The sequence below is a fragment of the Mycobacterium sp. PTI7 genome, from assembly GCF_056679845.1.
Genome location: NZ_CM155252.1, coordinates 3,865,809 through 3,979,227, shown reverse-complemented (window position 1 = coordinate 3,979,227; position 113,419 = coordinate 3,865,809). Strand labels below are relative to the sequence as shown.

Here is a 113,419-nt window from a genome sequence, read left to right as displayed (position 1 = left end):
CGGCCTGGGGTTCGGACCGATCGAGCAGCAGATCTTCGTCAACGAGGCCGCCCGGGCGGACGTGCCGCTGCCCGCGGTGACGCTGCAGACCGTCGGCCCGACGCTGCAGGTGTACGGCACCGAACTGCAGAAGAAGAAGTTCCTGCCGGGCATCCTGGCCGGTGAGATCCACTTCGCGATCGGCTACTCCGAGCCCGAGGCAGGCACCGACCTGGCGTCGCTGCGCACGTCCGCGGTGCGGCAGGGCGACGAGTACATCGTCAACGGCCAGAAGATCTGGACGACCGGCGGCCACGACGCCGACTACCTGTGGTTGGCAGTGCGCACCGATCCGGAAGCCGTGAAGCACAAGGGCATCTCGATCCTCATCGTCGACACGACCGATCCCGGATACTCCTGGACGCCGATCATCCTGTCCGACGGTGCGCACCACACCAACGCCACCTACTTCAACGACGTCCGCGTCCCCGTCGACATGCTGGTCGGCGGGGAGAACGCGGGCTGGCGCCTGATCACCACCCAGCTCAACCACGAGCGCGTCATGCTCGGACCCGCGGGCAAGGTCGCCAGCGTCTACGACCGCGTGCACACCTGGGCCTCCAAGCCCGGTGGCGACGGCGTCACGCCGATCGACCGCGACGACGTCAAGCGGCTGCTCGGTGAGATCAAGGCGATCTGGCGGATCAACGAACTGCTCAACTGGCAGGTCGCCGCCGGCGGCGAGGAGATCAACGTCGCCGACGCCGCGGCCACCAAGGTGTTCGGCACCGAGCGCATCCAGCGCGTGGGCCGGCTCGCCGAGGAGATCGTCGGCAAGTACGGCAACCCCGCTGAGCCCGACACCGGCGAGCTGCTGGAGTGGCTCGACTCGCAGACCAAGCGGAACCTGGTCATCACCTTCGGCGGCGGGGTCAACGAGGTGATGCGGGAGATGATCGCCGCCTCGGGGTTGAAGGTGCCGAGGGTCCCCAGGTGACGGCCGTCGAGGACATCCAGGCCGCGGCCGAGAAGGTCAAGGCAGAGGGCAAGAGCACTCCGCGCACCGGCCGACATCCGGTCAACCAGCCGATGATCGATCACTGGACCGATGCGCTGGGTGACAAGAACCCGATCTACTCGGACGAAGCGGCCGCCAAGGCTGCGGGTCATCCGGGGACCGTCGCGCCGCCGGCCATGATCCAGGTGTGGACCATGATGGGCCTCGGCGGCGTCCGGCCGGACGACGACCCGCTGGGCAAGATCCTCGAATTGTTCGACGCGGCAGGCTACATCGGCGTGGTCGCGACCAACTGCGAGCAGACCTACCACCGCTACCTGCGCCCGGGCGAAGAGGTGAGCGTCGCCGCCGAGCTGACCGACGTCGTCGGCCCCAAGCGGACCGCTCTCGGCGAGGCGTTCTTCATCACCCAGCGCATCACGTGGACGGTCGGCGACGAACTCGTCGCCGAGATGATGTGGCGCATCATGAAGTTCATCCCGGCCGACCAGGCTGCGGATCCCGAGCAGGCGGCCGGAAGCGTCCCGGACGATCTGGACGCGGACGCGGCGATGCGGCCGGCGTCGTCCAAGGACACGAAGTTCTTCTGGGACGGCATCGATGCGCACGAACTGCGGATTCAGAAGCGCCCGGACGGGACGCTGCAGCACCCGCCCGTGCCCGCGCTGTGGCTCGATCGCGAGGAGACCACCGACTACGTGGTGGCGTCGGGCGCAGGGACGGTCTTCAGCTTCGTCGTGCACCACGCGCCGAAGGTGCCCGGTCGAACCTTGCCGTTCGTCATCGCGCTCGTCGAACTCTCCGAGGGCGTGCGGATGCTCGGAGAGCTGCGCAACGTCGACCCGGCCACCGTCGAGATCGGCATGCCCGTGCGCGCCATGTACATCGACTTCCCGGCCAACGACGTCGGCCCGGCCTGGACCAACTACGCGTGGGAGCCCGCCAAGTGAGTGCCTCATCGGACGTCGCCGCCGGGGCTGCCCCGGAAACCGTCGAGGTGGGCACCAAGCTGCCCGAGCTGAAGCTCTACGGCGACCCGACGTTCATCGTCTCTACCGCCATCGCGACCCGCGACTACCAGGACGTGCACCACGACCGGGACAAGGCGCACGCCAAGGGCAGCAAGGACATCTTCGTCAACATCCTCACCGATACCGGTCTGGTGCAACGCTTCATCACCGACTGGGCGGGACCCGCGGCGCGGATCAAGACCATCGGACTGCGTCTCGGGGTGCCCTGGTACGCGTACGACACGGTCACGTTCAGCGGTGAGGTCACCGCCGTCGACGGTGACCTCGTGACGCTGAAGATCACCGGCAGCAACAGCCTCGGCGATCACGTCATCGCCACCGCGACGCTCGTGGTGGGTGCCTGATGCCGGGCCCGCTGTCCGGCAAGGCCGCGATCGCCGGGATCGGTGCCACGGACTTCTCGAAGAACTCCGGGCGCAGTGAGTTGAGGCTTGCCGCCGAGGCCGTCAACGACGCCCTGGACGATGCAGGTCTGACGCCCGCCGACGTCGACGGCATGGTCACGTTCACCATGGACTCCAACACCGAGGTCGCGGTGGCGCGTGCCACCGGTATCGGCGACCTGAAGTTCTTCTCGAAGATTCACCACGGCGGTGGCGCGGCGTGTGCCACCGTGCAGCAGGCGGCCATCGCGGTGGCGACCGGTGTCGCGGACTGCGTCGTCGCCTACCGCGCGTTCAACGAGCGATCCGGCATGCGCTTCGGCCAGGTGCAGATGCGCCTGGTGGAGAACGCCGACTCCACCGGCGTCGACAACTCGTTCTCCTACCCGCACGGATTGTCCACGCCAGCAGCGCAGGTCGCGATGATCGCCAAGCGCTACATGCACCTGTCGGGCGCGACCAGCCGTGACTTCGGCGCGGTGTCGGTGGCCGACCGCAAGCACGCCGCCAACAACCCCAAGGCCTACTTCTACGAGAAGCCGATCACCATCGAGGACCACCAGAACTCGCGGTGGATCGCCGAACCCCTCCGCCTCCTGGACTGCTGCCAGGAGACCGACGGTGGCGTCGCGCTGGTGATCGTCTCGGCGGAGCGCGCCAAGGACCTCAGGCACCGGCCCGCGATCATCGAGGCGGCAGCGCAGGGAGCCAGTCCCGACCAGTACTCGATGGTGAGCTACTACCGCCCGGAACTCGGCGGCCTACCCGAGATGGGTCTGGTGGGCAATCAGCTGTGGTCGCAGTCCGGGTTGAAGCCGACCGATGTCCAGACCGCGATCCTGTACGACCACTTCACGCCGTTCACGTTGATTCAGCTGGAGGAGCTGGGATTCTGCGGGTGGGGCGAGGCCAAGGACTTCGTGGCCGACGGTGCGATCGAACTGGGTGGCCGGCTGCCCATCAACACCCACGGCGGCCAGCTCGGTGAGGCCTACATCCACGGCATGAACGGCATCGCGGAAGGGGTGCGCCAGCTGCGCGGCACCTCGGTCAACCCGGTGCCCGACGTCGAGCACGTGCTCGTCACCGCCGGGACGGGCGTGCCCACGTCCGGTCTGATACTGGGCTAGACGCCGGACGCGGAGCCGGATCGACTTTCTTGGATCCCCCGATCCTTGCCGTTTTCGACGATCAGTTATCCGGGCGCACGGGCATCGGGCAAACCGCATCGCGACCGTTGCGCCGCCGGCGCTCGGTGGACTCCGCCTAGGCGTCGCGATCTCGGAACCGGAGTCGACGGCCCACGACGTCACCGGCGACCCGGTCGAGCGAGCGTCCGTTGGCGAACGCGTGCGCCCGAAGTCGGGCGTAGGCCTCCGGAGCCGCGACACCGAGTTGCACGACGACCATGCCGGTGGCCTGACGAACCTCCCGGGTGGGCAGCGGTCGATTCCACCATTCCGCCAACGTGCGGCTCAGCCCGCCCGTCGTACCCGCAAGCGTCGCCAGGGCCACGCCGGCCAGCTCGGCGAAGGTCATCGCGTCGTCGACGTCGTTGGAGCCGAACGGATCACGCGGGCCGCGACGGAGGTCCAGCACTCCGAGACGGATTGCTCCGAGACGCAGCGGCAGTGAGCACACGCGGTGCAGGTGCAGGTCGGAGGTGGTGCGAGAGAGCATCGGCCACCTGTGGAGCGCCTCGGCCGGATCGTGGACCGCGACGGGTTCGTCGGAGCTGAAGGAGTCCAGGGCCGGTCCCTCCCCGAGCGTGATCTGAGCCCACTCCAGTCTCTCGGCCGTCGGGTCGGTTGCAGAGGCGAATTCCAGACCCAGTCCTCCGGCGTGCAGGCTCACCCCGCACCCCTCGATGCGAAGCGCTGTGCTGCAGGCTCGGCAGAGCTGCGTGGCCAGGTCGGAGGCGTCAAGGGTGCGCAGGGCGCGGGCGAATCCGTGCCGGACGTCGTCGGTGGTCACGCGCGGAGCCCGTCGGATCGACGGGGGAGCAACGCAGCGCAATGGCGGGTCACTGCCACTTGATTGCTCGTGTGGGAACGCATCCGCGCCCCTCCCGTGGTCGGTGCCGCTGGGTCACGTTCCTCCTCACTGCTTGGGGAGGTACGCGCACAGCTAAGTGGTGGTGGTCGATCGTGGTCCGTCGAGCAAACCGTACAGAGTTTGCCAAAAGTGAATCTACGGTCACGCAAGTATTGCGTGACGCACTCAGGTAACTTACAGTTCCGACGGACCGGCCCTTTATGCCCAGGTAAAACGGGTGGTAGACGGTCAGTGGACGATTGCACCATCAAGTGGCCCGGGGGGGACGAAAATGTCACGATGCATCAGAACATTTGCCGAGGGAACGATTCCGCGGAGTCGGGGATCTGAGCGGCGCGTCCGAACCGATCAGACGGCGGCGCGGTGAAGGCCTACGGTTCCGTCGCGAGGGCACCGATCGGCGACGAGGTCCGTAGGCTCGACGTCGCGGAGCTGGCGGCAGAGCCACCGCACCGGAATGGCGCCCACATAGCTGGACCGCATCGCACGAGTGTCCTGGCGCCCCGATCCGCCGGGCCGTTCGGTCATGAACGCGAACTGCCGGAACGCGACGTGGCGCGTGGCGTGCGGGTGCTCATCATCGACGACTGCACCATGTCACGCGACAATCTTGCGGCCGCGCTGAAGCGGAACGGTCAGCCGGTATGTGTCGCGTGGGATCTGCCCTCGCTGGTGAGCGTCGACGACGGTCCGAAGCCGAGCATCGTGTTGCTGAACGTGACCACGCGGGACAGCGCGATGCTCGTCGGCGCGGCTCTCGAGATGTGCCCCGACGTACGCGTCATCGCGATGGGGGTCTCCGAGGACGACGAAACCGTGATCGTCGCGTGCGCCGAGGCCGGAGTCGCCGGCTACCACACCCGGTACCAGTCCTTCGACGACCTGCTCGTGCTGATCGCTCGGGTCGCCGCAGGAGAGACGATCTTCTCGCCGCGCGTCTCGTCGATCCTGCTCCGGCGACTGTCGTCGTTGGCCGCCGAACGTCAGCCCGCGGCCATGGAACTGGTCCTCACCGCACGTGAGGCTCAGATCCTGGGGATGCTCAAGGCCGGTCTGTCCAACCGCGAGATCGCATCTCAACTCTGCATCGCCGTCCACACCGTCAAGAACCACGTCCACAGCGTGCTGTCGAAGCTCGGCGTGAGCAGCCGTGCCGAGGCCGCCGCTCTGTCGCGCTCCATGGGCTATTCGTTCCGGATCGGATGAACTAGGCCGGTGCTAGTTCCGATTTGGTCCCTCGTGCCCATGTACCCGCGCCTCCTCCGGGCTCGATAGTTGGCGGGTGCCACGGGGTTGGCACGGATCCGCGTGATGGCAACGGGTGACGATTCGTCACCCGAGCCCACCCGGGGACGAGGACCACGGGGGGTGGGTACATGGCCGAAGGTCGGGGGTTCAGCGGGTCGGCGGAGACGCTGGTTCGCGAGGCGGTGCCGGCTCCGCCGTCGGGTGAGCGGCTGGGCGGTGTGGCTCGACGGTCGAGGTGGCAGCGGGACTACGTCGCGAGGTTGCGGGTGACGGATACGGTCGTGGTGATCGGCGCGATCGCCCTCGCCCAGGTCGTGCGATTCGAGGATCCGTTGCATCCTCCGGGTTATCCACGCTTCTTCCTCGTCGTGTTCTCGGTGACGTTCGCCGTCGTCTGGCTGTCGGCCCTGAGCGTGTTCCACACCCGCTCGGCACTGCTCGTCGGCACCGGTGTCGAGGAGTACCGTCGCGTGGTCTCGGCGTCGTTCTGGACCTTCGGCGCGATCGCGATCGTGACCCTGCTGCTCAAGGCGGACGTCGCGCGCGGGTACCTCGCCGTGGCACTCCCGGTCGGAACGGTGTGCCTGGTCCTCTCGAGGTGGGCATGGCAGGCGTCGGTGGCAGCCAGGCGATCCGCCGGCGAATACCGAACTGCCGTCTTGGCATTCGGTGACGAGGACGCTGTCGTGGGCCTGGCCGGTGAACTCACCCGCAACGTCGCCGACGGCTACGACGTCGTCGGTATCGGCATCCCGGGTTACGGGTCACCGCGCGACGAGACGATCGAGGTCAACGGCCGGGCGATCCCGATCGTCGGGGGCGAATCGGACATGCTCGCGGCCATTCGCTCCTGCGGTGCGGACACCGTGGCGATCGCGGGCACCGAGTACTTCGGGGTGCGCGGCATCCGCAGACTCATCTGGGATCTGGAACCGCTCGGCGTCGACCTGGTGGTCTCGACCGGGGTCATGGACGTCGCCCTCTCGCGCCTGGTGATGCGACCCATCGCCGGCCTGCCGCTCCTGCACATCGAGAAACCGCAGTACGTCGGGGCCAAACGCTTCCAGAAGCGCGCCTTCGACGTCACCTTCGCGGTGGCCGCCCTGCTCCTCACCCTTCCGGTGATGGTCCTCGCCGCCTGCGCGATCAAGTTGACGAGCCCCGGGCCGGTCCTGCAACGCTGCCCGCGCATCGGCATGGACGGGCAGCCGTTCTCGGTGCTCCGGTTCCGCACCACGACGGACGACGTCGGATGCGGATCCCGCCGTCGCCACACCGAGGTCGGAAAGATCCTGCGTCGGTTCAGCATCGACGGTCTGCCCACGTTCATCAACGTGCTCCGGCAGGAGATGAGCGTCGTCGGGCCGCGCGCACCGCGGCGCGAGGAGGTCGAGGCCTACGACGTCGAGGTACTGCGCCGACTGCTCGTCCGGCCGGGGATCACCGGCCTGTGGCAGGTGAGCGGCCGCGCCGACCTCGACTGGAACGAATCGGTCCGGCTCGACCTCGCGTACATCGACAACTGGTCCATGACCAGTGATCTCATGATCGTGACGAGGACGGGCAAGGCCGTCGTCGATCGCGCGGGTACGCGGCACCACGACCGTCTGCCTCGCCGCCTGGGTGACGAGCGCGTGCGCGACTTCGTCGAACTCCACCGCCGGATCTGCTGCATCGACGACGAACTCGCGCACGCCGGCCTGCTGCAGGCGCTGCAGCACCCGACGCGACCGTACGTGGTGTCCTTCGTCAACGCCCACGCCGCGAATCTCGTGTGGCGCAACCCACGTCTGTTCGAGAGCCTGTTGACGTCGGATCTCCTGCTGCGCGACGGAATCGGCGTGCAGTTGGGCTTGATGGCGTTCGGCAGGCCGGTTGGGCTGAACATGAACGGCACCGACCTGATCCCACAGATCGCCGGCGCCTACGCCGGCCGCCGCGCAGCGGTGTTCGGGACGTGCTCGCCGTGGCTCGATCGCTCCTGCGAGAAGTTGGCGGCCGCCGGTGTGATCGTGACCGCGAGCCATCACGGCTTCTCACCACCGCAGGTGTACGTCGACATGGCCGTCGCGACCACTCCCGACCTGATCATCCTGGCCATGGGGATGCCGAAGCAGGAGATGGTCGCCGGACTGATGCGCGATCAGCTCGACCATCCGGTCCTGATCGTGAACGGTGGTGCGATCCTGGACTTCCTCGGGGACCGGGTCACCCGGGCGCCACGGTTGATGCAGCGCACCGGAACCGAATGGCTGTATCGGCTGATGCTCGAGCCCCGCAGGCTCACCCGTCGATACGTCGTCGGCATTCCGGCGTTCTTCGCGCATGCCCTCCGGGCCAGACTCGTGACGCGCACGGAGTCCGAAACCCCGTGGGAAGCGCTACCGATGCGCACCGAGGCGGGATAGGTCGGCCATGACGATCGAGATGACTGCCCGCGTATCACCGCCGGCGGCGGCCGCCCGGCCGGTGTGCACGGGGACGGTCGGTATTGCGCCGCTGCGCATCGCCATCCTCGGCATCAACTACTGGCCGGAACCGACGGGGATAGCGCCGTACACGACGGGCCTCGCGGCCGACCTGACCGCACGGGGACATGACGTGCGGGTGCTGACCGGCTGCCCGCACTACCCGCAGTGGCGGAGGGGGAGCCGTGGGTCCAGGTTCCGCTCCGACGAGATCATCGACGGCGTCCGCGTCCGGCGCCTCAACCACTACGTGCCGTCCGGGCGTTCGTGGATCGGCCGTGCCGCGATGGAACTGTCGTTCGGTCTGCAGGTGCTGACGAGCGACTGGGAGGATCCCGACGTCGTCGTCTGCATCACCCCGCCGCTGCTGGCCACCTCCATTGCCGTGGCCCGAACACGTTTCACGAGACGCAGACCCGCGGTGGGCATCCTCGTCCACGACGTCTACGGGCGAGGAGCGGCCGAGGCGGGCATCGAGTCCCGAGTGGTCCGGCGGATCCTCGGAGCGGTCGAGTCCGCGACCCTGCGCGGCGCGGACGACGTCGCGGTGATCCATACCGGATTCGCGTCGGACCTCGTCGACGGTCTGGGGGTCGACTCGCGTCGCATCAGGGAGATCCGGAACTGGAACCACGTCGGCGCGCCGGATCCGGTCGAGAGCGCCGGCTTTCGCGCAGCGCGCGGATGGCACCGAGACGACGTGGTGATCCTGCACGCCGGCAACATGGGGCACAAGCAGGGGTTGGAGAACGTGGTGGCGGCAGCCCACATCGCGCAGAACCGCAGCAGTCGAGTACGTTTCGTGCTGCTGGGTGACGGCAGTCAGCGAGCCGCGCTGCAGTCGGCCGCAGCGGGTCTGCACAACCTCGAGTTCCTGCCGCCGGTGAGCGACGTCGACTTCCCGGCTGCCCTCGGGGCGGCAGACGTGTTGCTCGTCAACGAACGCCCCGGCGTCGCACACATGTCCGTGCCGAGCAAGCTCACCTCGTACTTCCGGTCTGGGAAGCCGGTCGTCGCGGCGATCGACCCGTGTGGCCTGACGGCGGGGGAGATGACCGCGTCCGGCGCAGGCGTCGCGGTCCCTCCCGATCGGCCGGACCTCCTCCTCAGCGAGGCGATGAGGCTCGCCGCGGATCCCGTTCTCGCGGAACGGCTCGGGGCGCGGGGACGGCGGTACTGCACGGCAGTGATGTCCGAGCGCCTGGCGCTCGACCGCTACGAGGAATGGATGATCGACCTCGCCGGAGCCAAGGGGTGACCGGCAAGCGGGCTTTGATCACCGGGATCACCGGCCAGGACGGGTCGTATCTCGCGGAGTTGCTGCTGGGCAAGGGCTACGAGGTGCACGGGATCATCCGGCGGGCCTCGACGTTCAACACGCGGCGCATCGACCATCTCTACGTCGATCCGCACGACCCCACGGCCCGACTCTTCATGCACTACGGCGACGTCGTCGACGGTTCACGACTGTCGGTGCTGCTCCACGAGATAGCGCCCGACGAGGTCTACCACCTCGCCGCGCAGTCCCACGTGCGGGTGAGCTTCGAGGAACCCGAGTACACGTCGAACGCCACGGGTCTGGGCACCGTGAGGCTCCTCGAGGCAATCCGCCAGACCGGCTTGGACTGCCGGTTCTACCAGGCGTCGAGTTCGGAGATGTTCGGGTCGTCACCCCCGCCGCAGAGCGAGGACACCCCGTTCCACCCCCGGTCGCCCTACGGCACCGCGAAGCTCTTCGCGCACTGGTCGACGCGCAACTATCGCGAGGCGTACGGGATGTTCGCGGTGAGCGGCATCCTGTTCAACCACGAGTCGCCGAGGCGAGGTGAGACCTTCTTGACGCGCAAGGTCTCCCGTGCGGTCGCACGAATCGCGGCAGGTCACGACGAGCCACTGTGGATCGGCAACCTCGACGCGGTGCGGGACTGGGGGTACGCCCCCGAATACGTCGAGGGCATGTGGCGGATGCTGCAGGTCGACGAGCCCGACGACTACGTGCTGGCGACGGGCCAGGGTCTCACGGTCCGCGAGTTCCTCGCCCTGGCCTTCGACGAGATCGGCGCGGACTGGAAGGATCACGTGCTCTTCGACGAGCGCTATCTGCGGCCCAGCGAGGTCGACCGGCTGGTCGGAGACGCCGCACGCGCGCACGCCGAGTTGGGGTGGAAGACGCAGGTCGGTCCTGCAGAACTCGTCAAGATCATGGTCGACGCGGACCGCCGGACACTCGAGGCGGGCGCCGAGGTCATCGATCGGCCCGCCCTGCCGGGATGGCAGTCCGGAGCACCTCGATGACCGTAGGACGGCGCGACTTCCTGAGATGGAGTGGCCTCGCCATGCTGGGAGCGGTGGCGGCCGTCGGCAGCGGGTGCGGGTCCGATCCGGTGGCACCGCTGCCGACACACGCCGGCCGGGAACTGATGAAGGTCGGCCTGTACACCTGGGACGAGATCTCCTACCTTCCACAGCAGATCGACTGGCTGGCCCTGACCTATGCCCGCGCCGGGGGAATGTCCGATCAGCTCATGCGATTCTGCGTGGAGAAGAACATCGAGGTGCTGGTGAACGTCACGCCGGCGGCGGACCGCACCACGTTCGGCACCGACGCCGAGTTCGTGTCCGCCTACATCACCCAGGTGGACGTCCTCCTTGCTCGGTACGGGCCCCGCGGCACGTTCTGGTCGGAGAATCCGACGCTGCGCTACGGCCCGGTGACACAGCTCGAGGTGTGCAACGAACCCAACTTCGGTTACGGGTTCGGTGCGGGCGGCAACGGCGTCGCGCCGCTCTATGCGCAGGTGCTGATCGCGTCGTACGACCACGTCAAGGCGACGTGGCCCGAGGTGCTCGTCGTCGGGTTCGCGGCGGGCGGTGCGTCGAATGCCGCCCCGGACTTCATCTCTGCGGCGTTCGAGGCTCTCCGTGCGGCGGGGAACACGAACTGCTTCGACGTCGTGGCGTTCCACCCGTACAGCTCGAACAAGCCACCCGAACAGGTCATCGTCGAGGAGTGGGGGCACTGGTCCGGCCGCGAGTCCATCGACTCCATCCGGCAGATCATGATGGAGTACGGCGTCACCACACCGCTGTGGATCACCGAAGTGGGGTACCAGATCTCGCGCGCGGACGGGGGTCTGTTCCCGGTCGACGACCTGGATTCGGCGGGGCAGCCGGAGACCGTCACGATGGCGCAGCAGGCCGCCTACACGATCCGCGTGAACATGGCAGCGGCGCGATTCGAGGTGCCGCGGGTGTATCACATGTTCACCGTCGACAGCGACAACTACAACGGCGGGTGGTTCGGCGCCGGTCCGACGCACGATGCCCGCCCGGTGGCAGTGGCCATGCGCCAGGTGATAGGCCTGCTCGACGGTGCGGACGGTCTCGAGATCGTCCTCGACGGTGCCGACGGAGAACCGGGAAGCCCCTTCGCCTATCGGTTCAGCACGCCCCGCGGATCGGTGCTGGTGGCATGGTGTCAGGTGCCGGGCACGTTCAAGCTGCAGCTGCCCGCCGGCACCGAGACGGTGGTCACCGACATGCTGGGCAACCAGCTGACCGTCACCCGGGAGGACACGCTGCAGGCGGCCCTGTCCGAGGCCCCGATCTTCCTGCACAGCTCGACGTCCTAGCCGGATGCCAGGCTCGGATATGTTCAGCTGGAATGGGTTTCCGCGTCCCGCGACTGGTCCCGGTCGGCAGTGGCCGGCAAGTCACCCCTACCCGTCAGGCTTCGGGCCATGACCCGAAGCTCGGCGAGCAGATCGGGGTGAAGGACGCGCAGCACCGCCGCGCCCACGCCCGCCGCGGCCGCCGTGCCGATGACGAGGACCAGCACCTCCCGGCCGTCGATCGAAGTGGCGACCAGTAGGTAGGCCGCGGTCATCCATGCTGCGAGGTGTACGGCCGGCAGCAGGGTGGTCACCTGCTGGCGAATCGACAACCCGACGAGGTGACGGCGGATCAGCCATTCCACCGGAACCAGAGCGGCGGTGGCCGCCGTGTAGCCCACTGCCACGCCGAACGGTCCGAACGGTAGGCCCGCGACGACGCCGACCGTTGCGGTGAGCACGGTGATCCATGCGTAGCGCAGGTTCAGCTTGTCCCGGCCGAGACCGAGAACCAGTGGCGACGTGGACGATTGGTAGATCGCCTGGAGAGCGCCCGCGATGGCGAGGGCCTGCACGATGGGGATGGCCGGCGCCCAGTCCGCCCCGAACACGAGGAGGACCAGCTGCGGCGCAGCAGCGGCGATCACCGCCATCACCGGGAGTGCTCCCGTCGCGACGGCGCGGGTGGTCCGCACGAGTTGGTGGCGCAGTGCCGGGATGTCGTCGGCCAGCCGCGAGAACGCCGGGAACAGCACCGTCGCCACGGTGGACAGTGCGAGCTGGACGGGGAGCAGTAGTAGCCGATAGGCAAGCCCGTAGAACGCCAGCGCCTGGGCTCCCTGGAACCTGCCGACCAGCAGGTTGTCGATGTTCCGCGACAGCGAGTTGATCAAAAGTCCCGCCACGAAAGAACGTCCGGAGAAGGCTGCGATCGTGCGCAGTCGGGACACGTGCAGGTTCGGTCGCCAACCCGCTCCGAACAGGAGCATCGCGGTCAGCAGTACGACGTCGGTGCCGACGGCTTGCACGACCACCGCCCAGTAACTGCCACCGGCGAGAGCGACCACGAGTCCTGCCAGCCCGCCGCCGAGTGCGGCGGTGATGTCACAGATGCCGATGGTGCGGAAGTTCATCTCGCGGATGAGCATGGCGCGTGGTGTCACGGTCGCGGCCCGCAGGATCAGGCTCGGCGCGAACACGACGAGGATCAGCGTCAACTCCGGTGTGTGCATGAACGCCGCCCAGAGCGGCGCGACGGCCACTGTCAGCCCGGCCAGTGCGGCGCCGACGACCATGTTCACCGACACCACGACGCCCGGCATGTCCGGCTCGACGTCCTTGCGCTGAATCAGCGCGCTGGAGAAACCCTGATCCACCAGCAGGCTGATGATCCCGATGTAGACCAGCGCCTGCGCGACGATGCCGAAGTCGTCGGGACCCACCAGCCGTGCGAGCGCGATCGTGAAGATCGACCGGGCAGCTTCGCGCCCGACGACCGACATCCCACTCCACCGCATTCCCGACGAGAGTGCTCCCGGGGGCACGCGCCCGTCCTAGTGGCTGATCTCGGGCACGTCGGCGACGAGTGCCGGTGCCAGGTGCAGGTATTCGGTGGTCTTGCGCTTCTGGTGGACGTCGCGGAACACTCGCGCCACCTGTTCCGCCGTCAGCCCCGTAGCGGCGCCGATATCGGGGACCGGCACTCCGTTGTTGAGGCCGAACAGGCACAGGTCCATACGGTCGTAGGGTAGCGAGAAGTAGAACTCCTCCTGCGACTGCGGCAGCGAATAGGTGTCCGTTGTCGATGGGCGGCTGCGGATCTCCGCTGGGACGCCGAGGTGCTCGGCCAGCGCATACACCTGCGATTTATACAGGTGGGCAATGGGTTTGACGTCTGCAGAGCCGTCGCCGAGCTTCACGAAGAAGCCCTGGTCGTACTCGAGCCGATTCGGCGTCCCGGACGCCACGTAGTTCAACCGGTCGGCGTGGTAGTACTCGAGCATCTTGCGCGCGCGCTGCTTGAAGTTGGTGGCGGCGACGATCCCGAGGTAGGCCTCGGTGGTCAGACGGTGGGTCGTTCGGGTGCCGTCCGGGGCGAGGATCACCACCGAGTACAGCCGGAAGCTGTCGGAGTCGATCACGCTGGGTAGCACGATCTTCGACTTGTAACCGGGCCCGTATTGCGGGACCACCATGCGGATTGCGTCGTCGCGCCGTCGGTAGCAGCCCACCGCCTCGAGCAGGGGAGAGATGTTCTCCAGCGTGGAGTCGATGCCGAGTGAGTCGGCCAGTAGGCGGCTCAGATCGATGGTCTCGGCGGAGGACTCGCGTTCGGGCATGTGCAGACCGAAGACACGGTCCTTGCCGATCGCCCGTACGCACAACGCCGCCGTGACGCTGGAGTCGATGCCGCCCGAGAGCGCCACCACGACACCGCGCCGCTTGGTCCTGGCGAGATACTCCGTCAGGGTCTTCGAGATGCGATCGACCTCGTAGTCGGCGTCGATCGCCAGACTGTCCGGACCGAACGGCTCTGTCCATTCGTTCATCGTGTTCCCCCACCATCGTCGATTGACATTGCTTCCACTGAGACTTCGGCCGATACGACCGTCACTGCGTTCGAGGTCACCGCGCCGGCACCGGATCGGCCGCGACGAGGTCGACGGCCACCGTCGGCTTCGACGACCTCGACTCGGGAGTGCCCCACTCGCCGTCGGCGATGAAGCACTCGTGGGTCAACTGGGTGGAGACGATCGCCAGGACCCGCATGTTGTCGGTGTTGCTCATGTGCGCGCCGGCGGAACGCGCACACTTGGCGAAGAGCCCGGCTACCAGCTTCGGGTCGAACACCCCCGCCTCGACGATGGCCCGCGCACCGGTGATCTCGTCGAACCAGGCGGGGCGGTCGTCGGTGAAGAAGCTGGCTGCGTCCGGTGCCCGATACGGCTGCTTGGGGCGGCGGAGGATCTCGGGTGGGATGACGTCGGCGAACGCCCGCTTGAGGAGGTGCTTCTCGTCGAGTCCGAATAGCTTGTGACGAGCGGGCAGCCGGTTGGCCAGCTCGATGACGTCGCGATCCAGGAACGGGAAGCGGCCCTCGACGGAGTTGGCCATGAGCATGCGGTCGCCTTGTGACGACAGGATGTACCCCGGCAGAAGTGTGGTCATCTCGAGCCACTGGGCGCGGCTCAGGGGGTCCCACTCCGCGCACTCGGACGGCATCGTCGCGCTGACGTCGGCACCGGTTGCCACACGGTCGCGCATGCCGGCGGAGAGCATCATCTTGATCGCCGACGTCGAATCCCACCGGGGCCGGTGTGAGACCGCCGGGTCGCGGACGTCGAAGTTGCGGCCGAAGAAGCTGCGCGCGAACGCCGGAGTCTTCCCCGGCGAGCGTTCCATCCACGGGTACAGCAGCTCCAACGCTCTCGCCCGGGTGGAGGATTCGGGGTCGCGGGCCAGGAAGTGGCGCACGCGGGACTCGCGGAAGATGTCGTAGCCGGCCAACGTCTCGTCGGCGCCCTCCCCGGTGACGACGACCTTGAAACCGCTCTCCGACACGAGTTTCGACAGCAGGTACATCGGCGCAGGCGCGGCCCGCACGATCGGAGTCTCGGTGCTTCGGATCACCTGCGGGAAGACGTCGACGATGTCCGACGGCCGCACGACGACGTCCTGGTGCCGGGTGCCGAGGGCGTCCGCCATCTGCTTCTGGAAGCCGCCCTCGTCGTACTCGCGGTCGGCGAATCTCAGCGAGAAGGTGTGCAGGGGCACGTCGGTGTAACGGGCTATCAGCGAGGCCGTGATCGACGAGTCCAGCCCGCCGGACAGGTAGGCGCCGACGGGCACGTCGCTGCGGAGGAACCGCAGTCGTGTGGCCTCGATGATGCGTTCCCGGAGTTCCGCGGCGTTGGCCTCGACGTCCTGGATCGCTTCAGCACCGCGCGCCGGAAACGTGACCTGCCAGTACGGCACGACGCGGAATCCCCGGCGGTCGAGCACGGCATAGTGCCCGGGGGGCACCTGCTCGACGCCGGCGAACACGGTGCGGGGGGCGACGGTGGACCAGTACGTGAACGTCTCGTCGATGCCGGCCGGATCGAATGCGCGCTGCACCGTGGGATCTGCGAACAGCGCCTTGACCTCCGAGGCGAACAGGAAGCGCCCACGGGCGCGGGTGAAGAAGAGTGGTCGCACTCCCATGCGGTCCCGGGACAGGATGAGGCGTTCTTCGCGCCGATCCCACAGTGCGACCGCCCACTGACCGTTGAAGCGGTCGAAGCAGGCCGGACCCCACTGTTCCCACGCGTGCACGATGACCTCGGTGTCGCTCGCGGTTCGGAACACGTGGCCCAGATCCCGGAGCTGACGCCGCAACTCGACGTAGTTGAAGATCTCGCCGTTGAAGGTGATCCAGAGCGAGCCGTCCTCGTTGCACATGGGCTGCGCACCCCCGGACGCGTCGATGATGGCCAGCCGCGTATGCGCGAGTGCCGCACGGCGGTCGCGGTAGTAGCCGTGCCCGTCGGGCCCCCGGTGCGCGAGCCGACCCATCATCCGTTCCAGCAGGTCGAGGTCCGGAGGGTTGCCGTCCTCGACGACCACGCCGCAAATCCCGCACATCAGAGGCCACCCCGTCTCGCCAGGGTCGCCGAGACGGCGGGCCACGCCTGCGCTGCGGCGTCGATGTCGTGGTCCGACAGTCGGATTGCGAGCACGTCCTCCAGGATCATCGCGGACGTCACGGCCTGTAGTCGGGGGTCGGTGGCGTGCCCGTGGTGATCGACGTCTGCGATCTCGGCGAGCACCCGGGCGGCGAGGTCACTGGTCATCCGGTCGGCCTCTCTCGTGGGGCGTGGTCAGCGCTATCGCGGTGGCGTACTCGTCGCAGTGCGACATGGAGATGCGGATGTCGACGATGCCGGTGCGGCGCGCCACGTCGAGCGCCGTTCCGGTGAGGCGAACCGTGGGGCGCCCGGTGCCCGTGCTCACGACCTCGATCGAGCGCCACGGCAGTGGACCGTCCCAGCCCCCGGGGAGCACCTTGGCGACGGCCTCCTTGGCCGCGAATCGAGCTGCGAAGTGCCGTTCCGGCATGGCCTTTCGGCCGCAGTAGTCGATCTCGTCGGTGGTGAACCAGCGGAGGAGGAAGGCGTCGCCGCGGTCACGAATCAGCCGTCGGATCCGCGCCACCTCGACGATGTCGATCCCCGCGTCCGTCGTCATCTGGCCGCTACCTCGGCGAGGCCGACGCGACGGACTGCAGCCACGCGGACGCCGCGATCTCCGAACCCTCGGCGTTGAGGTGCCCCAGGTCCGATGCGTATCCGGTGTGCAACGCGTAGTACGGCTGGTCGCGGTACTGCAGGCGGCGGCGATCCCCGTCGGGAGTCGTCGACTCGATGGCGGCGAGATCGAAGATCCGGTCCGCGGCGTACTCGGTGCGCAGCAGTGTGTTGTAACGCTCCCGTGCGACGTTCTCGCCCCGGCCGTAGCGGTCACTGCCGCCCAGTGCGATCTTGACCCGGTTCGTCAATCCGAGGTCGGTGGTGAGTGGCACCGTCACGTGGACGAACTCGATGTCCGGGTAGTCCTCTTCGAGGGCTGCGATGGTGTCGCGGTACGTTCCGAACAGCGCCGCGACGTCGGTCTCCGTCGTGATGTCGATGAAGCAGAGCTTCATCATCGCCACGTCGACGACGTCGCCCATCCCACCGCGCAGCGCCTTCTCGAAGTCCTCGATCTTGCGCAGCGGCTTCTCGTTCTCGCCGAGGAACGAATGTGAGATGAAGCCGCCCCGGGCTCCCGGCACGAGCCCGTCCAGTTCGATGCTCGGTGCCGGCGCACCCTGCCGTGCGTAGACGTCGACGACTCCGCCGAGGATGTTCTCGCCCACCGACTGGTGCCCGAAGAAGACCCGCGTCCGGTCGACGGTGTCCAGTTGCGCCGCGTCGACCGCCGGGACCACCTTGCCGCGTTCCGCCATCGACTTCTCCCTCCACACGTCGTCGAACGCTGCCGCGCCGGCGATGGCCAGCACGACGACTGCGGCGGGGACGCCCCATCGCAGGAGTCGCCGTCGGGGCGTCCTCCCTCGTGAACGAATTCTCATGACTCCTCCTCGTTCATCGGTTGATTGCTAGGTCTCGACGGACCGAGCGGCGGCAAGCGTCCGCAGGCTCGTCTTGGCGACCTTGCCGCTGGCATTCAGCGGCAGGCTGTCGAGGATGACCACCGTCTTCGGCACCATGTGCCGCGGTAGGCGGGCGCGGCACGCGGACCTCACCGTCGCGGCGGTCACGTCCCTGCCGGGCGCGACGGTGACGAACAACAGCACGGCCTCCCCGGCTTCGTCGTCGGGCACGCCGATCGCCGCTGCGGAGACCAGTTCGGGCAGCTGGAGCGCAGCCCCCTCCACCTCCTGGCTCGAGATGCGGTAACCCCAGGACTTGATGAAGTCGTCCCGCCGGTCGACGATGAAGACGTAGCCGTCGTCGTCGACGATGGCGACGTCGCCGGTGCGCAGGCCGTACTCGGTGAACTTGCTCGACGTGGCCTCGGGATCGCCGTAGTACCCCGGCGAGATGCTCGCCCCGGTGGCGTAGATCTCGCCCGGGACGCCGACGGGGACCGGCGCGAAGTCATGGCCCAGCACCTGCAATTCGACCCCGGGAATGCCCTTGCCGATGGATCCGAGCTTGTCCACCAGCCTCTCGGGAGGTACGTACGACAACCGCGCCGTCGCCTCGGTCTGGCCGTACATCACGAACAGCCGAGCGTCGGGCTTGGCTGCGAGGAGTTCGGAGATCATCACCGGCGGCAGCTTGCCGCCGGCCTGCTGGATGACCCTCAGCCAGGGCAGCGGCCGGTGGGCGAACGTGGTGGCACGCAACAGGAGCTGGAACGAGGAGGGTACTCCGGCGAACACCGTGCACCGGTGATCCTCCAGCATCCTCGCGGTGGCCTCCGGGAAGGCGAACGAGTTGCACAGCACGATCGTGGCGCCCACCCGTAGGTGGGTGTGCAGCAGCGAGGCGCCGTAGCAGTAGAAGAAGGGCAGGATCACCAGCACCCGATCGGTACTCCGCAGATCCAGGTATCCGATGATCGACTCGGTGTTGGCGGCGATGTTGCGGTGCGTCACCCGCACGGCCTTCGGTACGCCGGTGGTCCCCGACGTGAACATCAGCACCGCATCCTCGTGCGGGTCACCCGTGGGCACGGGCCAGTGTGGCCCTCGAGCGGTCCCGATGAGTTCGTCGGTGAGTACCGGTACCGCCGCCACGGCCACCCCGTACCGGCCGAGCAGCCGACGATCGACCATGGCCGCCCGGCAGTCGACGGCGTCGAGGTTGCGGCGCACGTCGTCGACGACGGCCTTGTCGGACATCGGTACCGCGACGAGGTCGAGCTTCATCACCGCGAGGTAGGCGGCGATCCAGAAGAACGAGTTCGGGCCGAGCAGCGCCACGCGCGATCCGGGCTCGAGCCGGAGTTCCGACAGCGTCGCGGCCAGCGTCGCGGCAGCGGTGCGCAGCTCCGCATACGAATATCGGAGGTCACCGTCGATGACTGCGACGTGTCCGTCGGCGGCCTCGGCCAGCAGGAAGTCGGCGGCGTTCACGCGTCTCTCCGGCCCGGCGTCGCGTAGTCATCGGTCCAGTGGGTGAAGTAGCTCTGCGGGTTCACCGCGTAGCGGACCGTGACGGCGGGAACGTGTTCGATCCGGCCTCGCCGGCTGAGCCTCCACACGTATTCCCAATCCTCCTTGGGCAACGTCGACTTGGTGCGGGGCAGGACGCTGAAACCCCGGTCGTGGCTGCGCCGGACCACGATGCTGTTCGCGTCGATGAACGGATCCCATCGCAGTCGCCGGGCATCGAACGGAGCACCGAGGACGTCGATCTGGGAGCCGTCCGACCGTTCCCGCCGCACCGACGTGTAGACGCCCGCCAGGCCGGCGTCGGCGTCGAGTGCCGCCACGGCCGCCGCGACGTGATCCGGGGTCCATACGTTGTCGTCGTCGAGGAAGGCGACGAACTCCGAGTCGACGAGCCGGATCCCGACGTTGCGCACCAGGCCGAGCGTTGCCGTGTTGCGGCGCAGCGACACCGCAGCGAGCCGGGGATCTGCGGGCAGTACGGGCAGGCCGGCACCATCGTCGACCACGATCACCGCGATGTCGGAGAACGTCTGCGCCAGCGCACTCTCGACGGCGCGCCGGGCGCTGTCGGGCCGGCGGTAGGTGGGTATCACGACGAGCACCCTGGGAGTACTCCGGCCGCGTGTCAGCGCGGGGCGCAGACGCTCGACCTCGGAGTCCTCGAACACCCGGTTGCGCCGTATCGCGCCGATTCCGAGCACGGTGTTGCGCCCTTCGTAGACGAGGCACCGCCAGGGACGCAGGAGTCGCTTGTAGGTCGACATGGTCTCAGCCCTCGAGGAGGTTCTGGAATTCGGGCAGCCGCCGGTTCAGGTGCTCGAGATCCTCGTCCCACCACTTCTCCTCGAGCAGCGTGGCGATCGTCTCGTCGTCGAACCGCTTCTTGACCAGGCGTGCCGGATTGCCCAGCACCACGCCGTAATCGGGCACGTCCCTGCTCACCACGGCGCCGGCGCCGACGACGGCGCCGTGCCCTATCCGGCCGACCTCGGGGAGGATCACCGCATTGGCCCCGATCCAGACGTCGTTGCCGATGTCGAGGGGGTGGAGTTCGTCGCCGATCCAGTCGTCGCACAGCCCGAACATCGGATTGTGGAAGACTGCGTTGGTCGACTTGAGGCCGAGGGGGTGGTTGCCGTTGATGATGCGCACACCGGGGCCGATGGAGCAGAACCGCCCGATCGTGGTCTGCGGGTCGACCACCCACGGCTGAAAGCACGCACCGTTGGTGTACATCCCGATGTCGACGCCCCAGTACCTGCGGAAGATCTCCCGGATGGTGTGTGACTTGTACTCGTCACCTTCGATCCGACGCAGCGTCCACAGGACCAGCGGACGCAGTCGCCTGACGGCGTACAGCCGCACCAGCAACCGCCTCGTGGTTCCGTGCCGGGCGGCGAGTTCGGCCTCGGTCACGCGTGTCGGCGCGGTCATGGTCATGACAGTCCTGCCCGTCGGCTCGTGGCGATGGCGCGGAGCGTCGGCCCGCATCCCGTTCCGGTGGAGACGATTTCGTCATTGCCGAGGTGCGCACCCGTGACATGCCCGCCGTCGGTCGTTACGCTGCCCTGGTGACACCGGAACGAATCTGGCTGATGAGCATCCGGCTGCATCGGTCGGGGTGGCGTCGAGCGGCCCGCGTGCTGAAGGCGATCAATGCGGTCGTCTACAGCACGGCGCTGCCGCCCGAAGCCGACGTGGCCGACGACGTCGTGCTCTGGCATCACGGTCTCGGCATCGTGATCCATCCCGACACGACGATCGGCCGACGGGTGGTCATAGCCCATGGCGTGACGATCGCCGCCGGTGCGCCACATGCCGATTCCGGTCTGGGCGTGGTGATCGAGGACGGCGTCACCATCGGCGCGGGCGCGTGCGTCATCCCGCGGGAGGGCTACGGACTGACGCTGGGCCGCGGTTGCGTGGTGGGCGCCAACGCCGTCGTGACCAAGGACGTCGCCGCCGATGCCGTGGCCGTCGGACCGGGCGCCGACATCCGTGAGCGGACGCGTCGTCTGCCTGGCGAACCCGAACTCGGCGAGCGCAATTCGTGAGGATCGGCCCGTGGCCTGATCGAATCTCGTTGTGTGCATGGTGATGTCCGGTGGTCGCGGTGGTCAGGCCGTGGCCAGGGCGTTCTGCTTGCCCAGGACGAAGGTGGTCATGCGGGCGATGGAGTCCAGGTTCTCGGGCACGGTCTCGGTCTCGGTGACGGCGATGTCGAAGCGGGACTCGAGGAATTCGATGAGTTCGAGGATGCCGGTGGAGTCGATGACGCCGTCCTCGACCAGTGAGTCGGCGGTCGCCGGCGTTCTCGACGTGTCACCGAACAGGTAGTTGGTGACGATGAACTCGGTCAGTGCCGAACGGATCTGAGCTTCCACGATTCCCCCTGTAGTCGTGCCACCGCGCCGCCGCGATGTGTCTTCGATTCTAACGATCAGCGAACTAGTCCACCGGAACTAGTTCCCGCTGGTGCCGCCTCGGATGGCGCAGCTTAACTGCTGCTGGACTGCGGCGACGGGGTGCGTGGCGGGAGCGGGTGCCCACCGTCGACCGCACCGTGGCAAACTCGCTCGTCGGGGCCTGGGGGCTACGTCAGCGCAGCTGCGGGGGCCGCGGCCACACCGTCGAGCGCGCGCAGCAGGCGCCGGGCCACCGCCGGCCACGTGAACGCCGCTGAGCGTCTCTTCGCGGCACGTCCGACGTACTGGGCCGTCTCGGGATCGGCCAACCGCCGCATCGCCTCGAACACGGCGTCGTCGTCTCCGGGATCGACGATGATGCCGCCGTCGCCGATGAGGAAGTCGGATCCACCCCGGCTGGTGCCGATGCTGGGAAGCCCGTTGGCCGCCGCCTCGACGTAGGCGATGGCGGACGCCTCCGAGTGTGAGGGCATCACGAAGCAGGTCGCGGCACCGAACAGCTGGTTCAGGCGTTCGGCCTGCTCCGGCACGTCCAGACGTAGGATGCCGTGCCCGCTGGTGCCGGGCTCGCGTAGCGGTGGGTGGCCACCGACGACGTCCAGGTGGGCAGTCGGCAGGACGGCGCGCAGCCGCGCGAACGCGCGAAGCACTCCGGCACCGTTCTTCCGCTGCCAATCGAGGCCGACGAACAGGAATCGCGCTCTGCCCCAGTCACGCTCGACGTCCGATGCCGGTTCGCGATTGCGACCGACGCCGACGGCGTGCACCTTGTGCTCGGGGATGCCGTAGTCCCGCACCACGGACTCCGCAGCCCAGGTGCTGGTGAGGCAGCACGCCCGTGCGCCCTGGTATGCGCGGCGCTGCCGCTCGACGCGTGCGTCGAACGTGCCGTCGGACAGCAGATCCCAACCAAGGTAGGGATGCGTCCTGGTCTGCATGACGGTCATGTCCTCGAACGTCGCGACCGGGACGTCGGTGGCGATCGTGAAGCCGGTCCCGATCTGGACGATGCCATCGAGGGGTCCGACGCCCCGCAGGACGTGCGGCGCGCTGCGGGACTGCAGCGCGGTGTATCCCCGGGACGACCGCGCCGCCTCGCGGGCACGCACGATCGATCCCTTCACGCTTCGCGCCGGTCGAAGGTAGGGAAGCGACGTCACGGCGACGGCCGACTGCTCCAGCCAGCGTGGTGGGCTGACGTTCACCGGCACGGGCTCGACACCGACCGCCCGAAGGCCCCCGATGATTCCCGACGGCGTCCCCGACCACGTGGCGGGCCGTGTCGGATCGCCCGGGAAGACCACGGCTATGCGCTTCATCGTCATTACTCCGAATCGTCGCGGTGGTCAGGCCGTGGCCAGGGCGTTCTGCTTGCCCAGGACGAAGGTGGTCATGCGGGCGATCGAGTCCAGGTTCTCGGGCACGGTCTCGGTCTCGGTGACGGCGATGTCGAAGCGGGACTCGAGGAATTCGATGAGTTCGAGGATGCCGGTGGAGTCGATGACGCCGTCCTCGACCAGTGAGTCGGCGGTCGCCGGCGTTCTCGACGTGTCACCGAACAGGTAGTTGGTGACGATGAACTCGGTCAGTGCCGAACGGATCTGAGCTTCCACGATTCCCCCTGTCGAACCAGCAGCGGCGACGTGCCACGTGCACGCCATCGTAGGACGGGGTGGGCCGGTCCGAAGGAACTAGATCGTCGGCCGCCAGAGCCCAGACACGTTTCGGTGCAACATGAATCGGGTGCCCATGGTCGGTCCCGGCCGGTCGATCTAGCGTTCCTGGCAACTCGAGGAAGGGCGTCACGTGACCATCTCGGAAACCGCGGTCGCGCGAGCTGGTCTCGCGGCGAGGGACCGCCACGCGGCAGTGGCCGTCATCATCGTGACCTACAACAGCGCGGCCGACATCGGCCTGCTGCTCGACGACCTCCGGGTGGCGGCGTGTGAGCACTCGATGCGGGTCGTCGTGGTGGACAACGACTCCGCCGACGACACGGCGGCGATCGTCAAGACGTACCCGGACGTGGAGTTCGTCGACTCGGGCGGCAATCTCGGTTACGCGGGTGGGATCAACGCCGCCCTGCCCTACACGGGCCCCTGTGAGTCGGTGCTGATCCTCAATCCGGACCTGCGGGTCCTTCCCGCGGCGATCAGCCGGATGCTCGCGACTATTCGGTCGGACGACCACGTCGGTGCGGTCGTCCCCCGCATCCTCGACGAGGACGGCACCACGTACCCGTCGCTGCGGTTCGAGCCGTCGACCAGCCGGATGGCCGGCGACGCATGCTTCGGACGATCGCTGTGGCGCGGGCGGCCCGGCTATCTGTCCGAATTCGACTATCGCCGCAGCAGTTATCGCGTCGCACACGACGTCGACTGGGCCACCGGAGCCGCCATCATGATCCGCGGTGAGGTCGTGCGACGGGTGGGGTACTGGGACGAGCGGTTCTTCCTCTACTCCGAGGAGGTCGAGTTCTGTCGGCGTGTCCGTGACGCGGGATTCGTGGTCCGTTACGAGCCGGACGCCGTCGTCTCGCACCGACTCGGTGGATCGGGATCCTCACCGGCGCTGGCGGCGCTCATGGCGGTGAACCGGGTGCGGTACGTCGAGCTGCACCACGGGAAGACGTACACGGCGGCCTTCAGGTGCGCCGTGGCACTCGCCGAGGCGCTCCGTGCGTACGACTCGACGCATCGACACTCACTCGCAGTGGTCGCCAGCCGGAGACGGTGGGAACGACTTCCGCGTGCGACGAGGAGGCCGGCGTCGCAGGCCATCAAGGGCCCCGTGAACCGCGGTGCGGTGATCGTCCCCGCGTTCGACGAGTCACGCGTCATCGAGCAGAGTCTCGCCCCGCTGAGCAGAGCGGCGGTCGACGGCTTCATCGAGCTGATCGTGGTGTGCAACGGCTGCACCGACGACACCGCCGACCGTGCCCGCGCGGTCCCCGGAGCGAGAGTCCTCGAACTTCCGACCGGCTCGAAGACGTTGGCGATGAACGCGGGCGACGCCGCGGCCACCCTCTGGCCACGTCTCTACCTCGACGCCGACATCCAGATCTCGGCGGCCGCGGTGCTCGCAGTACTCGACCGGCTCAGCCGCGGTGACGTCCTCGCGGCCCGGCCCGCCTTCCGCTACGGCACCGACGGTGCGAACGCGATCGTCAGGTCGTACTACCGTGCACGCGGCAGGATGGCGATCCACGAGGACGCGCTCTGGTGGGCGGGCGTGTATGGGCTCACCGCCCGGGGGCACCGCCGCTTCGGGCAGTTCCCGCTCGTCACGGGTGACGACAAGTTCGTCGACAGCCAGTTCGCCGCACACGAGAAGGCAGTGGTGGACACCGAGCGATCCACCTGGGTGACGCCGACCAGCACCGCGGGTCTGATCACGGTGCTCGGCCGGCACAGCCGAGGCAACGCCGAACTCGCCGCCGATTCCGCTGCGGCGCCCCGGACGAGCAGGGCCACAGCGCTCGCTGTGCTCCGGTCCGCCCGTGGGCCGCGGACCGCGACCGACGCCGCGGTCTACCTGATGGTGGCGATCGTCGCCCGCTGGCGGGCGGCTCGTCAGTGCGCGGCGTGGGAGCGCGACGACAGCAGCCGCGCGGTCAGGCGCCCGGCGCCGGCCGGTTCCGCCAGCGGCACCGCGTAGCCGGACCAGAGCATCGCGAACACGAGGAAGAACAGTAGCGCTGACTGCTCGAAGGCGAACAGGTCGAAGGTGAAGCTGGACGCGGCGATCCCGATGGCCATGGCACCCAGCAGGAAGGCCTGGTCACGGTCGCGCGCGGTCGTGGCGCGCCGCAGCGCGGCAGCCATCCCGAGCGCGGCGCCGAACACGACCGCCGACATCGCGAACAGTCCCACCAGTCCACCCTGCACGATGGCCTGCATCCATTCGTTGTCCAGGTAACCGAACTCCGCGGGGTCGGTGCCGCCGAGCCCCAGCCCGAACATCGGTCGCTCGCGCATCAGTTCGGACACCTTCGCATAGTCGTCGATGCGCGCCGTCACGCTCTCGTCCTCGGCGGATCCGGTCACCGTGTTCCACAGCGCCAGTGCAACATTGGGAAAGAAAGCCACGTAGGCGCCGATCGCGGTCGCGGCGACGACGACGGACACCGCGAGGTGGCGCACCCTGAAGGCGAACATGAAGACCAGCAGCGCGGCGATCAACGAGATCATGCCCGAACGCGAGACGGCGGCGGGTAACGCCACCATGGCGACGGCGCAGCCGATCCGGGCCAGCCACCTGCCGGCTCGCCGTGCGGCATGCCTCGAGAAGTAGAGCGTGAGCGGGATCGTGACGGCAGCGAGCACCGAGTACTCGATGGCATGCTGAGACGTGCCGCGGACACGGGTGACCCCCATGCGTTCGGCCAGCTGCAGATCATCGGTGTTCAGTACGAATCCCGGCGGCTGGAAGAGATACCGCAGATCGATCGTGCTGACGCTCTGCAGCACGCCCACGATGCACGTGAAGACCAGACCTGCCGCCAGCCAGCCGAGCAGCACGTCGCGCTGGCGGGTCGTCGACACGCGGACGAGGACGAAGAGTCCGACGGCCACGTGGGCGACCAGGGCGATCATCGCGCGCGTCCGGTTGGAGGCCAGACCGGCGCCGTCGTAACCGAGCAGGCCCACGCCGTAGGCGATCATCCACAGGGCCAGGTATCCGACCAGGATCGCGACGCCGGGATTGATCCGTCGAGGTCCGGTCCTGCGGATCAGGACGAACCCGAGGACGACGAGTCCGAGCATGACGAGGGCGATCATCCGTGCCGGAGCGCCGTTGCTCTTGAGCGCACCGGGAAGCACGACGTAACTGGGCAGCGCCGGGATCACGAAGCACAGGATCCGCAGCAGCCACGGCGGGTCGGGCTCCGTCGCATGGCCTTCCGCCGACGACGTCACCGGGCGGCGTCCACGGTGCCGGGCGGTACGGCGACGGCGTTCCCGTTGTGGTGCGGCGGGTCGAGAACCGCGGCGGTCTCCGCCGGCGGCCGGGCCTTGCGCGCCCGTCGGCGGTTGCCCACCCGGGTGGCGAGGACGTCGAACAGCACGGTCGCGAAGATGGTGAGGGCCGTTCCCCCCGCCACGATCGTCATGGTCGACCTGGTCCGTGACGGCATGGCCGGCATGGGGGTGGACGGCGGAGACACCACGAAGGAGTCGACCATCATGTCCGGCGACACGTTCGCCTGGGTCTGGATGCCCTCCAGGGACATGCGCAGTTCGATCGCGGCCAGCTCGAGCGTCTTCGTCGCAGCGGCAGGCGTCGGGGCGGCGACGTCGATCATCACCAGGGGGATGGGCGGAGAGGTGGCGGGGACGGGAAACAGCCGGGCATCGAAGTTCGCCTCCCCACCGGCGGCGACCACCCGGTTGACGACCACCGTCTGGTCCAGGCCCAGCGACGCCATGTTGGCCAGCAGCGACGCCCCCCCGACGTCGAGCAGTCCGTTGCGGGGGACCGCCTGCCCCACCTGCACCGTCTCGTAGCGCTGATTCGGCGGTGACAGGCCGATCACCGTCTGCGCGTAGTAGACCGGAACCACGGAGGAGTAGACGCCGTAGGCGTACCACGCGGTGACGCCCAACAGGGGAATGAGGACGTACCACCGCCGGAGGCACGACCGGATTACGTCGAACAGGTCCATGTGTCACATGCCTTTCGGAGAGGGGTTCGTCCGGTACGGATCGACCAGACGTGATCGGCCGGGGTCGCGGCCAGGTGTCGCGCGAGATGCGACCCACACGGCCACGACGCCGAGCAGCACTGCCACGAGGACCACCAGGGCGCCGACGGCGATGCGGATCGCGGTGTCGTCGCGAGCGTCGGACGCAGACCCGATCTCGGTGACGCGGATCCGGTGCGAGTCCGCGCCGGTCGCCGTCTCGATCGCCGCCGTGTACGCGATGAATTGGCGGGCATAGGAATCGGCCAGTGCCTCGGCGGCGTCGGCGGAGTTCGCGGTGGTCTCCAGGTCGATGATCGACGTGTTCGGCGGGACCCTGGTGGCGCTGACGCGGTCGGCGACGTCTCGGGCGGACGTCCGAAGGCCGAGCGCGTCGACGACCCGTTGGGCCACGACGTCGCTGGCGATCAGCGGGATGTACGAATTGATCCGTTCCCGGGCGATGTCGTCGTTCTGGTAGGCGGTCGACGTCGTGGATCCCGCCACCGACACCAGGAGTTGCGTGGACGCGGTGTACGTGACCGGCGTGGCCGACAACCAGCCGAGGCCGATCGCCGCGATCAGGACGGTCACGATCAGCAGCGTCCGCCATCGTCGCCGTACCTCGACGACCGTGTCCGCCAGGGTCGTCGTCACGAGACGCGCTCCGACGAGCGGGCGGCCCGGGCGACGGACGCCGCCGGTCGACTCGCCGCTGCATCGGCCACGACGACGCACAGTGCGGCCAGGAGGAATCCGACGAGCGCCGCACCCGCCAGCACGGCGGGGACGGGCAGACCCCACGCCACGATCGGCACGGCCGCGTCGGGCCGGTTGACGACGACGAGTTCGGCGCGTGGCACCAGGGACCCCGGGACCGACTCGAGATCGGCGACGAGGGAGGCGAACTGGTCGAGCAGTACCGTCGCCGTCCGTTGCGCATCCCCGGGTGTCGGTCCGGTGACGGTGACGTCGATCAGCGCCGTGTCGGCGGGATTCGTGGCGCTGATCCCGTCCGCGAGTGCGCCGGGGCTGACGCCGGAACCCATGCCGGCGGCCACGCGCGCGGTCAGTCCCGGGTTGGTGACCACGGCAGCGTACGTGCGCGCCCGGCCACGGGCATAGGAGTCGCCACCGTCGCGGACGGTGCTCACGTCGCCGGGCGTTCTGACGAACACGGTGCTGGTGCAGCGGTAGTGGGTCGGCGCCGCGACGAGGACTGCAGTGGTGACCACGAGTGACCCCAGGACGCCCCACACCAGCCAGCGCCAGCGGCACGCCAGGACGGCGGCATAGGCGGTGAGGGCACCGGTCGAAGCGCTCATGGAAGGTCGAAGCCCCGTCGTCGCAGGGATTCGGCGATCGCGTACGCGAGAGCGCGGTCGCCGGAGGCGTTGGGGTGCACCCCGTCGGGGCCGACCAGTCCGCGGGTGTCCGAGGTCGACAACGAGCCGATCGGATCGATGACCAGGATTCGCGCGGCCGTGGTGTCCCGGATCAGGCGGCTCGTCAGGTCGCCGTCGACGCCGAGGTCATCGGCGGGCCGGGCGAGGAAACGTGGCCGCTCGAGCACGATCGCGGCTCGGGGCCACGCGACGTGGACGTCGGCGACCGTCGCCGTCATCGCGGCCAGGAGGTCGCTCCTCGGTACGAAGACGTCGTTGCGCCCGCCGTCGAGCACGACGACCCGCGGGTCGACCGACTGCGACAGGGACGGGACGCGCTCGGCGAAGGAGGTCGACGCACCGCGGTACTCGTCCACGAGGAACCGGTTCGCGGGCCCGCCGCTCACGTATCCGGTTCCGGGTACCGCGGACAAGTGGCACAGCATGCCCAGCGATGCGGCGGCCCGGCAGCTGGGTGACATCTCGCGCAGGCCGTGGCGGCCGTCGGTGTACGAGTCGCCGATGAAGAGCACGGCCTCGCGTGCGGCCCGGTGCGGTACGCCGACGTCGGCGGCACGGTGGGCAGACCACGACGTGTCCTGGGGCCGCACGGTCCACGCCAGCCCCGCGAGGACGAACGCCACCGCGATCGCCATCGCGACCGCCTCGGTGCGCAGACGCCGGGTCACGTCGCGAGTTCCGTCGGGAGCCACGCAGCGATCTCGTCGGCGATGACGGACTGCCCCACGTCGTTCGGACTGTGCAGGTTCGGTCCCATCTGCGACGCGTCGAGCCACGGTGGGTCCGTCGCGCGCAGGAAGGGGACGCCGGTCTCCTCGGCGATGCGGGCGACCGTGGCGGAGACCACGTCGACCTTCTCCGGCACCGGTGACTCGTACCAGGTCGGGCCGACCACGAGCACCCGACTGCCGCTGCGGATGGCCTTGTTCAGTGCATCCCGCACGCCCATCGCGACCAGGCCCATGTTCTGCACGCCGTTGTCGGCCTGCCCTGCGACGATGAGGATCACGCCGGGGCGGGCCGCCAGCGCGCGATCCACCTGATGGGTGAACGCGTGCCCGCCGCGACCGTCGGCCGCGAAGCCGGCGTCCGGCAGCGCGAAGTTCGAGAACGTCCAGCCGGTCCGTCGGGCGAGGAGGGTGGGCCACACGACCCCGTTGAGTTCGCCGGCGGTGAAGGTGTCACCGATGACCGCGATGCTGAGCGGCCGCGCCGTGTCCGCCTGCTGCGTGTCCCGCGACGGCAGCAGGGCCGCGGTCGACAGCGTTGCGGCGACCACGAGCGCGAGCAGCGCGGCCGGCATCCGCCGCCACGTGGCGCTCGGCGGCCTCATGACCGGTCGCCGATGGCAGCGGCGTACGTGTTCTCGAGTAGCTCGCCCACGGCGGCCATCCCGAACTCCGACCGCGCGACGGCCCGTCCGCGGCGTCCCATGTCGCCGGCGAGGACGGGATCGTCGATCAGCTTCCCGACCGCAGTGGCGAGGGACGGCGGTGAGGGGTCGGTGACGATTCCGCATCCCGTCCGGTCGACCACGTCGGCAAGCCCGCAGTCATCCGAGATCACCACCGGCAGACCGACCGACATGGCCTCCAGGATCACCATCGGGTAGGGCTCCCGGACGGATGGCAGCACGAACACCTGCGCCTCGGCCATGCGCAGCGGCAGCAGCTCGGGGTCGACGGCGCCCTCCCAGGTGATGCTCGGGCATCCGACGGTCGCGGCCACCACGGCCGAACCCTGTCCCCCGTCGGGGCCGAGCAGCGTGAAACGCGCGCGCGATCCCGACGCTTCGAGCATCCGGGCCATGGCGACGAATGCGAGCGGCTTCTTCCTCCCGTGCAGTCTCGCGGCGAACAACACCTCCGGTGGGTCCTGCGGGATCGTCGGGAGGTCGTACGCGGGGACGCCGTTGTGAACTTCCACGAATCGCAGACGGTGTCCGCCGACCGCGCTGAGCTGATTCCGTTCGAGCCGGGTGAGATGGCAGACCGCGGCGGCGTCGCGCAGGACCGGACGCGTCCAGGCCGCGTCCAGCGGCGCGGCTGCCGGATGGGTCGAGGGCGTCACCATGCCGTGGGTCTGCACCACGTACGGGACGCCGTGCCGGCGCGCGGACAGTGCCGCGGGCAGCGTCACCAGATCTCGCGCGAGATGGACGTGGACGACGTCGTAGGTGGCCAAGTTGGCGTGCAGCCACCGCCCCATTCCGGACGCGCCCATGCCGTAGAACTTGCTGGTGGGCAACCATTGTCGCGCCGGGAACAGCTCGACCGGAACGCCGTCGAACGTCGAACTGCCCGGAGGGAGGCCGCGCGTCGCGGCGGCGATGGTGACGTCATGCCCGCGACGCAGGAGTTCGGCACTCGCATTGAGAGCCACCCGGGCGGGTCCACCAAAGGCGCCGTCCGGGCTCACCAGCGACACCACCTGCAGGACGCGCATCACGCGATCTCCGCGGCGGGTCGCCGCACGACGGAGTCGGCGGGTACGTCCCGGGTCACGAGGCAGGTGGCGCCGATCACGGAGCCCGCGCCGATGGTGACGCCCCGCAACACCGTCGACCTGGCGCAGATCCACACGCCGTCCGAGACGACGATGGGTCCGTTGTCGAAGTCGAAGGTCGGCGAGTGGCGATCGTGACTTCCGGTGCACAGGTACGCGTGCTGCGAGATGCACACGTCGGAGCCGATGGTGATCCGGTCGAGGTTGTACAGCTCGGCGTCGGTGCCGATCCAGGAGTCGTCGCCGATCGAGAGGTTCCAGGGCCAGTGGATCCGCACCCGGTGCTTGATCAGGACGCCGCGGCCGATCTCGGCGCCGAACCAGCGCAGTACCGCACACCGCACGCCGTTGGGGCACCACACCTTGGTGACCACCAGCTCCGAGACGGCCACCCACAGGGCCTGCGTCAGCGGGTTGCGGCCCTTGTCATAGGCGCGTCCCCGACGGGCGCCCAGCGACCAACGCGTAGATGCCTCCGTTGCAACCACTTCGACACCCCCCGGTGCGGCGATGACCGGATCTCCCGGCGACTCACGCTTGATCGAATGCAGCGATTCTATGCGCGGTGCCGGTCGGTGGCGGTGGCCGTCTTCGGCTGCGGGGAACTAGTTCTCGTCGTCGGCGAGGACTAGTTCCCGTTCGGCCCGCCGGCCTGCGGCGGGGTGAGACACGAGGTTCTCAACGGCCCGGATCGGCGGGGTGTGGCATCGACGGAGCGGGTGGACGGCACCCTCCGGACTAGTCCCTCCGGCACGTCGGTCCTCGCTCCTGGGGTTCATGGACGCCCTCTCCAGCGAACGCCGATAGTCGTAGGTGACTCTGGCGCAGCGTCCGTCAGACCGCGCTGATCCGGTGGACCCGGCCCGACCGAGATGGACGGGCCGGGGTCCGATCCGCCCGGCGCCATCGAGGAGGTGATGAGTGGTGACGACGGCAGTGGGGCCCGCAGACCTCGCGGAGACGAACTCGTCGCGCATCCCGCTCACCGCGCACGTGGCGATCCTCCTCGTCGGGGCCACGTCCGGACTGCAGGTCGCAGGCGTCGCGGCGACGACGCTGTCGATCGTCTGCCTCGCCCTGGTGCCCGGCTTCCTTCTGATGCGGCACCGGGGGGCGGACCTGCTGCCGCTCGTCCTCGCCGCGCTGGGATGGGCGGCGCACCTCGCGTCCTGTCTCCTCAACGGCGTCGACGTGCTGTGGCCCAACGCGCTCGTCCCGGCGGCCTTCTCGCTCTACTTCATGGGACTCACGGTGCTGAGCGACAGATCGATCGACCGCGTGTCGTTCCTTCTCGCGGGCATCGGTGCCGGCACGGTGGTCTTCTTCCTCACGGAGGGGATCGAACGGACCAGCACCGGAAACTTCCTCGACGTCTGGAAGTACGGCATCGCGCACGGGGTGACGGTGGTCGTCGTGTTCGGTCTCGTCCAGGGCGGTGTCCGGTGGTGGGTCACGACGGCCGTGCTGACGGTCGTCGGCGTGGGCAGCCTCGCCCTCAACTTCCGGGCGCACGCCCTGGTCTGCGTCGTCGCCGCAGCGATCCTCCTCGCCCGCAGGGTGTTCGGCGCACGGGTGAGACGCGGGTGGCAGTTCACGGCGGTCATCGCCTTCGGCATGATCTTCGCGCTGGTGATGCCCGTCGCGGCTCGGGCGGGGATCTTCGGTGCGGTCCTGCAGCGGAAGACGCTGCAGCAGGACGGTACCGGGCTTCCGCTCCTGCTCGGCGGACGCACCGAGCCGCCCCTGACCCTGACGGCGATCGCCGAGCGTCCGCTCCTGGGGTGGGGGAGCGGCATGAATCTCACGACCGAGGTCTACACCCGCGCACAGCACCTCGCGGTCGACATGGGATTCAGCCCCACCTTTCCCTTCGAGTTGTATTGGCGATTACCGGCGTTCGACTACTCGGCCATGCACTCCATACTGCTCGGTTCATGGGCGGAGGGCGGTCTGCCGGCAGCTCTGCTCCCGGCGTGGCTGCTCTACGTCTGCGTCGTCGTCGTGTGGCGGAACGACGAGTTCGGGCGATGGTCGCCGATCGTGCTGATCGTGGCGCTCCAGGGGATCTGGGACATGCTCTACTCGCCGTGGACGTACAACACGATCGCCGAGTACGCCTGCGTGGCGATTCTCTTCGGCATTCTGCGCGCTCGGTCGGTCCCGTCATGACGTCGACCGTCACCGCCGTCATCCCCTCGGTCGGGCGGCCGAGCCTCGAACGAGCCATCAAGTCCGTTCTCGCCCAGTCGATACCGGTCGCGGAGGTCATCGTGGTCTTGGACACCGCAGCGCCGGTGGCCGTGCCCGAGGATGACCGCATCACGGTCGTGCGCGCGCCCGCGGGCAGCGGCGCCGGCCGCTGCAGGCAAGTGGGCATCGACGCCGCGCGAGGACGGGTGATCGCCCTACTCGACGACGACGACACCTGGCTGCCCGAGAAGGTCGAACGGCAGTTGGCGGCGGTGAGCGGTGAGTCCGACTGGATCGTCTCGTCGCGCATGGCGGTCCTGGGGCCGGGCAGTCGTCGGAGGATCTGGCCGCGAACGCTCATCCTGCCCGGGCAGTCCGTGGCCGACTATCTGTTCCGCGTCGCCCGGCTCGGCGTCGGTGATCGTGTCCTTCAGGCATCGACGCTGATGTTCCCCGTCGAGTTGGCCCGCCGGGTGCGGTGGGATGCGAATTCCGCCGGCCTGCAGGATGAACCGACGTGGTTGCTCGACGTGGAGCGGACCCTCCCGACCGTGCGGTTGCTGCACGTGCCGGATGTCCTGAGCGTGTACGACGTCCGCGGTGACTCGGTGTCGCGTGACCGCACCGACAGGAGCGCGGCGTACATCGCCTGGGGGCTCGAACATCTCGGCACCGAATCGGCTCGGGTCCGCGGTGACTATCTCTGCTCCAACCCGGTGAGTGCGGCGGTCACCGCCGGTTCGGTGGCCGGCGTGGGCCGGGCGATGGCGGCGTCCCTGCGCCACGGGCGGCCCGGGCCCTACTCGTTCGCCTATGCGTCGTTGAGTGCCGCACGGATCGCCGTCGGGCGCGTCGGCGCCACCACGCGATGGTGACCACACCACACGGCCTCGTCACCCGGGAACGCAGGGCCGTCCTGCTCGGACCGCTCTACCGTCTCGTCGGGACACCCGTCACCGCCGCGCTGAGCCTGCTGAACGTGGCCGTCATCGTGCGTGAGACGGGCGCGGAGGTGTTCGGTCTGGTGTCCCTCGTCGCCACCGTGACGCTGCTCTTCCCATTCGCGGACTTCGGCGTCGGTGACACCGTCATCAGTGCGAGTGCCCAATTACGCGGTGCGAGCCGGGATCCTCGCGCCGCCGACGTCATCCGGCGCGGGTACCAGGTGCTGACGTGCGTCGCCATCGGCGTGATCGCGCTCGCGCTCGTGGTCATGGCAGCCGACGGGTGGGCGTCCATCGTCGGGTTCTCGTCCGGGGCGCAGGATCGATGGGCGATCACCGTCGCTTCGTGCCTGTTCGGGCTGACGATTCCGGCGGGCCTCGGCGTGCGAATGCTGATCGGCGTCGACCGGAACCCGCTGGCGACCCTCGTCCTGATGACGTGTCCCGCGTTCGCGCTCGGCCTGACTCTCCTGCTTCGGATGGCCGAGGTCGACGGCATCTGGTACGTGACCTCGTCTCTCGGTGGGTTGCTCGCGGGACAGGCGGTCGGGACCGTCATCGCGCTGCGGCTGACGAGGCTCGACGTGTCGGTGCTGACCCGTGCTCGCACGGTTCGCTCGAGCCGCCGTCTCCTCGAGGGGAGCCTGTGGCTGTTCCTCGTCGCCGTCGGTCTGGCTGCGGGATGCCAGAGCGGACGGATGGTGCTGGCCCACCTGTCCACGCCGGACCAGCTCGCGGGGTACGCACTGCTGGCCATGGTGTACGCGGCGTGCTGGCAGGTGCTGTCGGCTGCGGGCCTGGCCTTCTGGCCGGTCTTCGTGAGGCGACGCTCGGCGGTCGAGGAGACGATCCGGACGTGGCGGCGGCTCGTCGTCGTGTTCGCCGCAGGGGCCGCGGTGGCCGGCACGGCGCTGTGGTGGCTCGGTCCCTGGATCGCCCGGGTCCTGTCGGACGGAGCGATCGTGGTCGCTCCGACGTTGGGTCTGGCCTTCGGTCTCCTGCTCGTCGGCCAGGCCATGCACCTGCCGGCAGCAGTTCTGCTGACGCGGCCGAACGAGGCTCGTTGGCAGGCGATCTGGACGACCGTCATGGCCGTGCTGAGCATCGGCCTGGCATGTGTGGTGGCCGGGGCAGCGGGTGCGGTCGGTGTGGTCCTGGCCGCTGCCGTGGCCATCGCGCTCGCTCAGGTGGCTCCCGACGTGTGCTGGGTGCCGAGGGTCATCCGTCGTCGGACGGATGACCTCGCCGCAGGGACGTAGCCATGGGGGCCACCACGGTGTCACCGGAGTCGACGTCGCGGACGACCGTCGCGTTGGCGCCGACGGTGCATCCGTCGTGCAGCGTGATGGGTCCCAGCACGACCGCTCCGACGCCGACCCGGACGTCGTCGCCCAGCGTGGGCCTCCCCTTGGCGTCGTGGCCGATCGTCACCAATTGATTGATCCAGCAGCGGGATCCGATCGACGTTGCGGTCACGATCGTTCCCTGCCCGTGCTGGATGAACAGCCCCGGTCCGATCGAGTCGGCCTCGAGGACGAGGGTGGGCATGGGCCGGTAGAGGATCCGCAGGACGACCCGCGCGACGGCCGGCGCCGCACGCAATCGGAAGTGCACCAGGTTGCGGAACTCGGTGAGGGCTCCGCTCAGGAATGCGAACCGGGTATAGCGGTCCAGTTCGAGGAGTGCCGGATCGTCGATGCACCGCATCCACCAGTCGACGTCGGCATCGACGACGTCGGCGACCCCGGCCCGAGCGACGCTGCGCCACAGCGGGTATGCCCACACCCGGGCGAGGCCGAACTGCAGTCGACTGCGTCGCCTCGCCATGTGCGGATCTTAGCCGTCAGCACCCCGGCTGAAGTACCGCACGCACGTATCCGACCGTTTGGTACACGTACTCCGCCACCCATCGGTCAGCCGACAGCGGGGCGCCCGGTTCCGCCATGATCAGTCGCCCGCCGAAGCACTGGTGCAGGATGTGGCGCGCGCGTGACACGTGCGGCCGGAACGTCACCACGATGACCGTCCGCCATCCGCGTTCGGTCGCGAGACGCGCGAGTTCGCGGCCCTCGCCCTTGGTGGTGGGTGGGTCCGGCGCGAAGCACAGCAGCTCGTAGGTGCGGGGGAGCGTGCACTGCTCGGTGAGCCAGGGGTCTCGGGCCCCGTTGGGGTTGGACAGCACCACGGTCGGCGCCCACTCCTGCGAGCCGAGTTCGAGACCGTAGCCGTAGCGGGCGTAACTCGGTCCGCCGAGGATCAGGATGGCGTCCGCCTTCTGGAGCGGATCGATCTGTGGTCGCACGTAGACGGGGTAGCCGAGGGCGACCGCGAGGAGCACGACGGCGCAGAGGCCGGCGAGGAGTCGACGGATGCGCCGCCGGGGTCGAGGTCGTGCGGTCGACGTCCGATCTAGGTCGCGGCGCACCGGTCGATTGTGCCCGATCCGCACTGTCCCGGTCGGCCGAAGTGTGCGGGTGGGCCGATCGGACGCACCACGAACGTCGTTTGCCACCTGGCTCGGTGACGCCACGGAGGTCATCGGCGCGAATACGCGCGTTGCCAGGGGCGGTCTCGGCGGTAGGGTTGATCGGGACATCCGACGCGTGTGGTGAGGGGAGCGTTGTCGTGGGACTGCAGGCCGACGTCAGCCCGTACGGATCGCAGACGGTCATGGGGCCCGGCTGGCCCAACGTCGACGAGGACACGCTGGCGGCGGCCGCCGCCCAGTACGAGGCACTCGCGATGAAGCTGACCGGCTCTGTCGTCCCGTTGCAGCACAGTCAGCTGATGTCGCTGTCGGAGAAGTGGACCGGCGGCGGCGCGGTCGCCGCCGCGGGCGAGGCCACCACCATCATCGGCGGGCACGAGGCGCACGCGGCGCAGGCCGCGGCGATCGCGGTGAAGCTGCGCAGCATGGAGGTCACCGTCGCGCGTACGAAGGCGCTGGTGAACGCCACGGCGATGGAGACGCAGCGCGAGTGCGAGGCCATCCAGGCGATGCCGGTGAGCAATACCTCCGAGCTGATCCAGAGCCGGATGAAGATGGGCCTCGCCCAGAACGTGGCCTACGTCAACGCCAACACCGCCGAACTCGCGAGCAGCCTGGGCGTTGCGCCCACGACGCCGAGTACCGGGTCGCCGGGCGCGCCGGCACAGGGCGCGCAGCAGGCGGCCAAGGCAGGTCAGGGCGGCTCCGAGCAGGGCATGCAGATGATGCAGCAGATGATGCAGATGGCCATGCAGCTACCCCAGCAGTTGGGCGGGATGGTGACGCAGGCGCCGCAGCAGCTCGTGCAGCCGCTTCAGCAGTTGACCCAGCCGCTGCAGCAGCTCACGTCGATGTTCGGCGGCAAGGGTGGCGGCGCAGGCGGCGGCATGGGTTCGGCGCCCTTCTCCGCGTTCTCGAATCATCCGCTGGCGGGCGGCTCGGGCGCGGGCGGCGGAGCGGGCATGGTCAAGGCCGCGTCGCTGCCGGGTTCCGGCGGGATCGGCGCGCAGACGCCGCTGATGGCGGGTCTGGTCGGCACGTCGCCCGAATCCGTCGCCGTGACGGCGGGGGCCAACAGCGCGGCGGTCGGCGGCGTGGCGCCTGTGTCGAGCGGAATGGGCGGCGGGATGGGCATGATGCCGCACCGCGGCGAGTCGGGAGGGGGTGGCTCGACGGCGTCGTTGGCGCCGCCCGCCGCACTCGACTACGACCTGGGTGAGGACGACGCCGACGATGACTGGTGAGACACGTTGCGAGGCAATCGAACTCCGGGAAGGTGACCGCTGATGTCGTCCCCACTGCAGAAGCCCGAGGGAATCAACTGGGATCCCGCGACGGTCGAACTTCCCACGCCGCCGATGATCCCACCCGGCGCGGACGCCATGAGCATGACGATCTCCGCTGCGCTGCCGATGCTCACGGCGCCGCTCGCGGCCAGTGTCGCCTCGCTGCAGGCCAAGGAATCGATGTTCTCCGGCAAGGTCGTGGCCGCGCAGTCCGCCTACGAGAACGCCGATGACTCGGGCGGCCAGTCGGTGGGTCAGATCAGCGGCATGATGGGTCAGATGGGCCAGATGGCGCAGCAGGCCGGTCAGCAGGCGGGCCAGCAGGCCGGCGGCGGCGGTGGCTTCGGCAAGATCATGGAGCAGGCGATGCAGGCCGCGCAGAGCTTCGGCGGTCAGCAGGGCGGCGGATCCCAGGGTGGTGGCCAGCCGGGCGGGTCACCGCAATCGGGCGCTCCCCAGGGTGCGCCCGCCGGTGCGGGACAGGGCGGGGGAGCGCCCGCCGGGGGCGGCGCGCCTGCCGGTGCCGGCCAGGGCGCAACTCAGGGCGGTGCGGCGCCCGCGGGCGGTCAGCCCCGCGATGACGTCCCCGCCGAGCGGCACGACGACGCCCAGGCCCGCGAGGATCGCGAGCGTCTGCGCGAGACCGAGGAGCGTCCCCGGGCCGACCCGTCGCCGGGTGCGGCGGCCGGACCCGGCAGTGGCGCCCCGAGTGCCGGTGGACCGCCCGTCGGACCTCCCGTGGCCCCGCCGCGCGGCGACGAGGACCTCGCGCGCCGCATGTAGGGCCGGCCCCGGCCGCCGCCGCCGACGCGTACCCGGCGGGCCAGTGGGGCCACTACCCTCGGTACGGCAGACCCGGCGTGGGTTCTGTCGCTCACCGGGACACATCCGGTGCTGCCGTGGACGACTTCAGGAGTGGTGACGTGATGGCGATCCGAACCGAGGTGCAGGCGTGACGCTGCCCCCGGAGTCGCGGCCGCCGGAACCGTCGGACGCCGACGGATGGCCCGCCGACGTACACCCGAACTACACCGGGCCGAGGCGTGCTTCCACCCGGCCGGTCGACTCCGCACCGATTCCCGTCCCGCGTGACGACTCGGGCGGACACGAGATCCCCGTCGACGAAGCGACGGGCCCCGAGACCCCGGCGCCGGGCTCCGCGATCCCGGACGCCCACGCGCCGCACGCCTCCGGCCCGATCCCGCACCCGTCCGGGCCCTTTCGGCCCCAGGAACAGCACGACGAGGGACCGTGGTCGGGCGGGCTGCCCACGCCGCCACCGGTCGTGGTGATGCCGCGGCAGCGACCCGTGCGACCGACGCGCTCGATTCCGAAGCGGCCCATCGCGATTGCGGTGGCCGCACTGGTGATCCTCGGCGGTCTGGGCGTCTGGGTCTCGACCTCCTCCGACGACGAACCGGCACCTGCCCCGACCACCCCGACGCCGTCCGCGATGCCCGAGTCGGAAGCCCGCGAACGCCTCGGCGAACTGCTGCCACCCGGTTACGCGGCCGCGGCCTGCGAGCCGGTTGCGACCCCGAAGGGTGCGCTGGCGAAGTTCGGCTGCGAGCGCAACTCCGATCCCGGTGGCCCACCGCTGGCGACGTACACGCTGCTTCCCGACCGTGCGGCACTCAAGGTCGCGTTCGACGACATCATCCGCGCGTCCACGGTCGTCAACTGCCCAGGCGCGATCCAGTCGCCAGGACCCTGGCGCCGCAACGCATCTCCGAACGTCGTCGCGGGCACGCTGTTCTGCGGCTTCCAGCGTGACCTGCCGACGCTGGCGTGGACCGACGACGCGGAACTGCTCGTCGCCGCGGTCCGCGGTGACGAGCGCGGGCCCACCCTCGAGCAGCTGTACCGCTGGTGGTCCTCCCATTCATGACGAAGGCCGCTGATCCGCCCGGAGGCAGATCAGCGGCCCACGTGTCGTCGGGCTGACCGGGTCAGTTCGGCGGCGGCACCACCACGGTGGTCGTCGGCGCTGCCGGTGAGACCGGCGTTCCCGAGGATCCCTGAGCAGGAGCCGGGGCCGGCGCTGCGGGTGCGGCGGGTGACACGGCGGCGGGTGCGGGCGCGGGTGCGCCGGCCTCGGCCGGGACCTGCTGCACCGAGGCGGGCATCCGCGCGCCCTCGGTGCCCGCGGGCAGCGGCGTCCCCTGGCTACCGGCAGGCAGCGGAGTGCCCTGGCTGCCGGCGGGGAGCGGAGTCCCGGTGCTTCCCTGGGGCAGCGGCGTGCCCGTGCTTCCCTCGGGCAGCGGTGCGCCGGGGACGCGATTGGTGCTCGCGGGCAGCGGAGCGCCCTCGGTCGATGCGGCGGTGCCCTCGGGTGGTGTCGCCATGCCGGCCGGGGTTGCGGCGGCGGCCTCACCGGGCGTCGCGGCTTCGGCGGCGGCGGGCGTCGACGCGGTCTGTCCGCCGCGGCTCGACGGGTAGGACGAGGTGCTGCCCCCGGTCGACGGCTGCGGCGCCGGAGCGGGAGTCCAGACGAGGCGGTCCTGGCCCCCGGCGTTGTAGACGACGCTGTCGGGCTGCGCGCCGGTCACGTCGAAGTAGATCTTGCCGCTCGTCGACTGGCCCTGCGCGATGGTGGACGGGTTGACGCCCTGCGGCGTGGCCACCCCGAACAGCGCCCGGTAGGTCTGGCCGTCGGCGGCGCGGGCGTTGAAGTTCGACACGATCGGCGTCGCGCCACCCTGGACGGCCTCGTCGGTCGCGGTGACCTCCCAGAGCGTTCCGGCGGGCTGGTAGGGGATGACGTCCGAACTCTGCTTCAGGCCGGTCACGGTCCAGTGCTGCACGACGGCGCCGTCGACGAGTTCGCCCTGCTGGCCGATGGGCTGCATGGCTGCGCCCTCGGCGGAGGCGATGCCCGCGCCTGCGACAACGATCGCGCCGGCGGCGACGGCCGCTGCGGCCAGTTTGGTGATGGTGACGGTGTACTTCACGTGTCGTGCCCTCCTGAGTGTCTTATCGACTGTCGGCATCCCCCGACGGGATGATCACGTCAACCGAAACTAGCAGGCCGCTGTGTGCGCCTGGGAACCGTCGATGGTTTCCCGCTGAGCGGCGGGACAATCATCCGGATCACCCGATTCGCTGCTGCGGAGGCCTTCTGTACCGCTACAACGCAGCGCTGCAAACCCATTGGTCGGGTCCGGCCACGCGTGGTGTGGGCGTGGTCGAGACCCCGGGGGTCGGCAGCTACCCGGCGGGCGTTTGCCGAGCAACCGAACGTCAGGCCGGGACGAATTCCACGCCGGCCAGCGCGACGGCGTCGTCGCGGTCGGGCGCCGTCACGACCGCCTGGTAACCCGTGCCGTCCCGCCACACCCGGACGCGGAGGGTCTCGCCGGGGAAGACGACACCAGCGAAGCGGGCACCGTACCGGCCGACACGGGAGGTGTCGCCGTCGAGGAGGAGGTCGGTGAGGGCCTTCGCCGTCATGCCGTACGTGCACAGGCCGTGCAGGATCGGCCTCGGGAATCCGGCGGCGGAGGCGAAGGCGGGATCGGAGTGCAGCGGATTGCGGTCGCCGCACATCCGGTACAGCAGGGCCTGCTGCGGTGACACCGCGATGGTGAAGTCGTGATCGGGTGCCTGTTGCGGGGGTTCCGACGACGTGGAGGGGCCGCGCTCGCCGCCGAAGCCACCTTCACCGCGCGCGAAGATCGACCGCCGCTGCGTCCACAGCAGGGTGCCGTCCGGTGAACTCACCGTGGTCTCCGACCAGATGACCGCGGCCTTGCCCTTGTCCCAGATGTCGGTGAAGCGGGTGGTCGCCACACCCGTTCCCGCGGCCGGGATCGGACCGGGAACGGTGACGGACTCACTGGCGTGCAACACCTTCGACAACTCGATGTCGATGCCGGGGAACCGGACGGTGGGCGCCTCCGTCATGTGGAAGCTCTGCGCCACGTTGCCGAACGTCGGCAGCACCTGCGGTGTGTCGTCGGTGAGGTAGCGCAGTTCGCGCGGATCCATCGGGTCGGCACCCGCCCCGAGTCCCAGGTGGTAGAGCTGCACGTCGCTGCTCGTCCACGAGAACTCGGCGGTCGCGGGCTCCGCCGCCAGCGCGACGTCGAGGTCGATCGGCATCAGCGACCGCCGGTGGACGAGCCGGCGAGGTGCAGCGCCGCGAGGTAGCCGAACGTCATGGCCGGACCGATGGTCCCGCCGGGGCCGGGGTAGGTGTGGCCCATGACCGGCGAGCTGACGTTGCCCGCGGCGTACAGGCCGTCGATCACGGAGCCGTCGTCGCGGAGCGCCCGACCGTTCACGTCGGTCCGGACGCCGCCCTTGGTGCCGAGGTCGCCGGGCACCATCTTGGCGGCGTAGTACGGGCCGTGGCTGATCTCGCCGAGGTTGGGGTTCGGCTTGTTGGTCGGATCGCCGTAGTAACGGTCGTACGCGCTCTCGCCGCGCTTGAAGTCCTCGTCGACGCCGCTGCGGGCGAAGCCGTTGAACCGGTCCACCGTCGCCCGGAACGCGTCGGCGGGCAGGCCCGTTTTCTGCGCCAACTCGTCGAGGGTGTCGGCCTTCACGATGACGCCGGACTCGAGCCACTTCTTCGGGATCCGCTGTCCCGGTTGCAGTCCCGCGAAGATGTAGCGGTCGCGGTACTGCTGGTCGAAGACGAGCCAGGCCGGCACGTTCTCGCCGGGTCCGGCGCCCTGGCCGAACTCGCCGCCGTACATGTGGTGGCACGCCTCGACGTAGGGCATCGACTCGTTCATGAACCGTTGACCCGACATGTTGACGATGATCGACCCGGGCGAGTTGCGCTCCGACAGCGCGAACCACGGCGAGTCGACCAGCGGGACCGTCGGACCCCACCAGGCGTCCTCCATGACCTCGAGCGCGGCGCCCAGCTTCTCGGCGGCCACGATGCCGTCGCCGGTGTTGGCCACCGCGCCGACCGTCCACTCCGTCGTGATCGGCGCGCGCTGGTACTTCACCCGCATCTGCTCGTTGTGCTCGAAGCCGCCGCTGCCCAGGATGACGCCGCGCCGGACGCGGATGAGTTGCGGCTCGGCACTTTCCGGGCCGGTGCAGTCGCGCACGTAGATGCCCCGGACCACGCCGTCCTCCACGTAGAGGTCGGTGAGCGCCGTGTTGAGCCGGACCGGCACCCCGGCGTCCTGCAGGCCGATCCGCAGCGGGGCGATCAGCGCGCGCCCCATCCCGACCAGGTTCTTGCCGGTGGTGTTGGCCCACACGGAGCGGATGCCGACCTTGAGACTGCGCAGGACACCGCGCGGGTGGCGCTTGAGCTGGTTGAGCCGCACGTAGTCCTGCTGCATCACCACCATGTTCATCGGCACCTTGCCGTACGCCGGCTCGAGGCCCTTCTCGTCGGCACCGAGTCGCTTGGCGTTGAACGGTTTCGGCTCGACGGACCGGCCGGTCGACTTGCCGCCCGGCGTCTCCGGGTAGTAGTCGGAGTAGTTCGGCACCCAGCACAGCTTGAGTGGCGAGTTCTTCAGCACGAAGGACAACATCTCGGGACCGCGCTCGAGGTAGGTGTCGATCTTCTCGGCGGGTGCGGCGTCACCGATGATGGTGTGGAGGTACGTCCGGGCCGCCTCGGCGGTGTCCTTGACGCCATCGCGCCGGAGCACTTCGTTGTTCGGAATCCACACGCCGCCGCCCGATCGGGCCGTCGAACCTCCATAGTGCGGGGCCTTCTCTACGACTAGTGTCGAGAGGCCCTGGTGGGCTGCGGTGAGGGCGGCGACCATGCCGGCGGCGCCGCTTCCGACCACGACGACGTCGTACTCCTGCTCAGTCATGTAGAACACGTTATAGAATGGCCCGGCGATCCAACAACAGCGCCGGTCAACTAAACGAGGGGACTTCACGAATGTTGCCCGTTGAGGTGCGCGAGCAGCTGGCGGCCGATCTGGCCCGAGCCGAGCGTGACCGGGTGCCGATCCGGCCGCTGACCGACGCGAATCCGGGCATCGACGTGGTCGATGCCTACGAGATCCAGCTGATCAACATCCGTTCGCGGGTGGCGTCGGGGTCTCGGGTGATCGGGCACAAGGTGGGGCTGTCGTCGGAGGCCATGCAGAAGATGATGGGCGTCGACGAGCCCGACTACGGGCACCTGCTGGCCGAGATGGAGGTGTTCGAGGACGTCGCGGTCCCGGCGGGCACGTTCCTCTATCCGCGGGTGGAGGTCGAGGTGGGATTCATCCTGGCCGACGACCTGCCCGGTGAGGGGTGCACCGAGGACGACGTGCTGGCCGCGACGGCGGCGTTCGCGCCGTCGATCGAGTTGATCGACACCCGGATCACCGACTGGAAGATCAAGTTGTGCGACACGATCGCGGACAACGCGTCGTCGGCGGGGTGGGTGCTCGGCAGTGAGCGGGTGTCGCCCAAGGACGTCGACATCAAGAACATCGACGCGGTGTTGACCTGCAACGGCGAGGTCGTGGCCGAGGGGCGCAGTGATGCGGTGCTGGGCAATCCGGTGACCGCGGTGGCGTGGCTGGCGCGCAAGGTCGATCAGTTCGGGGTGCGGTTGAAGGCCGGCGACGTGGTCCTGCCGGGGTCGTGCACGCGTGCGATAGATGCTCGTCCCGGTGACGATTTCGTAGCCACGTTCGACGGACTAGGTTCGGTTCGTCTCTCTTTCGAATGACCGTGTCAATGAGGAGAAGTCATGCCTGACAAGGCAACCGTCGCGATCGTCGGGTCCGGCAACATCAGTACCGACCTGCTCTACAAGCTGCTGCGGTCGGACTGGCTGGAGCCGCGGTGGATGATCGGCATCGACCCCGACAGCGAAGGCCTGGCGCGGGCGCGGAAGCTGGGGTTGGAGACCAGCCACGAGGGTGTGGACTGGCTTCTCGCGCGCGACGAGCGCCCCGATCTGGTGTTCGAGGCGACCAGTGCCTACGTGCACCGCGACGCCGCTCCGCGATACGCCGAGGCGGGGATCCGGGCGATCGACCTGACCCCGGCGGCGGTGGGGCCCGGGGTGATTCCGCCGGCGAACCTGCGCGAGCACCTCGACAGTCCGAACGTCAACATGGTCACCTGCGGCGGGCAGGCCACCATCCCGATGGTCTACGCGGTGACGCGCGCGGTCGCCGAGCAGGGCGGGGTGGTGCCGTATGCGGAGATCGTGGCGTCGGTGTCCTCGGCGTCGGCGGGGCCGGGGACGCGGGCCAACATCGACGAGTTCACCAAGACCACCAGCCGGGGCATCGAGGTCATCGGCGGCGCCACCCGGGGCAAGGCGATCATCATCCTCAATCCGGCCGAGCCGCCGATGATCATGCGCGACACCATCTTCTGCGCGATCCCCGAGGACGCCGATCAGGATGCGATCACGGCGTCGATCACCGACGTCGCGGCGCAGGTGCAGACCTACGTGCCGGGGTACCGGTTGCTCAACGAGCCGCAGTTCGACCCGCCCTCGATGCACTCGGGTGGACAGGCGTTGGTGACGGTCTTCGTGGAGGTGGAGGGTGCCGGTGATTACCTGCCGCCGTATGCGGGGAACCTCGACATCATGACCGCCGCGGCCACCAAGGTGGGCGAGGAGATCGCCAAGGAAGTTCTGGCTGCGACCACGGGGGGACACGCATGAGCATCAGCGAGGACATCTACTTCGACGCCAGCTGGGACGTGCGGATGACCGACACGTCGCTGCGCGACGGGTCCCATCACAAGCGTCATCAGTTCACCGCCGACGAGGTGCGGTCGATCGTCGCGGCCCTCGACGCTGCGGGGGTGCCGGTCATCGAGGTCACCCACGGCGATGGGTTGGGCGGGTCGAGCTTCAACTACGGCTTCTCCAAGACCCCGGAGCAGGAGCTGATCAAGCTCGCGGCCGAGACGGCCACCGAATCGAAGATCGCGTTCCTGATGCTGCCGGGTCTGGGCACGAAGGACGACATCGCCGAGGCGCAGCAGAACGGCGGGTCGATCTGCCGGGTCGCCACGCACTGCACCGAGGCCGACGTGTCGGTCCAGCACTTCGGGTTCGCCCGCGACCGCGGCCTGGAGACCGTCGGGTTCCTGATGATGGCCCACACGATCCCGCCGGAGAAGCTCGCCGCCCAGGCCCGCATCATGGCCGATGCGGGTTGTCAGTGCGTCTACGTCGTGGATTCGGCGGGGGCGTTGGTGCTCGAGGGCGTCGCCGATCGGGTCGCGGCGCTGGTCGCGGAGTTGGGCGACGATGCGCAGGTCGGGTTCCACGGTCACGAGAACCTTGGCCTGGGTGTGGCGAACTCGGTGGAGGCGGTCCGTGCGGGCGCCAAACAGATCGACGGCAGCACCCGGCGCTTCGGTGCGGGTGCGGGCAACGCGCCGGTCGAGGCGATGATCGGGGTGTTCGACAAGATCGGCGTCAAGACCGGCATCGACTTCTTCGAGATCGCCGACGCCGCCGAGGACGTCGTGCGCCCGGCGATGCCCGCCGAATGCCTCCTGGATCGAAATGCCCTGGTCATGGGCTACTCCGGGGTGTACTCCAGCTTCCTCAAGCATGCCATCCGCCAGTCCGAACGCTACGGCGTGCCCGCCCACCAGCTGCTCCACCGGGCCGGACAGCGCAAGTTGATCGGCGGCCAGGAAGATCAACTCATCGACATCGCCCTCGAAATCAAGCGCGAACAGGACGCCTCGGCAACCACCGGCTGACGGCACGGGTATCGATAGCGCAACAGCCGCTTAACGAACGTCTCCCGGTCCGCACAGCGAATATCGCCACGGTAGGCTCGCGGGGCACCGTCGTGGTCCCACGACGCTCTGCCAGACCGAGATCTTGACGCGCTCACGACATCGGAGGCCGCCCTGACCGTGCGACCGGCTGAGACGACGATGCCCGAGTCCCTGGACCCGGTGGCACACGTTCACGTGCCCACCGCGGCAGAGGCCGTGGCGGACTTCATCGGCGTGCCCCGGGCCCGCGGCATGATCCATCTGGTCGCAGCCGGGGTGGCCGCCATCGCGGGCATCGCCCTGCTGTGGAGCGCCTGGCACGCCCCGCGCCCCGGAGCCTTCCTGGCGGCCGCCGTCTACGCGGTCGGGATCGTCGGCTTGTTCGGCGTCAGCGCCACCTACCACCGCGTGCAGTGGGACTCGCCGGTCACCGAAAAGTGGATGAAGCGGCTCGACCACTCGCTGATCTTCATCTTCATCGGCGCCTGCTACACACCGCTGGCCATGCTGGCCATGCCCCCGGAGGTCGGTACCAAGGTCCTGATCATCGTGTGGTCGGGGGCCGCGGCCGGCGTCGCACTCAAGATGCTGTGGCCGTCGGCCCCGAGGTGGGTGGGCGTACCGCTCTACCTGCTGCTCGGCTACGTCGCGGTCCTCTTCGTCGAGGAACTGCTCGACGGCGCGGGGCCGCTCGTGGTCATCCTCCTGATCGCCGGTGCGGTGCTCTACAACATCGGGGCGATCCTCTACGGCGCACGGTGGCCGAATCCGTGGCCGACGACCTTCGGTCACCACGAGTTCTTCCACGCCTTCACCGCAGTCGGGGCGACGTGCCACTTCGTCGCCATCTGGCTCGTCGTGCAGTGACGTAACGCCCTCCAGCCTCATCGACGCGCCGCACCCGCGCGGACGAGAACCTCCCAGGGGACCCGTGCAGGATGGTGCGGTGACCGCCGCCCCGACCTCGAGACGACGTCGCGTCGGCTCGCTCGAGGTGCTGCTCGTCGGGTTGGTCGTGCTCGCGGTCTCGGCCGGCTGGCTGCGCGCGGCCGTCACCGACCACGTCGACCTCGGTGTCGCCGCGACGGTGTTCAGCGGCGTGTTCGTGCAGGCGTTGCCGTTCCTCGTGCTCGGCGTCGTGGTCAGCGGGACCATCGCGGCCTTCGTCAGCCCGGAGCGGCTGGCGTCGTGGTTGCCGCGCCGCCCGGCGGCCGCCGTCCTCGTCGCGGGCGTCGGGGGAGCGGCACTGCCCGGCTGCGAGTGCGGGTCGGTTCCCGTCGCCCGGCGGCTGTACGCGCCGGGACGCACGGGCGCGGCGGCGCTGACGTTCATGCTGTCGGCGCCGGCGATCAATCCCGTGGTCCTGGTGGCCACCGCGGTCGCGTTCCCCGGCGAGCCGCTGATGGTGCTGGCCCGCTGCGTGGCCTCGCTGGCGACCGCGGTGATCATGGGGTTGGCCTGGATGCGCTTCGGCCGCGAGGAATGGGTGACGCGGTCACTGCCGCGCACCGACCGTCGGCCGGGAGAGTCGCGATGGACGGTGTTCAGCGAGGCGGCCCGACACGACTTCCTGCAGGCGGCGTCCTACCTCGTCCTCGGCGCGGCGGCGGCAGCGGCCTTGCGCGTGATGGTGCCCGACTGGATCTTCGAGCACCTCGCCGGCCACCTGCTGCTCGGCGTCCTGACGATGGCGGTGCTGGCGGTGGTCCTGGCCCTGTGCTCGGAGGCCGACGCGTTCGTCGCCGCCAGCCTGACCATGCTGCCGCTGGTGCCGCGGCTGGTGTTCCTCGTCGTCGGCCCGGCGGTCGACGTCAAGCTGTCCGCCATGCAGGCGGGGACGTTCGGCCGGCGGTTCGCCGTTCGGTTCGGACCCGCCACGTTCGTGGTGGCGACGGTGGTGGCGACCGTGGTGGGCCTGCTGTTCCTCGGGGACCGCCCGTGAGCCGCTTCACGCAGAACCTCGTGCTGCTGCTGGTCGGCGCCAGTATCGCGGTGATGCTCGTCAAGGGCACCTACGTGAACTACGTGAAACCGAGCCTGCTCCCCTGGCTGGTGATCGCCGCCGTCGTGCTGATCGCGCTGGGGCTCGCTGCCGTGGTCCGGGACATCCGCGGCGCGGGCACCGACGACCACGAGGACGATCACGATGGCCATCGGCACCGGACCGGTCTGGCCTGGTTCCTGCTCGTCCCCATCGCGATGATCGCGTTCGTGGTGCCGCCGCCCCTGGACGCCCGCGGTGCCGCGGCACCGCCCGCCACGTCGGCGCCGCCGCCGCGCAGCTTCGCGCCGCTCCCGCCGGGACCCTCGCCCACGGTCCCGGTACCCGAGATCGTCATGCGCGCCGCGGCCGATCCGGCGCGCAGCCTCGACGGACGCACGATCACGGCCTCGGGGTTCACGCTGCGCTACCCGGACGGCGTCTACCTGGCGCGGGTGGTGATCGTGTGTTGCGCCGCCGACGCCCAGCTCGCGCGGATCAGGCTGTCCGGACGCGGCGCGGAAGTGGCGGCCGGCTTCGGCGAGGAGACGTGGATCCGGGTCGAGGGTGACGTCGTCCCGGGTTCGGCGGACGCGTCCAACGACTTCATCCCCACCCTGACCGCCGCCTCGGTGACGCGCATCGACAAGCCGGCCAACACCTACGCCTACTGACGGCTGCCGGGCCGTCCGTCGGACCGACCCGGCACGATGGGCGTGTGAAGACCTCCCGTCGCACCCCCCGCCCCGTCGCCCGCCCATGACCGCCACCCGCGAACAGGCCCAGACGCTGCTCGAGCAGCTCGCCGGCCCGGAGGCCATCCTGCGTGACGACCAGTGGACGGCGATCGAGGCACTGGTGGTGCAGCGGCGGCGGGCGCTGGTCGTCCAGCGCACCGGGTGGGGCAAGTCGGCGGTCTACTTCATCGCCGCGAAGCTGCTGCGCGCCGAGGGCAGGGGACCGACGGTCATCGTGTCGCCGCTGCTGGCGCTGATGCGCAACCAGGTGCAGTCCGCGGCACGCGCCGGCGTGCGCGCCGCGACCATCAACTCGAGCAACGTCACCGACTGGAACGACGTGCACCGCGACGTGGCGTCCGGCGACCTCGACGTGCTGCTGGTCAGCCCGGAACGGTTGAACAACCCCGACTTCCGCGACGAGGTGCTGCCCGCCCTGGCCCGCGACGCCGGTCTGGTCGTGATCGACGAGGCCCACTGCGTCTCCGACTGGGGGCACGACTTCCGCCCCGACTACCGGCGGATCCGCACGCTGGTCGCCGAACTAGGTTCGGACATCCCCGTTCTCGCGACCACCGCGACCGCCAACGACCGCGTGGTGGCCGACGTCAGCAGTCAGCTCGGCGTCGGCGGGGGCGACACCCTGGTGCTGCGCGGCGGCCTGGACCGCGAGTCGCTGCGACTGGCCGTCGTCAAGGTGGGCAACCCGGCGCAGCGTGCGGCCTGGCTCGCCGAGCACATCACCGACCTGCCGGGGTCGGGCATCGTCTACACGCTCACCGTGGCGCAGGCCAACGACGTGGCGGCCATGCTCGCCGAACGTGGGCACGCCGTCCACGCCTACACCGGCGCGACCGAGACCTCGGAGCGCGAGCAGCTCGAGAACGACCTGCTGGCCAACCGGGTCAAGGCGCTGGTCGCCACGTCGGCGCTGGGCATGGGGTTCGACAAGCCGGACCTCGGCTTCGTCGTTCATCTCGGCGCACCGGCCTCGCCGATCGCCTACTACCAGCAGGTCGGTCGCGCGGGCCGCTCGACCGACAGCGCCGAGGTGGTGCTTCTGCCCGGCGCCGAGGACCGCGAGGTGTGGCGGTACTTCGCGTCGGTGGCGTTCCCCTCGGAACCGATGGTGCGCAACGTGATCGACGCCCTCGAACCCGAGCGCCCGCAGTCCACGCCGGCGTTGGAGCCGCTCGTCGACCTGAACCGCACCCGGCTGGAGATGGTGCTCAAGGTGCTCGACGTCGACGGTGCGGTGCGCCGCGTCAAGGGCGGGTGGATCAGCACGGGACAGCCGTGGAGCTACGACGAGGAGCGGTACCGCCGACTCGAGGAGGCCCGGCAGCGCGAGCAGCAGGCGATGCTCGACTACCTCGACACCGACGAGTGCCGCATGGTCTTCCTGCGCCGGCAGCTCAACGATCCCGAGCTGATCGACGGCGAACGCTGCGGCCGGTGCGACAACTGCACCGGGGCGCACTACGAGTCGGCCGTCGACGCCTCGGCGGCCGAGGCGGCCCGGGAACGGCTGATGCGACCCGGGGTCCAGATCGCGCCGCGCCGGCAGTGGCCGTCGGGTCTGGCGAAACTCGGGGTGAGCCTCAGCGGCAAGATCGCCGACGGCCCGGGTCCGGGACGGGCCATCGGGCGCCTGACCGACCTGGGGTGGGGTGCCCGTCTGCGCGCCGTCCTCGACGGGCCGGACGCCGAGGCCCCCGACGACCTGGTCCGTGCGGCCGTCGCCGTGCTCGCGGCGTGGGACTGGGAGACCCGGCCGACGTCGGTGATGGGGCTGGACTCTCGGCGACACCCCGTCCTGATCTCCTCGCTGGTCGGCAAGCTCGCCGACCTGGGCCGGCTCACCGATCTCGGCACCCTGCGGTACTCGGTCGAGCGCCGGCCGGTCACGGCGGCCAACTCGGCGTATCGCGTTGCGGGACTGTCCGGTTCGTGGGACCCGCCCGAGTCGGCGCCGTTCGACGGGCCGGTGCTGCTGGTCGACGACCTCACCGACACGGGGTGGACGCTGACGATGGCGGCCCGGACGGTGCGCCAGGCCGGCGCGCCCGAGGTCCTGCCGTTCGCCATCGCGGCGGTCAGCTGATGGGCGTGGTCCGCGCCGTCGCGCGGGTCCTGCTCGGCGCGGCACTGGTGTTCGCCGGCGTCAGCCACCTCACGTTCGCCCGCACCGCGTTCTACGCACAGATCCCACCGTGGCTGCCGCTGAACGCCGAGTTCGTGATCGCCGCGTCCGGCGTCGTCGAGATCGTCCTGGGGTTCGCGCTGGTCGTCCTGCCCCGCTGGCGGGTCCCGCTGGGCTGGCTCACCGCGGCCCTGTTCGTGGTGGTGTTCCCGGGCAACGTCTCGCAGTATCTGACGCACTCCGACGCCTTCGGGCTGGACTCCGATCGCTCGCGGGCGATCCGGCTGGCGTTCCAGCCGCTGCTGATCCTCTGGGCGCTCTGGTCCACGGGAGCTTGGGCCGCGTGGCGTGCCCGCAGGTCGGTCAGTGCCCGCCCAGCTGAACGGTGAGGGTGTGCGCCGTGGCCATCAATCCCCTGGCGTGCCGGGCGATCTCGGCATCGGTCAGTGCTCTGCCGATTCGCAGTGACACGACCATCGCCTGCCGCCGGTAGTGGTCGTACACCGGCGCGGAGATCACGCTGATGTCGTGCTTCTGCCGGCTGGAGCCGGCCTCGCCGGGCAGGTACACGCGCTCGCCGACGTCGGAGATCAACTCGCCGAGCAGCGCCCGCAGTTCCTGGGGCAGCGTGTTCGACATGCCCGCCATCAGGGCGTAGAGGCGTCGACCGCCCGCGGTCTGGCGTTCCACCAGGTAGCCCGTCGCCCGACACTCGGCCACGACGCGGTCCAACCGGTCGGAGTCGGTGCGCAGCGGGATGGTGGGCTCCCGGGCCAGCCAGTCGCGCAGCGCGTCGTCGTCCCACAGCACGAACATCAGTCCGACCGGTGGCGCGAACGGGTAGCTCTGCCCGGCGCGCACGCCGACGTCGGAGCCGGGTGGTCCCACCAGGTCCAGCAGTGTGATCCGCTCGTCGACGATCGCGGCCAGCGACGCCGTGGTGTCGTACTGCCGGGAGAGCCTCCGCAACTCCTCGCGTGCGGCCGGGCTGACCCGTAGCGATTCCTGGGCGATGTGTCCCAGCGAGATCAGTGACGGCCCCAACCGATAGGTCTTGTCCTGCGAATCGCGAACCAGGTAACCGGATTCGGCGAGGGTGGTGACGATGCCGAGGCACGTCGGCTTGCTCTGGCCGGTGCGCCGGGCGAGTTCGGAGACGCCGAACCGGTCGTGCGGATGTCTGGCCAGGAAGTCGAGGATCTCCACCACCCGCCGGGTCGGTGGTGAGGCACGGTCGGTCACCCGCCCCTCCTCTCCCCGGGCCGCCGCCGGACGTTGACGCGAATTGGAACACGTTCTAGTGTCAGGTCGGAAACTCTACCAGCGCGGTCCAATATTGGAACGTTGGTCGCCATCGATCGGGTCAGGGGTCAGCACGCCACATGTACTCACAGCCATTGGCAGAAGCCATCGCGGAGGCGGAGAGCCTCGTCGCCGCCGCCCCGTTCATCGAGTCCGAGGCCGACCTCCTCGAGGGACTGCAGTACCTGGCTGGCTGCATCGCGGCGTGCACCTCCGTCGCGTTCGACTACGACCGCGACCATCCCTTCCTGCACAGCGGCACCGGCCCGTTCACCAAGATGGGCCTCGACAACCCCGACACGATGTACTTCGGGACGAGCGTGCAGCCCGGGAACGAGTACGTCGTCACCGGTCGGCGCGGCACCACCACCGACGTGAGCTTTCAATTGCTCGGTGGCGAGTACACCGACGACAACGTGCCCGACAGCGACACGGCCTTCGACGACCGCAAGCTGGACATCGCCGATGACGGCACGTTCGAGTGGCGGTTCACCCCGAAGACGCCGTCGCAGTTGGTCATTCGCGAGGTCTACAACGACTGGTCCGCCCAGCGCGGCACGTTCGCCATCTCGCGCAGCGACACCGTCGGCACCGCTCCGCCGCCCCTGAGTGCCGAACTCATCGAGAAGCGCTATGCGGTGGCGGGCAAGCAGCTGGTGCAGCGGGTGAAGACCTGGCTGCAGTTCCCGAAGTGGTTCTACGACGACCTACCGGTCAACACCCTCACCGCACCGCGCCTGACGCCCGGCGGACTGGCGACGCAGTACTCCTCGGTCGGACACTACGATCTGGCGCCCGGCCAGGCGATCGTCATCACCCTGCCCGCCAGCGACGCGCCGTACCTCGGCTTCCAGCTGGGCAGCCTCTGGTACATCTCGCTGGACTACATCAACCACCAGACGTCGCTCAACGGCACACAGGCGCAGGCGGATCCCGACGGCAAGATCCGGATCGTGGTGTCCGACGAGAACCCGGGCGTCACCAACTGGTGCGAGACGCTCGGGCACGCCAAGGGCTACCTGCAGTTCCGGTGGCAGCGGGTGTCGCGGGAGTTGACCGCCGCCGACGGCCCGACGCTCGAGATCGTCGACCTCGACCAGCTGCCGTCGGTGCTGCCCCACTACGAGACCAACAGGATCTCCGAGCAGGACTGGCGCGAGCGGATCGCGCTGCGCCAGCGGCTCATCGGCGAAAGGATGGTGGGCTAGACATGCCCGGACTACTGACCGACAAGGTCGTCGTCATCAGTGGCGTCGGACCGGCGCTGGGCACCACGCTCGCGCGCAGGTGTGCCGAGGAGGGCGCCGACCTCGTCTTGGCCGCGCGCACCGTCGAGCGGTTGCAGGACGTCGCCGGTCAGGTCACGGCACTGGGCCGGCGTGCCGTGGCCGTGGGCACCGACATCACCGACGAGGAACAGGTCGCCAATCTGGTGTCCACCTCGATCGCCGAGTTCGGGAAAGTCGACGTCCTGATCAACAACGCGTTCCGGGTGCCGTCGATGAAGCCCTTCGCCAAGACCAGTTTCGACCACATCCGCGACACGATCGAGTTGACCGTGCTGGGCGCGCTGCGGCTGATCCAGGGTTTCACCCCCGCGCTGACCGAGGCGAACGGGTCGGTGGTCAACGTCAACTCGATGGTGGTCCGGCACTCCGACCCCAAGCAGGGCGCGTACAAGATGGCGAAGTCGGCGCTGCTGGCCATGTCGCAGTCGCTGGCGAGTGAACTCGGCGAGGCCGGGATCCGGGTCAACTCGGTTCTGCCGGGCTACATCTGGGGTGGCACGCTGCAGAGCTACTTCGAGCATCAGGCCGGCAAGTACGGCACCACGGTCGACGAGATCTACAAGGCGGCGGCGGTCAACAGCGACCTCAAGCGGCTGCCCACCGAGGACGAGGTGGCCTCGGCCATCCTGTTCATGGCCAGCGACCTGTCCAGCGGCATCACCGGCCAGGCGCTCGACGTCAACTGCGGGGAGTACAAGGCATGACCGTGCGTACGAACGTCGGAACGCTCGACGACCTGCACGCCTCGGCCGTGAAGGCCTGCGGACTGGACGACTTCGGGGTCGACGACGACAACTATCGCGAGGCGCTCGGGGTGCTGCTCGAGTCCTTCGCCCGCGACGCCGACCTCACCGAGTTCGGCAGCAAGATGCAGCGCTTCTTCGTCCGGAACGCGTTGGTGGCGCGGCTGGTGTCGGAGGCGGCGTTCGCGCAGTACCCCGAGCACGCCGACGTCGCCGTCGAGCGGCCCATCTTCGTCACGGGCCTGCCCCGCACCGGCACGACGGCGATCCACCGGCTGCTCGCCGCCGACCCGCGCCACCAGGGCCTGGAACTGTGGCTGGCCGAGTTCCCGCAGCCCCGCCCACCGCGTGCGACGTGGGCGCAGAACCCGATGTTCCAGCGCCTCGACGCGCAGTTCTCCAAGGCGCACGAGGAGAACCCCGACTACACGGGACTGCACTACATGACCGCCGACGAGGTGGAGGAGTGCTGGCAGCTGCTGCGTCAGTCACTCCACTCGGTGTCCTACGAGACGCTGGCGCACCTGCCGACGTACTCGCAGTGGCTCTCCCGCCAGGACTGGACCAAGCCCTACGCGCGGCACCGCAAGAACCTCCAGCTGATCGGGCTCAACGATCCCGGCAAGCGCTGGGTGCTGAAGAACCCCAGCCACCTCTTCGCGCTCGACGCACTGTTCGCGACGTACCCGGACGCACTGGTGGTGCAGTGCCACCGCCCGGCCGAGACCATCATGGCCTCGATGTGCTCGCTGGCTCAGCACACCACGGCGGGATGGTCGAACAGCTTCGAGGGCAAGGTGATCGGCGAGGACTCGCTCGAGACCTGGTCGCGCGGCCTGCGGCTGTTCAACGCCGAACGCGCCCGCCACGACCCGGCGCAGTTCTACGACCTCGACTACTTCGAGCTGATCAAGAATCCGATCGGTGCGGTCGAGGGGGTGTACCGCGCGTTCGGCATCGACTTCACCGACGCCGCCCGCGACGCGATGGTGGCGACCGACGAGGAGAGCAAGAAGGGCCCCCGAGCGCCCAAGCACACGTACTCACTGGAGGACTACGGCCTGACCACCGAGCAGGTCAAGGACCAGTTCGCCGGGCTCTGACCACCGTCTTGCTACATGGGTGAAGGAAATTCCTTCACACGCGTAGGAACCCGTGTTAGGTTCGACGGGTGCCGACCGCCCACGTGACCGACGAGCCGGGCCGCGCCGCCCACCTCGGGCCGGAACGGCGCCGGCCGCAGGTCCTCGACGCCGCGCTCGCGATCTCCCTGCAGGACGGCGTCGGCGAGGTGACGATCGGCGCGATCGCCAAGCGGCTCAACGTGACCCGGCCGGTCGTGTATGCGTGCTTCGCGGACCGCGTGGAGATCATCACCGCGCTGCTCGAGCGTGAGACCGCACGTCTGCGCGACGCACTGGTCGACGCGCTGCGGTCCGCGCGCGGCGACGGCCCCGGCGACGCGTTCGTCGCCGGCTATCGCGCGTTGCTCCACGTGGTCGCCGAGCGTCCCGACTCCTGGCGGGTGGTCTTCGCAGCCCAGCCCGACCGCGCCGTGTCCGACCGCTTCACGATGGTGCGCTCCGAGATGGCGGTGCTCGCATCGGGGTGGATCCGCCCGGTCGTGACCAAGTGGTGGCAGATCGAGGACGTCGACGCCACGCTGCCCGTGCTCATCGAGTTCTTCCTGTCGTCGTGCGAGGCCGCGGTGCGGTCGCTGCTCGACGAGTCGAGCACCTGGACGCCCGACGACCTCGGCGAACTGTACGGACGCATGGTGTCCAGCGCCTTCGCCGCCGCCCGCTGACCCGACCGGAGAATGGAGCACACGATGACGACGCCACACGAGGACTACGGGTTCTTCGGACCGGGCTCGGTGACCTGGCGGGTCTGGGGCTACCCCACGTCGATGACGGTCGGCTTCCAACGCTCGGTGGTCGTCGAGGAACTCGACCCCAACCTGGTTGCGGCGGTGGACAAGACGCACGACATCTACCGCCGTCCACGCACGCGCTACGACCGCACGCTGCGGTACTTCTCGATGGTCGCGTTCGGCGGCTCGCGCGAAACTGCAACGGCGGCAGACGTCCTCGTCAAGATCCACTCGAAGGCGATCGGCACGGAGCCCTACGGCGGCGGCCGCTACGACGCCAACGATCCGGCATCCCAGCTGTGGATACACCTCACCGCGTGGCATTCCATCCTGTACGCCTACGAGAAGTACGGTCCCGGACCGCTGGCGCCGGAGGACGAGGCCCGCTACTGGCAGGAGTGCGCGGTCGCCGCGGAACTGCAGACGTGCTCGCCGCACGACGTGCCGCGTACCCGCGACGGCGTCCGGCGCTACTTCGAGTGGATGCGGCCACAGCTGGTCGCGAGCGACATCGCGGTGCAGGCGATGACCCACCTGCTCGACGCCGACGTCATGCTGCCGCCGATGCCGCGCGCGGCACGCCCGCTCGCACGACTGGTCAGCCGGGTGCTGCGCGCCGGAACCATTGCGACCATGCCGCACTGGATGCGGCATCTCAGCGGCATCGAGCAGTCGAGGATCACCGACGTCCTGGTCCGTCCGGTGCTCTGGGCCGCCTTCCGGTTGGTGAGCCTCAGTCCGCGTGCGGAGTTGCGCGTGCTCGGCGTGCTGTCGCCCATGACGCTGCCGGTCGTCGCCCCGGTCAAGCTGAAGGTGCCGCCGGTCCGCGCGGAAGTGGTCAGCCCGGCGCAGGCCCGGCAGCGGTACGGCTTCGACCGGCCGGCCGAGGCTCACCTGGGTCTCCGGGCCACGCAGGCCCGCCGGGTGTTCGCCGACGGCGTCGACCCCAGCGACGAGGGACTCCTGGAGTCCGAACCGATCCTCGGCGCACTGAGCCGAGGCGCTCGTCGATGACCGTGGTTCGGCTACTCCGTGACGGGTTCGTCATCGGCCTGTTGGCCACGGCGGCGATCGCCCTCGGGATCTTCGCGCTGCTGTACCCCGTGCGGCTGGACGCCCACGACCGCTGGGGCGCCCAGATCGTCTGCGGCACAGGCATCGTCTCGGACCACGCGCAGGCCGAGACGACCGGCGGCGTGGGATTCCCGGACGGCGCGCTCGTGCTCGACCCGACCGTCCACACCGACTACGTGGCTCGGTGCGATGCCGCGACGTGGTGGCGACGCGGATGGGCGGTGACGTTGATCATCCCGGGTGCCGTGGTGTCGGCGGTGCTACTGCGCGCTAGCCATCGCCGGGAGACGGGGCGCTAGACATCTCCTCGAGGCAGCCCTCCGAGATGGCGTGCCGGATGCTGTCGGACAGCTTGGGGCACGATCTCGTGCGGCTGCTGTCGCCGCCGGACGCCCGCAGCTCGCTGAACACCGCGCACCGCTGCGTCGCGGTCGAATTCCACTGCACGGCAGTGTGCGTGGGCCCGAGCTTCTTCACCTCGACGGTGGCGTGGCAGAACCGGCAGTCGATCGGGGCCAGGCCGGCGGTCAGATACCGCTCGCGGTCACGGGCGCTGGCCTCGCGCACCGCCGCCGCACGCGCGGGGTCGGACGCGAAGTCCGGCGCCTTGGACCATTGGCTGGGGCCCTCGGCGGGGCCCGCCTCGTGGTCCTCGTCGTCGTGCGCGCCGTGCAGTTGCAGCATCGAGCGGGCCAGGTCGTCGACGTCTGGTGGCTGGGTCCGCTCGTCACGAATGGTCATCGGACTCAGGAAGGCTGGCCTTCCTTCTCCTTCTCCTGCTGCTCGGCCTGCAGGCGCAGGTTCTCCTCCACCTCGACGTGCCACTTCTCGTTGGCCGCGGTCGTGTCGACCTCGACCTCGAAGCGGTCGACCATGTCGGCCGTGACGTCGGCGGCGTCGACGTAGAACTGCTGGTACCAACGGCGCATCTGGTAGACGGCGCCGTCCTCCTCGACCAGCAGCGGATTGTCGATGCGGGTCTTGTGCTTCCAGATCTCGACGTCCTGCAGGAAGCCCTTGCTGACGCCCTCGGTGAAGACGCGGGCCAGCTTGTCGGTGGTCTTCTCGTCGAGGCCCTTGGGCTTCTCGACCATGACGCCCCACTGCAGCACGAACGAGTTCTGGCTCACCGGGTAGTGGCAGTTGATCAGGATGGACTCGGCCTTGAAACCGCCGTAGTTGTTGTGCAGCCAGTTGATCATGAACGACGGGCCGAAGTAGGACGCCTCGGAGTCGAGGTGCGCCTCGCCGTAGGTGGTGCCCATGTCGTTGATGTCGGGACGGCCGACGTTGTGCAGGTACTGGCTGGCGATGTGTCCCTCGAAGACGTTCTTGAAGAACGTCGGCAAGCCGTAGTGGATGTAGAAGAAGTGCGCCATGTCGGTGACGTTGTCGATGATCTCGCGGCAGTTGGAGCCCTCGATCAGCATCGTGTTCCAACGCCAGTCGGTCCAGTCGTCGTTCTCGAACTCGGGGATCTCGGGGATGCGCACCTCGGGCTGCGGCGGGTTGCCCTCGACGTCGTGCCAGACGAAGAGCAGGCCACCGCGCACGTCGGTGTGCCAGGCGCGGGTGCGCGCCAGACGGGGCGTGCGCTTGGCGTAGGGGACGAGCTTGCACTTGCCGTCACCGCCCCAGCGCCAGTCGTGGAACGGGCAGGCGACCTCGTCGCCCTTGACGGTGCCCTGGGACAGGTTGCCGCCCATGTGCCTGCAGTACCCGTCGAGCACGTTGAGTTCGCCCTTGGAGTCGGCGAAGACCACCAGCATGGTGCCGAAGATCTCGATGCCGTGCGGCTTGCCGTCCAGGTAGTCCTTGACGGGACCGAGGCAGTGCCAGCCGCGCGCGTACCGGTCCGGCAGGGCGCCGGTGTCGATTTCTCTGACTCCGACACTGCCAGTGGTTTCCGTAGTCACGGTGGGCCTCCCGTTTCTGTGGTTCTAACTAGAACACGTTACAGTTTTTGCCCCCGGTAGCGCAATGCGCGCAGCTCATCGAGCGCTCCGGCCATCCCACTGGGGTATAACCACTCCATGCCGCTGTACTCGTTCGAAGGCCGATCACCCGTGATCGACCCCAGTGCCTTCGTCGCGCCGACCGCCACGCTCATCGGAGACGTGCACGTCGAGGCGGGTGCATCGGTCTGGTTCAACGCCGTCCTGCGTGCCGACTTCGCGCCGATCATCATCAGGCAGGGCGCCAACGTGCAGGACTGCAGCGTGCTGCACGCCCCGCCGGGGATCCCCACCGACATCGGCCCCGGCGCCACGGTGGCGCACAGCTGCGTCGTCCACGGCGTCCACCTGGGCCAGGAAGCCGTGATCGCCAACCACGCGACGGTGCTCGACGGGGCCGTGATCGGCCGACGCAGCCTCATCGCCGCGCACTCGCTGGTGATCGGCGGCACGAAGATCCCCGACGAGGTCTTCGTCACCGGCTCGCCGGCGAAGGTCCGCGGACCGATCTCCGGAACGGGCGCGGAGCGGTGGGTCAACATGACCCCCGCCACCTATCAGGCCCTCGCCGAGCGGTACCGCGCCGGACTCGGCGAGATCCAGCAGCTCGGCGGGATCCAGCAGGTCTAAGCGGGCTTGTCCGCCGACACCACCCACATCGAGTAGTACTGCGAGCCGCCGCCGTACGCGTGGCCGAGTGCCTTGCGGGCCCCCTCGACCTGATGCTCGCCGGCCTTGCCCATCACCTGGATGGCCGACTCGGCGAACCGGATCATGCCGGACGCGCCGATCGGGTTCGACGACAGCACGCCACCCGACGGGTTGAACGGGATCCGGCCACCGATCGCCGTCTCGCCGGCCTCGGTGAGCTTCCAACCCTCGCCCTCGGCGGCGAACCCCAGGTTCTCCAGCCACATCGGCTCGAACCAGGAGAACGGGACGTAGACCTCGGCGACGTCGATCTCGTCGATCGGCGAGGTGATGCCCGCGTCGCGCCACAGCGCGGCGGACGCGTCCCGGCCGGCCTGCGGGTTCACCTGGTCGCGACCGGAGTAGGCCAGCGGTTCGGTGCGTAGCGCCGTGGCGTGGATCCACGCCACCGGATTGCCATCGGCCACATGGGCGTCCGCGATCTCCTCGTTGCCGATCACCATCGCGCAGGCGCCGTCCGAGGACGGGCAGGTCTCGTCGAAGCGGATGGGGTCCCACAGCATCTGCGACGCCATCACCTTCTCCAGCGTGATGTCGGGCTGGTGCAGGTGGGCCAACGGGTTCTTCGCGCCGTTGAGCCGGTCCTTGACCGCGACCATGGCGCCGATGTGCGTCGGCGCGCCCGAGCGGCGGATGTACGACCGCACGTGAGGCGCGAAGTAGCCGCCCGCGCCTGCGCCCACCGGCTTGGTGAACGGCACCGGGATGCTCAACGCCCACATGGCGTTCGACTCGGACTGCTTCTCCCACGCCATCGTCAGCACGCGCTCGTACTTGCCCGACTGCACCAGGCTCGCGGCGACGATCGCGGTGGATCCGCCGACCGAGCCCGCGGTGTGCACCCGGATGAGCGGCTTGCCGGTCGCACCCACGGCGTCGGCCATGAACAGCTCGGGCATCATGACGCCCTCGAAGAAGTCGGGCGCCTTGCCGACCACCACGGCGTCGATGTCGTCGAACGTCGAGCCGGAGTCCTCGAGCGCCTTGTCGATGGCCTCGCGGACGAGGCCGTTCATCGAGACGTCCTTGCGCTTCGCGACATACTTGGTCTGCCCGGTGCCCAGCACCGCGGCGTTGTGTCCCGCCATGACCTACTTCCCTTCCATGACTGCGACCAGGTTCTGCTGCAGCGCAGCGCCACTGGTGGCGTGGGCGAGCACACGGGACGCCGATCCGTCGAAGATGTGCCGCGCGGCGAAGCCGATCCGCTCGAGCCCCGTCGAGAACATCGGGTTGGCGGCGAGCGCGCCGCCGGAGGGGTTGATCCGCGTCGAGTCGCCCAGACCGATCGCCTCGGTGAGGATCAGCTGCTGATGGGTGAACGGCGCGTACAGCTCGGCTACGTCGATGGAGCCGGCGTCACCCCCGGTCGCCGCCGCGGCCGACGCCGCGGTCGACGGTGAGGTGGTCAGGTCGCGAGCGCCCAGCACGGGCGTCTCGACGCGGTGCTCGATGCCGGTGATCCACGCGGGATGCTCCCGCATCTCCCGTGCGCGGTCGCCCGATGCGAGCACGATGGCCGACGCACCGTCGGTGATCGGTGCGATGTCGTGGCGGCGCAACGGATCTGCGAAGTACGGCCGGGACAGCAGTTCGTCGATGCTGGTGCCCGGCTGCTCGGAGTCGGTGCGACCGCCGGCGTTCATCGAGTCCAGGGCGACCTGCGCCATCTGCTCGGCGGTCCACTTGCCGGAGTCCAGCCCGAACCTGGCCTGCAGGCCTGCGGTGGAGACGGCGTCGGGGACCAGCGGCGCGACCGTGTAGGGGTCGGTCTGCATCGCGAGTACCCGGCGCAGCACGCCCGCCGACGACTTCCCGAACCCGTACACCAGCGCGGTGTCGACGGCCCCGGTGAGGATCTTGATGTATGCCTCGTAGAGCGCCCACGCCGCGTCCATCTCGACGTGCGACTCGTTGATCGGCGGCACCGCGCCGATCGAGTCGATCGCGGACAGGAACGAGAACGCCCGGCCGGCAAGGTAGTCCGACGATCCGGAGCACCAGAAGCCGATGTCGGTCTGCTCGATCCCGAGGTCGGCGTACAACTCGGCGAAGCACGGCATCAGCATCTCGACGCCATTGGTGGTGCCCTCGGTGCGGCGCACGTGCGGGGCATGTGCGAAACCGACTACGGCAACGTCACGAAAGGTCATTGGGGGCTTGTCTCCTCGTCGGGAAGGCTCGTCGCGGCACGACTCACTGGTGGTGCTTGTACGTCTCGTAGTCCGCGTCGGGCTCACCCGTCGGCCGGAAGTAGTCGATGTTGTCGATGCCGAGACCCCACTCCTCGCGGGGCTTCCACACCGCCTCCACGCGCATGCCCATCCGGACGTCGGTGGCCTCGATCTCGGTGACCAGGTGCAGGAACGGGATGTCCGCGCCGTCGAGCAGGATGTACGCCGCGACGTAGGGCGGCTTGATGCGCTGCCCCGCGAACGGGATGTTGATGATCGCGAACGTCGTGACCGTGCCCCTGTCGGGCAGTTCGACGAACTCGGTCAGCTGCTGCCCGGTGGCCGGATCCGCTTCGCGCGCAGGGAAGTACACCTTGCCGCCCTCGCCGGTGCGGGCACCGACGAGCTTGCCCTCCTCCAGCGCGCGCAGGAACGTGCTCTCCGGGAGCGAGGCGGTGTGCTGGATCTCGATCGACGTCGGCACCACCAGCAGGGTCACCGGATCACGCTCGTCGGTGACGTCCTCGACCGGCTCCTCGGTGTCGCTGAGTTCGAAGTAGGCAATGTCGGTGATCGAGCCGACGGGCTCCTCGGCCCAGTGCACGCGCACCCGGGCGCCGGTCTCGATGGCGTCCGGCGTGCCGGCGTCCACCGCGTGCAGCAGGGTCGTGTCGGCGCCGTCGAGCTTCACCAGCGCCCACGCGAACGGACGCTGCAGCGGCTGACCCTCCAGCGGGCTCGGCTGCCACGTCCACGACACGACGGTTCCGACGCTGGCCACCGGTACGATCTCCGTCAGCCGCTCGTAGGTGACCGGGTCGAACTCGGCAGGCGGTACCAGCACTCGACCGTCCGAACCACGTATGCCGACGACGTGTCGTCCACGCAGTTCGGTGAAGAACCGACCGAGGACGGGACCTACTGAACGGGTGTAGTCGAATGACAGTTTCAGAGGAGCCGAAAGAGGCGGCTCGTGCTCATCGATACTGGCCGGGCTACTTTGGCTGGCGCTCACGGCATCGAGTAGAACAGGTTCTAACAATCGTCGCAAGGACGGGCCCGCGGGTCCGAGGAAGTTGGCGGAAATGAAGTTGGGTCTCCAACTCGGTTACTGGGGCGCGCAGGCGCCGACCAACCACGCGGAACTCGTCGCCACCGCCGAGGAGGCCGGTTTCGACACCGTCTTCACCGCCGAGGCGTGGGGCTCGGACGCGTACACACCGCTGGCGTGGTGGGGTCGCGAGACCACCCGCATGCGACTGGGCACCTCGGTGCTGCAGCTCTCCGCGCGCACCCCCACCGCCCTGGGGATGGCTGCGCTGACGTTGGACCACCTGTCCGGCGGGCGACACGTCGTCGGCCTCGGCGTCTCCGGCCCGCAGGTCGTGGAGGGCTGGTACGGCGCGAAGTTCCCCAAGCCGCTGGCCCGCACCCGCGAGTACGTCGACATCCTGCGTCAGGTGTGGGCGCGCGAGGCGCCGGTGCACAGCGACGGCCCGCACTACCCGCTGCCGCTGACCGGCGAGGGCACCACCGGCCTGGGCAAGAACCTCAAGCCGATCACCCATCCTTTGCGCGCGGACATCCCGGTGATGCTCGGCGCCGAAGGACCCAAGAACGTCGCGCTGGCCGCCGAGATCTGCGACGGCTGGCTGCCCATCTTCTACTCGCCGCGCATCGGCGCCATGTACAACGAATGGCTCGACGAGGGCTTCGCCCGCCCCGGCGCCCGCCGCACGCGCGAGACGTTCGAGATCTGTGCGACGGCGCAGGTGGTGGTCACCGACGACCGCGCCGAGATCATGGAGCTGATGAAGCCGCACCTCGCGCTCTACATGGGCGGAATGGGCGCCGAGGACACCAACTTCCACGCCGACGTGTACCGGCGGATGGGCTACGCCGAGGTCGTCGACGACGTCACCAAGCTGTTCCGCGCCGACCGCAAGGACGAGGCCGCGAAGGTCATCCCCGACGAACTCGTCGACGACTCCGCGATCGTGGGCAACCTCGACTACGTGCGCGAGCAGATCACGGCGTGGGAGGCCTCGGGCGTCACGATGATGGTGGTTGGCGCGCGGTCGCCCGAGCAGATCCGCGACCTCGCCGCCCTCGTCTAACCCTGTCCTCCCGGGTCCTCTTCTTCCCGCGAGCAGACGCGAACTCCCCTGTTCGAGCTTGGATCAGGGGAGTTCACGTCTGCTCGCGTGTGGACTTCCGCCGCTCGCGGGGGAGGTATCCGGGCCGGTGACTAGACACTTCCTTGCCATGTGTCTACTCCAGGTTCTAGCCTGACCGCGTGACCGACGCCACAGAACCCAGTTCGCACACCGTCGCCGGCGCCGTGGTGACCATGCCGGTGCGGATCCGCCGCGCCACCCAGCACATGGCGATGTTCTCGGTGGACGCCGACGCCGCGCAGCGCATGATCGACCACAGCGGCCTGACGGTGTGCCGCTACCGGCCCAATCGCGCCGTCGTCGTCCTGATGCTGATGCACTACGTCGACGGCGACCTCGGCAAGTACCTCGAGTACGGCACCAACGTCATGGTCAACCCGCCGGGGTCGAACGCGACAGGGCTGCGCGCACTGCAGTCGGCGGGCGCGTTCATCCACCACCTGCCCGTCGACCAGGCGTTCACCCTCGAGGCCGGCCGCAACATCTGGGGATACCCGAAGGTCATGGCGGACTTCGCCGTTCGCGACGGCCACCGGTTCGGCTTCGACGTCACGATCGACGGGGAGTTCGCCGTCGGCATGGACTTCGCGCCGGGGTTCCGCGTGCCGGCCAGGTTCACCGGCGCACCACAGACTTACCCGACGTACTCGCACCTCGACGGCGTCACGCGCATGACCGACGGCGAGATGACGATGTCGGGCGTCCGCTACCGGCCGGGCGGCGCCACCGTCCGGCTCGGCAGCCATCCGTACGCGCGTGAACTCGCCGCACTCGGTTTCCCGAAGCGCGCCATGATCTCGAGTTCGGCCGATAACGTCGAGATGACCTTCGCTGATGCACAGGAGCTTTCGTGACCAGTCTGATCTCCACCCCCACCCCGACCGGGCGGCCCGACGTCGACCTCGCGGACGGTAACTTCTACGCCGACGGGCGCGCCCGCGACGCCTACCGGTGGATGCGCGCGAACCAGCCGGTGTTCCGCGACCGCAACGGTCTGGCCGCGGCGGCGAGCTATCAGGCCGTGCTGGACGCCGAGCGCAACCCCGAGCTGTTCAGTTCGACCGGCGGCATCCGGCCCGATCAGCCGGGCATGCCTTACATGATCGACATGGACGATCCGTCACACCTGTTGCGCCGCAAGCTCGTCAACGCGGGCTTCACCCGCAAGCGCGTCATGGACAAGGTGCCGTCCATCGAGCGGCTGTGCGACACCCTGATCGACGCCGTGTGCGAGCGCGGCGAGTGCGACTTCGTCCGCGACATCGCCGCGCCGCTGCCGATGGCGGTGATCGGCGACATGCTCGGCGTGCTGCCCGAGGAGCGCGACAAGCTGCTCCAGTGGTCCGATGACCTGGTGTGTGGGCTGAGTTCGACCGTCGACGACGCGACCATCCAGAAGCTGATGGACACCTTCGCCGCGTACACGGCGTTCACGATGGAGACCATCGCCAAGCGTCGCGCCGAGCCGACCGACGACCTGTTCAGCATCCTCGTCAACAGCGAGGTCGAGGGTCAGCGGATGAGCGACGACGAGATCGTCTTCGAGACGCTGCTGATCCTCATCGGCGGCGACGAGACCACCCGGCACACGCTGTCCGGTGGCGCCGAACAGCTGCTGCGGCATCGTGATCAGTGGGAGGCGCTGGTCGCCGATCCCGAGCTGATGCCCGGCGCCATCGAGGAGATGCTGCGCTGGACGTCGCCGGTCAAGAACATGTGCCGCACGCTGACGGCCGACACCGAGTTCCACGGCACCGAGCTGTTCAGCGGCGAGAAGATCATGCTGATGTTCGAGTCGGCCAACTTCGACGAGAGCGTGTTCGGCGATCCCGAGAGCTTCCGCATCGATCGCAGTCCCAACAGCCACCTGGCGTTCGGGTTCGGCACGCACTTCTGCCTGGGCAATCAGCTGGCACGGCTGGAGCTGCGGTTGATGATCGACCGCGTCCTGCGGAGACTGCCCGACCTGCGCCTTGCCGACGGGGCTCGCGTGCCGCTGCGGGCGGCCAACTTCGTCAGCGGTCCCGAGGGCATGCCGGTCGTGTTCACCCCGACGAAGCGCGTGCTCGACTAGCGGGTCGCCGAGTGTCGGCTCGTGTCACGCCGAACGCGATGCCGCGTGGCGGTAACCCACGTTCGGCGTAGACGGAGCGGGCGCTACTTCATCTGGAAGTTCGGCGCGCGCTTCTCCTTGAAGGCCAGCGGGCCCTCCTTGGCGTCGGCGCTGAGGAACACGGGGATGCCGTTGGCGGTGTCCGGCTTGAACGCCTCCTCCTCGTGCAGTCCCTCCGCCTCGCGGATGGTCTTGAGGATCGCCTGGACGGCCAGCGGCCCATTGTTGTTGATCACCGCCGCGATCTCGAGTGCCTTCTCGAGCGCGCTGCCGTCGGGCACGACGTAGCCGATCAGTCCGTACTGCAGCGCTTCGGCTGCGGTGATGTGACGTCCGGTCAGCAGCAGGTCGCACGCGATCGTGTACGGGATCTGGCGCGGCAGCCGGACGGCGGAGCCGCCCATCGGGTACAGGCTCCACTTCGCCTCGGAGATGCCGAACTTGGCGCTCTCACCGGCGATGCGGATGTCGGTGCCCTGCAGGATCTCGGTGCCGCCGGCGATGGCCGGGCCCTCGACCGCGGCGATCAGCGGCTTGGTCAGTCGCCGGCCCTTCAGCAGGCCGTCGATGCGGGTGGGGTCGAATGCGCCGCTCTTGAACGAGTCGCCGGGGGGCGCCTTGGTGGCGTTCTTGAGGTCCATGCCCGCGCAGAAGTAGCCGCCGGCGCCGGTGAGGATGCAGGTGCGGATCTCCGGATCGCAGTCGACGCGGTCCCACGCCTCCACCATGATCGCGAGCATCTCGGTGGACAGCGCGTTGCGCGCCTCCGGCCGGTTGAGCGTCACGATGAGGGTGTGTCCGCGCTGCTCGATCAGGGCGTCGGGACTCTTGTCCGGCTCGGTCACGGGTAACTCGCCTTTCACCACTTGTCCAGGAGACTTGTCTGGAAATGTAACACGTTCTAGTTTAGGTGCTGTGGCCCTGAACATCGCCGATCTTGCCGAGCACGCCATAGACGCCGTGCCTGACCGTGTCGCCCTCATCTCGGGGGGCGAGAAGCTCACCTATGCCCAGTTGGAGGAGAAGGCGAACCGCCTCGCCCACTACCTGGCCGACCGGGGGGTGAAGAAGGACGACAAGGTCGGGCTGTACTGCCGGAACCGCATCGAGATCGTCATCGCGATGCTCGGCGTCGTGAAGGCCGGCGCGATCCTGGTGAACGTCAACTTCCGCTACGTCGAGGGCGAGTTGAAGTACCTCTTCGACAACTCCGACATGGTCGCGCTGGTGCACGAGCGCCGCTACGCCGACCGCGTCGCCAACGTGCTGCCCGAGACCCCGAACGTGACGACGATCCTCGTGGTCGAGGACGGCAGCGACGACGACTTCGAGCGCTACGGCGGGGTCGAGTTCTACGCGGCGCTCGAACAGGGGTCGCCCGAGCGCGACTTCGGCCCGCGCAGCGAGGACGACATCTACCTGCTCTACACCGGCGGCACCACCGGATTCCCGAAGGGCGTGATGTGGCGCCACGAGGACATCTACCGGGTCCTGTTCGGCGGCACCGACTTCGCGACCGGTGAGCCGATCGCCGACGAGTACGACCTGTCGAAGCAAGCAGCGGCGAATGCGCCGATGATCCGTCTGCCGATCCCGCCGATGATCCACGGCGCCACCCAGTCGGCCACGTGGATGTCGCTGTTCTCCGGCCAGACCGTGGTGCTCGCACCGGAATTCGACGCCGACGAGGTCTGGCGGATGATCCACGAGCACAAGGTGAACCTGCTGTTCTTCACCGGTGACGCGATGGCCCGGCCGCTGCTCGACGCGCTGCTCGCGCACCAGGACGAGGGCAACACGTACGACCTCTCCAGCCTGTTCCTGCTCGCCAGCACCGCCGCGCTGTTCTCCACCAGCCTGAAGGAGAAGTTCCTCGAGCTGCTGCCCGACCGGATCATCACCGATTCGATCGGGTCCTCGGAGACCGGCTTCGGCGGCACCAGCATCGTGGCCAAGGGTCAGTCGCACACCGGCGGGCCGCGGGTCACGATCGACAAGAACACCAAGGTGCTCGACGAGGACGGCAACGAGGTCGCGCCGGGGTCCGGTGTCCGGGGCATCATCGCCAAGTGCGGTCACATCCCCGTCGGGTACTTCAAGGACGAGAAGAAGACCGCCGAGACCTTCCGCACGTACAACGGTGTGCGGTACGCGATTCCCGGCGACTACGCCGAGGTCGAGGCCGACGGCAGCGTCACGATGCTGGGCCGCGGCTCGGTGTCGATCAACAGCGGCGGCGAGAAGATCTACCCCGAGGAGGTCGAGGCCGCGCTCAAGGGCCACCCCGACGTCTTCGACGCCCTCGTGGTCGGCGTGCCCGACCCGCGCTTCGGTCAGCACGTCGCCGCCGTCGTCCACCCCCGCGCCGGCGCCCGACCCACACTGGCCGACCTGGATGCGTTCGTGCGCAGTGAGATCGCGGGATACAAGGTGCCGCGCAGCCTCTGGTTGGTCGACGAGGTGAAGCGCTCGCCGGCAGGAAAGCCCGACTACCGCTGGGCCAAGGACACCACCGAGGAACGTCCGGCCGACGACGTTCACGCCAAGCATGCCGTCACTCAGGGAGCCAAGAAGTAGATGCGTACCGAACTCTGCGAACGCTTCGGGATCCAGTACCCGATCTTCGTCTTCACCCCGTCGGAGAAGGTGGCGGCGGCGGTCACGCGTGCCGGCGGCCTCGGCGTACTGGGCTGCGTGCGGTTCAACCAGGCCGACGACCTGGAGAACGTGCTCCGGTGGATGGACGAGAACACTCTCGGCTTGCCGTACGGCGTCGACATCGTGATGCCGGCGACGGTGCCCACCGAGGGCACCAGCATCGACATCAACAAGCTGATCCCTCAGACGCATCGCGAGTTCGTCGACAAGACGCTCGCCGATCTCGGGGTGCCGCCGCTGCCCGACGACGAGGAGAAGTCCGAGGGCGTGCTCGGTTGGCTGCACTCGGTGGCGCGCAGCCACGTCGAGGTGGCGCTGAAACATCCGATCAAGTTGATCGCCAACGCGCTCGGCTCACCGCCGAAGGACGTCATCGACCAGGCGCACGCCGCGGGCGTCCCGGTGGCGGCGTTGGCCGGCAGCGCGAAACACGCTCTGCGACATGCGGAGAACGGCGTCGACATCGTCATCGCCCAGGGACACGAAGCCGGTGGTCACACCGGTGAGATCGCGTCGATGGTCCTGGTGCCCGAGGTGGTCGACGCCGTCGACGGCAGCGCCGCCGTGCTCGCCGCGGGCGGCATCGGCTCCGGACGTCAGGTGGCCGCTGCGCTCGCACTGGGCGCGCAGGGCGTGTGGATGGGGTCGGCGTTCCTCACCGCAGCCGAGTACGACCTCGGAGTGCGCGGGGAGTCGGGCGTCTCGGTGATCCAGGAGGCCATGCTCGCCGCGACGTCGAGCGACACCGTGCGCCGCAAGATCTACACGGGCAAGCCGGCCCGGCTGCTCAAGTCGCGCTGGACCGAGGCCTGGGATGCCGACGGCGCGCCGGACCCGCTGCCGATGCCGCTGCAGAACATCCTCGTCAGCGAGGCACATCAGCGCATGAACGAGGCCAAGGATCCGTCCGCGGTCGCCATGCCGGTGGGCCAGATCGTGGGGAGGATGAACGAGATTCGTCCCGTCGCCGACATCATGGCCGAACTGGTCAGCGGGTTCGAGGACGCGACCCGGCGGCTCGACGGGATCCGCGGGACGTAGCGGGCAGACGACGTCGAACGCCGCCAGGGGTTGGTCCTGGCGGCGTTCGTCGTCGGTGGGTCGGGAAGGTGTGGGCTAGAAGGTGATCGTGGTGTCGCTGTCGATGATGTCGGTCGCTGCGCCGACGACGTCGGCCTGATTCTCGAGCCCGTCGGCGTTGAGTTGGAGGACGTAGAGCCCGTCGGGGCCGGGGATGACGACCGTCTTCTGCGCGATGATCTTCGTCTGCCCCTCCGACTGCCAGGTGCCGCCGAGTTGGTAGGCGGGGTACTCGCCCAGGGTGCTGACGGCGCCCTCGTTCATGGCCTCGAAACCGTCGAGGTTGTTCAGTTCACCCGGTGCGAGATCGATGATCTGCTGGGGGTCGACGTCGCCGGACAGCTTGGAGACGATGGCCACGATGCTGGGGGAGTACTCGGCGGCCTCGGGCCCGGTGTAGACGATGGCGCCGTAGGCCCAGTCCGGCTTGTCCTCGCCGGCGGGCTCCCATCCCTCGGGCACCGGAAGGTTGATCGTCGGGGAGCCCGGATCGCCCATCGCGACGGCGCTCTCCTGAATGCCGTTCTCCTCGATGTAGCTCGCGATGGTGGGATTCGGACCCGTGGCGCCTTCGTCGCGTTCGGCGATCTTTGCCTTCGTCGCGGTCGGGGGACTCTTGGTGGTGGACGAGGACTTCGCCGACGTGTCGCTGGCGGCGCTGGTCGGGGTGGCCGTCTTGGTGTCCGAGCCGCAGCCCGACAGCAGCAGGGCAAGGGCGGTCATCGCCGCCGCCGATGCGGTGAGCGTGGGAATTCTCATGTTCTTCTCCTCGGTTGGGGCCATCTGGCAGTCGATGTCGAGTGGTAGCGAGGCCGCGCCTCGGCATGGGGTGGTCGATGTGTGATCTTGGTTTGCCAAGTACATCCGCTCGGGATTGGAAAAGGCTTGGATCGCGTTCACCGTGGCAAGCCGACGACTGTCCGATTCGTTCACGACGCGACGGTGGCGCGGGCTCTACCGTCGAGCGATGAGCACTTCCATCCGATCCGTAGTCGTCGAGATCGTCGCGTCGGACGTCTCCGAGTCCCTGGCCTTCTATCGCCTGCTCGGTCTGGTACCGCGTACTCCCGAGGGCACGCACGTCGAGATCGACCTCCCCGGTGGAGCCACCCTCGCCTTCGACACCGAGGAGGTGATCGCGGGTATGCATCCGGGGTGGACGGCGCCCGACGGTCCCGGGCGGGTGGCCATCGCGTTCGGGTTCGACACCCCCGCCGACGTCGACGCCGTCTACGGACGGCTCGTGGCGGCAGGTCATCCCGGGTCGCTCGCACCCTTCGATGCGCCGTGGGGCCAGCGCTACGCGACGGTGGTGGACCCCGGCGGAACATCGGTGGACCTGTTCTCACCACTGTCGTGAGTCAGCGCGCGCAGCGTCACTCCCGAGAATTCCCGGACGTCACGGTGGAGGTGCGACTGGTCGGCGTACCCGGCCTCGGCCGCGACGTGGGCCGTGGGAATCCCGCTGCGCGCCAGGCGCACTGCGCGCCGGAACCTGAGGACCCGTCGCAACGTCGCCGGTCCGTACCCGTAGACGGCGAGGCACTGCCGGTGCACGGTCCGGCCGGACCAGCCGACCTCGTCGGCCACGACGCTCACCGGCAGGCCCGACGCCAGACGGGCGGTCACGTGGTGCGTGGCATCAAGCGACCACGGTGCGGTCTGCGAGCGGGCCGGCCGAGCCGCCAGGTCGAGCGCCACGTCGGCGAGGTCGTCGGTTCGCGGTGCGCGGCAGACCTGGTCGAGTGGCGCCCGCAGATTGCGCAGTTCGTGCGCGGGCACGCCGAGCAGTCGGGGTAGGACACCTGGCCGAAACCGCAGTCCCGTCACCGGATTCACGTCGGCGCGACTGATCACCGGGCCGGTGTCCGGACCCGCGACCATCACCTGGCCATGCATCAGGAGGAGATCCATGCAGCCGTCCGGCAGTACCCGTACGTCGCCGTCGGAACCGTCGGACGTCCATGCCGTCTCGACGAGGTCGCGCAGCGGACCAGTGGCCGGCGTCTCGCGGTACCCCACGTCTCGACGCTACCCCCGACGGATCGGGAACACCGCGTCGTCGCAGTCGGTGCCCTCGGCCGACAGCAGCCGCTTGAGCACCTTGAACGTCTCGGTGCGGGGCAGCGCGGTCCCGATCCGCACGTACGACGGCCACTGCTTGGGACCGAGGTCGGACTGTTCGGCGAGGAACGCCGTGAAGCCGTCGACGTCGAAGTCGGCGCCCTCGGACAGCACCAGCGCCGCCATCACCTGGTCGCCGACGACGGGGTCGGGGATGGGGTAGACGGCCACCTCGACGATGCCGGAGTGGCGCAACAGGATTCGCTCGATCGGCGCGGTGCCCAGGTTCTCGCCGTCGACGCGCATCCAGTCGCCGAGCCGGCCGGCGAAGTAGGCGTATCCCGCCTCGTCGCGGTACGCCAGGTCGCCGGAGTGGTAGACACCGCCGGCCATCCGCTCGGACTCGGCGTCCTCGTCGCCGTAGTACCCGCGGAACCAGCCCGCGCCGGTGGGGTTGACCAGTTCGCCGACGACTCCCGGCGGACAGGGCCGCCCGGTCTCGACGTCGACGATGGCGACCTCGTCGGTCAGCGGACCCAGCGACCCGTCGGGGGTGTCCGGGGTGCGCGCGATCGACACGCCGCCCTCGGTGGAGCCGAAGCCGTCGACCACGACGACGCCGAAGCGTTCGCCGAACCGCACGACGTCGCGCGGCGCTCCTTCGTTGCCGTACAGGACCTTGAGCGGGTTGTCCGCGTCGTCGTCACGTGCGGGAGTGGCCAGCACGTAGGACAGCGGCTTGCCCACGTAGTTGGCGTAGGTGGCCCGGTACCTGCGGACGTCGGGCAGGAACTGGGATGCGGAGAACTTGCGGCGCAGGGCGATCGACGCCCCCGCCGCGACGGCGACGGACCAGCCCGCCATGACCGCGTTGGAGTGGAACAGCGGCATCGACAGGTAGCAGACGTCGGAGGGGCCGAGGCTGAACCGATCGGCCAGCATCCGCCCGGGGAACGCGACCTTGTCGTGGGTGACGCGCACGGCCTTCGGGTCGCCGCTGGTGCCGGACGTGAAGATGAGCATGAACAGGTCGTCGGGGTCGGCCTCGACGAACGTGATCGGCGATCCGCGGTGGCGAGCCAGTTCGGCCGCCCACCCGGGGGATCGGACGTCGACGACGGGTACGCCGGCCTCGGCGTCGCCCAGGGCGTCGTCGCCGTCGGTGAGGACGAGCTGGCAGTCCGCTCGCGCGACGTCCCGGGCCAGCGCCTCGCCCCGGCGGGTCGGGTTGAGGCCCACCGGGACCACACCCGCAAGACCGGCGGCCACCAGCACGCTGGAGAAGAACGTCGTATTGCCCAGCAGCACACCGACGTGCGGCGGCCGGTCGGGGTCGAGCCGCGCCACGAGGGCCGACGCGAGGTCGGCCGCCGATTGGACGTGCTCGCGCCAGGTGACGAACTGGTCGCCGTCGTACACGCCACGGTCGGTGACCTCGGCGAGCGGCATCAGCAGGCTGGTGACCGTCGGCGCCTCGGACACCGCGGGGAGTGGATCGGGCAAGGCGCTACGCGGGCGTCTCGGCGAGTTCACGGCCGATGCGCAGCAGCGAGCCGGTTGCGCCGCCCACCGCGAACTCGGTCTGCTTCGCTGCCAGGAAGTACCGGTGGATCGGGTGGTCGGTGTCGATGCCGACACCGCCGTGGACGTGGACCGCCGTGTGGGCCACCCGATGTCCGGCTTCGGCGGCCCAGAAAGCGGCAGACCCCACCTCGAGGTCGGACGGCAGGTCCTCGGACACCCGCCACGCCGCCTGGATGACGGTCAGCCGTAGCCCCTTGACGTCGATGTAGCCGTCGGCCAGCCGCGCCGACACCGCCTGGAAGCTGCCGATCGGCCGGTCGAACTGTTCGCGTTCGCGGGCGTAGGCCGCGGTGAGTTCCAGCGCACGCTCGAGCACGCCGAGCTGAAACGCGCTGCGGCCCAGCGTGCCACGCGTGACGAGCCAGGCCAGCACGTCCGCGCCGCCGACGACGCGGTCGGCGTCGACGTCGACGCCCTGCAGGTCGAGCTGCGCGACGGAGCCGTGCCCGGTGGTCACCAGCGAGGTGACCGTGACGCCGCCGTCCGACGCCGCGACGAGGAAGACCTTGACGCCGTCGTCGGTCTCGGCGGGCACCAGGAACGCGTCGGCCACCGGGCCGAACGGCACCTGGGCGCGGGTGCCGGTGAGCCGGAAGCCGGCCTCCGAAACCGATGCCTGCACGGGACCCTGACCCATCTCGCCCTCGAGCGCGACGGTGAGGATCTTGCTGCCCGCGACCGCGGGCGAGGCCCAGTCGGACTGCAGCGCAGCCGATCCAAACCTGGCCAGCGCGCCTGCGCCCAGCACCACGGACTCCAGGTAGGGCACGGCGGCCATCTGGCGACCGAGTGCGGTGAGCACGGCGGCCTCCTCGACGACGCCGAAACCGCCGCCGCCCACCGCCTCCGGTGCGGTGGTCGAGAGCGCGTCGGCGTCGATGAGCTTGGTCCACAGCGCCTCGTCGAAACGCTGGTCGAGACCGTCGAGTTCGCGCTGATGCTCCGGCGTGCAGACCGATTCGGTGATCGTGCGGACGAGTCCGCCCAGATCGGTGGCGGCCTCGGTGGGTGAAAAGTCCATGTGAGTCTCCGTCTTCTCCGCGGTCAGCGGTTCACGCGGGGCAGCCCGAGGGCCACCATGCCGATGATGTCGCGCTGAATCTCGTTGGTACCGCCGCCGAACGTCAGGATGAGGCAGGACCGGTGCATGCGCTCGATGCGGCCCCGCAGCAGCGCGCCGGGGGAGTCCGAGCGCAGGGTGGCGGAGGTGCCGAGCACCTCCATGAGCAGTCGGTACGCCTCGGTGGCCAGTTCGGTGCCGTACACCTTGGCCGCCGATGCGTCCGCGGGCGAGGGTGCCGAGTCGGTGGCGGAGGCGAGTTCCCAGTTGATGAGCTTCAGCACCTCGGCCTTGGCGTGGACGCGAGCGAGGTTGAGCTGCACCCACTCCGAGTCGATCAGACGCCTGCCGTGCGCGTCCTTGGTGTTCTGCGCCCAGTCGCGTACGCCGTCGAGTGCCGAGTAGATCGGCTGGGCGGAGACCAGCGCCACCCGCTCGTGGTTGAGCTGGTTGGTCACCAGCTTCCAGCCGCCGTTCTCCTCGCCCACCAGTGCCGACTTCGGCACGCGCACGTCCTGGTAGTAGGTGGCGCTGGTGTCGACGCCCGACATGGTGTGCACCGGCGTCCAGGAGAAGCCCTCCGCGGTGGTCGGCACGATGAGCATCGAGATCCCGCGGTGCTTCTTGGCCTCGGGGTTGGTGCGCACGGCCAGCCAGACGTAGTCGGCGTACGCGATCAGGCTGGTCCACATCTTCTGACCGTTGATCACGTAGTCGTCGCCGTCGTGTACGGCGGTGGTGCGCAGCGCGGCGAGGTCGGTGCCCGCACCGGGCTCCGAATACCCGATGCTGAAGTGCAATTCACCGGCCGCGATCTTGGGCAGGAAGAACTTCTTCTGCTCGTCGGTGCCGAAGTGCATGATCGTCGGCGCGACGCTGTTGATCGTGAGGAACGGCACGGGGACGTTCGCGATGGACGCCTCGTCGTTGAAGATCAGGCCGTCCATCGGCGGCCGAGCCTGACCGCCGTACTCCTCGGGCCAGCTCAGCGTCAGCCAGCCGTCCCTACCCATCTGCGCGACGGTCTCGCGGTACACGTCACCGCGCCCCATCTCGCCGTCGCTGGCCCCGAGGGCCTCGGCGCGCTCGGGCGTCATGAGCTTGGTGAAGTACGCGCGCAGTTCGCGGCGCAGATCCTCCTGCTCGGGGCTGTAGCCGATCCGCATCGTCCGATCCTCACTCTCGACGGGCACTGGTGCCCACGGCACTGTCTGGCCGCGGCCGGCGGACCGCTTCCGGGTCCGTCGATCTTCCCCCGGTTGTAACACGTTCTAGTCTTGGAATCCAGGACATGCTTTACTGCCATCGTTCGAACGGGGACGTATGGTGGCCCGTTATGACCGGCGGGTCGTCCGCACCGGGGTTGCGAGGAGGTTGTCGTGCACGTTGAAGTTGACCGGGACCGCTGCGAGGGAAACGCGGTGTGCTTGGGTATCGCCCCCGACCTGTTCGATCTGGACGACGAGGACTACGCCGTCGTCAAGGTCGATCCGGTGCCGGCCGACCAGGAGGGCGTGGCCGAGCAATCCATCGCGGAATGCCCCCGCGCCGCGTTGATCCGCAGAGACTAGAGGTATTCATAAAGTGACGATTGACGACGCCCGTTCGACGGGCGGGGATCTGTCCGGTCTGGTCGCAGTGGTGACCGGTGCGGCGGCGGGCCTCGGCCGTGCCGAAGCCATCGGACTGGCCCGCCAGGGTGCCACCGTGGTGGTCAACGACATCGCCCGGGCACTGGACGCGTCGGACGTGCTCGACGAGATCGCGACGGCGGGCGGCAAGGGCGTCGCGGTGATCGGTGACGTCAGCGAGCGGTCCACCGCCGACGAGATGGTGGCGACCGCGGACGGCCTCGGTGGTCTCGCCATCGTCGTCAACAACGCCGGCATCACCCGGGACCGCATGCTGTTCAACATGTCCGACGACGACTGGGACGCCGTGATCGCGGTGCACCTGCGCGGACACTTCCTGCTCACCCGCAACGCCGCGACCTACTGGCGGGACAAGGCGAAGGCGAACGGCGGAACCGTCTACGGCCGCATCGTCAACACCTCCTCCGAGGCAGGCCTCGCCGGTCCGGTCGGACAGGCTAACTACGGCGCCGCCAAGGCGGGCATCACCGCGCTGACCCTGACGGCGGCGCGTGCGCTGGGCCGCTACGGCGTGCGTGCGAATGCGATTGCACCCCGGGCGCGGACGGCCATGACGGCCGACGTCTTCGGCGACGCCCCCGAACTCGGCGATGGCGGGGTCGACGAGCTGTCCCCCGAGCACGTCGTGAACCTCGTGCGGTTCCTGTCGTCGCCGGCGTCGGAAGGCGTCAACGGACAGCTGTTCATCGTCTACGGTCCAACCGTGACCCTCGTGGCCGCGCCGACGGCGGAGAAGCGGTTCACCGCCGACTCCGATTCGTGGTCCGCGGGAGACCTCGATGCGACGCTGAGCGGCTACTTTGCTGACCGTGACCCCGACCGGGGATTCTCGGCCAGCGCACTCATGGCTGCGGAAGACTGACAGTATCGGTTGTCAGTGCTCGACAAGCACTAGAACACGTTCTAGAATGACTTGCGTCACACTGGCTCTGACCAGCGTCTTCGTGTCAAAATTGGCATAGTTTGCGTTCTTTGACACTGCGAACACGTTCTAGTTAGTATGATCCGGCTCACTACCAGCAGCGCTCAAACCAGGGGTGGAGAGGTCATCGAGACGGCTCGTCTCGAAAGCTTCGCCAGACGTCTCGTCGGCCCCTTGTCCCGAGAACGGAGTCGAGGTTGATCGAACAGCTTGCGGCTCCGGCGCGGGCCGTGGGCGGGTTCGTGGAGATGTCTCTGGACACCTTCGCCAAGATCTTCCGCCGGCCCTTCCAGTTCCGAGAGTTCCTCGATCAGACGTGGATGATCGCCAGCGTCTCGCTGGTTCCCACGCTGCTCGTCGCGATCCCGTTCACCGTCCTGGTGGCGTTCACGCTCAACATCCTGCTCCGCGAGATCGGCGCCGCCGACCTGTCCGGCGCGGGCACGGCCTTCGGCACGATCACCCAGCTCGGACCCGTGGTGACGGTGCTCGTGGTCGCCGGCGCCGGCGCCACCGCGATCTGCGCGGACCTCGGCGCACGCACCATCCGCGAGGAGATCGACGCGATGCGGGTGCTCGGCATCGACCCGATCCAGCGCCTGGTCGTCCCACGCGTGCTCGCCTCCACGTTCGTGGCGGTCCTGCTCAACGGCCTGGTCTGCGCGATCGGCCTCGCGGGCGGCTACGTCTTCTCGGTGTTCCTGCAGGGCGTCAATCCCGGCGCCTTCATCAACGGCCTGACCATCCTCACCGGACTCGGCGAGTTGGTGCTCGCGATGTTCAAGGCACTGCTCTTCGGCGTCTTCGCCGGCCTGGTCGGCTGCTACCGCGGTCTGACGGTGCAGGGCGGCCCGAAGGGCGTCGGCATCGCGGTCAACGAGACCGTGGTCTACGCCTTCATCTGCCTCTTCGTCATCAACGTGATCATGACGGCAGTGGGCGTCCGGGTGCTCGAGCGATGATGAGCGCCTGCGCGAAGAGCCGGGTGCTCTCGTGAGTTACGACGCCACACTCCGGGTCCGCCGGTTCTTCCGTGGGCTGCCCCGCATCGTCGACGGCGTCGGCGAGCAGGCGCTGTTCTACGGCGAGTCGGTCCGGTACATCCCGAACGCGCTGACCCGCTACCGCCGCGAGACCGTGCGCCTGATCGCCGAGATGACGATGGGCACCGGTGCGCTGGTGATGATCGGCGGAACGGTCGGCGTCGCGGCGTTCATGACGCTGGCCTCCGGCGGCGTCATTGCGGTGCAGGGGTATTCGTCGCTTGGCGACATCGGCATCGAGGCGCTCACCGGCTTCCTGTCCGCGTTCCTCAACGTGCGCATCGTCGCGCCGGTCATCGCGGGCATCGCACTCGCGGCCACCATCGGCGCCGGCACCACGGCACAGCTGGGCGCCATGCGGGTGGCCGAGGAGATCGACGCCGTCGAATCGATGGCCGTCCACTCGGTGTCCTATCTGGTGTCGACGCGCATCATCGCGGGCCTGATCGCGATCGTCCCGCTGTACGCACTGTCGGTGCTCGCGGCGTTCTTCGCGGCGCGGTTCACCACGGTGTTCATCAACGGCCAGTCCGCCGGTCTCTACGACCACTACTTCAACACGTTCCTGGTGCCGAGCGACCTGCTGTGGTCGTTCCTGCAAGCCATCGTCATGGCGGTCGCGGTGATGCTGGTGCACACCTATTACGGCTACAACGCGTCCGGCGGTCCGGTCGGCGTGGGCATCGCGGTCGGTCAGGCCGTGCGTACCTCGCTGATCGTGGTCGTCACCATCGTCCTGTTCATCTCCCTGGCCGTCTACGGCGCGTCGGGCAACTTCAATCTCTCCGGATAGGGCGGGGGACCATGGCCATCGGTGACGCCAAGCGCAGTCACGTGAGAATCGCCGCGGCGATCCTCGCGGTCGTCGTGGTGACCGCAGTCGTGTTCACCTACCTCTCGTACACGGCGTACTTCACCAAGGTCGAGACCGTGACGGTGACGTCCGAGCGCGCCGGCCTGGTCATGGAGACCGACGCCAAGGTCAAGTACCGCGGCATCCAGATCGGCAAGGTCACCGACATCCAGTACGCCGGTGACGAGGCGAAGCTCACCCTGGCGATCGACAGCAACCAGATGCGCTGGGTGCCGTCGAACGCGACGGTGAAGATCGGCGGCACCACGGTGTTCGGCGCCAAGGCCGTCGAGTTCCTCCCGCCGACCGACCCCACCGGCGACACCCTGCGGCCCGGTGCCAACGTCGCCGCGAAGGACGTCCAGCTCGAGGTCAACACGCTGTTCCAGACGTTGACCGACGTGCTGAAGAAGGTGGACCCGATCAACCTGAACGCCACCATCACCGCGCTCGGCGAGGGTCTGCGCGGCAACGGCGACGACGCCGGCGCATCGCTCGCCGGCCTGAACTACTACCTGCAGCAGCTGAACCCGAAGCTCCCCACGCTGCAGGAGGACTTCCGCAAGACCGCGATCGTCGCCGACGTCTACGCCGACGCCGCCCCCGACCTCGCCTCGATCTTCGACAACGCCCCGACGGTCAGCCAGACAGTCGTCGACGAGCAGGACAACCTGAACGCCGCGCTGCTGGCGGCGACGGGACTGGCCGACAACGGCACCGCGACGCTGGAGCCCGCCGCCGACGACCTCATCGCGACCGTGCAGCGGCTGCGCGCACCGCTGAAGGTCCTCGGCGACTACTCGCCGGAACTGGGCTGCATCATCACCGGTACCAAGAAGGCCCTCGACACGTTCGCGCCGGTGATCGGTGGCATCCGGCCCGGCCTGTTCGTCGCGTCGAACTTCCTGCCCGGTGCGCCGGCCTACACGTACCCAGAGAGCCTGCCGATGGTGAACGCCTCGGGTGGCCCGAACTGCCGCGGTCTGCCGGACGTGCCGACCAAGCAGTACGGCGGATCCTGGTACCACACACCGTTCCTGGTGACCGACAACGCGTACATCCCGTTCCAGCCGAACACCGAGTTGCAGTTCGACGCGCCGTCGACGCTGCAGTTCCTGTTCCACGGGGCGTTCGCGGAACGGGACGATTACTGATGAGCGCTTGCGCGAAGAGGAGTGCGCACTGATGCAATCGGGCAACAAGGTCTTCGCGAAGGTCGCGGTCTTCACCGTGGTGATGCTGTTGGTCGCCGCCGGGCTGGTCGTCGTCTTCGGACAGTTCAAGTTCGCCTCCGGCAACACCTTTCACGCCACGTTCACCGAGGCGTCGCGGCTGAAGTCCGGCCAGGACGTCCGCATCGCGGGCGTGCCCGTCGGCTCGGTCAAGAAGGTCGGCCTCAACGAGGACAACACCGTCGACGTCGAGTTCGACGTCAACGACCGCTACCAGCTGTATACGTCGACACGGGCCGTGGTCCGCTACCAGAACCTGGTGGGCGACCGGTACCTCGAGATCACCTCCGGCCCGGGCGATCTGCGCAAGCTTCCGGCGGGCGCCACGATCGGCCGGGACAACACCCAGCCGGCGCTGGACCTCGACGCGCTGCTCGGCGGCCTCCGCCCGGTGCTCAAGGGCCTCGACGGCGAGAAGGTCAACGAGGTCAGCAACGCCATCATCGAGCTGCTGCAGGGCCAGGGCGGCGCGCTGTCGAACCTGCTGGCGTCCACCAGTTCCTTCACCCAGCGCCTCGCCGACCGCGACCAGCTGATCGGCGACGTGATCACCAACCTGAACACGGTGCTCGGCACCGTCGACGAGAAGGGCGCGCAGTTCAACGCCACCGTCGACCAGCTGCAGCAGCTGATCACCGGACTGGCCGAGAACCGCGATCCCATCGCCGGGGCCATCCCGCCGCTGGCGTCGGCGACCAGCGACCTGACGACGCTGCTGGAGAACAGCCGGCGGCCGGTGCAGGGCGTGATCGAGAACGTGCGACCCCTCGCGCAGCGGCTCGACGAGCGCAAGTCCGACGTCAACAAGGTGATCGAGCCACTCGCCGAGAACTACCTGCGGCTCAACGCACTCGGCGCGTACGGCTCGTTCTTCAACATCTACTACTGCTCGATCCGGATGAAGATCAACGGGCCCGCGGGCAGCGACATCCTCATCCCGTTCGGCGGTCCGCCCGATCCCTCGAAGGGCAGGTGTTCGGAGAATGGCTAGGCCAGATGGCGGCAACCCGCTGCGCACCGGCATATTCGGCATCACGCTGGTCGCGTGCCTGGTGCTGGTCTCGTTCGGCTACACCGGCCTCCCGTTCTGGCCGCAGGGCAAGAACTACGAGGCGTACTTCAGCGATGCCGGCGGCATCACCCCGGGCAACGACGTCAACGTCTCGGGCATCCAGGTCGGCAAGGTGTCGTCGGTCGAACTGGCCGGTGACGCAGCCAAGGTCAAGTTCACCGTCGACCGGGGCGTGCGGGTCGGCGACCAGTCGCTGGTGTCGATCAAGACCGACACCGTGCTCGGTCAGAAGTCGCTGTCGGTCACGCCCAAGGGCACCGGCAACTCGACGGTGATCCCGTTGGGCCGGACCACCACTCCGTACACGCTGAACGCCGCGCTGCAGGACCTCGGCGGGAACGCACGCGAACTCGACAAGCCGCGGTTCGAGCAGGCGCTGCAGACGCTGACCGACACGTTGCGCGACGCGACCCCGCAGTTGCGCGGCGCACTCGACGGCGTCGCCGACCTGTCCCGCAGCCTGAACGCGCGGGACGAGGCGCTCGAACAACTGCTCTCCCGCGCCAAGAAGGTCTCCGACACGCTGGCACAGCGGTCCGGTCAGGTGAACCAGTTGATCACCGACGGCAACATGCTGTTCGCGGCACTCGACGAGAGGCGTCAGGCGCTGAGCAACCTCATCTCGGGCATCGACGACGTGTCCCGGCAGCTGTCGGGGTTCGTGGCCGACAACCAGCGGGAGTTCGCCCCGGCGCTGGAGAAGCTGAACCTGGTGATGGACAACCTGCTCGAGCGGCGGGAGCACATCGGCGAGGCGCTGCGCAGGCTGCCGCCGTACGCCACCGCGCTGGGCGAGGTCGTCGGGTCCGGTCCCGGCTTCCAGATCAACCTCTACGGCCTGCCGCCCGCGACCATCTCGGAAGTGCTGCTGGACACCTACTTCCAGCCCGGCAAGCTGCCCGACAGCATCGCCGACTACCTGCGCGGGCTCATCTCTGAGCGCCTCATCATCAGGCCGAAGTCGCCATGACACATCAGAATGCCCGTGCGAAGCGGGCCGGTTGGTGGCGCCCGACGCTGGCGGTGGCCCTCGTCGCGCTGATCGCCGCGGGCGTCTACACGGTCTGGCCGTCGCGCGCCGGGCAGCAGGTGGTGGCGCTGTTCCCGTCTGCCGTCGGCCTGTACAAGGGTGACGAGGTCCGCGTGGTGGGCGTGCCGGTGGGCACCATCGACAAGATCGAACCGCGGGCCCGCGACGTCAAGGTCACGATGACCGTCGACGGCGACGTTCGGCTGCCGCAGGACGCACGCGCCATCGTGATCGCACCGAACCTGGTGTCCGCGCGGTTCATTCAGTTCGCGCCCGCCTACACCGAGGGGCCGACGCTGGCCGACGGCGCCGAACTCGGACTGGACCGCACCGGCGTCCCCGTCGAGTGGGACGACGTCAAGGAACAGCTCACCGAACTGAGCGCACAACTGGGACCGCAGAACGGCGTGCAGGGCCCGCTGGCGGGATTCGTCAACCAGGCCGCGGAGACGTTCGACGGCAACGGCGACTCGTTCCGCAACGCGCTGCGCGAACTGTCGCAGACGGCGGGCCGTCTCGGCGACTCCCGCACCGACCTCTTCGGCACCATCCGCAATCTGCAGGTGCTGGTGAACGCGCTGGCCAACAGCAACGAGCAGATCGTCCAGTTCTCCAACCACGTCGCCTCGGTGTCGCAGGTGCTCGCGGACAGCTCGAAGGACCTCGACGTCACCCTCGGCACGCTGAACACGGCGCTGACCGACGTGAAGGGTTTCCTGAACCAGAACAACTCGGCGTTGATCGCCCAGGTGGACAAGCTGACCCAGTTCACGAACATCCTGACCGAGCACAGCGACGACATCGAGCAGATCCTGCACATCACGCCCAACGGCCTGGCGAACTTCTACAACATCTACAACCCCGCCCAGGGCACCGTCGGTGGCCTGCTGTCGCTGCCCAACTTCGCCAACCCGGTGCAGTTCATCTGCGGTGGCACCTTCGACGTCGGTGCGTCGCCGGACAACTTCAAGCGTGCGGAGATCTGCCGTCAGCGCATGGGCCCGGTGTTCAAGCGGCTCGCCGTGAACTACCCGCCGGTGCTGTTCCACCCGATCAACAGCATCACCGCGTACAAGGGCCAGATCCTCTACGACACACCCGGCACCGAGGCGAAGGCGCAGACGCCGGTGCCGTATCTGCAGTGGCAGCCGGCCCCGGGGGTCACGCCGCCGACGCCGAGTCCGGACGGCATGCTCAGCGACCTGATCCTGCCGCCGCCCGCCGAGGTCGGCCAGGTGTCGCCCGCCGGCGCGCCGTCCGCGCCACCGCCGATGGGGGCGGGACCGCTGCCCGGACCCGCACCTGCTCCCGATGCACCACCGGCCGAGACGGGAGGTGGCTAGATGCGTACCGCATTGCGCCGCAAGGCCCTACGATCCGGTCGCAACGCCGTGGCACTGGGTTCGGGTGCCGCGCTGCTGGCCGGCTGCTCGTTCGGCGGCCTGAACTCGATGGACATGCCCGGAACCGAGGGCCACGGATCGGGCTCCTACACGATCACGGTGGAACTGCCCGACGTCGCGACGCTGCCGCAGAACTCGCCGGTCATGATCGACGACGTCACCGTGGGCAGCGTGTCGGGCATCGACGCCGTGCAGCGATCCGACGGCACGTTCTACGCGGCGGTGAAGCTCTCGCTCCGAAGCGGTGTCGACCTGCCGCAGAACGCGACCGCCACCGTGGCCCAGACGTCGCTGCTGGGTTCCCAGCACGTCGAACTGGGCGAACCCGCGGACGCGCCGACGGGGAAGCTGGTCGAGGGGTCGAACATCCCGCTCGCACAGACGGGCCGCTACCCGACCACCGAGGAAGTGCTGTCCTCGCTCGGCGTCGTGGTCAACAAGGGCAATCTCGGTGCGCTGCAGGACATCACCGACGAGGCCTACGCAGCGGTCGCCGGCCGGGCCGGCAGCTTCACCGATCTGATGCCGCGGCTGGCCGAACTGACCGGCTCACTGGATCGGCAGACCACCGACATCATCGCGGCCGCCGACGGCCTGAACCGGTTCGCCGGGATCCTCGCGCAGAGCAAGGACAACCTGGGCCGCACGTTGGACACGCTGCCCGAGGCGCTGAAGGTGCTCAACGCCAACCGGACCAACCTGGTGGACGCGTTCACCGCGCTCCGCACGTTCGGCACCGTGGCGTCCCGCGTGCTGAGCGGCATCCGGGACGACTTCGCGGCCGACTTCAAGGATCTGTATCCGGTGGTGAAGGCGTTCAACGACAACGCCGACGACTTCATCTCCGACCTCGAGCTGCTGCCGACCTTCCCGTTCCACTACGACTACCTCAAGAACGCGGTGCGCGGCGACTACCTGAACGTGTTCGTGACGTTCGACCTGACCGTCCGCCGGTTCGGTGAGTCGATCCTCACCACCTCGAAGGGCTTCGACCCCAACATGAAGCACCTCAGCGAGGTCATCAACCCGCCCGACTTCCTGACCGGTGCGATGGCCAACCTGTCCGGGCAGGCTGCCGACCCGTTCGAGATCCCCGCGGGATCGGCGACCCAGCACACGGAGGCAACGCCGTGATGATCGACCGGTTGACCCGGATCCAGCTGACGATCTTCGCGATCGTCACGGTGGTGTGCGTCGGCGCCATCTCCACCATGTACCTGCACATCCCGTCGGCACTGGGCTTCGGCTCCTACGACGTGAAGGCGAAGTTCGTCGCGGGCGGCGGGCTCTACCAGAATGCCAACGTCACCTACCGCGGCGTGACGATCGGCCGCGTCCAGTCCGTGGGGCTGGTCAACGACGGCGTGGTGGCCGAAATGCGGCTCAACTCCGACACTCCCGTGCCGGAGAACGTGACCGCGACGGTGAAGAGCGTCTCGGCGATCGGCGAGCAGTACGTCGACCTGGTGCCGCCGGAGGATCCGTCCGACGCGATGCTGCGCAACGCCGCGTTCATCGACGTGGACCGCACCGCGATCGGCCAGGACATCTCGGACCTGTTGATCCAGGCCGACAAGCTGGTGAACAGCATCGGCGACAGCCGGATCCAGGATCTGCTGCGCGAGACGTTCAAGGCGTTCAACGGGACCGGACCGGAGCTGGCGCGTCTGATCGAGTCGGGCCGGGGACTGATCGACGAGGCGAACTCCAGCTACGGGCAGACCACGCAGCTGATCGACCAGATCGGGCCGTTCCTCGACTCGCAGATCCGCAGCGCCGACGACATCCGCGCGCTGTCCGACGGGCTGGCCCGCTTCACCGCCGAGGCGGCCGCCGCGGACCCGCAACTGCGCGGCGTGCTGCAGAGCGTGCCCGGTGCCGCCGAGGCCGCCAACACGACGTTCGACGGGATCCGCCCCAACTTCCCGATGCTGGCTGCCAACCTCGCCAACGTCGGGCGCATCGGCGTCATCTACAACAAGTCCATCGAGCAAGCGCTGGTGATCTTCCCGGCACTGATGGCCGCACTGATCACCGTCGGCGGCGGCCTGCCGGCCGACGAGGGCGGCAAGCTCGACTTCAAGGTCGACCTGGGTGACCCGCCGCCGTGCTCGACGGGCTTCATCCCGCCGACGCAGATTCGTACGCCCGCCGACACGACGCTCCGCGACCTGCCCACCGACCTGTACTGCAAGACGGCGCAGAACGACCCCACGGTGGTGCGCGGTGCGCGCAACTACCCGTGCCAGGAGTTCCCGGGCAAGCGGGCCCCGACGGTGCAGCTCTGCCGCGACCCGGTCGGTTACGTGCCGGTCGGCACCAACCCGTGGCGCGGTCCGCCGGTGCCCTACGGCAGCACCCCGATCACCGACCCGCGCAACATCACGCCGGCCAACAAGTTCCCGAACATCCCGCCGGCCGCGGACTACGACCCAGGCCCGCCCGTGGTGCAGCTGCCGCCCGGCGTCCTGCCGGGTCCCGGTCCTGCGCCCAACGCGCCGTTCCCGCTGCCGGTGCCGCCGAGCGATCCGGGACCGCCGCCGCCACCGCTGCCGTTCTACGCGCCGCCCGATCAGATCGTGCCGCCGTACGGCCGCGCCGCGCCGGGGGCGCCCGTGCCACCGCCCCCGGGTCCGCTGCCGGCCGAGGTGCCGCCCGCCGCGGTGCCGCCCCCGCCGGGACCGCCGCTGCCCGCCGAGGGTGCGCAGCCGATGGCCGAGGGGCCGAAGTCCACGACGTACGATTCGAAGACCGGCGCCTTCGCCGATCCCCGTGGCGGGACGGGCGTGCTCGCTTCGGGCGCAGAGAAGTTCACTCCCGCGGAGACGTGGGTCGACCTGATGATGGATCCAAGGCAGGCATGACGACAGATCACCCGGCTTCGGACGACTCGACGACAGAGACGACCGGGCCGACCGAGGCGAGCGCACCGACGGGGAATGTGACCGAGGCGAGCCCGGCGACGGGGAATGTGACCGAGGCGAGTTCGGCGACGGGGAATGCCTCGTCGAAGGCCGGCCGCCGCAGGGCATCCCGGCCCACCGGTCCGGCCGCGGGCACCGTGGAGCAGACCCCCGTGGCCGTGCGCCTGGATGCGGCCGAGCCGGCCCGGGTTCGGGTGTCCAAGCCGGTCGTCGCCCCGCCGCGCAGGGCCGCGCACCGCAGCCTGGTGGCGGCGATCGGACTCGGCGTGCTCGCGCTGCTGGTGGGCGCGACGGGCGCACTGGTGGCCGCCTTCGGCGTGCAGGAGCACGAGGCAAACGCCGCGGCGTCGCGCAACCAGCAGTTCGTGGACACCGCCACCCAGACCGTGGTGAACATGTTCAGCTACGACCAGAACACCATCGACGACAGCGTCAACCGCTTCGTCAACGGGACCAGCGGCCCGCTGCGGGACATGTTGAGCCAGAACAACAACGTCGACAACCTGAAGGCGATGTTCCGCGACACCCAGGCGAGTTCGGAGACGGTCATCACCGGTGCCGCGCTCGAGAAGGTGGACGAGATCGCGAAGAACGCCTCGGTGATCGTGTCGGCCAGGACGACGGTGACCGACCTCGACGGCGTGAACAAGCCGTCGCAGCCGTACCGCTACCGCATCATCGTGCACGAGGACGACAACGGGCACATGACGGGCTACGACCTCAAGTACCCCGACGGGGGCAACTGATGAGCACGTGGACCACCCGGGTCCTGGTGGCGGCGAGCGTGCTGCTCGCGGTCGCCTTCGTGGTGCTCGGCGGGGCGGGCGGATATCTGCTGTGGAACCGCGATCAGGTGAACGCCGAACAGCAGACCCGCGAGGCGCTGGGACCGTGCACCGGTGACCTGGCTCCGCCGGCCTGTGGTCTTGCCGCGCAACAGATCCCGCTCGTCTTCGGGTACGACTTCCAGACCGTGGAGCGCAGCCTCACCGACGCCTACCAGCTGCTCACCCCGGGATACCGCAGGGAGTTCGAGGAGCGCGCCACCCAGGACATCATCCCGCAGGCGCGGGAGCGTCAGGTGATCTCACAGGCCAACGTCGTCGGCTCGGGTGTGCTCGACGCGCAGCGCGATTCGGCGAGCGTCATGGTCTTCATGAACCGCACGGTCACGGACAAGTCGAAGACGCCGGTGTACGACGGCAGCCGGTTGCGGGTCGACTACGTCAAGGTCGACGGGCAGTGGAAGATCAACTTCATCACACCGATCTAGCGGCGTCGGTGGAGGCGAGCGCATCGAGGAACGAGCGCGCCCACCGGTCCACGTCGTGGGCGAGCACCTGTCGGCGCATGGCGCGCATGCGACGCCTGCCCTCCTCGGGCGACTGCGTCAGCGCGGCCTCGATCGCGTCCTTGACGCCGTCGAGGTGGTGCGGGTTGGTCAGGTAGGCCTGACGCAATTCGGCTGCGGCGCCGGTGAATTCACTGAGCACCAGCGCGCCGCCGAGGTCGCTGCGGCAGGCGACGTACTCCTTGGCCACCAGGTTCATCCCGTCGCGCAGCGGCGTCACGAGCATGACGTCGGCGGCGACGAAGAAGGAGACGAGTTCCTCCCGCGGGATCGGTTTGTGGAGGTAGTGCACAACGGGGTGTCCCACCCGCCCGTACTCGCCGTTGATGTGGCCCACCTGGCGCTCGATGTCCTCGCGCATCACCTTGTAGCTCTCGACCCGCTCGCGGCTGGGTGTGGCGAGCTGGATCAGCACGGTGTCGTCGCGGTCGGCCCGGCCGTCGGCGAGAAGTTCGGAGAACGCCTCGAGCCGGACGTCGATGCCCTTGGTGTAGTCGAGACGGTCGACGCCGAGCAGGATCTTGCGGGGGTTGCCGAGTTCGGCACGCAGTTCGCGCGCGCGTTGGCGAACCCGGCGGTCGCGGGCCTTGCCGTCGAGGTCGGCGGAGTCGATGGAGATCGGGAAGGCGCCGACCTTGACGGTGCGGAACCCCACCTGCACCTCACCGAGCCGGGATCGGACGCCGACGGTCGCGCGTGAGGTGTTGGCGCCGACGAGGCGCCGGGCGAGGTACAGGAAGTTCTGGGCGCCGCCGGGGAGGTGGAAGCCGACGAGGTCGGCCCCGAGCAGGCCCTCGATGATCTCGGTGCGCCACGGCATCTGCATGAACAGCTCGATGGGCGGGAACGGGATGTGCAGGAAGAAGCCGATCGTCAGATCGGGGCGCAGCATGCGCAGCATCTTGGGGACCAGCTGCAGCTGGTAGTCCTGCACCCAGACGGTCGCGCCCTGGGCGGCGGTGGCGGCGGTGGCCTCGGCGAACCGGCGGTTGACGTCGACGTAGCTGTCCCACCACTTGCGGTGGTAGATCGGCTTGACGATGACGTCGTGGTACAGCGGCCACAGCGTCGCGTTGGAGAAGCCCTCGTAGTAATTGGCGAAGTCGGCGTCGGACAGGCTCACCGGTTGCATCACGAGGTCGTCCTCGACGATGGGCTCGGTGCCGCTGTCGGAGATCCCTGGCCAGCCGATCCACGCACCGTGACGGCGGCGCAGCAGCGGTTCCAGCGCGGTGACCAGGCCACCGGGACTGCGCTTGTACGAGGTGGAGCCGTCGGGTAGCCGCTCCATGTCGACGGGCAGCCGGTTGGCCACCACGACGAAGTCGGCAGAACCGGTCCCGTCGGCCACTACGCGTCGATTTTCGCCGGCCCGATGCCCAGCATCGACAGGAAGACGCGGCACTCGTCGGCGTCGGTGGCGTAGGCGGCTACGACGCGACGGGCCTGGCGTGCGGTGCTGTCGGCCAAGGGTTCGACGTCTTCGATCTCGGTGGGATCAGGGTTGGTGGGCATCCCTCAACTCTAGGCGACTCTGCGAAACAGGTGGTAACGCCTGCTTCGGCAGAGCCGCCCAGGGTCGAATCGGGACTAGGAGACGCCGTAGACGGTCGGGCTGCTGCCGACCGACGACGTGGGGGGCACGTACTGGGGAGCGTCCTCGGCGAGGCCGATGCACTGGCCGCTGTTGCCGCCGGTGCAGGGGATGCCGTCGACGGCCGGGATGTCCGGGTTGCCGGGGATGGAGCTGAACGGCGAGGCGCCGGAGTTCGGCACGGTGTGCGGAACGCAGATGCCGGTGAACTGATCCGATTCCTCACCACCGGGGCAGTCCGCCAGCGGGGCCGACACGGGTACGGCGAACGCGGTGAGCGCCGGGGCCGCGGCGACGGCGAGCGCGAAGCCGCCCGCAATGACCAGTCGTCGGGGGGAGAAACTGCCGCGCCCGCGAGAAGCACGGAATTCCAAAGTCGCCATTGTCACGCTTCCTGTCGTCAATTACCGAGTCGTCGGGAGGATTCTATGGAAGCTGCAAGGAATCTGCACACGTTCCACGAGTTCCCTGACAACGCGGCGTCACGACTGGCGCGCGGCGTTCGGGTGTGCAGGGGTCCTAGGGGCTCGAGCTGACGGACGAGCGCGGCACTGCCATCGGGCCCTCGGACTGCTGCTCCTCGGACAGGCCGATGCACTGCCCGGAGTTGCCGCCGGTGCACGGGATGCCGCCGACCGAGGGGAGGCCGCCCGGCGAAGTCGACTGGAACTCAGGCGAATTGGGCACCAGGTCGGGGGTGCACACCGTGGTGAACGTGTCCTCGGTCTCGCCGTTGGGGCAGGCGGCGACCGACGGTGCGGGTGCCGACGGCGCGGCGACAGCGGCGATCGTCGGCGCGGCGGCGACCGCGACGGCGAAGCCGCCGACGGCGAGGAGGCGTCGGGCCGAGGACCGGCCGCGGGAAGCAGATGAATCGAGGGTCGCCATCGCCTTGCTTTCTTGTCGTAAGTCACGGCCATGGGGGATCGGGCCGCCGGTGGTGTTTCACGACAATACGCTGGCGCCAGCGTATTCACCGGCCGAGTCGACGAGAAAGTGGTGCTTACGTGCCATTTCTGGGAGGGCGCCGAGCGTCCCCTGTGACGTTGCTGGCGGACGGCTTGGAGGGATGCCGCTATGCACGGCGGTGGCCCCGTGGTTCGATACGAGAACGTGTTCCAGTTTTGCCTCTGGCGCGTGACTCACTCGACGTACGGGATGGAAGGCGCAACGGTGCAACTTTCGTTGGAGGGCCGGACGATTCTGGTCACCGGTGGCGGCAGCGGGATCGGCAAGGGCGTGGCCGAGGCCGTGGTGGCGGCCGGCGGCAGCGCGATGCTGGTCGGTCGCAACGCGGACAGGTTGGCCGCAGCGGCCGAGGAGATCGGCGCCTCGACCGACGGGGGTGCCGACCGGGTGCGCTACGAACCGGCGGACGTCACGAACGAGGACGAGGTGGCCCGCGTCGTCGACGCCACCACCGCGTGGCACGGCCGCCTCGACGGCGTCGTGCACAGCGCCGGCGGGTCGTTGACCATCGGACCCATCACGCAGGTCGACTCGGAGGGCTGGCGGCAGACCGTCGACCTGAACGTCAACGGCACGATGTACGTGCTCAAGCACGCGGCGCGGGAGATGGTTCGCGGCGGCGGCGGATCGTTCGTCGGGATCTCGTCGATCGCGTCGAGCAACACCCACCGGTGGTTCGCGTCGTATGGACCGAGCAAGGCGGCGCTCGATCACCTGATGATGTTGGCCGCGGACGAACTCGGCGCGTCCTGGGTGCGGGTCAACGGCATTCGGCCCGGGCTCATCCGCACGGACATGGTGGCGCCGATCCTGGATTCACCCGCGATCAGCGCCGACTACGCGAGTTGCACGCCGCTGCCGCGGCCCGGTGAGGTCACCGACATCGCCGCCGCGGCGCTGTTCCTGCTCAGTGATGCCGCGCAGTGGATCACCGGCCAGATCATCAACGTCGACGGCGGCCACGGTCTGCGGCGCGGACCGGACATGTCGTCGATGCTGGAGCCGGTGTTCGGCGCGGACGGACTCCGGGGCGTGGTGTCCTAGGACCGTGGTGTCCTAGCCGCCAGGAGTCCTGGGGGACGACCGGGCGGGTCAGGCCTTCGGCATCGCGCCGGGGCAGTAGGCCTGGACGGCCAGGCTCCCGAGTGCGCCGACGTCCTTGCCGGACTTCCAGCCGGTGGCGTTCTGCACGTGGCGCAGGGCGTCCTCGACGGTGCCGCCGCGAGCCAGCACGTCACACGTGGACTCCGCGACGTTCTTGGCCTCACCGGTCGAGATGCGGAAGCCGCGCTCGCGGACCTCCTTGGCGAAGACCTGGTCGATCTGTTCCTGGTTCGGGTTCGGTTCGGCGGACGCGGGCACCGCGAACGCGGTGACGGCGCCGAGGGCCACGAGTGTCGCGCCGGCGAACTGCCTGAGTGTCATCCGTCTTCCCTTCGACTCGACGCCCACAGTACGTCGGCAAACGTCGAAAGGGCTATCGGTGGTTGCGGCGTCGCCGTTACGTCTGGGATTGCGCGACCTGGTGCACCGCGTTGACGATGCCCTGATAGCCCGTGCACCGGCAGAAGTTGCCCGAGATGCCCTCGCGGATCTCGTCGTCGGTCGGCTGCGGATTGTCCCGCAGCAACGCCGTGATGGAGGTGACGAAGCCGGGGGTGCAGAAGCCGCACTGCAGCCCGTGACAGGCCCGCAGCGCCGACTGCACCGGCGACAGCTCGCCGTCCGGTGAAGCGATGCCCTCGACCGTCGTGACCTCCTGGCCGTCCACCTGGACGGCGAAGATCAGGCAGGACCGGACGGCCTGACCGTCGAGCAGCACGGTGCAGGCGCCGCACGCGCCGTGCTCGCAGCCGAGGTGCGTGCCGGTGAGGCCGCACTTCTCGCGCAGGAAGTCCGCCAGCGTCAGGCGCGGTTCGACGGCGCCGCCGTGCGGGGTGCCGTTGACGGATAGGTGGACGTCAGTCTCGTGCATCGAGTGCCTCCGTGATCGCATCGGTCCAGGCGCGGGACACCATCGCCGCGCCCACCCGGGTGCGGTAGGACGCGGAGCCCTGCAGGTCGTGGGGAACGTCGGCGAGACCCGACATCGCGAGCGAGCCGATCTCGTCGGCCGAGAGATCGGTGACGGCGCGTCCGGTGATCGCCTCCTCGGCGGCGGTGCCGCGCTCGGGCGTGGAGCCTAGGCCGAGCAGGCCGATGCCGCAGCGCGCGACGCGGTCCTCGTCGTCGAGTTCGACGGCGACGGTCGCACCGGCGATGGCGAAGTCGCCGTGCCGACGGGCGAATTCGTGCACGGCGAACCCGGTGCGGCCCGACCAGACCGGGAATCGCACCGCCCGCAGGATCTCGTCGGGCGCGAGCGCGTTCTCCCACAGACCGGTGAAGAACTCCGACGCCGGGATCTGCCGGTCGCCGCGGGCCGATGCCGCGTCGATGGTCGCGTCGAGCGCCAGGGCGATGGCGGCGTACTCCGCGGCCGGATCGGCGTGCGCGACGGCGCCGCCCAGCGTCCCGCGGGTGCGGATCTGGAAGTGGCCGATGTGCGGGGTCGCCAACGTGAGGAGCGGAACGGACTCGGCCACCTCGTCGTCGAGCCCGACGAGTGCGTGCGGGGTGGCCGCACCGATCACCACCTCGTCGTCGGCGAGGTCGATGCCGCACAGGTCGTCGAGTCGGGAGATGTCGACGAGGTTCTCGAAGTGGGTGAGCCGCATCGCCAGCATCGGTACCAGGCTCTGTCCGCCGGCGAGGATCTTGGCGTCGTCGCCGTACTCGGCGAGCAGTTCGACCGCCTCCTTCACGGAGTCGGGCCGGTGATAGGCGAACGGCGCAGCCTTCACGAGACCAGCCGGGACAGCGCGGCGAGCAGTTCGTCGGCCTTGATCGCGGCCGGGTGGGCGGCCCTGCTGCGTCGGCGGCCGAACAGGAAGCCGAGCGCGGCGCCGGCGGCGAGGCCCGCGGCGACGGGTGCGGCCCGCTTGGCCAGCGGTGCCGCGACCACGGCGAGCAGGTTCACGGAGTCCGCGGCCCCCGGCTGTGCCGCCGCGACGGCGGCCTCGGTGGTCGGTGCGGCCGTGGTGGCTGCGCCACCGAGCAGTTCGGCCTCCAGGCTGCGCGCGAACTGGGCGATCAGGTTGCTCGAGACGTCGGCGAGTACGCCACGGCCGAACTGCGCGGCCTTGCCGGAGATCGCGAGGTCGGTGGTGATCGCGACGAAGGTGCTCGACCCCTCGTCGGTGAGCTGGGCAGTGATGGTCGCCGCGGCGGTGCCGTTGCCGCGGGTCTCCTTGCCCTCGGCCCTGAGCACGATCCGCAGGCCGGACTCGTCCTTCTCCTTGTACGAGGCAACGCCCTTGTAGGACACCGTGATCGGGCCGACCTTGACCTTGACGGCGCCGGTGAACTCGTCACCGTCGACCGAGAGCAGGGTCGCGCCGGGCAGGCACGGGGCGACGCGTTCGACGTCGGTGAAGACCTCCCACGTCTTCGCGGCGGGCACCGCTACCCGGAAGTCATTCTTGAGTTCCACTGTCGGTGGTCCTTTCCATACGGGCGCGCTCGATCAGATCCACGATGTGGGCCGGGGTCGCGGGCAGTTGGGTGACCGTCACGCCGAGGGGCGCGAGCGCGTCGTTGATGGCGTTGATGACCGCCGGCGTCGAGCCGATCGCACCGCCCTCACCGCAGCCCTTGTAGCCGCCCACGCCGGGTCCGGGGATCTCGACGTGGCCGTACTCGATGGTGGGCACCTCGGTGGCGGTGGGCAGGAGGTAGTCGACGAACGTCGACGACAGCGGGTTGCCGTCGGTGTCGTAGGAGAGCTGTTCGAGCAGCGCGCCCCCGATGCCCTGCACGGTGCCGCCCGCGATCTGGCCCTCGACGACGTTGGGGTTGATCATCGGGCCGACGTCCTCGCTGACGATGTAGCGCGTCAGCGTGACGTGACCGGTGTCGACGTCCACCTCGCAGGTGCACGCGTGGGTGGCGTTGGCCCAGTGGATCGGTGCGGTCGAGACGAAGCGCGCGGTGGCCTCGAGTTGCGACGCGAGGCCGGGCGGGAACTGAGTCGGCTCGTAGTGGGCGCGAAAGGCGAGGTCGCCGAACGTGATCGACTTGTCCGGATCGGTACGGGACGTGATGGTCGAGTTGGACAGCTCGAGGTCCGTGCCCTCGACGCCGAGCGCGTGGGCGGCGAGCGCGAGGATCTGCTCGCGCAACGTGGTGCCCGCCTGGTTGACCGCACCGGCCGTCATCGGTCCGCTGCGGCTGCCCTGGGTGCCCGCGCCGTACGGGGTGACGGCGGTGTCGCCCTGGATGGTGTGGACGTCGTCGACGTTGGCGCCGAGCACGTCGGCCGTGAGCTGGACGACGGTGGTCTCGAGGCTGTTGCCGGTGGAGCCGCCGTTGACGTACACGTTGACCGTGCCGCTGGGCTCGATGCGGATGGTGCAGCCCTCGTGGCCCAGGTAGCCCTGGGCGGCGGCGGTCGGCTCGATGTACGCGGAGTACCCGAGTCCGAGGTAGCGACCCTGCTCGAGCGCCTCGGCCTGCGCCTTCCGGAACCCCTCGTGGTCGAGGATCTTGACGGCCTGCTCGAAGGTGTCGGCGGGGGCGACGTGGTCGTAGGGCATGCCGTTGGGGTTGAAGTACGGCATCTCGTCGCCGCGCAGCACGTTGATGCGGCGCAGTTCGACGGGGTCCATGCCCATCTTGCGCGCGCCGATGTCGAGGAGCATCTCCCGCGCCAGCGTCTCGTACTGCCAGGGGCCGCGATAGGCGTGCAGCCCTGCGGTGTTCGAGAAGATGGTCTTGTAGTTGAAGCTCGCCTTCGGCACGCGGTACGGCCCGGGGAAGAACATCCCGATCGCCGCGGTGGTCAGCACGGGGTAGGGCGTCGGGTACGCGCCGACGTCCTGCAGGAAGTCGATGTCGACGGCCAGGATCTTGCCGTCCGCGTCGAAGGCCATCCGCACCGTGCCGTCGACGTGACGGGACTGGCCGGCCGACATCAGGTTCTCGCGGCGATCCTCGATCCACTTCAGCGCGGCGGGTACCTTGCGCGCGGCGAGCAGGATGCACATGTCCTCGCGCATCGGGACGACCTTCTGGCCGAAGCCTCCGCCGGTGTCGCGCATGATGACCCGGACCCGCTGCGCCGGCAGGCCGAGCAGGCGGGCGCTGAACGCGCGCAGTTCGTGTGGGGTCTGCGTGGACGCCCAGATCGTCAGTTCGGCCGAGGCCGCCGACCACTCGACCACCAGGCCCCTGGTCTCGATCGGCACCGGCACGTACATCTGCTGATAGACGTTCTCCGACACGACCGTCGCCGCCGAGGCGAACACCTCCTCGTCCGGCGGCATGCCGCCGAGCCCGCCGGCGACGTTGTCGGGGTACTCGTCGTGGACCACGACGCCCGACTCGGCGGACCGGCGGAAGTCGGCCAGGGCGGGGTGCGGGTCGTAGTCGACGTCCACCAGGTCGACGGCGTCCTCCGCGACGTAGCGGTTCTCGGCGATGACGAGTGCCACCGGATCGCCGACGAACTTGACGACGCCCTCGGCGAGCGGCGGTCGGGGAGTGTCCGCCACGTCCTTGCCCGCGACGGCGTGCCAAGCCTCGACCACGTCGCCGTTGAGATCTGCGGCGGTGAACACGGCGCGTACGCCCGGCAGGGCCAGGGCGGCCGACGCGTCGATGCCCTTGATGGTGGCGTGGGCGAAGGGGCTGCGGACGAAGCAGGCGTGCAGCATGCCGGGGCGCTGGACGTCGTCGACGAACGTGCCGGCGCCGGTGAGCAGGCGGTTGTCCTCGACGCGTGGCATCCGGGTGCCCGCGTACCGGGCCGTGACGGCGCCGGACGTGTCTGCGGTCGCCGACGATTCGGTCGCCGGGGTCGCGGTGGAGGTCACGGCGTCAGCCCCTTTTGAAGATGGGTGGTGCTTCTGCGTGTAAGTGGTGCTCGTCACAGCGAGCCGCAGACGTCGTTATCGTACAAGAGAAGCGGAGTTTCAAAAAGGGAGAGTGGCGTTACCGCACGTCGGCCGCGGACAACGCGTCATCGGTGGCGCCGTCGTGGTGGATGCGGCCGCCGGTGTCCGCGAGCGGCCGGCCGGTACCGCCCCAGCGGCGCGCCACGATCTCGCCGATGATCGACACCGCCGTCTCCTCGGGCGTGCGGGCGCCGAGGTCGAGACCGATGGGGCTGGACAGCCGGTCGAGTTCGGAGTCGGTCAGCCCGACGTCGCGCAGCCGGTGGACGCGGTCGTCATGCGTGGGCCGCGAACCCATGGCGCCGACGTAGCCGACGTCGAGCCGCAGGGCCACCTCGAGAACGGGCACGTCGAACTTCGGGTCGTGCGTGAGCACGCAGATCGCCGTGCGGCCGTCCAGCTCCCCGCGGTCGGCCTGATCGCGCAGATAGCGGTGCGGCCAGTCCACGACCACCTCGTCGGCGGTGGGGAAGCGGGCCGGGGTGGCAAACACCGGACGGGCATCGCACACCGTCACCCGGTAGCCGAGGAGCGCGGCCTGCCGCACCAGCGACGCGGCGAAGTCGATGGCGCCGAAGACGATCATGCGGGGTCGCGGCGCATGGCCGGCCACGAAGACCTCCATGCCCTCGCCCTGGCGTTCGCCGTCGGGCCCGTAGGTCAGCACGTCGGTCCGGCCGGCGCCCAGCAGGCCCCTGGCGTCGTCGGCGACCGCGGCGTCCGCACGGCCCGAGCCCAGGGTGCCCGCGACCGCGTCGGTGCCGACGACGAGCCGGCGGCCGATCCACGCGGGGTCCGGATGGGCGATGACGACGGCAACGGCGACCGGCCGGTGCGCGTCGATGTCGGCGGCCACGTCCTCGAGTTCGGGGAAGGTCGCCCGCGACACGGGCTCGGCGAAGATGTCGATGATGCCGCCGCACGTGAGGCCGACGGCGAACGCGTCGTCGTCGGTGATGCCGTAGCGCTGCAGTTCCGGTCGGCCGGTGCGCACCACGTCGGCGGACAGTTCGTAGACCGCCGCCTCGACGCAGCCGCCCGAGACGGAACCCGCGACGGTGCCGTCCGGGGCCACCACCATCGCGGCGCCGGGCGCCCGCGGTGCGGACTTGATGGTGCGGACCACGGTCGCCAGACCCGCCGTGCCCCCGGCCCGCCAGATCGCGAGCAGCTCCTCCATGACGTCGCGCACAGCAGAAGTCTAGGTGTGCGGGGGCGACTCCGCGCCGAGAGTTCTGAGCGGGTGCACAGCGGCCGGCGGGGTCGCGCGTCCCGGCTTCACCGCCGCGGCTTTGTACTCTCGGTCTGGGATCCGATCATTCGAAGGGAATCATTCGTGAATCTGCCCGTCCTGGGGGAGCTGCCGCTGTCGGGCTTCGCGCACGTCTGGTTTTTCCTGTTCCTGTTGGTGATCGCCGGTCTGGTGGTCCTGTACTTCTCGATCCTGCGCAGCAAGTCGCGGCGTCTGGCCCGCTTCGCGAGCACGGACATGATCGTCAGCGTCTCCCCGACCCCGCAGAGCCGGTGGCGTCACGTGCCGGCCGTGCTGGTGGCGCTGGCGCTGGTGTTCTTCACCATCGCGATGGCGGGGCCGTCGCTCGACCGCAAGATCCCGCGCAACCGCGCCGTCGTCATGCTCGTCATGGACGTCTCGACGTCGATGAACGCCACCGACGTCCCGCCGAACCGGCTGAAGGCGTCGCAGGAGGCGGCCAAGAAGTTCGCCGACGAACTCACCCCCGGTGTGAACCTGGGTCTGATCACGTTCGCCGCCAACCCCACGATGCTCAGCTCGCCGACCACCAACCACGACGCCACCAAGGCCGCCATCGACAAGATGCAGGTGGCCGAGCGCACCGCCACCGGTGAGGCGATCTTCGCTGCACTACAGGCGATCTCCACCGTCGGAGCGGTCATCGGAGGCGGCGACGGCCCGCCGCCGGCCCGCATCGTGCTCTTCTCGGACGGCAAGGAGACCACCCCGTCCAACCCCAACAACCCGCGTGGCGCGTTCACGGCCGCGCGCGCCGGCAAGGATCAGGGCATCCCGATCTCGACGATCGCCTTCGGCACCCCCGACGGGAAGGTCGAGGTCGACGGTGCGCAGGTCGACGTGCCCGTCGACGACACCACCATGAAGGAAGTCGCGCAGCTGTCGGGCGGCACCGCCTACCGGGCCGAGGACCTCGCGGAGCTGAACGAGGTCTTCCGTTCGCTGCAGGACCAGATCGGCTACGAAACGGTCCGCGGCGACGCCAGTGCGGGATGGTTGCGGCTCGGTGCTCTCGCGTTGGCCATCGCGGCCATCTCGGCCCTGCTCATCAACCGGCGGCTACCGCTGTAGTCGGCCGGTTTCGCTGCGCGCCGCCGGGGGTATCAGGTGTCCGCCCCACACTGGCGGAAGGACGACACCATGGTTTCCCACACTGCAGCGCGTACCGAGGTTCCGGCATCCGAGGCGGTCGCCTCGACCGGCCTGCTGTTGATGTTCGCCGCTGTGATCGGCGTGGTCATGGGGGTCTCGCTGTTCGGCATGGGCTCGGCCGCCGCCGCCACCGCAGTGGTCGTCGCCGCGCTGCTCAGCTTCGCCGCCAGCCTGGTCTGCTTCACCGTCGACGCGCGCCGCATCGAGGCCGCCGAGGCCGCGCTGCCGTTCCCCAGCATGCTGCGCTGACCCCACCCGACCCGCCGCGGTCACGCAGTACGGTCACGACGTGACCGCGCCCAACCGTATCCGATCGCTCCTCGGCGTCCGCTACCCGGTGGTGCAGGCGCCCATGACCTACATCGCCCGCGCGGAACTCGCCGCCGCCGTGTCCGAGGCCGGTGGCCTCGGCATGATCGAGACGCTGACCCCGCAGGGACGCGCCGATCTGCTCCGCGTTCGCGACCTCACCGACCGTCCCGTCGCCGCCAACCTGATGATCCAGGGGTGGAAGCGGGACCCGTCGATCGTCGACGTGCTGTCGCACGCGGGCGTCCGCCACGTGTTCACCTCTGCGGGCGATCCGGCACTCTTCACCGCGCGACTCCACGACGCCGGGATGACGGTGGTCCACGTCGTCGGCTCGCTGCGGGCTGCGGCGAAGGCGGCCGATGCCGGCGTCGACGCCCTGGTGGTGGAGGGTGTCGAGGGCGGTGGATTCAAGTCCGCGCTCGGCGCGTCCACCATGGTGCTCCTGCCGCTGATCGCCGGGTCGGTCGAGCTGCCGATCATCGCCGCCGGCGGCATGTGCGACTCCCGTTCTGCGGCAGCCGCTCTGGTGCTCGGTGCCGATGGCGTGCAGATGGGCACCCGCATGCTGGCGAGCGTGGAGGCGTCGGTGCACGCGAACTTCAAGGACGCGATCATCGCGGCGGACGATGCGGGCACGGTGCTCCTCGAGGTGCCGGGGAACCCGACGATGCGCGTGCTGCGCACCGGTCTGGCGGCCAGGGTGTCGGCGGGCGAACCGGGCGCCGCCCTGCTCGGCCGGATCGAGGCGCTCTACTTCGAGGGCGATCTGGACGCCAGCGTCGCCAACACCGGCCAGGTGTCGTCGCGCATCGTCGACCTGCTGCCGGTGGCGGACATCGTGCGTGGCACGTGGGAGAACATCGAGGCGGAGCTGGACCGCGCGCGGGCGCGGCTCGGCTGAGTCAGTCACTCACCTTCTGCCACAGGCAGTTTCCGCTCATGTCGATGTCCAGCAGGCGGGGTATCACCTCGAGGTCGAGCCGCTCGCCGGCGCCGCCCTCGTCGATGCGCGGCGGACCGTCGACCTTGCCGTAGGTGACCGAGACCTGCTCCGCACGGCAGCGGTCGCCGTCCGACAGCGGGACCGCCGTCCACCGACCGGGCTCGAGCAGCGGGTTCTGAACGGCTCCGCCCCGCAGCGTCATCGGGCGCCCGGGGCTCACCCAGCGGTCACTGAACGGGTAGGGATCCGACACCGTCTGCCACCGACCGTCGGTGCACCGCAGCGGCGTCTTCGCGCCCGCCGGCAGCGTCATCGCACCGGACACCTCGGGGGTGCAGGACGCATTCGGTTGCGGCACCGCGGGTTCGGCGCCGGCAACCGGGACACACACCAGCGTCGACGCGGCGGCCACGGTTACGACAGTCGACCAGCGCATGGCTACACCTTCGTGAGGTCGGTCTTCATCAGCATGACGTTGTACTCCGACCACAGCGAGAGATTCCAGTACAGATCGGTGCCCGTGCCCATCGTCGACGACGACCACGGGTGCATCATCGGCGCGTAGATGCCGCCGGGCTGCTGGGTCATCAGGACCTTCGCCTCCGACCACGCGCCCTCGGGGGTGTCGGACGTGCGCAGGACGATGTTGTTGGACTGGTCGCCGTAGAGCGTGACGAACTTCTTGAGCTGCTTGTTGTACTGCACCGAGAACTCGCTGACCTGGCTGCCGGCCTTGGTCGCCCCGCAGGCGCCGGCCTCCGTGCCGCCGAAGACGGCGGTCGCCTTGGCGGGCTGGTTCTTGTACCAGCCGGCGGGGGTGGCGCCCCAGCCGAACCATCCGCCGGCGACGCCCTTGCTGTAGTACTCGTACTTCGACACGTCCAGGATGTCCTTCTCCGCAACGCGGGAGAGGTATGCCGCACCCTGGCGCCCGTTCGGCGTGCCGTACGAGTAGACGTAGCCGTCGCCCGGACGCACCAGCGCGGCCTGCTGGAAGTTGGCGTTGCCGCTGTAGGGGTCGTTCATCCGCACGGACTGCGGTGCCACGTACCAGTTCTCGCCGTTGTCGGTCGAGTAGGCCATCGCCGAGTAGTTGGTCGACCACTGGCCGGCGGCGCCCCACTGCTTGACAGACATGAAGCTCAGGTACTGCGTGGCGCCGAACTGGGTGCCCGGCGTCGGCACCGAGATGCCCGCGGTCGGGATCAGGGTGACGCCGGCGGGCAGGCCCGCGGGCAGCCGTTCGGGCAGGATGATCTGGCGGGCGTAGGTCTCCTGCCAGAGCGGCGATCCGCCGAACATGTTGCCGTTCAGCCACTGTCCGTCGGGCACGCTCAAGCCGTCGGCGAGTGTCAGGTCCGAGCTGCGGAACAGCGTGTTCAGCCGCCAGGTGCCCGTCATGTTCGGTCCGCCAAACGTGTCGCCGAACGCGATCAGCACCTGGTGCTCGTTGATGGGGGTGGTCGGATCGTCGGGAATCCCGTTGTCCCACATGGTTCCGACGTCGGTGCCCCAGATGCCGTAGCGCTGGAAGGTGTTGTTCGGCTGGAAGTTGCCGGTGACCCAGTCGACGAAGTTGGTCGACGTGCTGACCTGCGCGCCGGGCACGGGGTAGCCCGGCCGGGCCGGCACCGCGGCGGCCGCGAGGGTGGCCATCCGCGCCGCGAACGCGACGCTGGTGGTCTGAACCGTGGCGGCGGGGTTGGTGATGCCCAGCGCGTTGGTCACGGTCGAGACGAAGTTGTCGATCTCGCGGCGGGCGAAGGCCAGCAGCGTCCAGGCCAGCGGCGGCTCGGCGGGCGTGTTCGGCATGCTGCCCGCCAGCGGTCCCGCGAGCCAGTTGACCACGCCCGAGACGACCCCGGAGACCATGTTCGCGACCGCGGCGAGCGGGTTGGGTGCGGGGGTCTCGACGGGTGCGATCAGCGACGAGGTGCGCGCCGTCGGCGCGGTGGGATCGGCGTCGGTGACGACCACCCGTGCGGGTTGCGTCGTGGCCGTCGTGTCGTTCGAGGCCTTGTTCGCCGTCGCGGTGGTGGCCTGCTTGGCCGTGGTGGTCGGCTTCGCGACCGGAGTGGCGTCTGCCGTCGCCGGGGTGACGCTCGGCTTCGTCGACGCCGTCTCGGAGTTGTTCGACGGTGCGGCGGGCTTGGGCGTGGCGGTCTGCTCGGTGGTCGGTTCCGGGTCGGGCTTCGGGGTCGGATCGGCGGCGGGCTCCGGCGTGGCGGTCGGTGCCGTCGGCTCCGCGCTCGCGGTGGGCTCGACGCTCGGCTTGGTGGTCGGTTCAGCGGCCGCGGCGCCGGCCGAGGAGCCGGTGTTGGTCTGCGCGCTCACGGTGCCGGACGGCACGGTGTTGGACGTCGCGGTGGTCGACGTTCCGGTGTTGGACGTCGTACCCGAGGACGTGCCGGTCGACCCGCTGGACGTGGTCGACGCCGTGCCGGTCGAGGTCGTGGAGGTCCCGGTCGACGCACCCGCAGACCCCGTACCCGTCGAGCCCGCCCCGGTGGAGCCCGTGCCCGTCGACGAGGTCGAGCCGGACGACGAGTCGGAGGAGTTGGACGACGAGTCCGATCCGCCGTCGTCGGCGAGCGCGACGCCCTGCCCGGTGACCAGCGCACTGCCTACGCCGAGTGCGACGGCCAATCCGCCGACGCGGCCAATGTATCTACCAGCACCCATGTCGTCCCCTTGCTCAGACCGAGATGTCACCCCCCACGTACGAGTGAATCGCACGACCCAGGAGGTTGGTGAGCAAACGCCAGAATCGCCCCAACTATCACTCGCGCTGTCTGTCGTCCCGAGTGTGGGGAGCGTTACCGGTCGGGGATCGACCCCGTCTCAGTCGAGTCGGCGCAGCGCCTCGTCGTACATGTCGAAGGCCTCGGACAGCCCGTCGCCCACCCACGCGTCGACGATCCCGACGCGGTCGGCGACCAGCTGGACCTGCGTGGCCCACACCTGGAAGCCCTGGTCGGTGCGCAGCGCGTCGACCTGCTCCGTGGTGCCCTGGATGAGGATGAAGCCACCCAGCTCCGTGCTCTGCGGCCGCAGGATCGCGGTGTCGAAGCGCTCGATGCGGCCCTCCTCGCGCAGGGTGTCGAGGTATCCGGTGAGGGACTCCTTGAGCAGCGCGAGTGCCTGCTGCTCGCGACCGCGGGTGGGGATGCCCCACGCCACCCAGATTCCTGCCTCGGACATCAGCGCCTCCTCTGCCGACGAACATATCGGCGCGGCGACGCTTCTCCCGGTCCGACACTCGGGTGGGCTCGTGATCAGGCGCTGACGAACGTGGACCTTCCGTCGACGAATCGGCTCGCGGGCAACGGAAGGTCGACGTTCGTGGGCTCGACCGGCGAGGCCCGAGCGTGACACCGTGACTGCCATGCCCCCACCGCCGCTCGCGATCGCCGACCTCTATCACGTCGGACTCGTCGTCCCGGACATCGACGAGGCGACGAGTCGTCTGACGTCGGTCAGCGGCTACAACTGGACGAAGCCGGTGGAGGCCGAGCTGTCGGTGACCACCCGCGACGGCGACCACGAGATGCCGTTCCGCTTCGTCTACTCGATCGAGGCGCCGCACCTCGAGATCATCCAGGAGGTGCCGGGCACCCTCTGGACCGCCGATCCCGCGCGGGCTGCCCACCACCTGGGGTACTGGACCGACGACCTGACAACCAGTTGCAGGGCACTCGAAGCCGCCGGCTACCGGCTCGAGGCCAGGCCCACCGGAGACGTCCTCAGCTCCTTCGCATACCTCGTCGACGACGCCGGCATCCGCATCGAACTGGTCGACCGCACGCTCTTCCCCGACTGGCCCGGTTTCCTGGCGATGATCGCCGCCTGAACGGGTCGGGTCAGGTCACGACCAACGTGACCGTTGCGACGGCACTTTCAAGGGTGCCGTCGCTGACCTTGTAGGTGAACGAGTCCGTTCCGGTGTAGCCGGCGTTGGGTCGGTAGGAGAACCCCCGGTTCACCGTGTCGAAGAAGAAGGTTCCGTTCTGGGGGCCGCTGACCACCGTCCCCGTCAGCGCGTCGCCGTCGACGTCGGATGACCTGTTGCCCAACGCAAATGCCACGAACGTGTCCTTCGCGATGGGAATGGTGTCGTTGTTGATCACCGGTGCATCGTTCACGGCGGTCACGTTGATGGTCACCGTCGTGAAGGCAGTCTCGGCAGCCCCGTCGCTCGCCCTGTAGGTGAACGTGTCCGTGCCGTTGAGATTGGGTCCCGGCGTATAGGTGAAGGATCCGTCCGAGTTGAGTTCGAGAGAGCCGCGGGTGGGCCTGGTTCCGATGCTCACGACGGTCAACGTCTGGCCGTTGGCGTCGGTGTCGTTGGCGAGGAGTCCCGGGCCGCCCACGGTCAGGACCGTGTCCTCGTTGACGGTGTAGGAATCCGGGTTGCCGACCGGCGCAACGTTGTTGGGATCAGCGGTGACGGTGACCGTCGCGGTGCCCTGGCTGGTGGCGGTGCCGTCGCTCACGGTGTATCGGAACGAGTCCGTGCCGATGAACCCGGAGTTCGGGGTGTAGGTGAAGGTGCCGGTCGAGAGCACCCCGGAGAGTGTGCCGTTGGCAGGGCTGAAGATCTCGGTGAGGCGGAGGAAGGGCCCGTCGGAGTCGGTGTCGTTGGCCAGCAGGCCCGGCGCGCTGACGGTCAGGGTGCCGTTTCCAGTAACGGTGTAGCTGTCGTTCACGGCGGTGGGCGCGTCGTTGACGGGGGTGATCGTGATGGTCACTGTCGCAACGTTGCTCGTCGCGCCGGCGACGTCCTTCACCGTGTAGGTGAAGCCGTCCGCCGTGGCCTCGCCGCCGTTGTCGGCGTAGGTGACCGTGCCGTTCGGACCTACCGTGACGGTGCCCGCCGTGGGCTGCCGGACGATGACGACGGTGGCGCTGTCCACGGTGCCGTCGGCGTCGGTGTCGTTGGTGATCAACGTGATGGTGGTGGTGCCGCCCTCGGCGACGGTCGCGGTGTCGTTCACGGCGACGGGCGCGTCGTTGACCGGCGTCACCGTCATGGTCACCGTGGCAACGTTGCTCGTCGCGCCGGCGGCGTCCTTCACAATGTAGGCGAAACTGTCGGTCCTTGCCTCGCTGCCGTTGTTGGCATACGTGACAGTGCCGTTCGCGTTGACCGTGACGGTGCCCGAGGTGGGTTGCCGGGTGATGACGACCGTCGCGGCGACGATGTTGCCGTCGGCGTCGGTGTCGTTGGTGACCACGGCGATGGTCGTGGAGCCGCCCTCGGCGACGGTGGCGGTGTCGTCCACGGCGACCGGCGGGGTGTTGACGGCCGTGATCGTCACGGTCACGGTGGCAGCGTTGCCGGCGGCGCCACTCGCGTCCTTGACGGTGTAGGTGAAGCTGTCGGTGGTCGCCGTGGCGCCGGTCGAGGTGTAGGCGACGGTGCCGTTGGGGTTGACGGTGACGGTTCCCGCGGTGGGCTGTCCGACGATGACGACCGTGGCCGGATTGACGGCGTCGTCGACGTCGGAGTCGTTGGCGAGGAGCGCGATGGTGGTAGTGCCGCCGACGGAGACGGTGGCGGTGTCGCCGACGGCGACCGGGGCGTCGTTCACCGCGGTGATCGTCATCGTCACGGTCGCTTCATTGCTGAGCGCGCCGGTGTTGTCCTTGACCTTGTAGGCGAAGCCATCGGTCCTCGCCTCGCTGCCGTTGTTGGCGTAGGTAACAGTGCCGTTGGCGTTGACGGTCGCGGTTCCTGCCGTGGGCTGCCGGGTGATGACGACGGTGGTGACGTCCACGGTGCCGTTGGCGTCGGTGTCGTTGTTGGTCACCGTGATGTTGGTGGTACCACCCTCGGCGACGGTGGCGGCGTCGTTCACGGCGACCGGCGGTGTGTTGAGCGCGGCGGTGGTGGATGAGATCAAGACCGTGCTGGAGTCGCCGGTGGCGACCTGGGTGTAAACAACTCCGGCCGGTAGCGCCGGGATGTTGAGCTGCCCGCTTGCGTTCCCCCCGACAGCCACGGCGGTGCCGTCGGAGCGCAGCAGCACTGTGTGATACGAGCGGGCGTCGACCTGGGTGTAGGTCACCCCGGCGGTCAGGGCCGGGATGTTGGTTTGTCCGTCGCCGTTGTCTCCGAAGGCGACGGCGGTGCCGTCGGAGCGCAGCAGAACAGTGAAATAGGCGCCAGCGGTGACTTGGGTATATACGACTCCGGCAGGCAGCGCCGGGATGTTGTTCTGCCCCTGGGCGTTGTAGCCGACGCCGACGGCCATGCCGTCGGAGCGCAGCAGCACGGTGTGAAAGCGGCCGGCGGCGACCTCAGTATAGCGGAGCCCGGCTGGCGGCGCCGGGATCGTGGTCTGCCCAAAGGCGTTGTAGCCGACGGCGACCGCCGTGCCATCGGACCGCAGGAGCACGGTGTGGTCGTCGCCCGCGGCGACCTGAGTGTAGGTGAGCCCGGCCGGCGGCGCGGGGGTGTTGAGCTGTCCGAAGAAGTTGCTCCCAACGGTGACGACGGTGCCGTCGGAGCGCAGTAGCACGGTGTGATATTGCCCAACGGAGACTTGGGTGTAGGCGAGCCCGGCGGGCAGCGTCGGGATGTTTCCTTGTCCGCTGTTGTTGTAGCCGGCGGCGACGGCGGTGCCGTCGGACCGCAGCAACACTGTGTGGTAGAGGCCGACGTCCACCGACGTGTAGATCACCCCAGCGGGCAGGGCCGGGATGTCGTTCTGCAAGTAGCGGGGGTTGCCGATTGCGGTGACGTTGTTGGCGGTGCCGATCACCAAGGTTGTGGTGGCGGCGGCGCCGTCGTTGTCGGTGACGGTCAGGGTGACCGGCACCTGAGCGCCTGGGTTGGCGCTGGCCCAGGTGGGATCGACGGTCACCCGGAGCGTGCTGGCGGACAGTCGGGTGGCGGTAATCGGGACAGTGCTGCTGACGGTGGTCGTCAGTGCGTCGCCGTCGATGTCGGTGGCGGGGGCCGACACCACCCAGGTGTTGCCGACTCCGGGCGTGGAGGTGACCTGTCCGAAGACGGGGGCGCCGTCGTTGACCGCACTTACGGTGATGGTGGCAGTGGCGGTCGAGCCGCCGTTGACGGTGTACGTGAAGGTGTCGGTGCCGTTGAAGTTGGCATTCGGCGTGTAGCTCACGGTCGTGCCGGTGAAGGTGACCGTGCCATTGGCGGGTTGGGTTACGGCGGTGATGGTCTTGGGTCCGGCGTCGACGTCGGTGTCATTGGTCAATACGTCGATCAGTGTCGTGCCGCTGTCCTCGGCCACGGTGGCGGTGTCTCCGACCAGGACTGGTGAGTCGTCGACCGCGGTCACGGTGACGGTGACGGTGCCGGTAGAGGTGCCGTTGACGGTGTACGTGAAGGTGTCGGTGCCGGCGAAGTTGGCATTCGGGGTGTAGCTGACGGTGGTGCCGGTGAAGGTGACGCTGCCACCGGTGGGCTGAGTGACGCCGGTGATCGTCGTGGGCCCGCCGTCGACGTCGGTGTCGTTGGCCAGGACGTCGATCTGCGTCGTGCCGCTGTCCTCGGTGACGGCGGCGGTGTCGCTCACTGCCCCCGGGCCGTCGTCGACGGCCGTCACGGTGACGGTGACGGTGGCCGTGCCGGCGAGCGATCCGTCGGTCGCGGTGTAGGTGAAGCTGTCGGTGCCGGAATAGTTGGCGTTCGGGGTGTAGGTGACCCCCGACGCGGTGAATGTCGTCGTGCCGTTGGTCGCCTGCGTGACTCCGGTGACCGCCAGCGGGTTCCCGTTGGCGTCGGTGTCGTTGCCGAGCACGGCGATGGTGACGGGGGTGTCCTCGAGGGTGGCGCTGTCGTCGCCGTTGATCACCGGCGCGACGTTGACCCGGTTGAGCGTCACGGCGACGGTGCCCGTGGCGCTGGTGGGGCTGAAGGACAGCGGGATGCCGAAGAAGGTAGGCCGCGCGCCGGCGTCACTCACCGTGTACGTGAAGGTGTCGGTGCCGCCGGTCAGTGCGTAGGCGTCGTCAGGGTCGTAGGTGAAGGTGCCGGTGGCCTGGTCGATGGAGACGGTGCCGCGGGCGGGTCCACCGACGGTGCCTCGCGCGGGCACGGTGAAGGTCAGTGGGTCGCCGTCGGCGTCGGTGGCACCGAAGGCAATGGGTGCGCTCACCGCGTCGGGGAGCGCCAGGCTGACGGTGACTTCCTGGTTGGGTGCCGTCGGCGTGGAGTTCGTGAAGGTGCGTTGGAATTCCCTACGCACCCAACCCAATACGGCCCACAGCAGCGAAGGCTGGGCCGGCGAAGTCGGAACGCCGCCGAAGAAGGGCGTCAGCACCGCGTTGATCAGCGTGGTGATGATCGACACCGGCACCGCCAGCAGCGCGCTGAGCGGGTCCAGCGCAGGAGCGGCTGGCGCGAGTGCCGCGGTCGTGACCGCGAAGGTCTCCGGCTGAGCCAGGGATTGAACGCGCGACGTGGAGGGCTGCGGCGCGGACGCTGTCATCTGGATGCTGCGTGACGACTCTGCGACGGTGCGGTCGGCGATCGACGGCGACGACCCCGCCAGTGCTGGAACGGCGACGACCGCGGGGGCGGGTGCGTCGTTCGAGGTGGTCGAGGGAGTCTCTGCAGCAGTCGCCTTCGCCGGCTCGGGCGAGGCGTCGGTTGCAGGTGGCTCGACCACGATCTCGACTGGTTCGGAGGCCGGTTCGGGCACCGGAAGCGGCGCGGACGACGGTTCGGTGGGGGTGCTCGTCGACGTGCTGGAGCCGGTGTTCGTCTGGGCGCTGACGGTACTCGCGGGCGCACCGTCGTCCGGGTCCTGCGATCCGGTCGCGGTGGTGTTCGCCGGGGACTCCGCCGTGGTGACCTTCGGTGGTTCGACGTCCGTGCCCGCGGTCGCGGTTCCCGTGGTCCCCGGATCGCCGGCGGTGGACTGTTGCGACGACGACGCGCTCACCGACCCGTTGGATCCGTCACCGTCGTCGGCGAGTGCCGTCTGCGGGAAGGCGACGACGCTGCCGACTCCCAGCACGACGGCCAATGCTCCGACACGACCGATGTAGCGGCTGACACCCATGAACACGACTCCGATTGCGAGACTGGCTAAATACAACTCGCGAGCCACGCTGACGTCGCTGACAATATCTACCCTGGCGTAAGTACCTTTGGCAAGGCTCTGATGCGTATTGGAGTAGGCAATCAGCAAAGTGCAGTAGTCCGGATGGCCGGAACGCCCGGATCTACGTAGTCGCCTTGCCGGCAAACACCACCCTCAGCGCAGCGACACGGTGACCGGCCCGCCCTTTGGGTCGACGCGGTCGAGGATGCCTGCGGGCACCCGGAAGGCGCGTCCGGGCGACGCCGCCCAGGGCAGCGTTCGGCGACCGACCACCCGCCCGTCCTGCCGCGCGACCAACCGGGGCACGCGGATCAGCGTGTCGGTCCACAGCAGCAGGCGGTTGCGCGCCGGGGCGCCGTCTCCGGGCCGGACGATGCCGGGGGTGATCCAGCGCAGCGGCGGTTCGGTCTGCAGGCGAACCCCGGCGACCGGCGCCGGGACTCCGCGGAGATGCTCGCGCACCGCCGACGCGACGTGCCGTCCGTCGAGCGCGGCGACGTCGGCGGTGTCGACCGGGTGTAGCAGGTTTCCGACGGCGAACACGCCGGGCCTGCTGGTGCGCAGCGCCGTGTCGGTCAGCGGTCCCAACGTGTCGGCGTCCATGTCGAGGCCTGCGCTGCGGGCCAGTTCGTGGTCGGGGACCCAGTCGCCGGTGAGGACCAGCGTGTCGCAGTCGACGATGCGTCGTCGTCCGGTGTCGAGGTGCTCGATCTCGACGGCCCGCAGGGCGGGCTTGCCGATGATGCGGGTGACCCGCGTCCGGGTGGCGATCTCGACGCCCACGAGCGGCGAGCGGCCGGCGAGGTTGAACACGGCGTACGACTCGGGGGAGGGGTACGTCGTGGTCATCAGCGCCGTTTCGCACCCCGCGTGGCGGAGCGTGAGAACCGCGGAGTAGCTGACGAGTTCGGCCCCGACGATCACCGCCCGCCGCCCGACCGTGCGCCGTTGGACGTGAACGAGGTTCTGCAGGTGCCCCGTGGTGTAGACCCCGGAGCCGCGGTCGCCGGGGATGAGCCGCGCCGAGCGCGGCCGCTCGCGGGCGCCGGTGGCGAGGACGACGGCGCGGGCTGCGATCGTCTGGCGTCCCGCGGGTGAGGTCACGTCGAGTGTCGTGTCGCCCGCCCAGCCGGTCACCATCGCGCGGGTGCGGACGTCGGCGCCTTCGGCGGTCGCCACGTCGACGAGCCTGCGCGCGTAGGCGGGTCCGCCGATGAACGTCTTCATGTCGCGCATGCCGTACCCGAGATGGTCGCTGTGGCGCGGGATCCCGCCGGCGGTGGCCTCGCGTTCGAGGACGACGACGTCGAGGTCCGGTGCGAGTGCGGCGGCCGCGGTCAGGCCGGCGGGGCCGCCACCGACGATCGCGACGTCCACGGTGTCGGTCATCGCGCCGCGACCTCCCGGTCGAGGAGCGCCTGCACCTCGGCGCCGCAGTAGAAGCCCTGGCACCGGCCGTTCATCACGCGGGTACGGCGCCGCAGGCCCTCGAGACCGACGGCCGGGATCGGCGACCGGCACGCGTCCCGCAGTTCTCCCGCGGTCACGCGTTCGCAGAAGCACACGATGGTCCCGTACTCCTCATCGGCGGCGATCCGGACCTCGTCCTGGTACGGACGGGTGAACGCCTCGCCCAGATTGGGCATGCGCGGCGGCGCCGGCAGGTCGGCGCGCGGGGTCATCGTCAGGCCGGCCTCGACCAGCATGGCGCGGACGTGTTCGGCGATCGCCATGCCGGCCGTGAGGCCCGTCGACCGGATGCCGCCGACGAGCAGATACCGTTGCGCCACATCGGCTTCGATGAGGTAGTCGCCGTGGTCGATCGCCGCCCGCAGTCCCGTGTAGGTGGCGGTGACCTCCTCTTGCAGAAGTCGCGGCATCAGCGCGCGTCCCTTCTCGAGGAGGAAGTCGAGGCCCTTCGCCGTGGTCGCCGTGGCGCCGCGATCGTCGATGTCCTCCGACGTGGGGCCGAGCATCACGTTGCCGTAGATGGTGGGGCTGACGAGGACGCCCTTGCCCCGCGACGTCGGCACGGGCAGCACGATCTTGTCGACGAGTGGGCGGGCGAGCTTGTCGTAGACGATGAGTTCGCCGCGCCGCGGCGTCACGGTGAACCGCTCGTGACCGAACAGCGCGTCGACGTGATCGGCGCCCAGGCCCGCGGCGTTGACCACCCACCGCGCACTGACGTCACCGGCCCCGGTGTGCAGGGTGGTGGTCTCGTCTCCGCCGTCGATGCCCGTGACGCGGTGGCCGGTCAGCAGCGCCGCACCGCGGGTGACGGCGTCGGTGGCGAGTGCCAGGTTGACCGTCCACGTACAGATGATCGACTCGTCGGGCACCGTCAGTCCGCCGAGGACGCCGTCGCCCAGGTCGGGCACGGCGGTGTACACCGTTGCGCCGTCGACGATCTCGCAGCGGTGGTAGCCGTTGGCCGCCGCCTTGTCGCGCAGCTTCGGCAGCGCGGCCAGCTGCTCGTCGTCCCAGGCCACCAGGATGGCGCCGGTGTGCTCGATGGGGATGCCGGTCGGCTCGGCGTACGCGGAGAGCAGCTGGTAGCCCCGGCTCACCATGGCCGACTCCAGTGTGCCCGGTGTGGCGTCGAAGCCGGTGTGCAGGATCGCGGTGTTGGCCTTGCTGGTGCCGTCGCCCACGTCGTCGCGCGCCTCGAGGAGCGCGACGCTCAGATCGTGTCCGGACAGCTCGCGGGCGATCGCGGACCCGACGATGCCGGCTCCGATGACGACGACGTCGTAGTGGCGGTTCACGACGTCTCCCCGAAGGTGGTGTCGGCGAGGGCTCGCCACGAGGATCGGAACTCGACGGCCCGGTCG

109 protein-coding genes and 1 pseudogene (2 of these 110 only partly in view) are annotated in these 113,419 nt (G+C 69.1%); 55 read left to right on the top strand and 55 right to left on the bottom strand.

Annotated features, from left to right (window positions below):
• The 4 genes in view from fadE29 to AC1MEY_RS19140 are tightly spaced (at most 47 nt apart) and all read left to right on the top strand, a layout consistent with a single transcriptional unit that may run on beyond the window.
• On the top strand, positions 1-976 hold the 3' portion of the coding sequence (gene fadE29, locus AC1MEY_RS19155) for an acyl-CoA dehydrogenase FadE29 (RefSeq protein ID WP_480227006.1). It extends 188 nt beyond the left edge of the window; the window shows 976 of its 1,164 coding nt (coding positions 189-1,164); the start codon falls outside the window, past its left edge; its stop codon occupies positions 974-976.
• Positions 973-1,947: a bifunctional MaoC family dehydratase N-terminal/OB-fold nucleic acid binding domain-containing protein gene (locus tag AC1MEY_RS19150; RefSeq protein WP_480227005.1), complete on the top strand. Its 975-nt coding sequence runs from the start codon at positions 973-975 to the stop codon at positions 1,945-1,947. Before fadE29 ends, AC1MEY_RS19150 begins: the two co-directional genes overlap by 4 nt.
• A 47-nt stretch (positions 1,948-1,994) precedes the next feature.
• Positions 1,995-2,372 carry a MaoC family dehydratase gene (locus AC1MEY_RS19145; protein WP_480231562.1) on the top strand — a complete coding sequence of 126 codons (378 nt, stop codon included), beginning with the start codon at positions 1,995-1,997 and terminating at the stop codon, positions 2,370-2,372.
• Positions 2,372-3,541: a lipid-transfer protein gene (locus tag AC1MEY_RS19140; RefSeq protein ID WP_480227004.1), complete on the top strand. Its 1,170-nt coding sequence runs from the start codon at positions 2,372-2,374 to the stop codon at positions 3,539-3,541. The genes AC1MEY_RS19145 and AC1MEY_RS19140 overlap by 1 nt, the downstream gene beginning before the upstream one ends.
• Before the next feature lie 136 nt (positions 3,542-3,677).
• Here AC1MEY_RS19140 and AC1MEY_RS19135 read toward each other — a convergent pair whose 3' ends face one another.
• Positions 3,678-4,385 carry a GAF and ANTAR domain-containing protein gene (locus tag AC1MEY_RS19135; RefSeq protein ID WP_480227003.1) on the bottom strand — a complete coding sequence of 236 codons (708 nt, stop codon included), beginning with the start codon at positions 4,383-4,385 and terminating at the stop codon, positions 3,678-3,680.
• A 633-nt stretch (positions 4,386-5,018) separates the two neighbouring features.
• On the opposite strand from AC1MEY_RS19135, the gene AC1MEY_RS19130 reads away from it, so the two are divergent.
• The 5 genes from AC1MEY_RS19130 (at position 5,019) to AC1MEY_RS19110 (ending at position 11,814) form a co-directional block, all read left to right on the top strand.
• A complete protein-coding gene (locus tag AC1MEY_RS19130) occupies positions 5,019-5,672 on the top strand; it encodes a LuxR C-terminal-related transcriptional regulator (RefSeq protein WP_480227002.1) in 654 nt (217 codons plus the stop codon).
• A 170-nt stretch (positions 5,673-5,842) separates the two neighbouring features.
• Positions 5,843-8,122, top strand: coding sequence for an exopolysaccharide biosynthesis polyprenyl glycosylphosphotransferase (locus AC1MEY_RS19125; protein WP_480227001.1), 2,280 nt, complete (start codon positions 5,843-5,845; stop codon positions 8,120-8,122).
• 7 nt (positions 8,123-8,129) lie between these two features.
• Positions 8,130-9,440, top strand: a complete 1,311-nt coding sequence (locus AC1MEY_RS19120) for a glycosyltransferase family 4 protein (protein WP_480227000.1) — start codon at positions 8,130-8,132, stop codon at positions 9,438-9,440.
• A complete protein-coding gene (gene gmd / locus AC1MEY_RS19115) occupies positions 9,437-10,477 on the top strand; it encodes a GDP-mannose 4,6-dehydratase (RefSeq protein WP_480226999.1) in 1,041 nt (346 codons plus the stop codon). Before AC1MEY_RS19120 ends, gmd begins: the two co-directional genes overlap by 4 nt.
• Positions 10,474-11,814 carry a hypothetical protein gene (locus tag AC1MEY_RS19110; RefSeq protein WP_480226998.1) on the top strand — a complete coding sequence of 447 codons (1,341 nt, stop codon included), beginning with the start codon at positions 10,474-10,476 and terminating at the stop codon, positions 11,812-11,814. The genes gmd and AC1MEY_RS19110 overlap by 4 nt, the downstream gene beginning before the upstream one ends.
• Positions 11,815-11,837: 23 nt before the next feature.
• Here the strand turns inward: AC1MEY_RS19110 and AC1MEY_RS19105 are convergent, their stop codons facing one another.
• The 9 genes and pseudogenes from AC1MEY_RS19105 to AC1MEY_RS19065 all read right to left on the bottom strand — a co-directional run.
• A complete protein-coding gene (locus tag AC1MEY_RS19105) occupies positions 11,838-13,295 on the bottom strand; it encodes a lipopolysaccharide biosynthesis protein (RefSeq protein WP_480226997.1) in 1,458 nt (485 codons plus the stop codon).
• A gap of 51 nt (positions 13,296-13,346) precedes the next feature.
• Entirely contained in the window at positions 13,347-14,342 is a 996-nt protein-coding gene (nadE, locus tag AC1MEY_RS19100) for an NAD(+) synthase (protein WP_480226996.1), read from the bottom strand.
• 76 nt (positions 14,343-14,418) lie between these two features.
• Entirely contained in the window at positions 14,419-16,398 is a 1,980-nt protein-coding gene (gene asnB, locus AC1MEY_RS19095) for an asparagine synthase (glutamine-hydrolyzing) (protein ID WP_480226995.1), read from the bottom strand.
• Between the two features lie 17 nt (positions 16,399-16,415).
• On the bottom strand, positions 16,416-16,625 hold the full coding sequence (locus AC1MEY_RS19090) for a hypothetical protein (protein ID WP_480226994.1): 210 nt from the start codon (positions 16,623-16,625) through the stop codon (positions 16,416-16,418).
• A complete protein-coding gene (gene acpS, locus AC1MEY_RS19085) occupies positions 16,615-17,019 on the bottom strand; it encodes a holo-ACP synthase (RefSeq protein ID WP_480226993.1) in 405 nt (134 codons plus the stop codon). Before acpS ends, AC1MEY_RS19090 begins: the two co-directional genes overlap by 11 nt.
• Positions 17,020-17,026: 7 nt before the next feature.
• Entirely contained in the window at positions 17,027-17,905 is an 879-nt protein-coding gene (locus AC1MEY_RS19080) for a hypothetical protein (RefSeq protein ID WP_480226992.1), read from the bottom strand.
• A gap of 27 nt (positions 17,906-17,932) precedes the next feature.
• Positions 17,933-19,417, bottom strand: a complete 1,485-nt coding sequence (locus AC1MEY_RS19075; RefSeq protein ID WP_480226991.1) for a class I adenylate-forming enzyme family protein — start codon at positions 19,415-19,417, stop codon at positions 17,933-17,935.
• The gene (locus AC1MEY_RS19070) at positions 19,414-20,220 is read right to left on the bottom strand and encodes a glycosyltransferase family 2 protein (protein ID WP_480226990.1); all 807 of its coding nucleotides are present in this window, start codon (positions 20,218-20,220) and stop codon (positions 19,414-19,416) included. Before AC1MEY_RS19070 ends, AC1MEY_RS19075 begins: the two co-directional genes overlap by 4 nt.
• A gap of 64 nt (positions 20,221-20,284) precedes the next feature.
• A pseudogene (locus tag AC1MEY_RS19065) lies at positions 20,285-20,491 on the bottom strand (LbetaH domain-containing protein); the annotation flags it as partial.
• Between the two features lie 536 nt (positions 20,492-21,027).
• Between AC1MEY_RS19065 and AC1MEY_RS19060 the strand changes: the two are divergent.
• Positions 21,028-21,510 carry a serine O-acetyltransferase gene (locus tag AC1MEY_RS19060; protein ID WP_480226989.1) on the top strand — a complete coding sequence of 161 codons (483 nt, stop codon included), beginning with the start codon at positions 21,028-21,030 and terminating at the stop codon, positions 21,508-21,510.
• Positions 21,511-21,573: 63 nt separating this feature from the next.
• Here the strand turns inward: AC1MEY_RS19060 and AC1MEY_RS19055 are convergent, their stop codons facing one another.
• From AC1MEY_RS19055 to AC1MEY_RS19045, 3 genes are all read right to left on the bottom strand, one after another.
• Positions 21,574-21,840: a hypothetical protein gene (locus AC1MEY_RS19055; RefSeq protein ID WP_480226987.1), complete on the bottom strand. Its 267-nt coding sequence runs from the start codon at positions 21,838-21,840 to the stop codon at positions 21,574-21,576.
• 209 nt (positions 21,841-22,049) lie between these two features.
• Positions 22,050-23,201, bottom strand: coding sequence for a glycosyltransferase family 4 protein (locus tag AC1MEY_RS19050; RefSeq protein WP_480226988.1), 1,152 nt, complete (start codon positions 23,199-23,201; stop codon positions 22,050-22,052).
• 27 nt (positions 23,202-23,228) lie between these two features.
• Positions 23,229-23,495: a hypothetical protein gene (locus AC1MEY_RS19045; RefSeq protein WP_480226987.1), complete on the bottom strand. Its 267-nt coding sequence runs from the start codon at positions 23,493-23,495 to the stop codon at positions 23,229-23,231.
• 193 nt (positions 23,496-23,688) lie between these two features.
• Here AC1MEY_RS19045 and AC1MEY_RS19040 point away from each other — a divergent pair, with 193 nt between their 5' ends.
• Positions 23,689-25,539 carry a glycosyltransferase family 2 protein gene (locus tag AC1MEY_RS19040; protein WP_480226986.1) on the top strand — a complete coding sequence of 617 codons (1,851 nt, stop codon included), beginning with the start codon at positions 23,689-23,691 and terminating at the stop codon, positions 25,537-25,539.
• Here the strand turns inward: AC1MEY_RS19040 and AC1MEY_RS19035 are convergent.
• Genes AC1MEY_RS19035 through AC1MEY_RS19000 form a run of 8 tightly spaced genes read right to left on the bottom strand, consistent with a single transcriptional unit; the run spans position 25,455 to position 31,964 of the window.
• A complete protein-coding gene (locus tag AC1MEY_RS19035; RefSeq protein WP_480226985.1) occupies positions 25,455-26,801 on the bottom strand; it encodes an O-antigen ligase family protein in 1,347 nt (448 codons plus the stop codon). The two genes, AC1MEY_RS19040 and AC1MEY_RS19035, sit on opposite strands and share 85 nt — an antisense overlap.
• Positions 26,798-27,547 (bottom strand): hypothetical protein, encoded by a 750-nt coding sequence (locus AC1MEY_RS19030; protein WP_480226984.1) that lies wholly within the window; start codon positions 27,545-27,547, stop codon positions 26,798-26,800. Before AC1MEY_RS19030 ends, AC1MEY_RS19035 begins: the two co-directional genes overlap by 4 nt.
• Before the next feature lie 3 nt (positions 27,548-27,550).
• The gene (locus AC1MEY_RS19025) at positions 27,551-28,222 is read right to left on the bottom strand and encodes a YveK family protein (RefSeq protein ID WP_480226983.1); all 672 of its coding nucleotides are present in this window, start codon (positions 28,220-28,222) and stop codon (positions 27,551-27,553) included.
• Complete coding sequence (locus AC1MEY_RS19020) at positions 28,219-28,890, bottom strand: YveK family protein (RefSeq protein WP_480226982.1); 672 nt, start codon at positions 28,888-28,890, stop codon at positions 28,219-28,221. Before AC1MEY_RS19020 ends, AC1MEY_RS19025 begins: the two co-directional genes overlap by 4 nt.
• Complete coding sequence (locus tag AC1MEY_RS19015; RefSeq protein ID WP_480226981.1) at positions 28,887-29,639, bottom strand: SGNH/GDSL hydrolase family protein; 753 nt, start codon at positions 29,637-29,639, stop codon at positions 28,887-28,889. The genes AC1MEY_RS19020 and AC1MEY_RS19015 overlap by 4 nt, the downstream gene beginning before the upstream one ends.
• Positions 29,636-30,304 carry an SGNH/GDSL hydrolase family protein gene (locus AC1MEY_RS19010; RefSeq protein WP_480226980.1) on the bottom strand — a complete coding sequence of 223 codons (669 nt, stop codon included), beginning with the start codon at positions 30,302-30,304 and terminating at the stop codon, positions 29,636-29,638. The genes AC1MEY_RS19015 and AC1MEY_RS19010 overlap by 4 nt, the downstream gene beginning before the upstream one ends.
• Positions 30,301-31,416, bottom strand: a complete 1,116-nt coding sequence (locus AC1MEY_RS19005; RefSeq protein WP_480231561.1) for a glycosyltransferase — start codon at positions 31,414-31,416, stop codon at positions 30,301-30,303. The genes AC1MEY_RS19010 and AC1MEY_RS19005 overlap by 4 nt, the downstream gene beginning before the upstream one ends.
• Positions 31,416-31,964: a WcaF family extracellular polysaccharide biosynthesis acetyltransferase gene (locus AC1MEY_RS19000; RefSeq protein ID WP_480226979.1), complete on the bottom strand. Its 549-nt coding sequence runs from the start codon at positions 31,962-31,964 to the stop codon at positions 31,416-31,418. The genes AC1MEY_RS19005 and AC1MEY_RS19000 overlap by 1 nt, the downstream gene beginning before the upstream one ends.
• 436 nt (positions 31,965-32,400) lie before the next feature.
• Between AC1MEY_RS19000 and AC1MEY_RS18995 the strand changes: the two genes are divergently transcribed.
• From AC1MEY_RS18995 to AC1MEY_RS18985, 3 genes are read left to right on the top strand one after another with little or no spacing between them, the layout of a single operon-like run.
• Positions 32,401-33,645 carry a hypothetical protein gene (locus tag AC1MEY_RS18995; RefSeq protein WP_480226978.1) on the top strand — a complete coding sequence of 415 codons (1,245 nt, stop codon included), beginning with the start codon at positions 32,401-32,403 and terminating at the stop codon, positions 33,643-33,645.
• A complete protein-coding gene (locus AC1MEY_RS18990) occupies positions 33,642-34,541 on the top strand; it encodes a glycosyltransferase family 2 protein (RefSeq protein ID WP_480226977.1) in 900 nt (299 codons plus the stop codon). Before AC1MEY_RS18995 ends, AC1MEY_RS18990 begins: the two co-directional genes overlap by 4 nt.
• On the top strand, positions 34,538-35,869 hold the full coding sequence (locus AC1MEY_RS18985; RefSeq protein ID WP_480226976.1) for a lipopolysaccharide biosynthesis protein: 1,332 nt from the start codon (positions 34,538-34,540) through the stop codon (positions 35,867-35,869). The genes AC1MEY_RS18990 and AC1MEY_RS18985 overlap by 4 nt, the downstream gene beginning before the upstream one ends.
• Here AC1MEY_RS18985 and AC1MEY_RS18980 read toward each other — a convergent pair.
• Both AC1MEY_RS18980 and AC1MEY_RS18975 read right to left on the bottom strand, forming a co-directional pair.
• Positions 35,829-36,437, bottom strand: coding sequence for an LbetaH domain-containing protein (locus AC1MEY_RS18980; protein WP_480226975.1), 609 nt, complete (start codon positions 36,435-36,437; stop codon positions 35,829-35,831). The genes AC1MEY_RS18985 and AC1MEY_RS18980 overlap by 41 nt on opposite strands.
• A gap of 16 nt (positions 36,438-36,453) precedes the next feature.
• Complete coding sequence (locus AC1MEY_RS18975) at positions 36,454-37,035, bottom strand: YdcF family protein (protein WP_480226974.1); 582 nt, start codon at positions 37,033-37,035, stop codon at positions 36,454-36,456.
• 200 nt (positions 37,036-37,235) lie between these two features.
• Between AC1MEY_RS18975 and AC1MEY_RS18970 the strand changes: the two genes are divergently transcribed.
• The 3 genes from AC1MEY_RS18970 to AC1MEY_RS18960 all read left to right on the top strand — a co-directional run bounded on the left by AC1MEY_RS18970 (position 37,236) and on the right by AC1MEY_RS18960 (position 40,272).
• Positions 37,236-38,342: a hypothetical protein gene (locus AC1MEY_RS18970; RefSeq protein ID WP_480226973.1), complete on the top strand. Its 1,107-nt coding sequence runs from the start codon at positions 37,236-37,238 to the stop codon at positions 38,340-38,342.
• 42 nt (positions 38,343-38,384) lie between these two features.
• Positions 38,385-39,167 carry a hypothetical protein gene (locus AC1MEY_RS18965; RefSeq protein WP_480226972.1) on the top strand — a complete coding sequence of 261 codons (783 nt, stop codon included), beginning with the start codon at positions 38,385-38,387 and terminating at the stop codon, positions 39,165-39,167.
• A 169-nt stretch (positions 39,168-39,336) separates the two neighbouring features.
• A complete protein-coding gene (locus AC1MEY_RS18960) occupies positions 39,337-40,272 on the top strand; it encodes a hypothetical protein (RefSeq protein WP_480226971.1) in 936 nt (311 codons plus the stop codon).
• A gap of 61 nt (positions 40,273-40,333) precedes the next feature.
• Here AC1MEY_RS18960 and AC1MEY_RS18955 read toward each other — a convergent pair whose 3' ends face one another.
• The 3 genes from AC1MEY_RS18955 to kstD all read right to left on the bottom strand — a co-directional run bounded on the left by AC1MEY_RS18955 (position 40,334) and on the right by kstD (position 44,179).
• Positions 40,334-41,335: an MPT63 family protein gene (locus AC1MEY_RS18955; RefSeq protein WP_480226970.1), complete on the bottom strand. Its 1,002-nt coding sequence runs from the start codon at positions 41,333-41,335 to the stop codon at positions 40,334-40,336.
• A gap of 289 nt (positions 41,336-41,624) precedes the next feature.
• Complete coding sequence (locus tag AC1MEY_RS18950) at positions 41,625-42,485, bottom strand: MaoC/PaaZ C-terminal domain-containing protein (RefSeq protein ID WP_480226969.1); 861 nt, start codon at positions 42,483-42,485, stop codon at positions 41,625-41,627.
• Positions 42,485-44,179: a 3-oxosteroid 1-dehydrogenase gene (gene kstD / locus AC1MEY_RS18945; protein ID WP_480226968.1), complete on the bottom strand. Its 1,695-nt coding sequence runs from the start codon at positions 44,177-44,179 to the stop codon at positions 42,485-42,487. Before kstD ends, AC1MEY_RS18950 begins: the two co-directional genes overlap by 1 nt.
• 71 nt (positions 44,180-44,250) lie before the next feature.
• Between kstD and AC1MEY_RS18940 the strand changes: the two genes are divergently transcribed.
• The 8 genes from AC1MEY_RS18940 (at position 44,251) to AC1MEY_RS18905 (ending at position 52,319) form a co-directional block, all read left to right on the top strand.
• Complete coding sequence (locus AC1MEY_RS18940) at positions 44,251-45,036, top strand: 2-keto-4-pentenoate hydratase (protein ID WP_480226967.1); 786 nt, start codon at positions 44,251-44,253, stop codon at positions 45,034-45,036.
• A 21-nt stretch (positions 45,037-45,057) separates the two neighbouring features.
• The gene (locus tag AC1MEY_RS18935) at positions 45,058-45,990 is read left to right on the top strand and encodes an acetaldehyde dehydrogenase (acetylating) (protein WP_480226966.1); all 933 of its coding nucleotides are present in this window, start codon (positions 45,058-45,060) and stop codon (positions 45,988-45,990) included.
• Positions 45,987-47,048 (top strand): 4-hydroxy-2-oxovalerate aldolase, encoded by a 1,062-nt coding sequence (gene dmpG / locus AC1MEY_RS18930; protein ID WP_480226965.1) that lies wholly within the window; start codon positions 45,987-45,989, stop codon positions 47,046-47,048. The genes AC1MEY_RS18935 and dmpG overlap by 4 nt, the downstream gene beginning before the upstream one ends.
• Positions 47,049-47,207: 159 nt before the next feature.
• Positions 47,208-47,936: a PAQR family membrane homeostasis protein TrhA gene (gene trhA / locus AC1MEY_RS18925; RefSeq protein ID WP_480226964.1), complete on the top strand. Its 729-nt coding sequence runs from the start codon at positions 47,208-47,210 to the stop codon at positions 47,934-47,936.
• A 79-nt stretch (positions 47,937-48,015) separates the two neighbouring features.
• A complete protein-coding gene (locus AC1MEY_RS18920) occupies positions 48,016-49,011 on the top strand; it encodes a permease (RefSeq protein WP_480226963.1) in 996 nt (331 codons plus the stop codon).
• Positions 49,008-49,724: a TIGR03943 family putative permease subunit gene (locus AC1MEY_RS18915; RefSeq protein ID WP_480226962.1), complete on the top strand. Its 717-nt coding sequence runs from the start codon at positions 49,008-49,010 to the stop codon at positions 49,722-49,724. The genes AC1MEY_RS18920 and AC1MEY_RS18915 overlap by 4 nt, the downstream gene beginning before the upstream one ends.
• A gap of 85 nt (positions 49,725-49,809) precedes the next feature.
• The gene (locus AC1MEY_RS18910; RefSeq protein WP_480226961.1) at positions 49,810-51,891 is read left to right on the top strand and encodes a RecQ family ATP-dependent DNA helicase; all 2,082 of its coding nucleotides are present in this window, start codon (positions 49,810-49,812) and stop codon (positions 51,889-51,891) included.
• Positions 51,891-52,319 carry a DoxX family protein gene (locus tag AC1MEY_RS18905; protein WP_480226960.1) on the top strand — a complete coding sequence of 143 codons (429 nt, stop codon included), beginning with the start codon at positions 51,891-51,893 and terminating at the stop codon, positions 52,317-52,319. Before AC1MEY_RS18910 ends, AC1MEY_RS18905 begins: the two co-directional genes overlap by 1 nt.
• On the opposite strand, the gene AC1MEY_RS18900 is transcribed toward AC1MEY_RS18905, so the two are convergent.
• Positions 52,294-53,172: an IclR family transcriptional regulator gene (locus tag AC1MEY_RS18900; protein WP_480226959.1), complete on the bottom strand. Its 879-nt coding sequence runs from the start codon at positions 53,170-53,172 to the stop codon at positions 52,294-52,296. The two genes, AC1MEY_RS18905 and AC1MEY_RS18900, sit on opposite strands and share 26 nt — an antisense overlap.
• A 140-nt stretch (positions 53,173-53,312) precedes the next feature.
• Between AC1MEY_RS18900 and AC1MEY_RS18895 the strand changes: the two genes are divergently transcribed.
• The 6 genes from AC1MEY_RS18895 to AC1MEY_RS18870 all read left to right on the top strand — a co-directional run bounded on the left by AC1MEY_RS18895 (position 53,313) and on the right by AC1MEY_RS18870 (position 58,510).
• Positions 53,313-54,440 (top strand): hypothetical protein, encoded by a 1,128-nt coding sequence (locus AC1MEY_RS18895; protein WP_480226958.1) that lies wholly within the window; start codon positions 53,313-53,315, stop codon positions 54,438-54,440.
• 2 nt (positions 54,441-54,442) lie between these two features.
• Positions 54,443-55,225: an SDR family oxidoreductase gene (locus AC1MEY_RS18890; protein ID WP_480226957.1), complete on the top strand. Its 783-nt coding sequence runs from the start codon at positions 54,443-54,445 to the stop codon at positions 55,223-55,225.
• The gene (locus AC1MEY_RS18885; protein WP_480226956.1) at positions 55,222-56,367 is read left to right on the top strand and encodes a sulfotransferase family protein; all 1,146 of its coding nucleotides are present in this window, start codon (positions 55,222-55,224) and stop codon (positions 56,365-56,367) included. The genes AC1MEY_RS18890 and AC1MEY_RS18885 overlap by 4 nt, the downstream gene beginning before the upstream one ends.
• A gap of 68 nt (positions 56,368-56,435) precedes the next feature.
• A complete protein-coding gene (locus AC1MEY_RS18880; RefSeq protein WP_480226955.1) occupies positions 56,436-57,071 on the top strand; it encodes a TetR/AcrR family transcriptional regulator in 636 nt (211 codons plus the stop codon).
• A 24-nt stretch (positions 57,072-57,095) separates the two neighbouring features.
• Positions 57,096-58,151: an oxygenase MpaB family protein gene (locus tag AC1MEY_RS18875; protein ID WP_480226954.1), complete on the top strand. Its 1,056-nt coding sequence runs from the start codon at positions 57,096-57,098 to the stop codon at positions 58,149-58,151.
• Entirely contained in the window at positions 58,148-58,510 is a 363-nt protein-coding gene (locus AC1MEY_RS18870; RefSeq protein WP_480226953.1) for a hypothetical protein, read from the top strand. The genes AC1MEY_RS18875 and AC1MEY_RS18870 overlap by 4 nt, the downstream gene beginning before the upstream one ends.
• On the opposite strand, the gene AC1MEY_RS18865 is transcribed toward AC1MEY_RS18870, so the two are convergent.
• The gene (locus tag AC1MEY_RS18865; RefSeq protein WP_480226952.1) at positions 58,482-58,952 is read right to left on the bottom strand and encodes a hypothetical protein; all 471 of its coding nucleotides are present in this window, start codon (positions 58,950-58,952) and stop codon (positions 58,482-58,484) included. The two genes, AC1MEY_RS18870 and AC1MEY_RS18865, sit on opposite strands and share 29 nt — an antisense overlap.
• Positions 58,953-58,957: 5 nt before the next feature.
• Positions 58,958-60,127, bottom strand: coding sequence for a 3-ketosteroid-9-alpha-monooxygenase, oxygenase component (locus AC1MEY_RS18860; protein WP_480226951.1), 1,170 nt, complete (start codon positions 60,125-60,127; stop codon positions 58,958-58,960).
• A 117-nt stretch (positions 60,128-60,244) separates the two neighbouring features.
• On the opposite strand from AC1MEY_RS18860, the gene AC1MEY_RS18855 reads away from it, so the two are divergent.
• Positions 60,245-60,796, top strand: a complete 552-nt coding sequence (locus AC1MEY_RS18855) for a gamma carbonic anhydrase family protein (RefSeq protein WP_480226950.1) — start codon at positions 60,245-60,247, stop codon at positions 60,794-60,796.
• On the opposite strand, the gene AC1MEY_RS18850 is transcribed toward AC1MEY_RS18855, so the two are convergent.
• From AC1MEY_RS18850 to AC1MEY_RS18840, 3 genes are read right to left on the bottom strand one after another with little or no spacing between them, the layout of a single operon-like run.
• Positions 60,793-61,965 carry a thiolase domain-containing protein gene (locus tag AC1MEY_RS18850; RefSeq protein ID WP_480226949.1) on the bottom strand — a complete coding sequence of 391 codons (1,173 nt, stop codon included), beginning with the start codon at positions 61,963-61,965 and terminating at the stop codon, positions 60,793-60,795. The two genes, AC1MEY_RS18855 and AC1MEY_RS18850, sit on opposite strands and share 4 nt — an antisense overlap.
• Positions 61,966-61,968: 3 nt before the next feature.
• Positions 61,969-63,030 (bottom strand): thiolase domain-containing protein, encoded by a 1,062-nt coding sequence (locus tag AC1MEY_RS18845; protein WP_480226948.1) that lies wholly within the window; start codon positions 63,028-63,030, stop codon positions 61,969-61,971.
• 43 nt (positions 63,031-63,073) lie between these two features.
• Positions 63,074-64,066 carry a Zn-ribbon domain-containing OB-fold protein gene (locus tag AC1MEY_RS18840; RefSeq protein WP_480226947.1) on the bottom strand — a complete coding sequence of 331 codons (993 nt, stop codon included), beginning with the start codon at positions 64,064-64,066 and terminating at the stop codon, positions 63,074-63,076.
• A gap of 70 nt (positions 64,067-64,136) precedes the next feature.
• Between AC1MEY_RS18840 and AC1MEY_RS18835 the strand changes: the two genes are divergently transcribed.
• The 3 genes from AC1MEY_RS18835 to AC1MEY_RS18825 all read left to right on the top strand — a co-directional run bounded on the left by AC1MEY_RS18835 (position 64,137) and on the right by AC1MEY_RS18825 (position 67,302).
• The gene (locus AC1MEY_RS18835) at positions 64,137-65,168 is read left to right on the top strand and encodes an LLM class F420-dependent oxidoreductase (RefSeq protein ID WP_480226946.1); all 1,032 of its coding nucleotides are present in this window, start codon (positions 64,137-64,139) and stop codon (positions 65,166-65,168) included.
• A 233-nt stretch (positions 65,169-65,401) separates the two neighbouring features.
• Complete coding sequence (locus AC1MEY_RS18830; protein ID WP_480231560.1) at positions 65,402-66,082, top strand: acetoacetate decarboxylase family protein; 681 nt, start codon at positions 65,402-65,404, stop codon at positions 66,080-66,082.
• Positions 66,083-66,090: 8 nt separating this feature from the next.
• Complete coding sequence (locus AC1MEY_RS18825) at positions 66,091-67,302, top strand: cytochrome P450 (protein ID WP_480231559.1); 1,212 nt, start codon at positions 66,091-66,093, stop codon at positions 67,300-67,302.
• A gap of 83 nt (positions 67,303-67,385) precedes the next feature.
• Here AC1MEY_RS18825 and AC1MEY_RS18820 read toward each other — a convergent pair whose 3' ends face one another.
• Positions 67,386-68,186 (bottom strand): crotonase/enoyl-CoA hydratase family protein, encoded by an 801-nt coding sequence (locus AC1MEY_RS18820; RefSeq protein WP_480226945.1) that lies wholly within the window; start codon positions 68,184-68,186, stop codon positions 67,386-67,388.
• A gap of 34 nt (positions 68,187-68,220) precedes the next feature.
• Here AC1MEY_RS18820 and AC1MEY_RS18815 point away from each other — a divergent pair, with 34 nt between their 5' ends.
• Positions 68,221-69,918, top strand: coding sequence for an acyl-CoA synthetase (locus AC1MEY_RS18815; RefSeq protein ID WP_480226944.1), 1,698 nt, complete (start codon positions 68,221-68,223; stop codon positions 69,916-69,918).
• Positions 69,919-71,040, top strand: coding sequence for an NAD(P)H-dependent flavin oxidoreductase (locus AC1MEY_RS18810; protein ID WP_480226943.1), 1,122 nt, complete (start codon positions 69,919-69,921; stop codon positions 71,038-71,040).
• 75 nt (positions 71,041-71,115) lie between these two features.
• Here the strand turns inward: AC1MEY_RS18810 and lpqN are convergent, their stop codons facing one another.
• Entirely contained in the window at positions 71,116-71,838 is a 723-nt protein-coding gene (gene lpqN, locus AC1MEY_RS18805; protein WP_480226942.1) for an envelope biogenesis lipoprotein LpqN, read from the bottom strand.
• Positions 71,839-72,046: 208 nt separating this feature from the next.
• On the opposite strand from lpqN, the gene AC1MEY_RS18800 reads away from it, so the two are divergent.
• Complete coding sequence (locus AC1MEY_RS18800) at positions 72,047-72,439, top strand: VOC family protein (protein WP_480226941.1); 393 nt, start codon at positions 72,047-72,049, stop codon at positions 72,437-72,439.
• On the opposite strand, the gene AC1MEY_RS18795 is transcribed toward AC1MEY_RS18800, so the two are convergent.
• From AC1MEY_RS18795 to AC1MEY_RS18780, 4 genes are read right to left on the bottom strand one after another with little or no spacing between them, the layout of a single operon-like run.
• Positions 72,379-73,101, bottom strand: coding sequence for a helix-turn-helix domain-containing protein (locus AC1MEY_RS18795; protein ID WP_480226940.1), 723 nt, complete (start codon positions 73,099-73,101; stop codon positions 72,379-72,381). The genes AC1MEY_RS18800 and AC1MEY_RS18795 overlap by 61 nt on opposite strands.
• A gap of 9 nt (positions 73,102-73,110) precedes the next feature.
• A complete protein-coding gene (gene fadD17 / locus AC1MEY_RS18790; RefSeq protein ID WP_480231558.1) occupies positions 73,111-74,592 on the bottom strand; it encodes a long-chain-fatty-acid--CoA ligase FadD17 in 1,482 nt (493 codons plus the stop codon).
• Positions 74,593-74,650: 58 nt separating this feature from the next.
• A complete protein-coding gene (locus AC1MEY_RS18785; RefSeq protein WP_480226939.1) occupies positions 74,651-75,748 on the bottom strand; it encodes an acyl-CoA dehydrogenase family protein in 1,098 nt (365 codons plus the stop codon).
• A gap of 23 nt (positions 75,749-75,771) precedes the next feature.
• Positions 75,772-76,953: an acyl-CoA dehydrogenase family protein gene (locus AC1MEY_RS18780; protein WP_480226938.1), complete on the bottom strand. Its 1,182-nt coding sequence runs from the start codon at positions 76,951-76,953 to the stop codon at positions 75,772-75,774.
• A gap of 213 nt (positions 76,954-77,166) precedes the next feature.
• On the opposite strand from AC1MEY_RS18780, the gene AC1MEY_RS18775 reads away from it, so the two are divergent.
• The 12 genes from AC1MEY_RS18775 to AC1MEY_RS18720 all read left to right on the top strand — a co-directional run bounded on the left by AC1MEY_RS18775 (position 77,167) and on the right by AC1MEY_RS18720 (position 89,191).
• Positions 77,167-77,358: a ferredoxin gene (locus tag AC1MEY_RS18775; protein ID WP_480226937.1), complete on the top strand. Its 192-nt coding sequence runs from the start codon at positions 77,167-77,169 to the stop codon at positions 77,356-77,358.
• A gap of 13 nt (positions 77,359-77,371) precedes the next feature.
• On the top strand, positions 77,372-78,301 hold the full coding sequence (locus AC1MEY_RS18770; RefSeq protein WP_480226936.1) for a 3-oxoacyl-ACP reductase: 930 nt from the start codon (positions 77,372-77,374) through the stop codon (positions 78,299-78,301).
• 257 nt (positions 78,302-78,558) lie between these two features.
• The gene (locus tag AC1MEY_RS18765; protein WP_480226935.1) at positions 78,559-79,323 is read left to right on the top strand and encodes an MlaE family ABC transporter permease; all 765 of its coding nucleotides are present in this window, start codon (positions 78,559-78,561) and stop codon (positions 79,321-79,323) included.
• A gap of 31 nt (positions 79,324-79,354) precedes the next feature.
• A complete protein-coding gene (locus tag AC1MEY_RS18760) occupies positions 79,355-80,197 on the top strand; it encodes an MlaE family ABC transporter permease (RefSeq protein WP_480226934.1) in 843 nt (280 codons plus the stop codon).
• An 11-nt stretch (positions 80,198-80,208) separates the two neighbouring features.
• Positions 80,209-81,411 (top strand): MCE family protein, encoded by a 1,203-nt coding sequence (locus AC1MEY_RS18755; RefSeq protein ID WP_480226933.1) that lies wholly within the window; start codon positions 80,209-80,211, stop codon positions 81,409-81,411.
• 31 nt (positions 81,412-81,442) lie between these two features.
• Positions 81,443-82,480: an MCE family protein gene (locus tag AC1MEY_RS18750; protein WP_480226932.1), complete on the top strand. Its 1,038-nt coding sequence runs from the start codon at positions 81,443-81,445 to the stop codon at positions 82,478-82,480.
• Positions 82,473-83,531 carry a virulence factor Mce family protein gene (locus AC1MEY_RS18745; RefSeq protein WP_480226931.1) on the top strand — a complete coding sequence of 353 codons (1,059 nt, stop codon included), beginning with the start codon at positions 82,473-82,475 and terminating at the stop codon, positions 83,529-83,531. Before AC1MEY_RS18750 ends, AC1MEY_RS18745 begins: the two co-directional genes overlap by 8 nt.
• Positions 83,528-84,934, top strand: coding sequence for an MCE family protein (locus tag AC1MEY_RS18740; protein WP_480226930.1), 1,407 nt, complete (start codon positions 83,528-83,530; stop codon positions 84,932-84,934). Before AC1MEY_RS18745 ends, AC1MEY_RS18740 begins: the two co-directional genes overlap by 4 nt.
• A complete protein-coding gene (locus AC1MEY_RS18735) occupies positions 84,935-86,128 on the top strand; it encodes an MCE family protein (protein WP_480226929.1) in 1,194 nt (397 codons plus the stop codon).
• On the top strand, positions 86,128-87,858 hold the full coding sequence (locus AC1MEY_RS18730) for an MCE family protein (protein ID WP_480226928.1): 1,731 nt from the start codon (positions 86,128-86,130) through the stop codon (positions 87,856-87,858). Before AC1MEY_RS18735 ends, AC1MEY_RS18730 begins: the two co-directional genes overlap by 1 nt.
• A 107-nt stretch (positions 87,859-87,965) precedes the next feature.
• Positions 87,966-88,664 (top strand): mammalian cell entry protein, encoded by a 699-nt coding sequence (locus AC1MEY_RS18725; RefSeq protein WP_480226927.1) that lies wholly within the window; start codon positions 87,966-87,968, stop codon positions 88,662-88,664.
• Positions 88,664-89,191, top strand: coding sequence for a mammalian cell entry protein (locus AC1MEY_RS18720; protein ID WP_480226926.1), 528 nt, complete (start codon positions 88,664-88,666; stop codon positions 89,189-89,191). Before AC1MEY_RS18725 ends, AC1MEY_RS18720 begins: the two co-directional genes overlap by 1 nt.
• Here AC1MEY_RS18720 and AC1MEY_RS18715 read toward each other — a convergent pair.
• The 4 genes from AC1MEY_RS18715 to AC1MEY_RS18700 all read right to left on the bottom strand — a co-directional run bounded on the left by AC1MEY_RS18715 (position 89,178) and on the right by AC1MEY_RS18700 (position 91,751).
• Positions 89,178-90,620 carry an alpha,alpha-trehalose-phosphate synthase (UDP-forming) gene (locus AC1MEY_RS18715; RefSeq protein ID WP_480226925.1) on the bottom strand — a complete coding sequence of 481 codons (1,443 nt, stop codon included), beginning with the start codon at positions 90,618-90,620 and terminating at the stop codon, positions 89,178-89,180. The two genes, AC1MEY_RS18720 and AC1MEY_RS18715, sit on opposite strands and share 14 nt — an antisense overlap.
• The gene (locus tag AC1MEY_RS18710; RefSeq protein WP_174266732.1) at positions 90,620-90,784 is read right to left on the bottom strand and encodes a hypothetical protein; all 165 of its coding nucleotides are present in this window, start codon (positions 90,782-90,784) and stop codon (positions 90,620-90,622) included. Before AC1MEY_RS18710 ends, AC1MEY_RS18715 begins: the two co-directional genes overlap by 1 nt.
• Before the next feature lie 75 nt (positions 90,785-90,859).
• Complete coding sequence (locus tag AC1MEY_RS18705) at positions 90,860-91,246, bottom strand: intersectin-EH binding protein Ibp1 (protein WP_480226924.1); 387 nt, start codon at positions 91,244-91,246, stop codon at positions 90,860-90,862.
• A gap of 136 nt (positions 91,247-91,382) precedes the next feature.
• Positions 91,383-91,751 (bottom strand): intersectin-EH binding protein Ibp1, encoded by a 369-nt coding sequence (locus AC1MEY_RS18700; RefSeq protein ID WP_480226923.1) that lies wholly within the window; start codon positions 91,749-91,751, stop codon positions 91,383-91,385.
• A gap of 285 nt (positions 91,752-92,036) precedes the next feature.
• On the opposite strand from AC1MEY_RS18700, the gene AC1MEY_RS18695 reads away from it, so the two are divergent.
• Positions 92,037-92,876, top strand: coding sequence for an SDR family oxidoreductase (locus AC1MEY_RS18695; protein WP_480226922.1), 840 nt, complete (start codon positions 92,037-92,039; stop codon positions 92,874-92,876).
• 48 nt (positions 92,877-92,924) lie between these two features.
• Here the strand turns inward: AC1MEY_RS18695 and AC1MEY_RS18690 are convergent, their stop codons facing one another.
• From AC1MEY_RS18690 to AC1MEY_RS18665, 6 genes are all read right to left on the bottom strand, one after another.
• The gene (locus AC1MEY_RS18690; RefSeq protein ID WP_480226921.1) at positions 92,925-93,257 is read right to left on the bottom strand and encodes a DUF732 domain-containing protein; all 333 of its coding nucleotides are present in this window, start codon (positions 93,255-93,257) and stop codon (positions 92,925-92,927) included.
• 76 nt (positions 93,258-93,333) lie between these two features.
• Positions 93,334-93,807 carry a (2Fe-2S)-binding protein gene (locus AC1MEY_RS18685; protein ID WP_480226920.1) on the bottom strand — a complete coding sequence of 158 codons (474 nt, stop codon included), beginning with the start codon at positions 93,805-93,807 and terminating at the stop codon, positions 93,334-93,336.
• The gene (locus tag AC1MEY_RS18680) at positions 93,794-94,675 is read right to left on the bottom strand and encodes an FAD binding domain-containing protein (RefSeq protein WP_480226919.1); all 882 of its coding nucleotides are present in this window, start codon (positions 94,673-94,675) and stop codon (positions 93,794-93,796) included. Before AC1MEY_RS18680 ends, AC1MEY_RS18685 begins: the two co-directional genes overlap by 14 nt.
• Positions 94,672-95,364: an SRPBCC family protein gene (locus AC1MEY_RS18675; protein ID WP_480226918.1), complete on the bottom strand. Its 693-nt coding sequence runs from the start codon at positions 95,362-95,364 to the stop codon at positions 94,672-94,674. The genes AC1MEY_RS18680 and AC1MEY_RS18675 overlap by 4 nt, the downstream gene beginning before the upstream one ends.
• On the bottom strand, positions 95,348-97,657 hold the full coding sequence (locus AC1MEY_RS18670; protein WP_480231557.1) for a xanthine dehydrogenase family protein molybdopterin-binding subunit: 2,310 nt from the start codon (positions 97,655-97,657) through the stop codon (positions 95,348-95,350). Before AC1MEY_RS18670 ends, AC1MEY_RS18675 begins: the two co-directional genes overlap by 17 nt.
• Positions 97,658-97,862: 205 nt before the next feature.
• Positions 97,863-99,017, bottom strand: coding sequence for an XdhC family protein (locus AC1MEY_RS18665; protein WP_480226917.1), 1,155 nt, complete (start codon positions 99,015-99,017; stop codon positions 97,863-97,865).
• A 144-nt stretch (positions 99,018-99,161) separates the two neighbouring features.
• On the opposite strand from AC1MEY_RS18665, the gene AC1MEY_RS18660 reads away from it, so the two are divergent.
• The 3 genes from AC1MEY_RS18660 to AC1MEY_RS18650 all read left to right on the top strand — a co-directional run bounded on the left by AC1MEY_RS18660 (position 99,162) and on the right by AC1MEY_RS18650 (position 101,463).
• Positions 99,162-100,169: a VWA domain-containing protein gene (locus AC1MEY_RS18660; RefSeq protein WP_480226916.1), complete on the top strand. Its 1,008-nt coding sequence runs from the start codon at positions 99,162-99,164 to the stop codon at positions 100,167-100,169.
• 69 nt (positions 100,170-100,238) lie between these two features.
• On the top strand, positions 100,239-100,499 hold the full coding sequence (locus AC1MEY_RS18655; RefSeq protein WP_480226915.1) for a hypothetical protein: 261 nt from the start codon (positions 100,239-100,241) through the stop codon (positions 100,497-100,499).
• 40 nt (positions 100,500-100,539) lie between these two features.
• Entirely contained in the window at positions 100,540-101,463 is a 924-nt protein-coding gene (locus AC1MEY_RS18650; protein WP_480226914.1) for an NAD(P)H-dependent flavin oxidoreductase, read from the top strand.
• 1 nt (position 101,464) lies between these two features.
• On the opposite strand, the gene AC1MEY_RS18645 is transcribed toward AC1MEY_RS18650, so the two are convergent.
• The 3 genes from AC1MEY_RS18645 to AC1MEY_RS18635 all read right to left on the bottom strand — a co-directional run bounded on the left by AC1MEY_RS18645 (position 101,465) and on the right by AC1MEY_RS18635 (position 104,706).
• Positions 101,465-101,941: a hypothetical protein gene (locus tag AC1MEY_RS18645; protein ID WP_480226913.1), complete on the bottom strand. Its 477-nt coding sequence runs from the start codon at positions 101,939-101,941 to the stop codon at positions 101,465-101,467.
• A gap of 2 nt (positions 101,942-101,943) precedes the next feature.
• On the bottom strand, positions 101,944-104,187 hold the full coding sequence (locus AC1MEY_RS18640; protein WP_480226912.1) for a DUF4185 domain-containing protein: 2,244 nt from the start codon (positions 104,185-104,187) through the stop codon (positions 101,944-101,946).
• A gap of 159 nt (positions 104,188-104,346) precedes the next feature.
• Complete coding sequence (locus tag AC1MEY_RS18635; RefSeq protein ID WP_480226911.1) at positions 104,347-104,706, bottom strand: hypothetical protein; 360 nt, start codon at positions 104,704-104,706, stop codon at positions 104,347-104,349.
• A 184-nt stretch (positions 104,707-104,890) separates the two neighbouring features.
• Between AC1MEY_RS18635 and AC1MEY_RS18630 the strand changes: the two genes are divergently transcribed.
• Entirely contained in the window at positions 104,891-105,355 is a 465-nt protein-coding gene (locus AC1MEY_RS18630; RefSeq protein ID WP_480231556.1) for a VOC family protein, read from the top strand.
• Between the two features lie 10 nt (positions 105,356-105,365).
• Here the strand turns inward: AC1MEY_RS18630 and AC1MEY_RS18625 are convergent, their stop codons facing one another.
• The 4 genes from AC1MEY_RS18625 to AC1MEY_RS18610 all read right to left on the bottom strand — a co-directional run.
• Positions 105,366-110,672: an Ig-like domain-containing protein gene (locus tag AC1MEY_RS18625; RefSeq protein WP_480226910.1), complete on the bottom strand. Its 5,307-nt coding sequence runs from the start codon at positions 110,670-110,672 to the stop codon at positions 105,366-105,368.
• A 66-nt stretch (positions 110,673-110,738) separates the two neighbouring features.
• Positions 110,739-111,974 (bottom strand): NAD(P)/FAD-dependent oxidoreductase, encoded by a 1,236-nt coding sequence (locus AC1MEY_RS18620; protein WP_480226909.1) that lies wholly within the window; start codon positions 111,972-111,974, stop codon positions 110,739-110,741.
• Complete coding sequence (locus AC1MEY_RS18615; protein WP_480226908.1) at positions 111,971-113,353, bottom strand: FAD-dependent oxidoreductase; 1,383 nt, start codon at positions 113,351-113,353, stop codon at positions 111,971-111,973. The genes AC1MEY_RS18620 and AC1MEY_RS18615 overlap by 4 nt, the downstream gene beginning before the upstream one ends.
• Positions 113,350-113,419: the end of an FGGY family carbohydrate kinase gene (locus AC1MEY_RS18610; protein ID WP_480226907.1), read on the bottom strand. 1,352 nt of this gene lie beyond the right edge of the window; the window shows 70 of its 1,422 coding nt (coding positions 1,353-1,422); its start codon lies off the right edge, out of view — the gene reads right to left on this strand; the stop codon is at positions 113,350-113,352. Before AC1MEY_RS18610 ends, AC1MEY_RS18615 begins: the two co-directional genes overlap by 4 nt.

Coding starts and splice junctions, on each gene's coding strand:
- AC1MEY_RS18845 (WP_480226948.1), bottom strand. CDS start 63,030: ATGACCTTTCGTGACGTTGCCGTAGTCGGTTTCGCACATGCCCCGCAC.
- AC1MEY_RS18865 (WP_480226952.1), bottom strand. CDS start 58,952: ATGACCATTCGTGACGAGCGGACCCAGCCACCAGACGTCGACGACCTG.
- AC1MEY_RS19105 (WP_480226997.1), bottom strand. CDS start 13,295: ATGTCGGTCGTCGGGCGCGAAGCTGCCCGGTCGATCTTCACGATCGCG.
- AC1MEY_RS18720 (WP_480226926.1), top strand. CDS start 88,664: ATGAGCACGTGGACCACCCGGGTCCTGGTGGCGGCGAGCGTGCTGCTC.
- lpqN (WP_480226942.1), bottom strand. CDS start 71,838: ATGAGAATTCCCACGCTCACCGCATCGGCGGCGGCGATGACCGCCCTT.
- AC1MEY_RS18940 (WP_480226967.1), top strand. CDS start 44,251: ATGTTGCCCGTTGAGGTGCGCGAGCAGCTGGCGGCCGATCTGGCCCGA.
- AC1MEY_RS19050 (WP_480226988.1), bottom strand. CDS start 23,201: ATGAAGCGCATAGCCGTGGTCTTCCCGGGCGATCCGACACGGCCCGCC.
- AC1MEY_RS19140 (WP_480227004.1), top strand. CDS start 2,372: ATGCCGGGCCCGCTGTCCGGCAAGGCCGCGATCGCCGGGATCGGTGCC.
- AC1MEY_RS18935 (WP_480226966.1), top strand. CDS start 45,058: ATGCCTGACAAGGCAACCGTCGCGATCGTCGGGTCCGGCAACATCAGT.
- AC1MEY_RS18705 (WP_480226924.1), bottom strand. CDS start 91,246: ATGGCGACTTTGGAATTCCGTGCTTCTCGCGGGCGCGGCAGTTTCTCC.
- kstD (WP_480226968.1), bottom strand. CDS start 44,179: ATGACTGAGCAGGAGTACGACGTCGTCGTGGTCGGAAGCGGCGCCGCC.
- AC1MEY_RS18730 (WP_480226928.1), top strand. CDS start 86,128: ATGATCGACCGGTTGACCCGGATCCAGCTGACGATCTTCGCGATCGTC.
- AC1MEY_RS19020 (WP_480226982.1), bottom strand. CDS start 28,890: ATGAGCGCTTCGACCGGTGCCCTCACCGCCTATGCCGCCGTCCTGGCG.
- AC1MEY_RS18810 (WP_480226943.1), top strand. CDS start 69,919: ATGCGTACCGAACTCTGCGAACGCTTCGGGATCCAGTACCCGATCTTC.
- AC1MEY_RS18780 (WP_480226938.1), bottom strand. CDS start 76,953: ATGCGGATCGGCTACAGCCCCGAGCAGGAGGATCTGCGCCGCGAACTG.
- AC1MEY_RS18640 (WP_480226912.1), bottom strand. CDS start 104,187: ATGGGTGCTGGTAGATACATTGGCCGCGTCGGCGGATTGGCCGTCGCA.
- AC1MEY_RS18690 (WP_480226921.1), bottom strand. CDS start 93,257: ATGACACTCAGGCAGTTCGCCGGCGCGACACTCGTGGCCCTCGGCGCC.
- AC1MEY_RS19110 (WP_480226998.1), top strand. CDS start 10,474: ATGACCGTAGGACGGCGCGACTTCCTGAGATGGAGTGGCCTCGCCATG.
- AC1MEY_RS18905 (WP_480226960.1), top strand. CDS start 51,891: ATGGGCGTGGTCCGCGCCGTCGCGCGGGTCCTGCTCGGCGCGGCACTG.
- AC1MEY_RS19125 (WP_480227001.1), top strand. CDS start 5,843: ATGGCCGAAGGTCGGGGGTTCAGCGGGTCGGCGGAGACGCTGGTTCGC.
- AC1MEY_RS18885 (WP_480226956.1), top strand. CDS start 55,222: ATGACCGTGCGTACGAACGTCGGAACGCTCGACGACCTGCACGCCTCG.
- AC1MEY_RS18950 (WP_480226969.1), bottom strand. CDS start 42,485: ATGCCGATCGACCTCGACGTCGCGCTGGCGGCGGAGCCCGCGACCGCC.
- AC1MEY_RS18735 (WP_480226929.1), top strand. CDS start 84,935: ATGCGTACCGCATTGCGCCGCAAGGCCCTACGATCCGGTCGCAACGCC.
- AC1MEY_RS19120 (WP_480227000.1), top strand. CDS start 8,130: ATGACGATCGAGATGACTGCCCGCGTATCACCGCCGGCGGCGGCCGCC.
- AC1MEY_RS18655 (WP_480226915.1), top strand. CDS start 100,239: ATGGTTTCCCACACTGCAGCGCGTACCGAGGTTCCGGCATCCGAGGCG.
- AC1MEY_RS19010 (WP_480226980.1), bottom strand. CDS start 30,304: ATGAGGCCGCCGAGCGCCACGTGGCGGCGGATGCCGGCCGCGCTGCTC.
- AC1MEY_RS18685 (WP_480226920.1), bottom strand. CDS start 93,807: ATGCACGAGACTGACGTCCACCTATCCGTCAACGGCACCCCGCACGGC.
- AC1MEY_RS18745 (WP_480226931.1), top strand. CDS start 82,473: ATGGCTAGGCCAGATGGCGGCAACCCGCTGCGCACCGGCATATTCGGC.
- AC1MEY_RS18835 (WP_480226946.1), top strand. CDS start 64,137: ATGAAGTTGGGTCTCCAACTCGGTTACTGGGGCGCGCAGGCGCCGACC.
- AC1MEY_RS18740 (WP_480226930.1), top strand. CDS start 83,528: ATGACACATCAGAATGCCCGTGCGAAGCGGGCCGGTTGGTGGCGCCCG.
- AC1MEY_RS19090 (WP_480226994.1), bottom strand. CDS start 16,625: ATGACCAGTGACCTCGCCGCCCGGGTGCTCGCCGAGATCGCAGACGTC.
- AC1MEY_RS18670 (WP_480231557.1), bottom strand. CDS start 97,657: ATGCCACGCGTCGAGGACAACCGCCTGCTCACCGGCGCCGGCACGTTC.
- AC1MEY_RS19070 (WP_480226990.1), bottom strand. CDS start 20,220: ATGTCGACCTACAAGCGACTCCTGCGTCCCTGGCGGTGCCTCGTCTAC.
- AC1MEY_RS18850 (WP_480226949.1), bottom strand. CDS start 61,965: ATGGCGGGACACAACGCCGCGGTGCTGGGCACCGGGCAGACCAAGTAT.
- dmpG (WP_480226965.1), top strand. CDS start 45,987: ATGAGCATCAGCGAGGACATCTACTTCGACGCCAGCTGGGACGTGCGG.
- AC1MEY_RS18870 (WP_480226953.1), top strand. CDS start 58,148: ATGACCGTGGTTCGGCTACTCCGTGACGGGTTCGTCATCGGCCTGTTG.
- AC1MEY_RS18645 (WP_480226913.1), bottom strand. CDS start 101,941: ATGCGCTGGTCGACTGTCGTAACCGTGGCCGCCGCGTCGACGCTGGTG.
- AC1MEY_RS18700 (WP_480226923.1), bottom strand. CDS start 91,751: ATGGCGACCCTCGATTCATCTGCTTCCCGCGGCCGGTCCTCGGCCCGA.
- AC1MEY_RS18910 (WP_480226961.1), top strand. CDS start 49,810: ATGACCGCCACCCGCGAACAGGCCCAGACGCTGCTCGAGCAGCTCGCC.
- AC1MEY_RS19005 (WP_480231561.1), bottom strand. CDS start 31,416: ATGCGCGTCCTGCAGGTGGTGTCGCTGGTGAGCCCGGACGGCGCCTTT.
- AC1MEY_RS18635 (WP_480226911.1), bottom strand. CDS start 104,706: ATGTCCGAGGCAGGAATCTGGGTGGCGTGGGGCATCCCCACCCGCGGT.
- AC1MEY_RS18800 (WP_480226941.1), top strand. CDS start 72,047: ATGAGCACTTCCATCCGATCCGTAGTCGTCGAGATCGTCGCGTCGGAC.
- AC1MEY_RS18630 (WP_480231556.1), top strand. CDS start 104,891: ATGCCCCCACCGCCGCTCGCGATCGCCGACCTCTATCACGTCGGACTC.
- AC1MEY_RS18895 (WP_480226958.1), top strand. CDS start 53,313: ATGTACTCACAGCCATTGGCAGAAGCCATCGCGGAGGCGGAGAGCCTC.
- AC1MEY_RS18875 (WP_480226954.1), top strand. CDS start 57,096: ATGACGACGCCACACGAGGACTACGGGTTCTTCGGACCGGGCTCGGTG.
- AC1MEY_RS18750 (WP_480226932.1), top strand. CDS start 81,443: ATGCAATCGGGCAACAAGGTCTTCGCGAAGGTCGCGGTCTTCACCGTG.
- AC1MEY_RS18990 (WP_480226977.1), top strand. CDS start 33,642: ATGACGTCGACCGTCACCGCCGTCATCCCCTCGGTCGGGCGGCCGAGC.
- AC1MEY_RS19030 (WP_480226984.1), bottom strand. CDS start 27,547: ATGGACCTGTTCGACGTAATCCGGTCGTGCCTCCGGCGGTGGTACGTC.
- AC1MEY_RS18755 (WP_480226933.1), top strand. CDS start 80,209: ATGGCCATCGGTGACGCCAAGCGCAGTCACGTGAGAATCGCCGCGGCG.
- AC1MEY_RS18890 (WP_480226957.1), top strand. CDS start 54,443: ATGCCCGGACTACTGACCGACAAGGTCGTCGTCATCAGTGGCGTCGGA.
- nadE (WP_480226996.1), bottom strand. CDS start 14,342: ATGAACGAATGGACAGAGCCGTTCGGTCCGGACAGTCTGGCGATCGAC.
- acpS (WP_480226993.1), bottom strand. CDS start 17,019: ATGACGACGGACGCGGGGATCGACATCGTCGAGGTGGCGCGGATCCGA.
- AC1MEY_RS18830 (WP_480231560.1), top strand. CDS start 65,402: ATGCCGGTGCGGATCCGCCGCGCCACCCAGCACATGGCGATGTTCTCG.
- AC1MEY_RS19080 (WP_480226992.1), bottom strand. CDS start 17,905: ATGAGAATTCGTTCACGAGGGAGGACGCCCCGACGGCGACTCCTGCGA.
- AC1MEY_RS18710 (WP_174266732.1), bottom strand. CDS start 90,784: ATGCCCACCAACCCTGATCCCACCGAGATCGAAGACGTCGAACCCTTG.
- AC1MEY_RS18965 (WP_480226972.1), top strand. CDS start 38,385: ATGTCGTCCCCACTGCAGAAGCCCGAGGGAATCAACTGGGATCCCGCG.
- AC1MEY_RS18620 (WP_480226909.1), bottom strand. CDS start 111,974: ATGACCGACACCGTGGACGTCGCGATCGTCGGTGGCGGCCCCGCCGGC.
- AC1MEY_RS18980 (WP_480226975.1), bottom strand. CDS start 36,437: ATGGCGAGGCGACGCAGTCGACTGCAGTTCGGCCTCGCCCGGGTGTGG.
- fadD17 (WP_480231558.1), bottom strand. CDS start 74,592: ATGCCGCTCGCCGAGGTCACCGACCGTGGCGTGTACGACGGCGACCAG.
- AC1MEY_RS18855 (WP_480226950.1), top strand. CDS start 60,245: ATGCCGCTGTACTCGTTCGAAGGCCGATCACCCGTGATCGACCCCAGT.
- AC1MEY_RS18785 (WP_480226939.1), bottom strand. CDS start 75,748: ATGGACTTTTCACCCACCGAGGCCGCCACCGATCTGGGCGGACTCGTC.